Source organism: Palleronia marisminoris, from assembly GCF_900172315.1.
GTDB classification, from domain to species: domain Bacteria; phylum Pseudomonadota; class Alphaproteobacteria; order Rhodobacterales; family Rhodobacteraceae; genus Palleronia; species Palleronia marisminoris.
This window is the reverse complement of sequence record NZ_FWFV01000001.1, coordinates 668,423-752,518: the sequence shown is the minus strand read 5'-3', so window position 1 is coordinate 752,518 and position 84,096 is coordinate 668,423. Positions and strand designations below refer to the sequence as shown.

General features: G+C 66.1%; 73 protein-coding genes and 2 pseudogenes (1 of these 75 running past the window's edge). 33 read left to right on the top strand and 42 right to left on the bottom strand.

What is annotated here, in order from left to right:
- Positions 1-190 (top strand): annotated as a pseudogene (locus tag PAM7066_RS18485) (IS3 family transposase); the annotation flags it as partial.
- Positions 191-264: 74 nt separating this feature from the next.
- Positions 265-781 (top strand): annotated as a pseudogene (locus tag PAM7066_RS19255) (transposase family protein); the annotation flags it as partial.
- Positions 782-792: 11 nt separating this feature from the next.
- Here PAM7066_RS19255 and argE (PAM7066_RS03665) read toward each other — a convergent pair.
- From argE (PAM7066_RS03665) to PAM7066_RS03610, 12 genes are all read right to left on the bottom strand, one after another.
- Positions 793-1,908 carry an acetylornithine deacetylase gene (gene argE / locus PAM7066_RS03665; RefSeq protein WP_085852749.1) on the bottom strand — a complete coding sequence of 372 codons (1,116 nt, stop codon included), beginning with the start codon at positions 1,906-1,908 and terminating at the stop codon, positions 793-795.
- Between the two features lie 67 nt (positions 1,909-1,975).
- Positions 1,976-2,356 carry a GMC family oxidoreductase N-terminal domain-containing protein gene (locus tag PAM7066_RS19600; RefSeq protein ID WP_085852748.1) on the bottom strand — a complete coding sequence of 127 codons (381 nt, stop codon included), beginning with the start codon at positions 2,354-2,356 and terminating at the stop codon, positions 1,976-1,978.
- 51 nt (positions 2,357-2,407) lie between these two features.
- On the bottom strand, positions 2,408-3,427 hold the full coding sequence (locus PAM7066_RS03655; protein WP_085852747.1) for an extracellular solute-binding protein: 1,020 nt from the start codon (positions 3,425-3,427) through the stop codon (positions 2,408-2,410).
- Between the two features lie 39 nt (positions 3,428-3,466).
- Positions 3,467-4,273, bottom strand: a complete 807-nt coding sequence (locus PAM7066_RS03650; RefSeq protein ID WP_085852746.1) for an ABC transporter permease — start codon at positions 4,271-4,273, stop codon at positions 3,467-3,469.
- Positions 4,273-5,151 (bottom strand): ABC transporter permease, encoded by an 879-nt coding sequence (locus PAM7066_RS03645; protein WP_085852745.1) that lies wholly within the window; start codon positions 5,149-5,151, stop codon positions 4,273-4,275. Before PAM7066_RS03645 ends, PAM7066_RS03650 begins: the two co-directional genes overlap by 1 nt.
- Positions 5,148-6,227, bottom strand: a complete 1,080-nt coding sequence (locus PAM7066_RS03640) for an ABC transporter ATP-binding protein (protein WP_370738076.1) — start codon at positions 6,225-6,227, stop codon at positions 5,148-5,150. Before PAM7066_RS03640 ends, PAM7066_RS03645 begins: the two co-directional genes overlap by 4 nt.
- A 45-nt stretch (positions 6,228-6,272) precedes the next feature.
- A complete protein-coding gene (locus tag PAM7066_RS03635) occupies positions 6,273-8,342 on the bottom strand; it encodes an oxidoreductase (protein ID WP_085852744.1) in 2,070 nt (689 codons plus the stop codon).
- 161 nt (positions 8,343-8,503) lie between these two features.
- Positions 8,504-9,457 (bottom strand): LysR substrate-binding domain-containing protein, encoded by a 954-nt coding sequence (locus PAM7066_RS03630; RefSeq protein WP_085852743.1) that lies wholly within the window; start codon positions 9,455-9,457, stop codon positions 8,504-8,506.
- Positions 9,458-9,598: 141 nt separating this feature from the next.
- Complete coding sequence (locus PAM7066_RS03625; RefSeq protein ID WP_085852742.1) at positions 9,599-11,083, bottom strand: aldehyde dehydrogenase; 1,485 nt, start codon at positions 11,081-11,083, stop codon at positions 9,599-9,601.
- 3 nt (positions 11,084-11,086) lie between these two features.
- Positions 11,087-11,770: a DUF1028 domain-containing protein gene (locus PAM7066_RS03620; protein ID WP_085852741.1), complete on the bottom strand. Its 684-nt coding sequence runs from the start codon at positions 11,768-11,770 to the stop codon at positions 11,087-11,089.
- A gap of 4 nt (positions 11,771-11,774) precedes the next feature.
- On the bottom strand, positions 11,775-12,191 hold the full coding sequence (locus PAM7066_RS03615) for a RidA family protein (RefSeq protein ID WP_085852740.1): 417 nt from the start codon (positions 12,189-12,191) through the stop codon (positions 11,775-11,777).
- 12 nt (positions 12,192-12,203) lie between these two features.
- Complete coding sequence (locus PAM7066_RS03610) at positions 12,204-13,472, bottom strand: flavin-containing monooxygenase (protein ID WP_085852739.1); 1,269 nt, start codon at positions 13,470-13,472, stop codon at positions 12,204-12,206.
- A 542-nt stretch (positions 13,473-14,014) separates the two neighbouring features.
- Between PAM7066_RS03610 and PAM7066_RS03605 the strand changes: the two genes are divergently transcribed.
- From PAM7066_RS03605 to PAM7066_RS03590, 4 genes are all read left to right on the top strand, one after another.
- On the top strand, positions 14,015-14,419 hold the full coding sequence (locus tag PAM7066_RS03605) for a type 2 periplasmic-binding domain-containing protein (RefSeq protein WP_139214938.1): 405 nt from the start codon (positions 14,015-14,017) through the stop codon (positions 14,417-14,419).
- 189 nt (positions 14,420-14,608) lie between these two features.
- Positions 14,609-15,418, top strand: coding sequence for a DUF4394 domain-containing protein (locus tag PAM7066_RS03600; protein WP_085852737.1), 810 nt, complete (start codon positions 14,609-14,611; stop codon positions 15,416-15,418).
- Positions 15,419-15,573: 155 nt separating this feature from the next.
- Positions 15,574-16,095 carry a sigma-70 family RNA polymerase sigma factor gene (locus PAM7066_RS03595; RefSeq protein ID WP_085852736.1) on the top strand — a complete coding sequence of 174 codons (522 nt, stop codon included), beginning with the start codon at positions 15,574-15,576 and terminating at the stop codon, positions 16,093-16,095.
- The gene (locus PAM7066_RS03590) at positions 16,092-16,805 is read left to right on the top strand and encodes an anti-sigma factor (RefSeq protein WP_085852735.1); all 714 of its coding nucleotides are present in this window, start codon (positions 16,092-16,094) and stop codon (positions 16,803-16,805) included. The genes PAM7066_RS03595 and PAM7066_RS03590 overlap by 4 nt, the downstream gene beginning before the upstream one ends.
- Positions 16,806-17,699: 894 nt before the next feature.
- Here the strand turns inward: PAM7066_RS03590 and doeA are convergent.
- The 8 genes from doeA to PAM7066_RS03550 all read right to left on the bottom strand — a co-directional run bounded on the left by doeA (position 17,700) and on the right by PAM7066_RS03550 (position 25,094).
- Complete coding sequence (gene doeA / locus PAM7066_RS03585) at positions 17,700-18,887, bottom strand: ectoine hydrolase DoeA (RefSeq protein WP_085852734.1); 1,188 nt, start codon at positions 18,885-18,887, stop codon at positions 17,700-17,702.
- Between the two features lie 3 nt (positions 18,888-18,890).
- Positions 18,891-19,883, bottom strand: coding sequence for an ectoine utilization protein EutC (gene eutC, locus PAM7066_RS03580; RefSeq protein WP_085852733.1), 993 nt, complete (start codon positions 19,881-19,883; stop codon positions 18,891-18,893).
- A gap of 5 nt (positions 19,884-19,888) precedes the next feature.
- On the bottom strand, positions 19,889-20,881 hold the full coding sequence (gene eutB / locus PAM7066_RS03575) for a hydroxyectoine utilization dehydratase EutB (protein ID WP_085852732.1): 993 nt from the start codon (positions 20,879-20,881) through the stop codon (positions 19,889-19,891).
- Positions 20,878-21,654, bottom strand: a complete 777-nt coding sequence (locus PAM7066_RS03570) for an aspartate racemase/maleate isomerase family protein (RefSeq protein WP_085852731.1) — start codon at positions 21,652-21,654, stop codon at positions 20,878-20,880. The genes eutB and PAM7066_RS03570 overlap by 4 nt, the downstream gene beginning before the upstream one ends.
- Before the next feature lie 2 nt (positions 21,655-21,656).
- A complete protein-coding gene (locus tag PAM7066_RS03565) occupies positions 21,657-22,100 on the bottom strand; it encodes a universal stress protein (RefSeq protein WP_306456053.1) in 444 nt (147 codons plus the stop codon).
- Positions 22,097-23,383: a TRAP transporter large permease gene (locus PAM7066_RS03560; protein ID WP_085852729.1), complete on the bottom strand. Its 1,287-nt coding sequence runs from the start codon at positions 23,381-23,383 to the stop codon at positions 22,097-22,099. Before PAM7066_RS03560 ends, PAM7066_RS03565 begins: the two co-directional genes overlap by 4 nt.
- Positions 23,384-23,386: 3 nt before the next feature.
- A complete protein-coding gene (locus tag PAM7066_RS03555) occupies positions 23,387-23,947 on the bottom strand; it encodes a TRAP transporter small permease (protein ID WP_245749577.1) in 561 nt (186 codons plus the stop codon).
- A 127-nt stretch (positions 23,948-24,074) separates the two neighbouring features.
- A complete protein-coding gene (locus PAM7066_RS03550; protein WP_245749572.1) occupies positions 24,075-25,094 on the bottom strand; it encodes a TRAP transporter substrate-binding protein in 1,020 nt (339 codons plus the stop codon).
- Between the two features lie 343 nt (positions 25,095-25,437).
- On the opposite strand from PAM7066_RS03550, the gene PAM7066_RS03545 reads away from it, so the two are divergent.
- From PAM7066_RS03545 to PAM7066_RS03535, 3 genes are all read left to right on the top strand, one after another.
- Positions 25,438-25,932 (top strand): Lrp/AsnC family transcriptional regulator, encoded by a 495-nt coding sequence (locus tag PAM7066_RS03545; RefSeq protein WP_085852726.1) that lies wholly within the window; start codon positions 25,438-25,440, stop codon positions 25,930-25,932.
- Positions 25,933-26,039: 107 nt separating this feature from the next.
- Positions 26,040-27,524, top strand: a complete 1,485-nt coding sequence (locus PAM7066_RS03540) for an NAD-dependent succinate-semialdehyde dehydrogenase (protein ID WP_085852725.1) — start codon at positions 26,040-26,042, stop codon at positions 27,522-27,524.
- Between the two features lie 20 nt (positions 27,525-27,544).
- On the top strand, positions 27,545-28,918 hold the full coding sequence (locus tag PAM7066_RS03535) for an aspartate aminotransferase family protein (protein WP_085852798.1): 1,374 nt from the start codon (positions 27,545-27,547) through the stop codon (positions 28,916-28,918).
- Between the two features lie 86 nt (positions 28,919-29,004).
- On the opposite strand, the gene PAM7066_RS03530 is transcribed toward PAM7066_RS03535, so the two are convergent.
- The 4 genes from PAM7066_RS03530 to PAM7066_RS03515 all read right to left on the bottom strand — a co-directional run bounded on the left by PAM7066_RS03530 (position 29,005) and on the right by PAM7066_RS03515 (position 35,922).
- A complete protein-coding gene (locus tag PAM7066_RS03530) occupies positions 29,005-31,020 on the bottom strand; it encodes a CocE/NonD family hydrolase (RefSeq protein WP_085852724.1) in 2,016 nt (671 codons plus the stop codon).
- Positions 31,021-31,087: 67 nt separating this feature from the next.
- Complete coding sequence (locus tag PAM7066_RS03525; RefSeq protein WP_085852723.1) at positions 31,088-32,386, bottom strand: ATP-grasp domain-containing protein; 1,299 nt, start codon at positions 32,384-32,386, stop codon at positions 31,088-31,090.
- A 46-nt stretch (positions 32,387-32,432) separates the two neighbouring features.
- On the bottom strand, positions 32,433-35,075 hold the full coding sequence (gene cphA / locus PAM7066_RS03520; protein WP_085852722.1) for a cyanophycin synthetase: 2,643 nt from the start codon (positions 35,073-35,075) through the stop codon (positions 32,433-32,435).
- Positions 35,062-35,922: a cyanophycinase gene (locus PAM7066_RS03515; RefSeq protein ID WP_085852721.1), complete on the bottom strand. Its 861-nt coding sequence runs from the start codon at positions 35,920-35,922 to the stop codon at positions 35,062-35,064. Before PAM7066_RS03515 ends, cphA begins: the two co-directional genes overlap by 14 nt.
- A 135-nt stretch (positions 35,923-36,057) precedes the next feature.
- Between PAM7066_RS03515 and PAM7066_RS03510 the strand changes: the two genes are divergently transcribed.
- Together PAM7066_RS03510 and argE (PAM7066_RS03505) are read left to right on the top strand one after the other, a co-directional pair.
- Entirely contained in the window at positions 36,058-37,020 is a 963-nt protein-coding gene (locus PAM7066_RS03510; RefSeq protein WP_306456055.1) for an isoaspartyl peptidase/L-asparaginase family protein, read from the top strand.
- A 140-nt stretch (positions 37,021-37,160) separates the two neighbouring features.
- The gene (argE, locus tag PAM7066_RS03505; protein WP_085852720.1) at positions 37,161-38,312 is read left to right on the top strand and encodes an acetylornithine deacetylase; all 1,152 of its coding nucleotides are present in this window, start codon (positions 37,161-37,163) and stop codon (positions 38,310-38,312) included.
- A gap of 191 nt (positions 38,313-38,503) precedes the next feature.
- On the opposite strand, the gene PAM7066_RS18835 is transcribed toward argE (PAM7066_RS03505), so the two are convergent.
- On the bottom strand, positions 38,504-39,838 hold the full coding sequence (locus PAM7066_RS18835) for a DUF2254 domain-containing protein (RefSeq protein ID WP_175484553.1): 1,335 nt from the start codon (positions 39,836-39,838) through the stop codon (positions 38,504-38,506).
- Between the two features lie 415 nt (positions 39,839-40,253).
- Here PAM7066_RS18835 and PAM7066_RS18830 point away from each other — a divergent pair, with 415 nt between their 5' ends.
- Positions 40,254-41,105: an ATP-grasp domain-containing protein gene (locus PAM7066_RS18830; RefSeq protein WP_175484552.1), complete on the top strand. Its 852-nt coding sequence runs from the start codon at positions 40,254-40,256 to the stop codon at positions 41,103-41,105.
- Here the strand turns inward: PAM7066_RS18830 and PAM7066_RS03490 are convergent.
- From PAM7066_RS03490 to PAM7066_RS03470, 5 genes are read right to left on the bottom strand one after another with little or no spacing between them, the layout of a single operon-like run.
- On the bottom strand, positions 41,068-43,197 hold the full coding sequence (locus PAM7066_RS03490; protein WP_176237561.1) for a phosphotransferase family protein: 2,130 nt from the start codon (positions 43,195-43,197) through the stop codon (positions 41,068-41,070). The genes PAM7066_RS18830 and PAM7066_RS03490 overlap by 38 nt on opposite strands.
- A gap of 37 nt (positions 43,198-43,234) precedes the next feature.
- The gene (locus tag PAM7066_RS03485) at positions 43,235-45,064 is read right to left on the bottom strand and encodes an ABC transporter ATP-binding protein (RefSeq protein WP_085852716.1); all 1,830 of its coding nucleotides are present in this window, start codon (positions 45,062-45,064) and stop codon (positions 43,235-43,237) included.
- The gene (locus tag PAM7066_RS03480; protein ID WP_085852715.1) at positions 45,061-46,209 is read right to left on the bottom strand and encodes a glycosyltransferase family 4 protein; all 1,149 of its coding nucleotides are present in this window, start codon (positions 46,207-46,209) and stop codon (positions 45,061-45,063) included. The genes PAM7066_RS03485 and PAM7066_RS03480 overlap by 4 nt, the downstream gene beginning before the upstream one ends.
- Positions 46,209-47,438: a glycosyltransferase family 4 protein gene (locus tag PAM7066_RS03475; RefSeq protein ID WP_085852796.1), complete on the bottom strand. Its 1,230-nt coding sequence runs from the start codon at positions 47,436-47,438 to the stop codon at positions 46,209-46,211. The genes PAM7066_RS03480 and PAM7066_RS03475 overlap by 1 nt, the downstream gene beginning before the upstream one ends.
- 14 nt (positions 47,439-47,452) lie before the next feature.
- Positions 47,453-48,685: a glycosyltransferase family protein gene (locus PAM7066_RS03470; protein WP_085852714.1), complete on the bottom strand. Its 1,233-nt coding sequence runs from the start codon at positions 48,683-48,685 to the stop codon at positions 47,453-47,455.
- A 242-nt stretch (positions 48,686-48,927) separates the two neighbouring features.
- Here PAM7066_RS03470 and PAM7066_RS03465 point away from each other — a divergent pair, with 242 nt between their 5' ends.
- Together PAM7066_RS03465 and PAM7066_RS03460 are read left to right on the top strand one after the other, a co-directional pair.
- The gene (locus PAM7066_RS03465; protein ID WP_085852713.1) at positions 48,928-50,535 is read left to right on the top strand and encodes a sensor histidine kinase; all 1,608 of its coding nucleotides are present in this window, start codon (positions 48,928-48,930) and stop codon (positions 50,533-50,535) included.
- Positions 50,532-51,233, top strand: coding sequence for a response regulator transcription factor (locus PAM7066_RS03460; protein ID WP_085852712.1), 702 nt, complete (start codon positions 50,532-50,534; stop codon positions 51,231-51,233). Before PAM7066_RS03465 ends, PAM7066_RS03460 begins: the two co-directional genes overlap by 4 nt.
- Before the next feature lie 51 nt (positions 51,234-51,284).
- On the opposite strand, the gene PAM7066_RS03455 is transcribed toward PAM7066_RS03460, so the two are convergent.
- The 6 genes from PAM7066_RS03455 to PAM7066_RS03430 form a co-directional block, all read right to left on the bottom strand.
- A complete protein-coding gene (locus PAM7066_RS03455; RefSeq protein WP_085852711.1) occupies positions 51,285-52,403 on the bottom strand; it encodes a substrate-binding domain-containing protein in 1,119 nt (372 codons plus the stop codon).
- Between the two features lie 40 nt (positions 52,404-52,443).
- Positions 52,444-53,427 (bottom strand): ABC transporter permease, encoded by a 984-nt coding sequence (locus tag PAM7066_RS03450; protein WP_085852709.1) that lies wholly within the window; start codon positions 53,425-53,427, stop codon positions 52,444-52,446.
- Positions 53,424-54,416: an ABC transporter permease gene (locus PAM7066_RS03445; protein WP_085852708.1), complete on the bottom strand. Its 993-nt coding sequence runs from the start codon at positions 54,414-54,416 to the stop codon at positions 53,424-53,426. Before PAM7066_RS03445 ends, PAM7066_RS03450 begins: the two co-directional genes overlap by 4 nt.
- The gene (locus PAM7066_RS03440) at positions 54,413-55,924 is read right to left on the bottom strand and encodes a sugar ABC transporter ATP-binding protein (RefSeq protein WP_085852706.1); all 1,512 of its coding nucleotides are present in this window, start codon (positions 55,922-55,924) and stop codon (positions 54,413-54,415) included. The genes PAM7066_RS03445 and PAM7066_RS03440 overlap by 4 nt, the downstream gene beginning before the upstream one ends.
- Positions 55,921-56,769 carry a sugar phosphate isomerase/epimerase family protein gene (locus PAM7066_RS03435; RefSeq protein WP_085852705.1) on the bottom strand — a complete coding sequence of 283 codons (849 nt, stop codon included), beginning with the start codon at positions 56,767-56,769 and terminating at the stop codon, positions 55,921-55,923. The genes PAM7066_RS03440 and PAM7066_RS03435 overlap by 4 nt, the downstream gene beginning before the upstream one ends.
- 736 nt (positions 56,770-57,505) lie before the next feature.
- A complete protein-coding gene (locus tag PAM7066_RS03430; protein ID WP_085852704.1) occupies positions 57,506-58,678 on the bottom strand; it encodes an ROK family transcriptional regulator in 1,173 nt (390 codons plus the stop codon).
- Positions 58,679-58,859: 181 nt separating this feature from the next.
- On the opposite strand from PAM7066_RS03430, the gene PAM7066_RS03425 reads away from it, so the two are divergent.
- The 10 genes from PAM7066_RS03425 to PAM7066_RS03380 all read left to right on the top strand — a co-directional run bounded on the left by PAM7066_RS03425 (position 58,860) and on the right by PAM7066_RS03380 (position 69,835).
- Positions 58,860-59,876: a substrate-binding domain-containing protein gene (locus PAM7066_RS03425; RefSeq protein ID WP_085852703.1), complete on the top strand. Its 1,017-nt coding sequence runs from the start codon at positions 58,860-58,862 to the stop codon at positions 59,874-59,876.
- 80 nt (positions 59,877-59,956) lie between these two features.
- Positions 59,957-61,021 (top strand): ABC transporter permease, encoded by a 1,065-nt coding sequence (locus PAM7066_RS03420; protein WP_085852795.1) that lies wholly within the window; start codon positions 59,957-59,959, stop codon positions 61,019-61,021.
- Positions 61,018-61,794, top strand: coding sequence for an ATP-binding cassette domain-containing protein (locus PAM7066_RS03415; protein ID WP_090928642.1), 777 nt, complete (start codon positions 61,018-61,020; stop codon positions 61,792-61,794). The genes PAM7066_RS03420 and PAM7066_RS03415 overlap by 4 nt, the downstream gene beginning before the upstream one ends.
- A 37-nt stretch (positions 61,795-61,831) precedes the next feature.
- Positions 61,832-62,464, top strand: coding sequence for a nucleoside/nucleotide kinase family protein (locus PAM7066_RS03410; RefSeq protein WP_085852701.1), 633 nt, complete (start codon positions 61,832-61,834; stop codon positions 62,462-62,464).
- Between the two features lie 230 nt (positions 62,465-62,694).
- Positions 62,695-63,981: an O-acetylhomoserine aminocarboxypropyltransferase/cysteine synthase family protein gene (locus tag PAM7066_RS03405; RefSeq protein ID WP_085852700.1), complete on the top strand. Its 1,287-nt coding sequence runs from the start codon at positions 62,695-62,697 to the stop codon at positions 63,979-63,981.
- Positions 63,982-64,122: 141 nt separating this feature from the next.
- Positions 64,123-65,622, top strand: coding sequence for an arabinosylfuranosidase ArfA (gene arfA / locus PAM7066_RS03400; protein WP_085852699.1), 1,500 nt, complete (start codon positions 64,123-64,125; stop codon positions 65,620-65,622).
- A gap of 3 nt (positions 65,623-65,625) precedes the next feature.
- Positions 65,626-66,699: an ABC transporter ATP-binding protein gene (locus tag PAM7066_RS03395; RefSeq protein WP_085852697.1), complete on the top strand. Its 1,074-nt coding sequence runs from the start codon at positions 65,626-65,628 to the stop codon at positions 66,697-66,699.
- Between the two features lie 69 nt (positions 66,700-66,768).
- Positions 66,769-68,052 (top strand): extracellular solute-binding protein, encoded by a 1,284-nt coding sequence (locus tag PAM7066_RS03390; protein WP_085852696.1) that lies wholly within the window; start codon positions 66,769-66,771, stop codon positions 68,050-68,052.
- Positions 68,053-68,119: 67 nt separating this feature from the next.
- Positions 68,120-69,004: a carbohydrate ABC transporter permease gene (locus PAM7066_RS03385; RefSeq protein ID WP_085852695.1), complete on the top strand. Its 885-nt coding sequence runs from the start codon at positions 68,120-68,122 to the stop codon at positions 69,002-69,004.
- A complete protein-coding gene (locus tag PAM7066_RS03380; RefSeq protein ID WP_085852694.1) occupies positions 69,005-69,835 on the top strand; it encodes a carbohydrate ABC transporter permease in 831 nt (276 codons plus the stop codon).
- Here the strand turns inward: PAM7066_RS03380 and PAM7066_RS03375 are convergent.
- Positions 69,832-70,611, bottom strand: coding sequence for a FadR/GntR family transcriptional regulator (locus PAM7066_RS03375; RefSeq protein WP_175484549.1), 780 nt, complete (start codon positions 70,609-70,611; stop codon positions 69,832-69,834). The genes PAM7066_RS03380 and PAM7066_RS03375 overlap by 4 nt on opposite strands.
- A 182-nt stretch (positions 70,612-70,793) precedes the next feature.
- On the opposite strand from PAM7066_RS03375, the gene PAM7066_RS03370 reads away from it, so the two are divergent.
- The gene (locus tag PAM7066_RS03370) at positions 70,794-71,078 is read left to right on the top strand and encodes an SH3 domain-containing protein (protein ID WP_085852692.1); all 285 of its coding nucleotides are present in this window, start codon (positions 70,794-70,796) and stop codon (positions 71,076-71,078) included.
- Positions 71,079-71,092: 14 nt separating this feature from the next.
- Here PAM7066_RS03370 and PAM7066_RS03365 read toward each other — a convergent pair whose 3' ends face one another.
- On the bottom strand, positions 71,093-71,365 hold the full coding sequence (locus PAM7066_RS03365; protein WP_085852691.1) for a DUF6522 family protein: 273 nt from the start codon (positions 71,363-71,365) through the stop codon (positions 71,093-71,095).
- A 28-nt stretch (positions 71,366-71,393) separates the two neighbouring features.
- Positions 71,394-71,813, bottom strand: a complete 420-nt coding sequence (locus PAM7066_RS03360; RefSeq protein ID WP_085852690.1) for an Rrf2 family transcriptional regulator — start codon at positions 71,811-71,813, stop codon at positions 71,394-71,396.
- Between the two features lie 86 nt (positions 71,814-71,899).
- Between PAM7066_RS03360 and PAM7066_RS03355 the strand changes: the two genes are divergently transcribed.
- The 6 genes from PAM7066_RS03355 to PAM7066_RS03330 all read left to right on the top strand — a co-directional run bounded on the left by PAM7066_RS03355 (position 71,900) and on the right by PAM7066_RS03330 (position 78,539).
- Positions 71,900-72,358, top strand: coding sequence for a group III truncated hemoglobin (locus tag PAM7066_RS03355; RefSeq protein WP_085852689.1), 459 nt, complete (start codon positions 71,900-71,902; stop codon positions 72,356-72,358).
- Positions 72,359-72,445: 87 nt separating this feature from the next.
- Entirely contained in the window at positions 72,446-73,795 is a 1,350-nt protein-coding gene (gene gdhA, locus PAM7066_RS03350) for an NADP-specific glutamate dehydrogenase (RefSeq protein WP_085852688.1), read from the top strand.
- 16 nt (positions 73,796-73,811) lie between these two features.
- A complete protein-coding gene (locus PAM7066_RS03345; protein WP_085852687.1) occupies positions 73,812-74,189 on the top strand; it encodes a YbaN family protein in 378 nt (125 codons plus the stop codon).
- A gap of 264 nt (positions 74,190-74,453) precedes the next feature.
- The gene (gene hemN, locus PAM7066_RS03340) at positions 74,454-75,806 is read left to right on the top strand and encodes an oxygen-independent coproporphyrinogen III oxidase (protein WP_085852686.1); all 1,353 of its coding nucleotides are present in this window, start codon (positions 74,454-74,456) and stop codon (positions 75,804-75,806) included.
- 106 nt (positions 75,807-75,912) lie between these two features.
- Entirely contained in the window at positions 75,913-77,184 is a 1,272-nt protein-coding gene (locus PAM7066_RS03335; RefSeq protein ID WP_175484548.1) for a cation:proton antiporter domain-containing protein, read from the top strand.
- Between the two features lie 140 nt (positions 77,185-77,324).
- Positions 77,325-78,539: an MFS transporter gene (locus PAM7066_RS03330; RefSeq protein WP_245749571.1), complete on the top strand. Its 1,215-nt coding sequence runs from the start codon at positions 77,325-77,327 to the stop codon at positions 78,537-78,539.
- Positions 78,540-78,573: 34 nt separating this feature from the next.
- Here PAM7066_RS03330 and PAM7066_RS03325 read toward each other — a convergent pair whose 3' ends face one another.
- A complete protein-coding gene (locus tag PAM7066_RS03325; RefSeq protein WP_085852683.1) occupies positions 78,574-79,299 on the bottom strand; it encodes a tellurite resistance TerB family protein in 726 nt (241 codons plus the stop codon).
- A gap of 340 nt (positions 79,300-79,639) precedes the next feature.
- Between PAM7066_RS03325 and PAM7066_RS03320 the strand changes: the two genes are divergently transcribed.
- Together PAM7066_RS03320 and PAM7066_RS03315 are read left to right on the top strand one after the other, a co-directional pair.
- Positions 79,640-79,870, top strand: a complete 231-nt coding sequence (locus PAM7066_RS03320) for an HIRAN domain-containing protein (RefSeq protein WP_085852682.1) — start codon at positions 79,640-79,642, stop codon at positions 79,868-79,870.
- A 60-nt stretch (positions 79,871-79,930) separates the two neighbouring features.
- The gene (locus PAM7066_RS03315) at positions 79,931-80,305 is read left to right on the top strand and encodes an SPW repeat domain-containing protein (protein ID WP_085852681.1); all 375 of its coding nucleotides are present in this window, start codon (positions 79,931-79,933) and stop codon (positions 80,303-80,305) included.
- A 99-nt stretch (positions 80,306-80,404) separates the two neighbouring features.
- On the opposite strand, the gene PAM7066_RS03310 is transcribed toward PAM7066_RS03315, so the two are convergent.
- Positions 80,405-81,379: a DUF808 domain-containing protein gene (locus PAM7066_RS03310; protein WP_085852680.1), complete on the bottom strand. Its 975-nt coding sequence runs from the start codon at positions 81,377-81,379 to the stop codon at positions 80,405-80,407.
- Between the two features lie 82 nt (positions 81,380-81,461).
- Positions 81,462-84,096, bottom strand: the 3' portion of a protein-coding gene (locus PAM7066_RS03305; protein WP_085852679.1) for an efflux RND transporter permease subunit. 503 nt of this gene lie beyond the right edge of the window; only the last 2,635 of its 3,138 coding nucleotides appear in the window; the start codon falls outside the window, past its right edge; it ends in the stop codon at positions 81,462-81,464.

Genomic DNA, 84,096 nt, shown 5'->3' with positions numbered 1-84,096 from the left:
GCTCCTCGCCCACGGTATCATCTGCCCGATGAGCCGGGCCGGCAACGTCCGGGACAACTCGGCGATGGAAACGACCGCAGCCGCGATGCAGCCCCAGCCGATGTGTTCGACGACATCGAGCGCTTCTACAATCAGGGGGCGCCGCCACTCGAAGCCGGGCCACCTGAGCCCCGTGGCGTTCGAAGTCCGAGCTATGCAAACTCTGCCCGGTGTCCATCAACCGGGGCAAGTTCAAGAACGATTTTCTGTCCGTCGCGCTTGACTGGGCGGGTCTGTTGCCGAGCGCAAATAGATGATCGATTCCACCGCGATGCTGAGTTCAGCCGCCAAGCCATCGTTCTGAGGATTTGCCGGGGCAGCGTCTATTCCATCCCGCGCCCGCGCTTTAAAGCACATTCAGATTGACGCACCGCATGGACAAGCTGCGCATGGAGCTCCCCTTCGCCGGCAGCCGGACGTTGCAGGGTCAGCTGGCGCAGATCAGCTTCAAGATCTTGCGGCTGCACGTTGCCGCGCTCATGAAGCGCATGGGCATCGAGACTCCCCGACGAAAGCCGAATACTGGGAAACCGGCGCCGGGGCACAAGATCTATCGGTGTCTGCTGCGAAAACTCCCCATCACCCGGCTCAATCAGGTCCGGGCGATGTACATCACTTACATTCCGATGGCGCGGGCTTCATCTATCTCGCCGCTATGCTGGACTGGTTCACCCGCCGCGTCCTCGCGGCGCGCGTGTCGATCACGCTGGAGGCAGATTTCTGCATCGAAGCTGTCGAGGACAGAGGTTTCGCCTATAGCGCGAGTCTTTCAAGCAACCGATCCATCATTCGGTCACACCGCACGAGCTGGGCGCGCTCGATGAATTCGTCTGTCTTATGCCCCTGATCCATGTTTCCGGGGCCGCAGACGAGGGTCGGTATTCCGAGGCAGTGAAAATGCCCTGCCTCGGTTCCATATGCGACCTTGGTAAGGCGCGGCTCCGGCAGAAGGGTCAAAAGCTCATTGATCGCGGGGTCGTCTTGCGAGACTTCGAGACCGGGATAGGCAGTGATCTTTTCGACTTCGACGGACCCGATTTGCGCTGCCGCAGCGTGCAGCCGATCTTCGAGCGGACCCAGCGGATCGGCGGCGAGATGGCGGATCTCCAAATCCACGGTGCAGAGATCCGGCACGATGTTGAGCGCGGTTCCGCCCGAGATCATCCCGGAGTGGATGGTGGAATAGGAGACGGCGTAGGCTTCGTCCGTCGCACCCTCACCGGCCAGCTGGGCCTGGATGTCCCGCACGGCTGCGACGAACTCCGTGCCGAGGTGTATCGCGTTCCGGAAAAGGGGAGCCAGCGAGGAATGCCCGGCTTCGCCTCGACAGGTGGCGCGATAGGCCGCTTTTCCCTTGTGCCCGATCGCGATCTGCATCGATGTCGGCTCCCCGACGATGCAGAGTCGCGGCAGGCCCACGCTGGACTCGAGTCGAGAGATCATCTGGGCGATGCCCCTGCAACCAACCTCCTCGTCGTAGGATATCGCGAATTTCAGCGGCTCGGCCAAGGGGCGATCGGCCGAGAGGCGGGCCAGGCGAAGCATCGCGGCGAGAAAGCCCTTCATGTCCGTCGTGCCGCGCCCGTAGAGTCGCCCGCCGTCCACGGTCAGGCGGAACGGATCGCGCGTCCACGCCTGACCCGTCACCGGCACTACGTCCGTGTGGGCCGACAGCATGACCCCCCCGGGACCCGGGGGTCCGATCCGGGCGAAGAGACCCGCCTTGCGCCCGCTGGGGTCGGGAAGCCGATGCACCACGAATCCGCAGCCAAGCAGATAGTCTTCCACCCACTCGATGAGCGGCAGGTTGCTGTCGGCGCTGACCGTCGGGAAGGCGATCAGCCGGGAGAGGAGGTCGAGCGACGTCATGCTTCTTGCGTGATCGCGCCGTCGCAGATCGTCAAGACGGCGCGCGGCTTCAGGGCGCCTTCGTCCTTCAGGCTGTCGAGGCCCCGGCGATCAGCACGAGATCGGCGAGGAACCCGGGTGCGATGCGTCTAAGCCGATCCTCGTCGACGGCTGCCGTGCGGTCCAGCTCGATCAGCACGCTTGGCCTGTCGGCGCCGAACCTGTAGTTGGCGCCGAATCCGATCAGAAGATCGTTCTCGGGACGGACGGCTTGTCGACCAGGCTCTCCGGACGTCCCGTGATAGGCCAGGTCCTGGCCCAGACGGTTGCGTTCGAGATCCTTGAACGTCGGCAGCACGTCCGCGAAGGCCCAGCCCATGCAGCCAAGCTCTGCCCAGTCGTCGTGATCGCCGGCATGTCCGCGAATGTAGCTCATCGAGTTGATCGAGGAGGACCCGCCTAGCCCCATTGTGCTATCCTCTAGGCCAAGGGAGGGGACCGGTCACCCGGCCCCGACCCGTCACTGCAGCAGTTGGGTCCAGACGCGGGTCACCAGATCCTGCGCTGCGGGCGAGCAGGCCCGCGAGAATTCCACCGGCACGTCCGGAAAAAGCTCGGGAGCGTTTTCGGGGGTGTACTCGGCCTGCTCGAGGTCGAGTTCGACGGGGGACGAGTGGGCATAGTAGTTGTACTGGATCGTCGCATTCTCGGGCGTCGAGATGAAGTTCATGAACGCCTTGGCATTTTCGACATTGGATGCGCCCGCAGGCACGGCCATGGAGTCGATCCAGCCTACGAGCCCCTCTTTCGGCATCGCGTATTCGATCGGCGCGTCGTCGTTGTAGCGCGTGCGGAACGAGTTGCCGTCCCACCAGAAATGCGCGCCGACCTCGCCCGAGCCGATCCGGTTCTCGATATTGTCGGAAGCATAGACCGCAACATCAGGCTTCTGCGCGACGAGGAGGTCATAGACCTTCTTCATCTCGTCGGGGTCTTCGGTGCAGAACTCCACGCCCAGGTAGAGCTGGGCGGCGCCGATCACCTCGTCCGGGTAGTTGAGGCTCGCGATGTTGCCCTGAAGCTCTTTCGGTGGCTCGAAATACACGGCCCAGCTATCGACCGGTCCGTCATAGACGTCGCGGTTCACCGTGAAGCCTGCGGTGCCGTAGGCCAGCGGGATCGAGAAGTCGTTCTCGGGGTCCCACCACTGACCTTTCCACTCGTCCTGGACCTGCTGATAGGCGGCGAGGTCGTGGGCGTCGATATCCTCGAGCAGGCCCTCGTCCATCATGATCTTCAGGAAGTGCTGGGACGGCGTGATGAGGTCGTAGCCCGATGCGCCGGCCTGCAGGCGGGTCAGCAGATCCTCGTTCGAGTTGAAGCTGTCGACGGTGACATCGACATCGTTCTCCTGCTCGAACTTCTCGATCAGCCCGGGGGCGATGCTGTCGGACCAGGCGAAGATGTTCAGCGAACCTTCGGCCTGCGCGGCCCCTGCGAACGCCGTCGCGGCGGCGGTGGTGAGTAGCAGTCTTTTCATTTCACTCTCCTGTTGGGTTTTATTGGTTTCGTGTTGATTTCAGCCATCCGTCATCGATCCGCCGCGGCTCTGGATGAACAGGGCAAGTGCTGCGACGCCGAGCGAGACGAGGATGATGAGGGTCGAGATCGCGTTCAGCTCGGGCGTTGTGCCCTGCCGGATCAGCCCGAAGATATAGACGGGCAGGGTGGTCGCCCCGCCGGAATTGAGCATGTTCGACGTGATGAAGTCGTCCATCGAGATGACGAAGGCGAGCATGGCGCCCGCGAACACTCCCGGCGCGATCAGCGGCAGCGTCACCCTGCGGAAGGTCGTCCAGCTGCTGGCATAGAGATCGGCCGAGGCGTCCTCGAAATCCGTCTCCATCCCCTGCAATCGGGCGCGGATAGGAAGAAAGGCGAAGGGGGTGCAGAAGGTCGTGTGGGCAATCGCGAGCTTGAGGAACCCGTTCGCCAGCCCGATCTGCGAGAAGAGGATCAGCACAGCCACGGCCAGCACGATCTCGGGTAGAACGAGGGGCAGGTTCACGATCGTCTCGGAAATCCTGCGGAACCTCACGCCCTCGGCCCGGATCAGGACCAGTGCGGCCATCAGGGCGATGATGGTGGCGCAAGTCGTGGCGATGACGGCGACGATCAGCGACGTCCTGACCGCGTTCATCAGCGCGTCGTTGTTGAACGCGGCCGCGTACCATTTGAGCGAGAATCCCGACCAGACCGAGACGAGGCGGTTCTCGTTGAAGGAATAGAAGATCACGACGGCGATCGGCAGGTAGAGCCAGAGGAAGAAGAGGGCCGCGAAGGGGCCGAGGCCGCGGTAGCGGCGGACGTCGTGGCGGTGGGACATCAGGCCATCTCCCCGACTGCCTTGCGCATGGCGCGCAACCCGTTGAACAGCAGGAAGGCCATGACGACGCACATCAGCATGATCGCCACCGCCGCGCCAAAGGGCCAGTTTCGCGCGCCCCCGAACTGCATCTGGATCAGGTTGCCCATCATCATGATCTTGCCGCCCCCCAGGAGGATCGGTTCGAGCACGGCTCCGAGGCTGGGGACGAAGACCAGGATCGCGCCGGCTGCGAGGCCCGGCCAGCAGAGCGGCAGGATCACGCGTCGCAGCGTCACCGCCCGGCTGGCATGCAGGTCGTGGCTGGCCTCGATCAGGGCCGGGTCAAGCTTCTCGATCGAGGCGAAGACCGGCAGGATCATCAGCGGGATGTAGCTGTAGACCATCCCCACCAGCATCGCGCGGTTGTTGAACAGAAGGCTGCCGATATCGTCCGTGATGCCGGTCAGGCGCAGGGTCTTCTCGATCACACCGTCATTGCCGAGGATGATCAGCCATGCATAGACCCGCACGATCATCGACACCCAGAAGGGCAGCGTCACGGCGACGAGCAGGATCGTTCGCGCGGTCCGCTTTTGCAGCGTGATCCAGTACGCGACGGGAAAGGCCAGCACCATGCAGATCAGCGTGGTCAGCGTGGCCAGCAGGACCGTGCGCGCGATGATGATCAGATATTGCGGGTTGAATTCCACCTCGCCCGACCAGCCCTCGGTGAAGAGGATCTGGCGGTAGGCGGCGGTCGTGGGGACGAAGTCGAACCCGCCATAGGGGCCACGGGTCGCGAAGGACACGGCAACGATGATCAGGACCGGAACGATCAGCGTCGCGACCATCAGAATCTGGGCTGGCAGCAGGCCCCAGATGCGGAACTCCCTCATTGACCCAGCACCCGTGCGGCCTCGGGGTGAAAGCCCAGCTTGACGGTGGCGCCTTCCGCAAGCGTCTCGGCGTCGTTCCACGAGTTGCGGCGCGAGACGCGGATATCCATGTCGCCGACGCGGATGATGTATTGCGTGTGGCCGCCAAGGTAGTTCGTCGCGACGACCGTTCCGGTCATGATTTCGCCGCTGGCCTGATCGCCCAGACCTATTGTCTCGGGCCGGAGCGACAGCGTGACCTTCTGCTGGCTGGACCGAACATTTCGCTGCGGCACCGTCAGATCCAACCCCAAGGGCGTGCGCACCCGCGCCATGTTCCCGTCGATCGACAACAGGTCCACGTCGAAGAAGTTGGTCTCGCCGATGAAGTTGGCGACGAAGCGGTTGGTGGGGTTTTCGTAGATGTCGCGGGGGGTGCCCAGCTGCTGGATCCGGCCACCGCCCAGCACGCAGATCCGGTCCGACATGTCGAGCGCTTCTTCCTGGTCATGGGTGACGAAGACGAAGGTCAGCCCGGTCTGGCGCTGCAGCGCGCGCAGCTCTTCGCGCATCGCCTGGCGCAACTTCAGGTCGAGCGCCGAGAGCGGTTCGTCCAGAAGCAGGACCTCGGGTTCCGGGGCCAGGGCGCGCGCAAGTGCCACGCGCTGGCGCTGCCCGCCCGAAAGCTGCTGCGGCTTGCGTCGCGCGAATTTCGACATGTGGACGAGGTCCAGCATCTCGGCCACGCGGGCGCGCGTCTTCTCGCTTGGCCACCCCAGGTTCTCGAGGCCGTAGGCGATGTTCTGTTCCAGCGTCATGTGCGGAAACAGCGCGTAGTTCTGGAAAACCGTGTTCACCCGCCGCTTGTGGGGGGGCAGGCCCTGGATGTCCTTGCCGTGCAGCGCGATCCGCCCGGTGGTGGGCACCTCGAAGCCCGCGATCATCCTGAGCAGCGTGGTCTTTCCGCAGCCTGACGGACCGAGCAGCGTGAAGAACTCGTTGTCGTGGATGTCGAACGAGACCGTTTCGAGCGCCTGAAAGTCGCCGAACATCTTCGAGACCTGTCGCAGCTCTACCGCCTTCTTGCGCGTTTCCAAGTCAGTGCCTTCCCGTTGCGATCCGGGCCATGCCCGGCTCGGGTGTCAGTCCAGAGCCAGTTCGGTGATCTCGCGGCGGAAGGGCAGTGCGTCGCCGATATCCTCTCCGTCGAGCCCGCGTGCGTAGCGGTGGCCGGCATAGGTTGCCCAGGCAATGGGGCCGGGGGCATTGGCGTCGCCGAACAGCTTGATCGACTTGATGCCCGCATCCGCCCAGTCCGCCTGCCGCGCCTCGAGCGCGCGGTACAGCGCATCGTTCCCGCTGCGCGAGGCGACCATGACCACGCCGTCGCACGCCACGTCCCGGCAGATGTCGGTATAGACGCAGTTCGATACCACGTGCCCCGCCGCGATGCCGGTCACGCCGCGGTTCAGGACGATCTCGACACCCAGTGCCGCAAGACCGCGGTGGATTGCCGCCTGTTCGAGGGTGTTGTTCGTCCAGTCCGAGACGAAGGCCGAAGGCGTGATCAGCGTGACCTTGCACCCTTCCTGCGCCAGCAGATGCGCCAATGCGCCGCCCATGTAGTAGTGGTCGTCGTCGTAGATCACGACATGGCCCGAGGGGCGCCGACCCGCCATGATGTCGTCCGGCGTGAAGAGGGACATCGCGTCGTCGACGGGCATCGGGACGACATGCTGACGAGAGACGCCGTCGCGGCGCCACGTCGATCCGGTGGCGATGGCGACATTCTCGAACCCGAACTCGAGGATGTCCTCGGCAGTCAGCGGGCTGTCGAAATAGGTCTCGACATTGGTCTTCTGGCTCAACTGGTAAATCCGGTAATCCGCTACGCGACCCCAGGCCGAAAGGCCGGGCAGCTTGCTTTCCCGGATCACGCGCCCGCCAAGCTGGGTCCCCGCTTCGGCGAGGGCGACGTCATAGCCGCGCTCGGCCAGTGCGCGCGCGGCTTCCAGACCCGCGGGGCCGGCGCCAACCACCAGCACATTGGAGCTTGGCCCCTTGGCGTTCATCCGCTCGGGGTGCCAGCCCTTGCGCCACTCTTCCATGAAGGTCGGGTTCTGGGTGCAGCGGCTGATCGACATGGTCATGTCACCGGTGATGCACATGTTGCAGCCGATGCATTCGCGGATGTCCTCGACCCTGCCTTCCTCGATCTTCTTCGGCAGGAACGGATCCGCGATAGAGGGTCGCGCGCAGCCGATGAAATCGAGTGTGCCGGACCGGATCATCCGCGCCATCACGTCGGGCGAGGTGAAGCGGCCGACGCCCACGACGGGCTTGTCGCTGAGCTCCTTGATCCCGCGGACGAGCGTCTCTTGCGCACCCTCTTCCTTGAAGCGGGAAGGGCCCGAGCAATCCTCCCACGTGCCTTGGGCAAGATCCCAGAGGTCAGGCAGGTCGCGGTTCATCTCGATGAAGTCGCGCACCTCGGCGTTCGAGAAGCCAAGCTCGCCGATGGTCTCGTCGAGGCTGACGCGCAGGGTCAAGGCCATCGTCTCGCCCACCGCCTCGCGCATCTCTTCGATGACTTCGCGGGCAAAGCGCGAGCGATTCTCGAGGCTTCCGCCATACTCGTCCGAGCGCTGGTTCGTGGCACGCGACAGGAAGTGCTGGAAGATGCCGAAGCCATGCGCCCCGTAGAGGCAGATCAGGTCGAACCCGGCCAGGTTGGACCGCTTCGCGGCATTCACGAACCATCGGCGCAGATCCTTGATGTCCTGCTTGTCGAGGGCCCGCGCCTGGACCGGATCGTTCGTGAAGGTGCGGATCGGCAGGGCCGTCGGCGCGAGGGGCACCTCCTTGGTGTAGAGGTTCGGCCCGTTGATCCCGGAATAGGCCAGCTGGATGCCGGCGAGCGCGCCGTGCGTCTTCATCCGGTCGGCCATCTTGGCCAGCTGCGGGATATCCTTGTCCTCCCATAGGCGCAGCTCGATGAAGGGCGTGATTTCCGAGGTGTGGTGCATCTCGCACTGCTCTGTGAAGATCACCCCCCAGCCGCCTTCGGCCTTGATCCCGCGCATGGCCGCAGCGGCCGAAGGGTCGCGATAGCCGCCGCCGTTGCAGTGGGGCACCTGGTAGAACCGGTTCTTCGCCGTGAGCGGCCCGATCTTCATCGGCTCGAAGAGGATGTCGTAGCGTGGGTCAGGCAAGGGGCTGTCTTCCTTCGCTGGGACTCGGTCCGCACTGCAACTGGCGGCATGATGTTCCGCCAGAGTTTCCGAATGATGGGTTTGGGTAAATTAGGCTTTTGCGAAGCCCAAATTAGGCTGGGGCTAACTCGACAGGCGTTTCCACCCTGCCTCATCTTTGCTCAGTCATTCGCCTCGTAGCCCACCTTCTGAATTTTCAGGCCCGGCGTCAATTCGGGCGTAAGGTTCTCCTTGCAGTGATCTATCAACGCCCGAACCGCCAACGCGCTTTTCGCGCCGGACATCACCAACATGCCCATCCGCATCGGCCGCGCGTCGCCTTCCAGCGGGACGAATCGCAGGCGTTTGCCGTCCGCGGCGCGCTCGGAGGAATGCCGGATATTGGCGATGGAATACCCGAACCCGTTGGCGACCAGCGACTTCATCACCTCCATGTCGCGGGTCCGCTCGACGACGTTCGGCTCGATCCCGGCGGCGCCGAAGAAAGACAGGAAATAGCGTCCTGAATGGGGCAGGTCGAGCAGCACCATGGGATAGGGGGCAAGCTCGCGCACGCTGACGCTGTGGCGGTTGGCGAGGTCGTGCATGTCCGGCAAGATTGCGTAGGGCGGCAGGTTGAACAGCGGGACGAATTCCAGGTCCGGCGGGATCTCGAGGTCGTAGGTCAGTGCGATATCAAGCTCGGCATTGCGCAATCCGTCGATGATCGCCTGCTGATCGCGCTCGAACTGCCGGAACTGCACGTCGGGAAAACGCTCGGCGAAGCTGCGCCGCACATGGGGCAGGACGATCTGCGCGAAGGTGAGCAGGCATCCGACGTGGAGCGGACCGCGGACCTGCCCGGCAATCTCGTTCGCCAGGCCGTTCAGGCGCTCGGCCTCGCTCAGCACGGATTTCGCCTGCACGAGGAACTGCCGCCCGGCCTGCGTCAGGGCCAGCCCCTGCGCGTGCTTGCGCGCAAAGAGCTGCAGGCCGAACTCGGCCTCGAGCTGCGTGATCGCCGCGGAAATCGAGGGGGAAGAGACGTTCACCCGGCCGGCAGCCAGGGCGATCGAGCCAAGCTCGCCCACGGCCACGAAATAGGTCAACTGCCTGAGGGTGAAGCGTAAGGTCAAGGCAAAGCCTCCCAGGATACTGGTTCGGCTTTGGCTAAGTCTGGCGAGACGGCGCCGTCAAGGCTTGCGGGGGCGCTGGTATCCCGAAGGTGCGGCGCGAAGTTTAACTTCGCGCCGCACCTGCCCGGTTTCAGGGCGCTCTCAGTACTTGATCCAGGTGGTCTTCAGCGCCGAGTACTTGTCGAAGGAATGCAGCGACAGGTCGCGGCCGAAGCCCGACTGCTTCATCCCGCCGAACGGGGTCAGCGCCGACAGCGCGTCGACCGTGTTGACCGACACCGTTCCGGCGACCAGACGATCCGACACCGACAGCGCACGGCCGAGGTCGGTCGTCCAGACGGAAGCGGCCAGGCCGTAGACGGTGTCGTTGGCGATCCGGATGGCCTCGTCCTCGTCTTCGAAGGTCTGCACGGCGAGGACAGGGCCGAAGACCTCCTCCCGCGCGATCTCGTGCTCGGGGCGCACCTGGTCGAAGATGGTCGGCGCGACATAGGCGTCCGAGCCCATCACCGTCATCCGCTCGCCGCCACAGACGAGGCGGGCGTCGCGCTTGGCCCGGTCCACGAAGCCCATGACCCGGTCCGTATGCGTTCGATCGACAAGCGCGCCCATGGTCGAGGCCGGATCGAGCGGATCGCCGACCTTGATCGACATGGCCCGCTTGCGCATCCGGTCGATCATCTCGTCCTTGATCGACGCCTGCACCAGCAGCCGGGCGTTGGCCGAGCAGACCTCGCCCTGGTTGAAGAAGATGCCGAGGGCGGCCATGTCGGCGGCCGCGTCCAGATCGGCATCGGCGAAGATCAGGTTGGGGCTCTTGCCGCCCGTCTCCAGCCAGACCTGCTTCATGTTGCTCTCGCCGGCGTAGCGCTGGAACATCTTTCCGACCGCGGTGGAGCCGGTGAAGGCGAGGCAATCCACGTCCGGATGCCGGCCGAGCGCCTCGCCCGCATCCTCGCCGAACCCGGGAACGACGTTCAGCACGCCGTCCGGCAGACCGGCCGCCGAGGCGAGCTCGGCCAGCATCAGCGCGGAAAGCGGCGATTGTTCGGCGGGTTTCAGGACGACCGAGTTGCCCGCGGCAAGCGCGGGGGCCAGCTTCCACGTCGCCATGTCGAGCGGGAAGTTCCACGGCACCACCGCACCGATCACGCCAAGCGGCACGCGGCGGATGAGGGCCAAATCGCGGCCCCCGGTCGGAGCGACCTCGTCGTAGAGCTTGTCGATCGCCTCGGCGTGCCACTGGAAGAAATGCGCCGAACCGGGCGCATCGACCGTTGAGCTGTCAGTGATCGTCTTGCCCATGTCGAGCGTATCGAGCAGCGCAAGCTCGGGGATATTCTCGCGGATCAGGGCGGCGAGCTTCAGCAGCACCTCCTTGCGCTGGGCCGGCGTCTTGCGCGACCAGCGGCCATCCTCGAACGCGGCGCGGGCGGCTTTCACCGCGCGGTCGATATCCTCGGCGCCGCCACGGGCGACATCGGTCAGCACCTCGCCATTGCCGGGGTTCACCGTCTCAAACCGCTGGCCCGAGGCCGAGGGGACGAAGGCACCGCGGATATATAGCTCGTTGCGGAACCGCAGCGCGGCCGCGCGCGCCTTCCATTCGTCGTAGGTGAATTCCATGGTTTACCTTTCCGCGTCGTCGCCGGGCACGCCATACGAGGGCGCCTCGCGCGGGTCGAGCGCGCGTTGGATATACGCCGAGAGCTGCGGCTTGTAGACGTCCCAGGCGGTGGCGATGTTCTCGATCGGATCGTCCTCGGTCCAGTCGCAGCGCAGCTCGGCCACGGGCCACGAGACGTTGTCGACGATCAGCAATCCCGCCGAGTGAACCGGTCCGGCCTCGCCCCCCGCGTCCCGACCTGCGCGCATGGCCGCGATCAAGCGGTCGCCGATATGTCCCGCGGCGCCGAGGTAGCCGTCAACGATGGCTTGGGGCACACAGTCATTCGCCAGAAGGTTGCCGCCCGAGGCGACGTCCCTGGCCTGCGCTTCGGTCCAGATGCCCAGCGAATTCGGCCCGGAATGGATCGCGGTGCGCCCGTTAGTGTCGACCGCCAGAACCTGCCTGTAGTCCATGAAGCTGCCGCGCGCCTTCGCCTCGGCGACGGCTTCGGGCGCGCTCATCCCGCCTTCCATGAGGTCGAGGACAAGCGGCCCCAACGTCGGGTCGGTGACGTTCTGGCTCGCCACGGCACCGACGCCCGAGCGGGCATAGGAACAGCGCGCGGCGACGGCCGGGGACGAGGACGAGATGGCGAGCCCGAACATGCCGGTCTCGGCACAGCGGGCGACGAGGGAGAAGGTCATGGGGTCACTCCGGAATGACGGCGGTGCCGTCGATCTCGACCAGCCATTCGGGGCGGGCCAGGGCCTGGACGACCAGCCCGGTCGAGACGGGGTGAACGCCTTTGATATACTCGCCCATGGTGCGATAGACGGCCTCGCGGTAGCGGACGTCGGTGATGTAGACCACGACCTTCACGAGGTGCTCCATCGAGCCGCCGGCCTCTTCCAGAAGCTGCCGGATGTTCTGCATGACCTTGTGGGTCTGCTCGACGGGATCGTGGCTTTCGATGTTCTTTGCGCTGTCCAGATCCTGCGGGCACTGTCCGCGCAGCCAGACCGTCTTGCCGCCCTGGGTCACGACGGCCTGACACAGATCGTTGTCGAGGCTCTGCTCGGGATAGGTCTCGCGCGTGTTGAACTTGCGGATGCGGGTATGGGCCATGATGGTCTCCAGTCAGGCGTCGACGGTTTGGGGCGCTGAGGCGGTGTAGCCCATGTAGCCTCGCTGCTTGGCGATGTGGTCGGCCACGTAGCGCGCATCGTGCCAGACGCCCCAGATGAACGAGGATCCGCGGCGGGTCTGCCACGGCAGGCCCAGGAAGTAGATGCCGGGCTCGGCCGAGACGCCGCGCTGATGCTTCGGGCGCCCTTCGGCGTCGAGCGCGGTGGCGGGCAGCCACGAGTAGTCTGCCGAGAAGCCGGTGGCCCAGATGATCGTGCCGATGCCGGCCCGGGCAAGGTCGAGCTCTCGGAGCGGGTTGGTCATGCAGGCGGGATCAGGCAGGAAATCCCGAGCCTCGGGGTCTTCGGGAAGATCAAGGCCATTGCGCTCGACGAAGGCATCAGCCTCGTCGAGGAGCGTCATCAGATAAGCATCGCCGCCCTGAATATTTTCCGCGAGGTCGGGGGCGAAGTGCAGGCGACCATCCGCGAAACTTTCAGTCCGGCCGACCAGGGTCATGCCCCGATGGGCCAGATTGCGGAAGTCGATCGTCTCGCCCCCGTTGGCCCCGCTGACGGCGATCGTGGTGTGCTGGATGCCGGGGGTGGCTTCGGTGTCCCACTTGTTCAGGACGCCAAGCCACCAGACGAAATCGCGCCCGCGATAGCTACGCGGGGGGCGGTCGTGGGGGCCGACCGACAGATAGACCTCGCGGCCCGCGGACAGAAGTTCGCCCGCGATCTGCACCCCGGACGAGCCGGCACCGACCACCAGCACCGCGCCCTCGGGCAGGGCGGCAGGATTTCGATAGCCGACCGAGTGCATCTGCGTGACGCTTTCAGTCGGGGGCACGATCGACGGGGTCAGGGGTGTCTGAAACGGGCCGGTGGCTGCGACAACAGCGTCAGCCTCGACCACTCCCGCCGACGTCTCGACGCGAAAGCCGGGGCGGCCTTTCAGATGGCTTACCTGTTGAACCTCGACGCCGGTGCGGATCGGTGCCCCGATCTTTTCGGCGTAGGCCGCGAAATAGGCGGCGACGTCCTCTTTCCCGACGAAATCGTCGGGGCCTGCGCCGGAGAACTCCATCCCCGGGAAGCGGTCGTGCCAGGCGGGGCCGTTGGCGACCAGCGAGTCCCACCGCTCCGAGCGCCACCGCTCGGCGATCCGGTGGCGTTCCAGCACGAGATACGGCACCCCATTCGCGCCCAGATGCTCGCTCATGGCGACACCGGCTTGGCCGGCGCCGACGACGAGTGTCCCTGTCTTCTCAACCGTCATGTTCGAAGCGCAGCTCCTATGGAAAGGGCGCATGTTCTGCCCGTTTTCGACGGGAAATTTCGCTGCTTGATGCTCGGGGCGAAAGCACAGAATTCTTTACCCGTGATTAGGTCTTGCCTAAGCAGCCCGACAAGAAATGCGAAGCCGACCGATGACCTCGGGATCGATCCCGGGTCTTCTTCTTGTTGGGCCAGTGGATGTCGTCGCCGATCGACCTCAAGCATGTGATCGCCTCCAAAGAGCCGTGTGACCTGGCCGCTTCGGCCTCGCGGGCGGTTTGCCAAGGGCACCCCCGCGCATCCCCGGGTTCTTCGAGAACCTCCCTAGGCGGGTTGCCCGAGCGTGTGTGTAGCCCCGACCGCTTCCGAGATGACCTCGGCTGTGTCCAGGAACTCGAGCTTCCTTATCGCGGCCGACGCTGATCCTCCATGCAATGGCCGGTCTGACAACTGGATGCTTGGTGGCGTCGGAAAGATCCTGTTTGGAACGATTGGCCCATGGCATGACCTGTTCTCTGCACAGCCTGCGGTGGGCGAAAGCTAGTGCGACTTGGTAAAGCCCAGTCGAGCCGGTCAGAGCGCTTCATCAAGGGATTGGTCGTGTTGGGTTTTGTGGTTTCCAGTTCAAGCAGAACATTCGAGGAAAGGTCGGCAACGGCGGTTGCAAGGTTCCGCGACCAGAAGCTGCTCTCCAGCGCATATACCGGCTTTATCATGGCGGTCGCCCTACGTGGATCCCTTGTGTCGCCACCGCCTGGCTTCAGCATGGGCGACCAGTTCCTGGACGCGAAAGCTGCGCCGGACTTCTACTGCGACGAGCTGGCGAGAAAGTTGCTTGTGCAGCCCTTCCCGCTCGCACAGGAGGCAGGGCACTCCTACTGGCCGTGCTACGCCGAACGGCGCCGCAACATACTGAAGAACATGACTTATCGGGGCTGGCTGGCTTGATCCGGACTCGCGGCTTTGTGGCTCCGGCGCGGCCAGGTTGCCGGAAGCTCGCGGCACTGTGGGACGATCATTGCCCACTCGGGGTCAGAAAAAATCGGGCCATCCTGCATCCAAACGCGGTCGCCCCCGAGTCCTAGGGGTATGGAGGCTGCGGATTGGCCGTGGCCGCCCCATTGAGAGGACCGATTCATGTTCAACAAGATGACCGCTCTGACAATTGCGACCGTGATGACCTCTGCCGCCACCGGCGCGTTTGCCGAAGCGCATGGCGGGATGATGGCCATCGGCCTGTCCGGCGACAAGATGCTGCACAAGATCGACGCCACCTCCGCCACCGTCGAGGAATCGATGGAAGTGACCGGTGTGGACCGCCTGCTCGGCATCGACCTGCGCCCGTCCAACGGCCAGTTGATCGGCGTGACGGATGCGTTCGAGATCGTCGAGATCGATCCGATGACCGGCGAAGCCACCGTGATCTCGACCATGGACACCGAACTGCCGATCGAGGACGGCGCACCGGTCGTTGTCGACTTCAACCCGATGGCGGACAAGCTGCGCTTCATGTCCGGCACCACGAACCACCGCGTCGACATCGAAAGCGGCGCCGTCACCGTCGACGGCTCCCTCGCCTTCGAAGAGCAGGACATGCATGCGGGCGAGGCCCCGGCCATCGCCGCCGCGGCCTACATCAACTCCTACGGCATGCCCGAAGCCACCGCGATGTACGACATCGACAGCACGATCGTTGCGCTGATCCAGCAGACCTCGCCCAACGACGGCACGCTGGCGGCGGTTGGCAAGCTCGGGATCGACGGCTCGGACAGCTATGCGTTCGACATTGCCACCGGAGCGGACGGAATGAACACCGCGTGGCTGGCGGCTGGCGGCCAACTGCACACCGTTTCGCTGGAAGACGGCTCTATCCAGGAGAGCTGGGATATCCAGGGTGCGGGCGACGCGACGTTGCGCGACATCACCTTCATGACCGCCGCGATGTAATCCCGACGGCCGGCGCGCATCGCGTGCGCCGGCCACTTCGCCCGACGACACACACCCATCCCGCGACAGATGCAGTTTGACAGGCCTCTTCGCGGCACATAGCCGTTCAGCGACACGGGCCGACACGGACCCGCGCAGAGGAAGCGGACGATTTCGTGACGGACCATGCAGCCTTGATCAAGTCCTGCGCGGCTGGCGACAGGCCGGCCCTCCAGCAACTGATGTCCGCCGAGGGCGGGCGCATGCTTGGCGTGGCGCGGCGGATGCTGCGGCGCGTCGATCTGGCCGAGGATGCGGTGCAGGAAAGCCTTGTCCTGATCTGGCGCCGGGCGCATCAGTTCGACGAGAGTCGCGGCAGCGCGAAGGGCTGGATCTACACCATCCTCCGCAACCGCTGTCTGACCATGCTGCGCCGCGAGGATCGCGAAGTTCCCGATGCCATGGACGAAACGCCCGAGCAGGTCGTTCTGGATGGCGCCTATGACCGCCTCGGGGACACAACCGATCTTCGCCGCTGCCTCGAGGGGCTGGACCCCGAGACGCGCCGGGCGATCCTGTCGTCCTACGTCCTGGGTCACAGCCACGGCGAGATCGCCGGCCGAATGGCGGCGCCTCTGGGGTCGGTGAAGTCTCGCGTCCGGCGCGGGCTGCTGAAGCTGAGGGAGTGTCTGTCATGACGGACCGTTCTCTTGATCTTTTGATCGACGAAGTCGTCCTCGGTCTCGCCTCGGACGACGAGGTCGAGCGTGTCGAGCGGCTGGCCTCGGGCGATCCGGACATTGCCGCGCGCCTGGAACGCGCCCGGCAAAAGTTCGCGCCGCTGGACGACACTGCCGAAGTCTTGCCTGTGCCGGACGACCTTTGGGAACGGATCGAGCAGCGGCTGGGCGCGCCCGAGGACGCCCCCGTTGCGGCGCCGTCGAACGTCATCGACATGACCGCGATGCGCGGAGCAGTCGCCCGCTGGCGCGCTACCGCTCTGGGCGGGATCGCGGCGACCCTGGCATTGGCCGTGGTGCTGGGCTGGACGCTGATGTCCGCGCAACAGCCCGCCGTGGTCGCTGTCCTGCTGGACGACCAAGGCGAGGCCATCGCCCTCGTCGAGAGCCGCGCCGACAACACGACGCAGGTCACCCTGCTCGAAAGGCCCGACGTGCCATCGGACCAGGTGATGCAGGTCTGGACGAAGCCCGACGACGACGGCCTGCCGGTGTCGCTGGGGCTGCTTTCGGCCGGCGAGTCGCGCACCTTCACGATCGAAGGGCTGCCCGCCCCGAACCCGCAGCAGCTATACGAGATCACCTTCGAGCCGGCTGGCGGCTCGCCCACCAACCTTCCCACGGGCCCGATCCTCGGCAAGGGGCTGGCGAAGGAACCCGTGACCTGAGCAGGCCGTCATGGCGGTGCTGTCGCGGGGCAAGTCCCGGCCGTGGCGGGCCCTGAAGAGCCCGTCCGTTGTCGGCTCCGCCATCACGTCCTCCACCTGGCCGGCATAGGCAGCCCTCCGCCGTGATCCGAGCGCGCCGCCCTCGCGAGGTTCGCGCCCGTTGCGAAACCACGAGAGCCAAGGCTGGTCGAACCACGCCGCGCCGGTCAACCTCAGCGAGCGCTCCGCACGGCGCCATGGCGAGGTCGAGGAAAGCGCGCGCGGCGCCATCGGCCCGGCAACGACGAGCGGCAAACCTCCAGATCGGCAAGAAGAAGCGCGGCGCGGCCGTGATATTCGCTTGGCGAGATGGCGGGTTCGGCGAAGTCGGTGGTCATCCCCGCCGCGGTGATTGGCGGCCAGCCCGGCGTGACCGGGCATCCGCCCGCGCAGCATCACCTGCGCCCATCGCGCCGGAGCGGTTCGAACCGGGGATGCTGATGCTCGGTTGCGGGGGATACTCGAGGGAAGAGCTGCGGCGATCATCGCCGCAGGACGAGGTCTGGAAATCGAAGACACCGGCGATGGACGGGTGGCGACCACCGCCGGCAGGACGCCCCGAAGGCGCCCGAAGGACGGGCCGGCCCGGAGGCATTCCCGTCACAGAATCCGTCGCCTGTGCCGCTCGGTGTAAGGGGAAGCTCAGCCTTCAGGCATTCCGTGCAACAGAGCCATGATGATCTATCGAACCGTCACCCCAGGGCGCCGCACATCAGCTTCGAAGCCTCAATCCGCCCATGGCCGCAAGGCCGCTCTCACCGAGGGGCGCTGCCTCGGCACGACATAGAGAGTGGCCGTTGCCGGAAGTGCAAGGCCCGGTGCGAGTCCGTGTGACGGCACCCAAGGTCCTAAGGGTCAGTTTTTGACGAGCAGCTTTCGCGGGACGTCCGCGAAACATTCCGGGGCACCATCGGTGATCGCGATGCTTTCCGTGATCTCGAAGCCGAAATTCTCGAGCCAAAGCCCCGTCATGAAATGGAACGTCATGCCAGGTTGCAAGACGGTCTGGTCGCCGGGGCGGAGCGAACAGGTCCGCTCGCCCCAGTCGGGCGGATAGCTGAGGCCGATCGGGTAGCCGGTGCGATTGTTCTTGGTGATCCCCCATTTGCGCAGCACGTCGAAGAACGCGTTGGCGATGTCTTCGCAGGTGTTGCCCGCTCGCGCGGCCTCCAGCCCCATCTCCATTCCTTCGAGGACGGCCTTCTCAGCGTCGAGGAATTGCTGCGTCGGCTTGCCCAGGAAGATCGTGCGCGAGAGGGGGCAATGGTAGCGGCGGAAGCATCCGGCAATTTCGAAGAAGGTGCCCTCGCCGGTCTTCATCGGCTTGTCGTCCCAGGTCAGGTGGGGCGCCGCGGCATCGGTGCCCGATGGCAGCAGCGGCACGATGGCCGGATAGTCGCCGCCGAACCCCCATTCCTCGTCATAGCGCAGTGCAGCGTCATAGATGTCGGCCACGAGGTCGCATTTCCGCATCCCCGGCTCGACCTTCTCGGCGATGCGGGCGTGCATCCGCTCGACGATGCGGGCGGCCTTGCGCATGTGGTCGAGCTCGGCCGGGGACTTGATCCCGCGCTGCCAGTTCACGAGGCCGGTAATGTCCACCAGATCGTTCGCAAGGCCATCGGCAAGGGACCGGTAACCGCGCGCCGAGAACCAGTAATTGTCCATCTCGACGCCGATCCTGCCGGTATGCCAGGCGCGTTCGGTCAGCTTCGCGGCGAGGTAATCCATCGGGTGGCGCTCGCTCGATTGCACGAAGTAGTCCGGGTAGCAGATGATGTCGGCTTCGGCCATGTAGGTGGTCCGCAGCGCGCCCTGCGCGTCCTGCTCGCGCCCGAACCACACCGGCTCGCCCGTTGGCCCGATGATCACCGCCTGGTGGACGTAGAAGGACCAGCCGTCATAGCCGGTAAGCCAGGCCATGTTCGACGGGTCCGAGGTGATCAGAACGTCGATGCCAGCTTTTTCCATTGCCGCGCGCGTGCGGGCCAGGCGGTTCTCGTATTCGGCGTCGGTGAAGCGGAAGGTGTCGATGATGGCCATGATCTAACTTTCGAAGAGGGTGCCGGCCCTTGCCTCGCGGGCGCGGCGGACTGCATGGTTCGCGATCGCCGTGTCCTGGACGCCGGTGCCCGTCAGGTCCGCGATGGTGATCTCGTCGTCCGAGCGACGGCCGGGCGACGTGCCGGCAATGATGTCGCCAAGTTCGGGGAAGTGTCGGTCCGCTTCGATTACGCCGGCCGCAATGGCGGAGCGTAATTCACCAAGCGCACGGGTCTGGGACAGCCGGTCGGGTACGTAGAGATCGGCACGGGACAGGCAGGCGGGTTCGAGTTCCGACTTGCCGTTTTGGTCCGATCCCATGGCGGTCACGTGCTGTCCCGGGCCCAGCCAGTCGGCCAGAAGGATCGGTGTGGTGGCCGGCGTGGTGGTCACGATGACGTCCGCGGCCATGATTGCGGCCTCGGCATCGGTGGATGCGCTGACGTCGATCCCCAGGCTTTCCGAAAGCTCCCGCGCTGCCGTCTCGGCCTGCGGAAGGTCGCGCGCCCAGATCGTGGCGCGACGGATCGGTCGAACGAGGCAGAGGGCAGTCAGCTGCAGACGCGCCTGCATCCCGGCACCGAGGATGGCGGCGGTCTGCGCGTCCGCGCGTGCAAGGTGGCGCGCGGCGACGGCACCGGCCGCTGCGGTCCTGATGTCGGTGAGGTAGCCGTTGTCGAGCAGCAGCGCCTCGACCTGCCCGGTTTTCGCCGAAAGCAGCATCATCAGCCCCGAGGTGGAGGGCAGGCCGATCTTCGGATTGTCGAAGAACCCCGGCGAGACCTTGATGGCGAAGCCGGGCAGGCCGGGGACATACGCCGTCTTGACATCGACCTCGCCATTGGCGGGCTCGATTGCCATCGACAGGATCGGCGGCATCACGACCGCGCCGGTCGCGAGGGTTCTGAACGCCTCCTCGATCACGTCCACGGTTTCGATGTCGAGAGTCACGAGGCCCCGCAGGTCTGGCTCCGACAGCAGGGTGATCTTTGCCATCCCGGTTACCCCGCGTCTTGCATGAGATCGACGTGTTCGCCCGAGATCAGGCGGTAATGCAGGCCCATGTCGATACTGGCGCCTGTGAGGATCGTGGCGACAGGCCCGTCGGGGCGGACATGCCCGTGCAGCAGCGCCGACAGGCCCACGACGCCGCCACCCTCGACCACCTGCCGCTCGTGACGATATGCGTGGCGGACTCCGTCGGCGATCTCTTCTTCGCTCAGCAGCACGACCTCGTCGACGAGGGCGCGCACCATCTCGAACGTGTAGCGGTTGCCCAGCCCGATCCCGCCGCCAAGCGAGTCTGCCAGCGTCGGAAGTTCCTCGACCGAGACCGGCTTGCCGGCCCCGAGACTCGCGTGCATCGCCGCACCGCGGGACATCGTGATGCCGATGACCCGGATGTCGGGCCTGCGCGCCTTCAGCGCGGCAGCCACGCCGGAAATCAGCCCGCCACCCGAAAGCTGAACCAGCGCCACCTTCAGATCCGGCACGTCCTCGAGCAGTTCGAGCCCCAGCGTGCCTTGACCCGCGATCACCCTTGCGTCGTCGAAGGGTGGGACCATGACCATGCCTTCCTCGCGCACGAGGCGGTCGACCTCTTCCTGGGCATCGTCCTGGCTGCGGCCGACGATGCGGATCTCGGCGCCTTCGCTTGCGATGGCCTCCACCTTGTTCTTTGGCACCAGCGCCGACATGCAGATCACGCAACGCACGCCGGCGCGGCGCGCAGCGAAGGCGAGCGCCCGACCATGATTGCCCGTCGAAGCGCCGGTGACGCCGCGGGCACGCTCGCCTTCGGAAAGCTGCTCCACGGCGTTCGTGGCGCCTCGCATCTTGAAGCTGCCGGTGAATTGGTGGTGTTCGAACTTCAGGAAGACCGGCTGTCCCGTCGCCTTGGTCAGATAGGCCGAAGGTTCGACGGGTGTCCGCCGGATGAGGCCGCCGATCCGATCCCGCGCGGCCTCGATCTCGTCGATACCCACGTGGCTCATGCCGCACCCGCCATGGCGCGATGAACATCCGCAAGCCGCCCGTATCCCTCGGGCATCGGCCTCCCGGCGATTCCGAGCATCTGCCAAAGGCAGGCTTGGTTCGACGTCAAAAGCGGCTTTCCCAGCCGCCTTTCGATCTCGGCGATGAGGCCGAGTGTGGGCATGGACGTGCAGGAGATGAACATCGCCTCGGCCTCGGGCGTATCGGCGGCGAGCGCGGCGGAAATGATCGTATCGGCCGAAAGCCTGGCGATGTCGCGGTCGTCGGCCATGTCCAGGCAGCAGGCCCGGACCACCTCGAGCCCCGCGGCGCTGAAATACTCCGCCACCGGCCGCGTCGTTTCGCGCAGGTACGGTGCCAGCAGCACGATGCGCTGGATACCCAATGCGGCGAAGCCCTTCAGTGCGGCACGCGCGGGCGTGATCACCGGGACACCGGGGCGGGCGCGGGCTACGGCGTCGTCGATCGCCGCATCCCCCAACGTGATCGCGGCCGACGTGCATCCAAAGCAGATCGCGGCAAGGTCCACGCCCGGCACCAGGAGGGCTGCAGTCTCGCTCAGGTCGGGCAACATGGCGCGCAGGTTGGCCGGGGTCGTCGGATTCTGGAAGGCGATCCGGGCGACGTGCAGCGCAAGTCCGTCGTGCGGCAGCACCCGCGCCGCGTCCCGCTCGAACGTCAGGTCGGTCGACAGCGCGACCAAGCCCATCCGCGTGACGGAGCCGTCGGGGTCGAGGCGGACGCCGCCGAGGGTCTCGATCGGCGACGCCATCCTCAGACCACCAGCACGGGGCAGGTCGCCAGCCCCGAGACCTTGTGCGAGACGCTGCCAAGCAGGTAATTCTCGATCGAGCCAAGCCCGCGGCTGCCGATCACGATCAGGTCGACGTCATGCTTTGTGGCGAAATCGATCATCGTGCGGGCGGGATGGCCGGATCTGACGAAACCGCGCGCGCGCGTCGCACCGTGATCGCGGGCCATCGCTTTCCCGTACTCGGCGGTCTCTTTCGCATAGCTGCTCATCGCGTCGTCGATGGTGCCGGGATCCGAAGCCCTTACCATCGAGAACGACGCTTCGAGCATGCTGTAGTGACGATAGATCGTCAGCACGGTCAGTTCCGCGTCGCATAGCGCGGCGATCTCGGCCGCCTTCTCGACGGCGCGCGCGGCGTTCTTCGACCCATCGTAGCCGACGAGGATATTGGAGAACATGCTCATCTCGGAAAGGCCAGGTCACGCAGGAACAGCGCGATTTGCGGGAAGTAGATGAGTGCGACCGCGACCCCGAGCAGGATGATGATGAAGGGCGGCGTGCCGCGGATGACCTCGAGATAGGGGCGCTTGAACACCGCGATCGCCGTGAAGATGTCGCACCCGAACGGGGGCGTGGCCGAGCCGATGGCCACCTGCAGCGTGATGATCGTGCCGACCAGCACCGGATCGAGGCCGGTGCTTTGCACCACCGGCGCGAAGATCGGCACGAGGATCAGGATCACCACGATGGGGTCCACGAACATGCAGCCGATGAAGAACGCGATCGAGATCACGAAGAGCACCGCGATCGGCCCCATCTCGGAAATACCGATCCCGGAAAGGATCGCCTGCGGGATCTGCGCGAACGAGATCACCCAGGAGAACGCGGCGCCGGCCGCGACCAGGATGAACACCACCGCCGTGATCAGGCCGGTGGATTTGGCGGTCTCGTAGACGCCCTTGATGCTCAACGAGCGGAAGACGATGACCTCGAGGATCAGCGCATAGAGCACGCAGGCCGCCGCGGCTTCGGTGGGCGAGAAGATCCCGCCATAGATGCCGCCGATGATGATGGCCGGAAAGCCGAGCGGCCAGAGCGCCCCCTGAACCGCGCGGCCGCGCTCGGCCCAGCTTGACTTGGGCTCGGTCGGCACGTCGTGGCGCCGCGCGTAGATCATGCTGTAGATCGAGAAGAGCACCAGGATCAGCAGGCCCGGCCCGATGCCCGCGATGAACAGCTCGGCGATCGAGGTGCCCGAGACCACGCCGTAGATGATCATCCCGATCGACGGCGGGATCAGGAATGCGATATCGGCGGAGTTGATGATCAGCGCCAGCACGAAGCTGTCGTTGTAGCCGGCCTTGAGCATCCGCGGCCTCAGCGGCGAGCCGACCGCGACGACGGTCGCCTGGGTCGAGCCCGAGACCGCCCCGAACATCGTGCAGGCCGCGGCAGTGGACACCGCGAGACCGCCGCGGACGTGGCCGACAAAGGCCATGACCATGTCGATCAGGCGGCCGGCGGACTGGCCGCGGGTCATGATGTCCGCCGCGAAGATGAACATCGGCACCGCGATGAGCGAGGCGGGGCGGATCCCCGCGACCATCTGCTGGACCATGGTCTCCATCTGGCCGAGGCCACCGAAAAGGGTCACGAACCCGACGGAGGCACCGACGAGAAGCGGGATCATCATCGGAAAGCCCAGAAGAAGCAGCACGATCATGACCGAGAACAGGACGGTTGCCATGGCTCAGACCTCCCGTTCTTCGTCGGTGCCGTAGCCTTCGAGCACGTTCGTCGACAGGTAGATGTCGTCCTCGACGATGTTCTTGAAGGCGGTCAGCGCGTACTGGATGCCGGTCAGCGTGAACCCGAGCGGCACCCAGACGAGGGTCCACCAGACCGGGATCTGCAGGGATGGCAGCAGCCTGCCTTGCCCGGCGGAAGTCCGGATGAAGCCGAACGAATACCACGCCAGCCCGAACATGCAGATCGCCGTGACCCCCGCGATCAGGATCATCATCACCTTGCGCCCCTTGGGAGGCAGCGCGTCGTAGATCGCCGACATGCGGATATGGCGGCCGTGGCGCGCGGCGTAGCTGATGCCGGCGAACGTGATCAATATGATCAGGATCCGGTTGAGCTCTTCCGAGAAGAAGATGCTCGATCCGAAGACGTAGCGCCCGACCACGTTCGCGACCGTGTTGGCCGCCATGAGCAGGACACCCGCCGCCAGCAGGACCGCTTCGATCCGGGCGACGGCGAGGTCGATCGTCCCCAGCAGACCCGGCAGTGCCGACACATCGTCCAGAGTGTCCGACGCGTCGGTCGTGGTGGTCTGGGTCCCGTCATGTGCGGGATCGGGTGGGCTGGTCAAATCGCGCGCTCCTGAAGAGGATCGCCGGGCAGGGGGTCGCCTGCCCGGCGCCGTTACGACGTCAGCCCGAGGTCGCTTGACGCGCGTCCTCGAGATCCTGCTTCAACTGGTCGAGGATCTCCTGACCGCTTTCGCCCGCCATGCCGATGAACGCTTCCTCGACCTGAGTGGCCGTCTCCATGAAGGGCTGACGCTCTTCTTCGGACAGGATGTTGATCTCCATCTCGGGCTTGGCCTCGCGGATCTTGTCGAGGCTCTCTTCCTGCAGGCCCTGCTGGTACTCGAGGATGTATTCGAAAGCCGCGGCAGTGGCGTCCTGGATGAGCAGCTGGTCCGCTTCCTGCAGGCCGTCGTAGAAATCCTTGTTGGCCATCACGGCAGTGGTGAAGTTGTTGTGCCCGATGCATGTGATGACGTCGGTCACCTCGTACATCTTGGTCGACTCGAGGAAGAACCCTGGGTTCTCCTGGCCCTGGATGATGCCCGTCTGCAGTGCGCCGTAGACCTCGCCCCATGGCAGGGGCGTGGGCACGGCACCGAAGGCTTCGTAGCTTTCCACGAGAAGGGGGTTGGTCATCACCCGGAACTTGACCTCGTTGAGATCCTCCGGGCTGCGGACGGGTTCCTGCGTCGTCATGCAGACCTCGCCCTCGGGGAACATGGTCAGCAGTTCCAGCCCCTGTTCGGCATAGAGCTCGGGGAACATCTCGTTGATGGCGACCGAGTTGCGGAAGAACTCGAACAGCGTCTCCTGGTCCTGCGGCAGCAGGTACGGCACGAAGAAGACCTGCGCCTCGGGGATCAATGCGCCGGTGAAGCCGGGCGACTGGTCGACGAATTGCAGGATGCCGGCCTGCGCCTGTTCCATAGTGTCGGCGCTTTCGCCCAGGGTGCCGAACGGGAAGAGCTGAACCTCGTGGTCGGAGTTGGCCTCGATCTCTTCCTTGAACTTCTGCGCGTACTTGCCCTGGACCTCTTCCAGCGCCTCCTCGAACGCGTAGCGCCAGGTGTCGGCATTGACGGCCGGGGCCGCGAGGCAAAGCGCTACTGCCGTGCCGGCGAGAATATGGTGGGTTCGCATCATTGAACTTCCTTCCTGTTCTGGACTCGGACGCCCGGTCGGGCCGGATGGCCTGACTGCGCCGGTTTCGCCGGCGGACGACGCGGGGTCGCGGGTCCGGGCGGCTCTCGTAGAGCGTTGGAAAGCGCTTCAGCGTTATGAGGATCAGTGTGTTGCGCCTCACACAGTCCGTCAATTCTTTAATTTCCTGACGATCTTGAACGCAGGATGCTGAGGTTGACGCATCGTCAATGTCTGCATGATGTGCGTCCTGCCAGAAAAGTGACCGCACCCGGGTTGGCGGGAATGCCGCGTGGTACGGGCAAGATTGACAATTCCGGGCCCCCTCGTGACCGTGTCATCCATGCGCAGGTTCGCCCTCGACGATCGGGACGTCGCCATTCTTTCGGTCCTTTCCCGCGAAGGACGCATCTCCAAGGTCGCCTTGGCGGCCCGGGTGAACCTGTCGCCCACGCCATGCTGGGAACGTCTGCGAAAGCTGGAAAGCGCCGGCCTGATCCGTGGTTACCGGGCGGAGGTGTCGCTTGCGCATCTCGGCCCCCACGTTTCGGTCTTCGTGACGGTCGAGCTTGAAAGCCACCGGGCGGAAAGCTTCCAGGCATTCGAGCGCGCAGTCTCTGGCTATGACGAGGTCGTGGGCTGTTGGGCGATCGGCGGCGGCTACGACTACCTGATGCAGGTCGTCACCCGCGATGTGACCAGCTACCAGGCGTTGATCGACGCGATGCTGGCGGCCCGGATCGGCCTGAAGCGATATTTCACCTACATCGTGACCAAGGAGGTGAAGAGCGGCGCGCCGCCCTTCGATCTCATTCACGCCGCCCCTCCGAGAGATTGACGCCGGACGGCAGCAAGTTCGGAGGATTCCTCTGCTTTCGACCCGGCGACAGAGGAACTCTCTCTGCGGGTGGCGCTAGGATGCGGCCAGATGCAACGGAGGGTCCGATGATACAGGTCGCACAGCCACAGGTCAGAACCGACCTCGCTAGCTCGCTGGAGGACGCCACGCTGTTCGTCACGCGCGGCCGCATCGGCGGTGACTGGGTCCAAGGCGAGTCGAGCTTCGCCGTCACCGATCCGGCCACCGGAAGCGAGATCGCGCAAGTGGCGCAGATGTCGGCGGAACAGGCGACCCACGCGGTCGACGTCGCTCACGCCGCCTTCGACACCTGGTCCGTTTCGCTGCCGCAGGAACGTGCGCGGGTGCTGCATGCCTGGTATCGCGGCATGCTGGAACACCGCGAGGATCTGGCCCGGATCATGACCGCCGAGCAGGGCAAGCCGCTGTCGGAATCGCGCGGCGAGATCGACTATGCCGCCTCGTTCCTGGAGTTCTATGCCGAGGAAGCGCGCCGCCCGAACATCGAGGGCGTCACCTCGCACCTGAAGGACGCCGAGGTCGAACTGTGGCGCGAGCCGGTGGGCGTCGCCGCGCTGGTGACGCCGTGGAACTTCCCTTCGGCAATGATCACGCGCAAGGCCGCGGCGGCGATCGCGGCGGGCTGCACCACGGTCGTCCACCCCTCGGCCGAGACGCCGCTATCGGCGCTCGCGCTGGCCGAACTCGCGCGGCGTGCGGGACTGCCGGAAGGTGTCTTCAACGTCGTGACCGGCGCCGCGCCCGAGATCGTGGGCGCCTGGACCTCCGACGCGCGCGTCCGGGCGCTGTCGTTCACTGGCTCGACCGAGATCGGGCGGCTGCTCTATCGTCAATCCGCCGACACGGTGAAGCGCCTGGTGCTGGAGCTTGGCGGCCACGCGCCCTTCCTGGTTTTCGCCGATGCCGACATGGACCGCGCGGTGGACGAGGCCGTGAAGGCAAAGTTCGCGACCACGGGGCAGGATTGCCTTGGGGCCAACCGATTTCTCGTCGAACGCTCGGTCTACGACACCTTTTGCGAGCGTTTTGCAAAGGCCGCACGGGCGCTTACGCTTGGACCGGGCTGCGACGACCGCGACCTCGGGCCGCTGATGAACGAAAAGGCGGTGGCCAAGCAGGAAGAGCACGTCGCCGACGCGCTCGATCGCGGCGCGAAGCTTCTCTGCGGGGGCGAGCGGGACGGGCAGGGGCCGCTGTTCTACCCGCCGACGGTGTTGGTGGACGTGCCGGCGGAAGCGAAGGTCATGCACGAAGAAACCTTCGGGCCGGTCGCCGCCATCGCACCCTTCGATACGGAAGCCGAGGCGTTGAAGCGCGCCAACGCGACCGAGTACGGCCTGATCGCCTACCTGCATACCCAGGACCCGCGCCGCATCTATCGCGCCAGCCGAGCGCTGCAATTCGGCATGGTGGCGGTCAATCGTACCAAGGTCACCGGCGCCCCGATCCCCTTCGGCGGCATGAAGCAATCCGGCCTGTCCCGCGAGGGGGCCCGCCAGGGGCTCGAGGCCTTCACCGACATCAAATACGTCTGCCGCGACTGGGCATAGGAGACACCGACATGAACAAGATGCAGACGAACGACCAGCTCGCCAAGTGGGATCGCGAGAGCTTCTTCCACCCCTCGACCCACCTTGCGCAATTCGCGCGCGGCGAGGCACCGCAGCGGATCGTGACCGGAGGCAAGGGCGTCTTCATCGAGGACCGCGACGGCAACCGGCTGCTCGACGCCTTCGCGGGGCTCTATTGCGTCAATGTCGGCTACGGGCGGACCGAGATCGCCGACGCGATCGCGAAACAGGCGCATGAGTTGGCCTATTACCACGCCTATGTTGGCCACGGCACCGAGGCTGCGATCACGCTTGCGCACATGGTGCTGGAGCGCGCACCCGCGAACATGTCCAAAGTCTATTTCGGTCTGTCCGGATCGGACGCGAACGAGACGAACATCAAGCTTGTCTGGTACTACAACAACATCCTCGGTCGGCCCGAGAAGAAGAAGATCATCTCGCGCTGGCGCGGCTACCACGGCTCTGGCCTGATGACCGGATCGCTGACCGGACTGGGGCTGTTTCACAAGAAATTCGATCTTCCCCTCGCGCAGGTGATCCATACCGAAGCGCCGTATTACTTCCGTCGCCCCGATGCCGAGATGACCGAGGCGCAGTTCACAGCCCATTGCGTGTCCGAGCTTGAAGCCCTGATCGATCGCGAGGGCGCCGACACCATTGCCGCCTTCATCGGCGAGCCGGTCCTGGGCACCGGCGGCCTCGTGCCCCCGCCCGAAGGGTACTGGGCGGCGATCCAGGAGGTGCTTCGACGCCACGACATCCTGCTGATCGCGGACGAGGTCGTCACGGGCTTCGGCCGGCTCGGCTCGATGACCGGCTCGGCCCATTACGGCATCGAGCCCGACCTGATGACCATCGCCAAGGGGCTGACCTCTGCCTACGCGCCGCTATCGGGCTCGATCGTGGGCGAGCGGATGTGGAAGGTGCTCGAGCGCGGGACCGATGAAAACGGCGCGTTCGGCCACGGCTGGACCTATTCGGCGCATCCGATCGGTGCGGCGGCCGGCGTCGCCAACCTGCTGCTCGTCGACAGCCTCGGGCTGGTGAACAACGCGGGTGAGGTCGGCGCGTATCTCAACGCGCAGATGACCGACGCGCTGGGCGAGCACCCCCGCGTCGGCGACGTGCGCGGAGAGGGGATGATGTGCGCCGTCGAGCTGGTCGAGGACCGTCAGACGCGGCGACACTACGAGCAACCCGGCAAGACGGCCGGTGCGATCGTGGCGAAGATGGTCGAGAAGGGCGTGATTGCCCGCGCGATGCCGCAGGGCGACATCCTGGGGTTCGCGCCGCCTCTGTGCCTAAGCCATGAGGAAGCCGACCGTATCGTCGAGGTCACGGCCGCCTCGGTCCGCGAGGTGCTGGGCTACTGATCCAAACTCCGGGGCGTCCCAGCTTGGTGGGCGCCCTCCCCGAAGCTGAGAGGGGTTGCCTGAAGGGGTCGGTTTCCGGGCGAGGGTCAGGCGTGGTGTCGTGGAATGGACACGGACCACTCGAGTTCGCGTTCGAGCGTGTCGCCCTCCCACGCCCGCAGGGTCGCGGCGACATGGAAGGAGTCCGTGTCGCAGGTCAGGCGCGTGTGCGTTTCGGTGCGCACCGACCATCCGTCGCGGGACATCTCGTGGATCCACGTCGCCTCGCCCTCGGCCGATAGCGGATACGGTGGAAGCACCGAGTAACGCTCCGACCCCTCGGCCGAGTGGAAGAACTGCTGCGGCTCGATGGTCGATGCGCCCTCGTGGTCGCGGATTTCGAAGGTCATGCGGCCGGTGTCCATGTCTTCGGACACGCGCCACTCCGAACGCGGCGCGATGTGGACCATGAGGTCGAGGGGGACCCCCGCGCGGGGGGGTGGAAAGTCGGGCATCCGCGGGCCGGACACCGCGCGTAGCGGCAGGACCAGGTCGGACTTCTCCGTCAGGACCGTGAGAGTCACGGGCTCTGGGGTGGGCCAGGCGATCGGGAAATAGCTGGTGGACAGGGACAGCCGCAGGCGGTGACCGGCGGGCACGGTTTGCGCGACCGGCTTGAACGCCAGTTCGACGGCCATGTCCTCACCCGGGACCGTCGCCGAGGGCGCCTCGTGTCCGTCGCGGTGGCAGAGGTTCAGCAGGCCATAGGCGATGCGGGTCGCCGTGCCGTCGGGAGCGACATCGACGAGGCGCGCGATGACCTGCGCCACCGGCCGGTCGACCCGGCACGCCAGGTGCAAGCGGGCGTCCCCGACGAGGTAAAGTTCGCTTTTCAGCGGGGCAGTCTGAAACACGAGGCTGCCGGCATCGTCACGCCTCTGGTCGCTCGGCTGATCGCCGGGATGCGCATAGGAACACCATTTCCCGCCATGCGCGCCGACCCAGAGCGGCGAAGCGATGGAAAACACACTGCCTGCGCCTTCCCCGTCCCGGCGCAAGGTGCCATCCACGCCAAGGCCGAACCGCGTCGGAGTCACGTTCGGCGACGGCCAGGCAGGTTCGGCGATCCAGTGTCCCGCGCGTTCGGTGTAGTGGCTGCGCGGCTCGGTGTGGTCCTGCAGGAACAGACGCAGGGGCGGTTCGTCCATGATACCGGTGTCCTGGCCCTTCAGCCAGTGATCCCACCACCGCGTCTCTTCCGACAGCCAGTCGATCGCGGGACCGGGCGCGCCGAGATGCGGATAGCGATGGGCCCAGGGGCCGATGATCCCCTTGGCCGGCCCGCGCAGGTTCTCGAGCAACCGCAGGACCGAGCGGCAATAGCCATCCGCCCAGCCCGAGACGGCATAGACCGGGATCTCGATATCATCCCAGTTCTCGCAGACCGAGCCATGCTTCCAGAACGCGTCGCGCGTCTGGTGCTTCAGCCAGGTTTCCAGCCAGAGGCCGGACTCGTCGAGCCGCCGGTGCCACATCTCGCGCCACCGTTCGCCCACATGGGCGGGATCGGGCGGCAGCGTATTGATGCCGAACATCACAGACGCCCAGGACAGCTGCTCGACCAGCGGCACGCCGCCCATGTAGTGAATGTCGTCGGCATAGCGGTCGTCGGCCGAGCAGATCGTCACGACGGCTTTCAATGCGGGGGGACGCAGGGCCGCAAGTTGCAGGCCGTTGAACCCGCCCCACGAGATGCCGACGATGCCGACGCCGCCGTCGCACCAGGCCTGATCGGCGATCCAGGCGATGACGTCGCAGCCATCGGCCAGCTCGATCTCGGTATACTCGTCCTTCATCACGCCTTCGGACTCGCCCGTCCCGCGTAGATCGACCCGCACATAGGCGTAATCCCGCGAGGCCAGCCAGGGCGCGCGGGCGGCGTCGCGCTCCAGCGTCTTGTCGTTCTTGCGGTACGGGATGTATTCGAGGATCGCGGGGACCGGCGCACTATCGGCACCCTCGGGCATCCAGATCCGCGCGGCGAGGCGCGTTCCGTCCGGCATCGGGATCTCGATATGGTCCAGTTCCCGAACCGGACGCGGCAGGTCGGTATCGATCTTCATGGGCGTCTCTCTCGGGTTCGGAAACAGGCAGACCCTTGGCCGGCCGCGCGTGCAGTCACCCGCAACGTCAGTCCACGATGTCGGTGAATTCGTAGTTCAGGCGCTTCATCACCTGCTCGTAGTTCCACAGAAGCTTCGAGCTGGTGCTAGCCCCCATCCAGAGCGATGCCACTGCGAAGCTGTAGGCGTCCTGCTCGGGCAGTTCCGACAGCTGCATCCCCTTGTGGACGTTCGACACGATGCGGGTGCCGTCCACCTGTTCGGCCGCCACTTCGATCTCGGCACGCGAGGGCGCGCGGGCGACCGTCGCGTCGCGGAAGAAGACCCGGTAGAAGAACTCGGCCGCGACCTTCTGCGATCCCTCGCGATGGGGCATGTCGGGTTTGCGACCGAGGCCCAGATCGACCGTCACCTGCTGGTGACTGACGCCATCGACCATCTCGAACAGGTCGCAATGGGACTGGGCGATGCGGGTGTTGATCTCCAGCAGCCAGATCCTGTTTTCGACCTCGTCCCAGAAATACTCGATGTTGAAGCCGGCATTGTCGTAGCCGATATGGGTCATCACCTTGCGCGAGATGTCCCACATCTGTTCCTGCACGCGGTTGGGCAGGTTCGAGGGGTAGAGGTAGTAGAAGAAGCTGAGCACCTGCGGATAGCGGATGGAATCCACCGTCCCGTAAAGCGTGACCTCGCCATCGTGGACATAGCCCTCGACGGTGCACTGCCGGCCGCCGATCACCCGCTCGGCCATGCAGTAATGGCCTTCGACGCTTCGGATGTGCTCGGGCAGGTCGGCCTGCGAAAGGACGTGGTCGAAGGGCTCGCCGATGGACCGGATCTCGGCGCGCAGCTTTTCGGTCGCGTAGGCGAAGTCCTCGGGGCTGTCGATCCGGAAGCCCAGCCGTGAACCCGACGACTTGATCGGCTTGACGAAGAACGGAAAGCGCAGGCCCGCCTCGCCGATCTTAGACAGGGCGTCGTCGTCGAACGGGTCGAACGCGGTGAAGTTCGGCGTGTGGTCCGGGACGATCTCGGCCATCACGCTGCGCGACCAGTACTTGTGCTCGCACTTCAGCAGGCTTTCGAGAGAGGCGTTCCGCGTGCCGTATTTCGCACAAAGAAGGGGCAGCATGGTCGAGACCGGGAAGTCGATGTACCCGACGATTGCATCGATCGAGCCGTCGAAGGCGTCCAGCGTCGCTTCCGCCTCGGCCAGCATGGCGGGGATATCGAACTCCTGCGTCTCGTAGACTTGGGCGGGCGTCAGCAACGGATGGAAGGCGACATCCTCGACCCCCCGCAGGCGGGTGAGCCGTTCGGCGTTGTGGTCGTTCAGGCCGACCACGAAAACGTTTTTCGTCATGTCCGTTCCTCTGCTTCTGCGCCGCCGTCAGGTGCCCGGGCGGCGTTCAGGGCTGCGCGAGTTCGGCCTGCCGAGGAAAGCTGCGCCCCTTGAGCCGCTGCGTCGCGCCCTCGATGTCGTCGACGAGCAGGAGCAGGAAGTCGCCGGGTTGCGCCGCGTCGATGGCGCGATCGGTCGCCGCGTGTTCGTCGTGGATCGTCTCGACCTCGCAGGGCGTGTCCGCCTGGGCGGCGCCTTCGTGGATCAGCTTCGCCGTCTCTCCGGGTGCGCGGCCGCGGGCATCGGTTTCGTAGACGAACAGCAGATCGCACATCCCGGCCAGCTCGGCCCCCAAGGCGACGAGATCCTCGTCGCGCCGGTTTCCGGGTGCTGTCGCGACACCGATCCGGCGCTGCGTGGCCAGACCGTTGACCAAGGGCCGCAGCGCCTTGAGCGCGGGCACGTTGTGGCCGTAGTCGATCAGGCACTTCACGCCGTCGGCTTCGAAATAGTTGGTGCGTCCCGGCATCTGGGCGGGCGTCGGGTGGAAGGTTAGAAGCCCCGCGCGAATGTCGTCGATCTCGATCCCGTGGGCGGTGGCGGCGGCAGCGGCGGCCATCGCGTTCTGCACGTTGAACGGCGCGTGCCCTTCGAAGGCGATCGGCACGTCATTTACCGCGCAGATCTCCACCGTCACCCTGCCGCGCAGCATGACGATCTTGCCGTTTTTCACCGTGAAGACCATCCCGAGCTCGCTCAGATGCTTCGTCAGCGCGGGGTTCTCGGGGTCCATGGTGAAATAGATGATCTCGCCCCGGGCCCAATGCGTGCCTTGGTCCATCACCAACGGATCGTCGGCGTTCAGGACGCAATATCCGCCCTCGCTCTTGACGGCGTCGACGACAACCGTCTTGCAGCGCGCCAGTTCTTCAAGCGTGTGGATGTCGCGTTCGCCCAGGTGGTCCGACGCGATGTTGAGCAGCACGCCCACGTCGCATTCGTCGAAGCCGAGGCCGCGCCGCATGATCCCGCCGCGCGCGACCTCGAGCACCGCGTGCTCGACCGTAGGCTCGCGCAGGACTGCCTGCGCGGCGGCGGGGCCGGAATAGTCGCCACGCAGGATGACGTGGTTGTCGATCTCGACGGTGCCGGTGCAGCCCATCCCGACCGAGCGGCCAGCCTGCCGCAGGATGTGCGATGTCAGGCGCGTGGTGGTGGTCTTGCCGTTGGTGCCGGTGATCGCGGTGATCGGGATGCGTCCGTCATCCGTCGGGTCGGGAAACAGCATGTCGACGATGTGCTCGCCCACGGGGCGCGGCGTGCCGTGGGTGGGCGACATGTGCATCCGGAAGCCCGGGCCGGCATTGACCTCGACCACACCCGCGGACTGGTTTTCCAGCGGCTCGGACAGCGTTTCGGCCAGAAGGTCGATGCCGATCACGTCGAGCCCGACCAGGCGGCCGATGCGCTCCATGGCGAAGCGCACTTCGGGATGAACCTCGTCGGTCAGGTCGCTCGCCGTGCCGCCGGTCGAGATGTTCGCCGTGGACTTGAGGAACGCGAGCTCGCCCTCGGGAAGGACGGTGTCGAGCGTCAGCCCGGCCTGCTCCAGCATTCGGTGGGACTGTTCGTCCACGTGGATCTGGGTCAGCAGGTTCTCGTGGCCCACGCCGCGCCGGGGATCCTCGTTCTCGCGGTCGATCAGCTGCTGGATGGTGCTTTGTCCGTCGCCCGTCACATGCGCGGGCCGGCGGCGCGCGGCGGCGACCAGCTTGCCCCCGATCACCAGCATCCGGTGATCTTCACCCTTGATGTAGCTTTCGACGATCACGCCGTCGGCGCCTTCGCGCAGCCGGGCCACAGCGGCGTCGTAGCCGGACTGGAGATCCTCCATCGAGGTGATGTCGGTGGTCACGCCGCGCCCGTGATTGCCCGACAGCGGCTTGGTCACGACCGGCCAGCCGATCCATTCGGCAGCCTCGCGCGCCTCTTCGAACGAATAGCAGGTCTGGCCCCTTGGGACCGGCACGCCGGCGTCGCCCAGGATCTGCTTGGTCCAGTCCTTGTCGTCCGCGATCGAGTGGCCGATGATCCCCGAGGCGTCCGTGACGGTCGCCTGAAAGCGGCGCTGCTTGATGCCGTGGCCGAGCTGCGTGTAGCTCGTTCCTTCGGTCAGGTTGTAGGCGGGGATGCCGCGGTCCCGCGCCGCCCTGACGATGGACCCGGTCGACGGGCCGAGCGCATTGGCGTCGCGCACTTCCTTCAGGTTGTCGATATGCGGCTGAAGGTCGACGTCCTCGCCGTCGTAGATCTGCCGGGCGATCTCGACCGCCGAGGTGCCGGCGGCGATGCCCGTCGCTTCGTCGCGGTAGCGGTAGACGACGTTGTAGATGCCGGGGTCATAGCTGTCGACCGTCTTGCCATAACCGACCGAGAAGCCGACGAGGTTCTGCAGTTCGATCGCCAGATGTTCGACCAGGTGGCCGGCATAGGTGCCGTTTCTCACCCGTTGCAGGAACCCGCCCGCTTCCCCGACCGAGCAACGATGTTCGTATAGCGAGGGGATCAGCGATTCCAGGCGCTCGGCCATCCCCTCGACCTGATCGCTGGATCGCTGTTCCAGGTCCTCGATGTCGAGGCGCATGTAGATGGCCTGGTAGCGGCTGTAGTAGTTCGGACCGCGCAGGGCACGGTGTTCAAGTATGCGCATCGCTATGCTCCAGGCTCATTTTGCCGAGTTCGCCTGGCCCGAGGACGCGCCGCTCCCGGAGGTTGTATCCGTACCCGCTGATCAGGGCATGCATCGTGACGTTGTGGACAGCGACGGCTTCGCCATCTTCCAGATCGAAGACGTTCGACCCCGTGATCGTGGAACTGTCGACCAGGATCACGTGACCGGGGCCGATCGCGCGGAGCACGTCCCCCTCGAACAGCACCGCCGCGTCTTCGCCCAGGCCCACGCCCAGGTATTCGGGATTGGTCGCCCCCACTTCCATGAGCCGTGAAAAGCGGCCGCGTTGCAGGAAATGCGTGTCGATGATCACCCCGTTCACGAAGCCGAAGCCCGCGGTCATCTTCACGGCGCCCTTGCGCAGGCTGTCGTCGGGCGACCCGCCATATACCATGGTCTGCGACTGGCAGGCGGCTCCGGCACTGGTTCCGGCCACGACCGCGCCCTGCGCGTGCCGCGTGCGGATCTTGTTCAGCGCCGCCGAGCCGCCGAAGACGTTGGTCAGCCGCATCTGGTCGCCGCCCGAGATGAAGATCACGTCGGCGCGGCCGATCATGTCGACGAAGGTGGCATTGGCGGCATCGGCCCGGTCGCGCACGCGGATGTCCAGGACCTCGGAGGCGCCGAGGGCCGCGAAGGTCTCCCGGTAGCTTGCGAAAACTTCGTCGGGAATGGCGCTCGCCGTTGTGATGACACCCACAACCGGGGCGTTCAAGCCGGACCAGCGGAGGACGCGGCTGAGGATGTCCGCCTCTTCCGATTTGTCCTCTGCCCCGCCGATCGCGACGAGCGGCCCCCGAGCCGACACTTTCGCTGGCATGTTCATTCTTGGCCTCCAAGATTAAGGATAGCCTAGATTTTGCGGTTCATTTTGACAACGTTTGGTCAAGATTAATTGGGTTTGGGCGAAAATTCCCTGGCTGAAGTGCCTTTTCGGTTCGTTGCGCCTACAGTCCGGGCACTGGGCGTTCAGCGATCCGACAAGAAGCGAAGGAGGGCGATCATCGACTATTCCATAGCGATCCACGGCGGCGCCGGCGTTCTGCCCGCGCGCCTCATGACCCCGACCCGCGAGGCCGAGGTTCGCGCGGCGCTCGACCGGGCGCTGCGCGCCGGCGAGTCCATTCTCGCCGCGGACGGGTCGGCCCTGGATGCCGTCACCGAAGCGGTCAGCGCGCTCGAGGATGAGCCGCTGTTCAACGCCGGTCGTGGGGCGGTATTCACTCGCGACGGCCGCCACGAGATGGACGCCGCCGTGATGGACGGGCGCGACCGCCGCGCGGGTTGCGTCGCCGGCGTGATGGGGCCGCGCAATCCGGTCCGGCTGGCCCGTTGCATCATGGAGCGCACCGATCACGTGCTGATGGTGGGCGAGGGCGCGCTGCGTGTCGGCCGCGATGCCGGGATCGAAGAGGTGCCGCCCGAACACTTCTTCACGCAAGAGCGGTGGGACGCCCTTCAGGAAACGTTGCGCATGGAGGCCGCCGGCACGCTCGACGACGACCCGGCCCGCCGCCACGGCACCGTCGGCGCCGTCGCGCGCGACCGTTCCGGCGCGCTCGCCGCGGCGACCTCGACCGGCGGCATGACCGCGAAACGTCCCGGCCGCGTCGGCGACAGCCCCCTGATCGGGGCGGGCACGTTCGCCGACAATCGCACCTGCGCGATCTCGGCCACCGGCGACGGGGAGGCTTTCATCAGAATGTCGGTCGCTCATGAAATCGACGCGCGTATGCGACTTGCGGGGGAAACGCTGGCGCAGGCCGCCGACCATGTCGTCCATGTCGGGTTGCCGGACCTGAACGGGTCGGGCGGTCTTGTCTCCGTGGATTTCGAGGGGCGCATCGTCGCCCCGTTCAACTGCGAGGGCATGTATCGCGCCTGGAGCGGCGACTCGCTCGACCGCGAGATTGCGATCTATTGATGGGATGGGTTCCCCGACGTTAAGGTGCGAAGAGGGACCCGGCGAACGCCCCATGAGGAGTGTCAGATGACTGTTCTTTTCGAACCTCGGCATGTGACAGGGCAGGGCGGGGATATTCTTCGAGCACATTCGGTCGTGCGATGACCCGGCTCGAGACGACCGTGGCGATGCTGGACGAGATGATCGCCTTCCCGACCGTCTCCTCGGACAGCAATCGGGACCTGATCTCCTGGATGGCCGAAAGGGTCGAGAGCGCAGGAGCTCGGGTTCGCGTGATCGAAAGCGAGGACGGCACCAAGGCCAACCTCTTCGCAAGTTTCGGCCCGGAGGGCGATGGCGGCATCGTCCTGTCGGGGCATACCGACGTGGTCCCGGCCGAGGAAACCGGCTGGGCCACTGATCCTTTCACCCAGAAAGAGGCAGACGGGCTCCTTTACGGGCGTGGAACCTGCGACATGAAGGGGTTCCTCGCCTGCGTCATGGCGAGCCTGCCCGATCTCGCCGCATCCGATCGCCCGATCCATATCGCGGCTACCTACGACGAAGAGGTCGGCTGCATCGGCGGCCGTCAACTCGTCGAAGTCCTGCGCACCGAGGGGCTCCGTCCGCGATTGGCCCTGATCGGAGAGCCGACCTCGATGCGGGTGATCGAGGGGCACAAGGGCTGCTGCGAATATTCCACGAGTTTCCACGGGCTCGAAGGCCACGGCTCGCAGCCGGACCTCGGGGTTTCCGCCGTCGAATATGCCGCCCGGTTCATCAACCGTCTTCTCGAACTTCGTGGCGAGCTGCGCGACCGCGCGCCGGCGGGCAGCCCTTTCGACCCGCCATGGACCACGCTGCAGGTCGGCCGGATCGAGGGCGGCGTCGCGCACAACGTCATCGCCGGCCTCGCCCGCGTGGATTGGGAACTGCGGCCCGTCACCGACGACGATCACGTCTGCGCCGTCCGCGCGGCACGGGATTATTGCAACGACGTCCTCCTGCCCGCGATGCGCGCGGTCCATCCGGGTGCGGAGATCGTGACCGAAACGATCGGCGAGGTTCGCGGCCTGGAACTGGTCGACGACAACGAGGCTGCCGCGCTCATCGCCAGCCTGACAGGCGTCAACGAGGCCGATGTCGTCTCGTTCGGCACCGAGGCCGGACTGTTCCAGTCCCTGGGCTGCGACGCCGTCGTCTGCGGACCCGGAGACATCGCGCAAGCGCACAAGGCCAACGAGTATGTCGAGATTGCGCAGCTGGATGCCTGCCTGGACCTGCTGGCGGCAATCGCGCGGCATCCAGGCTGAGATGCGGAGACCGGATGGATCAGCGCAGGGACTGAACATCCGAGCAACCGCAGGGCGTGATCCAGCTGTGCAGCAGTGATCCGGGACGCTTCAATCCTGGATCGGGGGGTACGGCACATGCAGCCGGTCGCGGCGGCATCCGATCGAAGCGGACACGCCCGTGATCGGGAAAGCGCCACACATCGGACGGATCAGCTCTGCCGTAACGACGTTTCGCTCTCGCCGAGTGCCTCTGATGCCGCACGGACATGCTGCTCGACCCTCGCCAGATCCGCCGGTTCCTTGATCTCCCGGCGGGCCGTTTTCGCGATTGTTCGGAGTTCGTCGTTCAGTGCATCGCGCTGGCTTTCGGTGCGCACGTGCGGCGCTAGCCGCTGAATCGCGGCGAGGAGATGGAGGAGGACGAGGGGCTTGTCGCCGCCATTCTGACGTATCTGGCGGAACGCCGCGCCGATCAGACTGCCGTAGGTCGGCCGCTTCCAGATCACGCGGATTTCGCCCGTTTCGTCGGTCAGAACACCGCGTGGCAGCGCCCGGCTCATCAGACGGGCGAGCGAGGCCGAGAGCCGGTCGATGACCGCAACCGCCGTATAGGGATCGTTGATCCCCGGCGAGAGAGCCCGCACCGCGACCTCGACGAGGTGACGGATCGAGAATTCCAGGTCCTGCACAGGCGTCCGTTTGGGTCCGATCGTGAAGGCGCGGGCGATGGCGTCGCGCAACTCGGGACCGATCTGGTCTGCCGGATGGACGGCGATGTCCCGACCGCCTTCGACGACATAGTCACCGGCCCGGAAGCGGAGCGCGACGAGCACCCCTGCGGACCGGGCGGCGTCGATGAGCTCGTCGAATTCGATGGTCTGAACGTAGCCTCCCCGGCGCAACCCGCAGAAAGCCGCGTTCTCCTGGAAATCGGCGGGAAGGGCCGCTTCGGGATCCTTCCCCGCTCCGCCTTCGAGCGGCTCGAGATTGGTTATGCCGTCGTCCAACTCCTTCCCGACCAGCTCGATGACCGTCTCGGATACCAGGGATCGCGCCAGCCCGTGAACGTGAAGGATGAGCAACGCCACGCTGAGAAGCGTCAGGCCGATGGAGATCGAAACCGAAACGTAGGGATGGGGACCATCGCCCTGCCGCCACCCGATCGAGCCGTAGAGAAGCAGGCAGAAGGTGATCGTCATCACGTAGGTTCCGAAGACGAACTGGGTCCGACGGCTCGCCATGAAGTTGCGGGCGAGGCGCGGCCCGAACTGGCTTGCAGCGAGCGTCAGCACGACCATCGTGATCGAGAAGACAAGGCTCGTCATGGTGATCATCGACGCAAGCAGCGTCCCGACGATATCCCGGGCGTCGTTCGGGACACCGACATAGACAAGCCAATGCGCATCTTCGCCCACTGCCCCGTCGAGGGTGGGGATCAGGGCGGCCATCCATGTCGCTGCGAGCCCCATGAGCGCAGGCACGAACCAGAAGCTGGTGGTGACGGCGTCCCATTGTACCCGCAGGAAGTGTATGTGTCGTTTCATTCTGCACCGCGTCATTCGCCTCGGCCGAGCGTATCGTTCAGAGGGATGCGCGTCACGCCTCCGGGGTTCCGTGACCGCCTGAATTGGGGGACATGGGCCAGTCTCCGAAGCCGCGCTGCGCCCCCGTCGCATCGCCCGAAGCGACGGCTCGTGTCGCGCGCTGCTGCCCCTGTCACCGGCCTGCCCATCTTCCTGTGAAACGCGACGAAGAACTGCGGGCTCTTCGCTCTGCAGGCGCGCCGGTTTGGCCCTTTCCGCACCGCGAGAGCCGGGAAATCGGACAAGCGGATCCCGGCTACTGCTTTTTTCACGCGCCGAGGTCGACATCACGTATGCTCCTACGATCCCAAGTGGAGCAGTGACGCGGCCGCGCCGCCTCTCGAGGGACAGGATTGACAGGTCGAGATCTGACACGATGACGCACAAGCTCGATGGTGATTGCACCGGCGGCGGATGCCTGACGGCCAATGGCGCTGTCATGCTTCTGGCTGGGAAGCGGCCGCGACCAGGAACGATCATCGATGAACTGACCGCCCGGGTCACCGCAGCCGGAAGATCGGTGTATCTCGAGCTGCCGCACAGGGCACAGAACCTTGGCAAGGAGCGCTGGATCGAAGGAGCGGTGATCGTCCATCGCGGATTGTCGCGTGCGATCCTCGAACAACTGCGCGAGGAGGAAGCCAAGGGCTGGCGCATGTGCAACCGGGCGGCCGCGAGCCTGCTCGCACTGGACCGGCCGGAGCTGATGGCTCGTCTTCGGGCAGATGGGGTGCCGGTCCCCCACTCCCAGGTTCTCGCCGACTGGTCGAGCTGCCAAGCCGCGTCCGAGGGGCGCAATGTCGTCGTGAAGGCCGCCGATGGATCGGTCGGCCGCGGCGAGCGCATAGTCTTCGGAGGAGGTTCCGGACTACCAATCGACCAGCCTTTCGAGGGGCCCTACCTCGTCGAGGAGCGGGTGACCCATGACGGAATGGACCGGAAGCTATACGTCGCGGGCGATACCTGCTTCGGGCTTCTGAAACCGTGGCCGAGGACGCAAGAACCCGACGTCCGGTTCGACCCTCCGACCGATTTGCGGGAGATCGCGTTCGACGTCGGTCTCGCAACCGGACTCGAGATCTTCGGCGTCGACGTCGTGATGTCGCCCGGTGGACCTGTGGTGGTGGACGTCAACGTCTTCCCTGGATTTCGGGGCATCGAAGGGGCTGGCGAAGCGGTCGCACGTCATGTCATGCGGCTGGCTGGGCGTCCAGATCCGGGATGCTGAACGCCGGCTCGTCTGGCCCTCCGGCACAGATCGCGACCAGCCTGTCCGTTGTATGGGCGCGCCCGGCGATCCGTTGGCCGATGCCGATATGTCGGATCAGCGATGCCCAGTGGAGGGTCCGCAGGCGGTCGCGGTCGATAGGCCCGCGCCTCTCCTCGTATCCCGCGAGAAACGCCGCCATCTCGGCCGCGAAGCGGCGAGGGTCTGCATGGTCCCGCAGGCCGAGCTCGGTCAGATGCGCCTGGAAGTTGCCGACGTCGATCATCGGATCGCCCGTCGCATAGAGGTCGAGGTCCACGAGCCAGACGACCTCTCCGTCGATCAGCACCTGGTCGGGATAGAAATCTCGGTGGATCCCGGTGGTGTCCGCTGATTGAAGCGTGCCGACCAAGGCATGGGCTGATCGGCGGATACCCTCTATGCCGCGCCGGAGGTCCGGCCGCGTCGCGACGGCGTGGTCGAGTGCCCGGTCGATCACGTCGAGTTCGTGGTTCAACGCCCATTCGCGATCGGTCGGAATACGCGTTCGGTGCAGGGTCGCCAGGGCGTCGCCCGTCCTGCCACTCGCGTGCACGGAGCGGTGCGTCGTCAACAACTCGGTCAGGGGATGACCCGCCACCATCTGCTGCAACCAGATCGGCGGCGTCTCGATCTCGGCAACGAGATCAGGTACGCCAACACCCCGCGGCGTGCGACCATCGAGGCCGGCGGCACGCAGGCATTGGTGAAGCCGTGGAGTACGGCGGTCGGCGCCCTTGGCCCGGAGCTTGCAGATAACCGGTGGCGCACCGACCATGTCGTACCTGATCAGCGCGCGCCGCCCGGGCTTGTGGCGCAAAAGGCATGCCCGCAGGACAGAATCCTCGGGCACGTCGAGCACCGCCGCCAGCTTCGGGGCCATCTCCGCGGTATCCAAGGCGCTCGACAGGTCAAGCGTCATCGACGGTGGCTTGGATGCCTTGCGCGGCAGGAGCGACTCGACGAGCGACAGGACGGTTTCCGTCTCATGTGCCCAGTCCGGCCGGCGATCGCGGAACCCTTCCGTCGCCAGCGCAAGCAGTGCGGCGGCACGATGGGATGACAAGCCGTCGGGAACGCTCCCACGCAGTTCGGCATAGCCTTGCAGGAAGGCGACCGCTGCAATGCCGGCAGTCTCGGTGCCGACAGTGCCTCTGATCAGATCAAGATCGAGCCGCGCCTGGAACGTGCCGAGGTCGCGCGCCGGATCGCCGATGGCCATCCTGTCCCAGTCGATCACCGTCGCCTGTCCGTCTTGGATAACCACCTGATCGGCGCTGAAGTCGCCGTGTATGATACACGGCGTTGGGGCGAAACACCTCAGCTCCTCCGCGACAGCGGCCGCCAATGCCGACATCGCGCCCGAAACGTGTCGCAACAGATGGGCAGCGGCGGGCGGCCCGATTTTCGCCGCCGGCAGGACGGACCCAAGGCATGGCGCGGCCATGTGCAGGCGCGCCAGCTCTCGCCCCGCCGCACGGAACGCATCGGCTGGCGAACGCGCGGGATCCAGCGGTGTCCCCACGACCCAGCGAGAGGCGATCGCGTACCGGTCATCATCGACCGACAGCAGGCCCGCTCCGGCATACCGATCCGCATGACGCGCGCCTGCGAGGGCGGAAGCGAAGCCGCTCTTCTCGTATGCCTTCACGACCGCGGCCTGCCCCGAGGGCAGTTCCGCCCGCAGAACCAACCGTCTTCCCGGTTTGTACCGCAGCAGTTCCAAGGTGGCCCCATCGAGGCGCAGATCGCGAAGGTAATCCTGCCGCTGCTCGGCGCTGCCGAGCCTGCGTGCCGCAACCACCTTCCGGTCGTGGCGGAGCGGGACCAGCGCGGTACAGATGTCATCGAGGTAATGAACCGGCTCGGGGCCAAGCTGCCACTTCGCCCTCGCGCGAACCTCGGCATAGCGCACGGGTGGATAGGTCATCGCGGCCAGGGCACCGAGGGCGCCGTCCGGCGGGATGAGGCCAATCACGCAACTCGTTCCGGGCTTGTAGCGAATGTAGGTGGCGCGAAGGTCCCCCAGGCCCGCGCGGCCGATCAGATCGGCCGGATCGAGCAGGGTGGCCAAGCCCGGCAGGCCGGGGTCGCGGTGAATGAGGTCGATGTCAGCTTGCGAGAGCACGATCTGCCTCCCGCGAGGAACGCGCCCCGCCGCGGAGGCCCGCGAACTTCCCGCCGGATGACATGAGATCCGACGGGCTGCCGTCTTCGCCGATCTGTCCGTCATCGAGAACAAGAACACGGTCGGCACGGGCCGCGAGGTTCAGATCATGGGTCACGAGGATCGTCGTCCGCGCGCGCGCGAGGTGCCAGATCGCCTCGGCCACCACCTGCTCGCTTGCCCGATCGAGTCCGACCGTCGGCTCGTCGAGGATCAGGATCGGGCTGTCGCGCAACGCGGCCCGCGCGATGGCGATCCGCTGGCGCTGCCCGGTCGAAAGGGTTGCGCCGCACTCGGCGACCTCGGTCCGGTAGCCGTCGGGTTGCTCGAGGATGAACTCATGCGCATTGGCAAGTCGCGCGGCGTCCTCGATCTCCGCCGGCGTGACCTCGCGACCCGCGCCGAGCACGATGTTCTCGGCGATCGTTCCCCGGATGATCAGCGGCTCCTGCGGGACCAGGCAGATCTGCGCACGCAGCGAGGACAGCGTGATCGACCGAATGTCGACGTCGTCGATGAGAACCCGGCCCTCCGACGGGTCGTGAAGGCGAAGAACCAGGCTTGCGAGCGTCGACTTTCCGACACCCGAAGGCCCGGTGACGGCCACGGACCGGCCCGGTTCGAGGATCAGGTTCACGCCCGCCAATGTCGGAAGGCCCGCGTCGCCATAGCGGAAGGAGACGTCCTGAAAGGCGATCCGGCCGACGAAGGGCTCGGCGGTCCGCGCGTCGGGCGCGTCGGCGACAAGCGGAACCTCGTCGAGGATGGCCACGACGCGTTCGCCGGCCGCCGCGGCCTTGGCAAGACGGGCGGTGTACTTGGCGTAGTCCCGGATCGGCCGGAACGTGTGCTTGAGGTAAGAAACGAAAATCAGCAGGTCGCCCGGGGTGATGCGACCGCGCAGGACCTGCAGGGTGCCGAACCACAGCACGACGGCAAGCCCGACCCCGGCGAGCAGATCGACCGACCGCTCCAGCCCCGCCGACAGCCGTTTGCCTTCCACGCCTTCGCGCATGTCCTTCGCGTTGGCGCCCGCGAATCCGGCCGAGACCTGTTCCTCGAGGCCTAGGGCCTGGATGCTGCGGATGCCGGACATCGTTTCGGCGCTGGTCGCGGCAAGCTCGCCCTGGCGCTTGCGCTGCTTGCGGCTGACGGTGCGGATCTTTCTTGTCAGGCTCTGGGACAGCAACCACAGGAGCGGCAGCGGCGACAGCGCAAGGAGGGCCAGCCGCCAGTCGAGCCAGAGCATCACACCGATCATGCCGGAGAAGATCAGGACGTTCGCAAGAAGAGGCAGCGCCGCCGTAACGGCCGTTTCCTTCAACATGCCGACATCGCCGATCAGGCGCATCGTCAGGTCGCCCGCCCTGGCACGCGCATGGAAGCCCAGGGACAGGGATTGCAGATGGCGAAAGAGGTCGGCGCGAACGTCGGTCAGCACCTGATTTCCGACGAAGGCGAAGCCCAAGGTCGACAGGTACTGGAACAAGGCGCGGAGGCCGATGACGGCCAGGAGGCCGGCGACGCACAGAGCGAGCAGCGTCATCGGGGCGAGCGCGGCGGTGGCAGGGTCCTCCCCCGCGGCACTCGGCACCACCCGATCGATGATGAACTTGAGCGGCCAGGGTTCCAGCAGCTTCATCGCGGTCGCGGCCAGAAGGGCCAGCAGGGACCCGCCCAGAAGCTTCCGGTGGGGGCGCATGTAAGGATAAAGCCGCGACAGCACGTGGCGCAGGGTCGGCAGCGTCTCCGAAGGGCTTTCCTTGCGGCTCATGCGGCCACCCGGTCGCTCAGTCCGGCCAGGCGCAAGACATGCGCCGCGACCCCGTCCCATGTCCGATGTGCCATGACGTCGGCACGGGCAGCCGCGCCGAGCGCGATCCTGTCTTCGGGCGATGCCGCAAGATCGGCCAGCGCCGCCGCAAGGGCCGGCGCGTCGCCTGGCGGGACCAGCACTCCGGTGACGCCGTCCGATACGACGTCCGGCAGGTGGCCCACCCGGCTTGCCACGACAGCGATGCCGGCGGCCATGTATTCGTAGAGCTTCAGGGGAGAGAAGTAGAAGTTGGCGCTGGCGGCGTAGGGGGCGACGCCTACGTGCATCCGCTCCAGAAAGGCGGGTATGGCGGCATGCGGCACCGCTCCGACGAACTCGACTGCGCGGTCGACACCGAGCCGTTGCGCCTGGTTCGCAAGGCACGCCCGCTCCGGTCCGTCCCCGACGATCAGCATGCGCGCGTCGGGCACCGGCCCCTTGCGCAGGATCGCCAGCGCCTCGATCGCGGTGCCGACATCGTGCCATGGCTTCAGGCTGCCGACGAAGCCAAGCGTGAACGGCCCATCAGCCGATGGGCGAAGCGGAAACCGCGCGGGCGAAATGGCATTCGGGACGACTTCGACGCTCTGCGCCCCGAGAGTCCGGCAATGCTCCGCGACCGCCGGCGAAACGGCACAGATCGTGCGTGCCGCCGCCATCGACCGACGGGCAGACCGCTCGGCCGCGTCAGGCAGAACCAAGGTCCGGTGGCGGGCCTGCTCTTCGATAAGCGGAGCATTCACTTCGAGGATGCCCGGGACGCCAAGTGCGCGCGCGGCTTCCATCCCCGCATGTGCATAGAGCGCGTGGCGTTCGTAGACGAGATCCGCCGCCGACTTGCCCAGAAGGGCTTCGACCTCGGCATTCAAAGCCAGCGAAGCCCGCGCGCGCGTTTCGGGATCGCCCTTCGCGACAGGCGTCAGATGGCACTGCGCGATGCCGGCAAGGTCCTTCGGTGGCTCCCCCTCGATCCGGGGAGAGATCAGCGTGACGTCCGCCCCAAGGGCCAGGAACGCCCGCAGCATCTCCTGCACGTGGATCGATGCGCCCTTGGTGCCGAAGATCGGGATGCCGGGATCGGTGCAGACATAGGCGATCCGCATCAGGCGACCCCGCGCAGTTCGGCGGCCGGCGCGGACATCGCCCCGCCGAACACCTCGCGCAGGGCGGTCGCGTTGAGGGCGACGTCGAACTCCCGCTCGATCAGCGCCCGCCCGTCGCGGGACAGGCTGTGTCGCAGATCGGCATCGTCCAGGAGTTCGGCCATCGAAGCGGCCAGCGCCTCCGGATCGCCCTCGGCCGCGATCAGCCCGGTCTTGCGGTCCCGAACGAGCTCGGGAATGCCGGTCACATCGGTCGAGACACAGGGTAGGCCAAGCGCCATCGCCTCGAGCAGGACCGTCGGCAGCCCGTCGCGGTTGCCATCCGCACCGACGACGCAAGGACACGCCAGAAGGGCCGCGGATCGCATCTCGCGCATCACGTCGGCTTGCGAGAGGGGACCCACCAGGCGGACAGTATCGGAGAGTTCCGCTCCCTCGATCTGCAGCGCGAGGTTCTCGTGCTCTTCACCGTGGCCGACGATCCGGCAGGACACGTCGCGCCCTTCGGCACGCAACAGGCGGAGCGCTTCGATCAGGATGTGGAAGCCCTTCTTCTCGACCAGGCGACCCACGGCGAGAATGTCCCGCGCACCGGGTTGCGGCGGGGCGTAGCCGAAGCGGTCGAGGTCGAGGCCGTTGTAGATGCGCCGAACTTTGCCCGCCGGCGCGCCGAACCCGTCGCGGATATGGGCGACGTTGTAGTCCGACACGGTGACCACACAGGATGCGTCCCGGATCTTCAGATCCAGATGCTGCGGTTCCGCGTAGTCGTAGTAGATGTCCTTGGCGTGGGCGGTGAAGCTGTAGCTGATCCCCGCCAAGGCTGCGGCGAGGCGCGCGACCGAGGTGGATACCGTCCCAAAATGGGCGTGCAGGTGGCCGATGTCGCGCTCGGCACAGGCCAGGGCGATGCAGCACGCCTGCGCCACGTCTTGTCCCTCCATCCCGCGCATCTGCGCGATCGCGTGCCACCCGTTCGGAAGCCGCGCCCCCGCGGCCGAGATCAGTGACCAGAGGGCGTCGGGGCCGCCGAAGCGGTCCGGTACACGCGTGACCGGTGCCCGGACGCGGCCCAGGATATCCTGAAAATGCGTCTCCTGAACGTCGCGAAGGGCGAAGATCTCGATGGGCTGCCCCGCCGCTTCATGCGCGAGGATCTCGTTCACGATGAAGGTCTCGGAGAAACGTGGATAGCGCTTGAGAACGTAGCCGACTTTTGGATTGGTCATCATTTCGCCCATGATCATGACGCCCGCGCGGACGCGGCAGCCGGTTGCAGGATGTGCTCCGCCAGGCGCAGCACCCGGTCGAGGCCACCCATGTCGGGATGTTCACCAGAGGGCGGCGCCGTGGGGCTGGAAAGCCAGTGCCCGATGGCATCCGCGGTCAGATCGTCCGGATGAATCATCGAAATCAGCCCGCGCAAGGCCAGCCGTTCGGTCCGGATCAACTGCTCTGCCCGCGGATGTGCCCGCGGTACGATGAGTGCCGGACGCCCGAGCGCGAGGATTTCGCAGGTCGTGTTGTACCCGCCCATCGAGATAATGCGCTCGGCCCCGGCCATCAGCGCGATCGGTTCGCGGATGAAGGGGACAAGGGTGATGTCCTGGCGCCGCGTAACGAGGTCCTGGATGCGTACGCGCATCGGAACCGGCATCTGTGTCCCGGTGACCAGGATCCCGCGATGGCCCCTTGGCAGCGATGCCTGCGCGAACGCCTCGCACAACGCCGCTCCATCGCGACCGCCACCGACGGCGCAGAGCGCATAGGGCGCGCGATCATCGCCCAGGACCGCAGCCGCGTCCGCATCGGCAATCGGCGAGGCACGCCGCACCGTCGGATCGAGATACCCCACATGCTGCGCCCTTCCCGCAAGGGCGTGCGTCAGGCCGCAGTCGGCCGCGATGTCGTAGATCGAAGGGTCGCCATAGATCCAGACCGCGTCGTAGTGACGCCGCACGGTCTCGAAGTTGCGCTGTCGCAACCATTGCCGGCGCACGACTGCCGGCCGGTCGATCACGTCGCGCAGACCCAGGACCATGCGTGTCCGGCCCCGCGCCTTCAGCATTTCCAAGGTCGCGTCGAGCTCGAACAAGGCCCCGCGGGGGACGTTGTCGACGATCATGAGGTCGGGATCGAATGCCTTCACCGTCGCCTTGATCGTCTGGCTGCGAAGCGCCGTCAGCGGCGCGAGATCCTGGCCCAGGTCGCGCGGGCGATAAGCCCCGTCGATGCCCTTGGCGTAGGCGGGAAGCGTCACGCAGTCGACGCCGTCGGGCATCGCGAACGCGCCGGCCTCTCTCATGCCGCCGATCATCAGGATGTCGGGCGTCTGCCGGATGGTCCTGAGCGCGCCGGCCAGAAGCAGGTTGCGCCGCAGATGCCCGAAGCCGAGGGTATCGTGGGAATATAAAACGATGCGTGGAGCACGCTGTCGGAAGTCGCCAGCAGTTTCGAAATCGCGAGCGTGAAGCATTGCCGAACCTCCAGGATTGCCCGCGCGGGCGAGGCGTCACGCAACCGATTTCTGGCTGATTGATGCGCGCGGTGTCATTGAACTGTAACATTGGGGTTGGCTGCCAAAGCGCAAATTAGAAGTTCATTAGAGCCTCAAACCGGCAATTTCCCGAGCACGCCCTTCGTATATCCTGACCGGGGATCGTCTCGGCACGAGCTGGTCCGGAGGGCTTCGCCACGGAGGTTCAGGCGCTTCTAACCATGCAGATTCGAACGAAAATCCTGGCCAGCCACGCGACCATGGCAGTGGTCGTGACGGTCATAGCGATCGGGATCGTCGTGATCCTGCGAATCGGAGACGCGAACCAGCGCCAGCTTCGTTCGTCCTACGAGCAGATCCGCGCGATCAATCTCATCGCCGCCTGGGCCAACGACTACTCCGAGCAAGTCGCGGAGATCTTCATCCTTGGGACCGACGAAACCGAGATCGACGAAGCCCGAGAGGAACTTCTTGCTGCGCTGTCCACGAAAGCCCAGTTGGTCGCCGATGAGATCGCGTATCTTGCGGATGAAGTGGATGTCGCGGGCGAGCGAAACGAACTGCGTCGTATCGAAACCATGCGCCAGACGCTTGAAGAGCTCGATCTCGTCCGCAGACCCATCGGGCCGCTTCTGGCGGAAGGGCGCCGCACCGAAGCCGAAGCGATCTATCGGCGCGACATCGAGCACCGGCTCGATACCGTCCTGGGAGCCCTCATCGACACGGCAACTGGAATCGAGCGGCAGGAGGTCACGGACGCAATCGCGAACTCCACGGTGCTCTCGGAGAGGTTGCGCGCGCTTGCGCTCGTGCTCGTGGGGACGGCCGCACTCCTTCTGCTGGGCAACGCGTTGATGGTGCAACGAGCCATATCCCGGCCTGTCGCTGCCTTGGCCGACGCGGCCCATGCGGTCGGGCAGGGCGACCTGTCCCATGTTGTCCACCTCGAGAGCCGGGACGAGTTCGGCATGCTGGCGACCCGCTTCAATCTCATGACGACGCAGATTCGCGAGCAGCATGACCGTTTGCTTCGGGCGAAATCAGACCTGGAACAACAGGTTGCCGAACGCACGGGCGAGCTTGTGGCGCGCGGTGCCGAACTGGAGAATGCGGTCGCGCGCCTTCGGGAACTGGATGCCAGCCGCGCACAGTTCTTCGCCGACATCAGCCACGAGCTCAGAACTCCGCTGACCGTCCTGCGCGGCCATGCCGAGGTCACCCTCCGCGCCTCCGAAAGCACGCCCGAGAGGATGCGGCAGACGCTTGCGCAGGTTGTCCGCAAGGCCGACCAGATGGGGCGACTGGTCGAGGATCTGTTGTTCCTCTCCCGCTCGGAGGCCGGCACCATCGTCGTCGAGCGCAAGCCCGTCGATCTGCACGAGATCTTTGCCGAAGTGCTCATGGACAGCCAGAACCTGCCGCGCAAGGCGGGCATCACGATCTCGCCGCAGCAGACATCCGATCCGGCGATGGTCGAGGGCGACGCGGGACGGTTGCGGCAGGCACTTCTCATCCCGCTCGACAACGCGATCCGGCTGGCACCCGCGGGAACAACCGTGCGCGTCGAGCTTTCGGTGGTCGAAGGCCAGGCCCTGGTCACGGTCAGCGACGGGGGCCCGGGCTTCACGGCCGAAGAGGTGCAGCGCGCCTTCGTCCGCTTCTTCCGCGGCGGCGCGAGCCGGGGCCGCTCGGGCCGGGGCGCGGGGCTCGGCCTGTCGATCGCTCGATGGATCGTGGATCAGCATGCTGGCACGATCAGCATCAGCAGCACGCCCGGCCATGGTGCCACGGTCCAGATCGAATTGCCGCTGATGAGGGCACGAACATGAGCGCCATCCTGATCGTGGAGGACGACGTCGAGATCGCCGATTTCCTGTCCTTCGGCCTTTCGGCAGAGGGCTACTCGGTGCAGGTCGAACGCTACGGAGCGAGCCTGCTCGACCGCGTGCGCGGCGGCGCGTTCCGCCTCGTCATCCTCGACAGGATGCTTCCCGACGCCGAGGGCATCGATTTGTGCCGCCGACTTCGGGCGGCTGGCGACGGCACGCTTGTCCTGATGTTGACCGCACGCGACGCACTGGAGGAAAAGCTCGAAGGTCTCCGTGCCGGCGCCGACGACTACATGACGAAGCCATTCGCCTTCGAGGAACTCCTCGCTCGTATCGAGGTCCTTCTGCGCCGCGCGTCGCCGCCCGCAAAGGATCGCGTGATCCGCTACGCCGACCTGACGATCGATCTGGCACAGAAGGTTGCGCGCCGCGAAGGGCGCGAGCTGGGATTGACCGCGACCGAGTATGGCCTGTTGCTCTACCTGGTCGAGAATGCCGGCCGGGTGGTCAGCCGGCTGGAGATCCTGAACGCCGTGTGGGGCTACGATTTCGATCCGAACACGAACATCGTCGAAGTCTACATCGCCTACTTGCGCAAGAAGGTCGACCGCGACTTCGATGGACGGCTGATCCAGAACGTCCGCGGCTTCGGCTACCAGCTCTCGCACGAGACACCGCAGAAGGACCGAAGCGCGTAGTTCTGTCGGAAGGCAGTCGGGGGGCGACTTGCACCGCCCCCGTCCTTCGGATCAGTTGCCGCCCCAGGCGTCGGGGTAGTTTTCCATGCTCTCACAGCCGCACATCGCGTAGTGCAGCGGTGGCATCGCAGGGTTCACGTAGTCGGCCAGTTCGTCCTGCGTGATCGCCGGCTGCGGCAGTACCCATTCCGGGGCCGGCACCGGTTCGCCTTCGATCACCCGGGCCGCCGCGATAACGGCCGTGCGCCACTGGAACGTCGGATAGGTCGGCGCGATGGCCGTGAGGTCCTCGTCCTGCCACTTGCGCAGGAAGTCCTGCTGATCCTCGCCCACGAAGACCGGAATTTCGTAGCCGGAATCCTCGAACGCCTCGATCGCCGCGACGGCGGTGGCGCCCGCATCCATCCAGACGGCGTCGATGTCGCCGCGCATCAGGTAGTCCTCGACGATGGACTTGGTCTTGGCGTTGTCGCCGTCCGTGAATTCCGCGCCGACAATGTTCATGCCGGCCTCGTCCAGGATGCGGCGTCCGGCGGAATAGCGCGTCTCGAGCACGTCGACGCCCGGCAGGATGCGCAGCATCAGGACGTTCGAGCCTTCGTCGACATTCTCGACGATGAATTCGGCGCCCTGGATGCCGAAGCCATATCCGCCGATCGGGTGGACGAAGGTGACCGGGCAATCCGTGTTGACGCCCCGGTCGAAGACGATCACCGGCATATCTTCGCAGGCGCGTTCCACCGCGGGGGTCAGTGCCGCGGTGGTGTTGGGCGACACGATCATCACGTCGCAGTCACCGCCCGCCAGGAGGTCGTTGATGTCCGCGATCTGCTTGTCGTCGGAACCTTCGGCATCGACGTGGACGAAGTCGCCGATGGACTCGTGGTTCGCGACCTCTTGCATCATGTTGGTATAGCCCACCACGCGCCATGGGTTGTTCACCCCGGCGTTGGAGAAGCACACCGTGGCCGGTGCTTCGAGCCCGAGATCAGCCGTTTCCGTCATCTCGCCGCCGATATGTTGCAGCCAGGGCTGTCCCTCGGGGCCCATAGGCTCGGCCTGCAGCTGCTCCTGCTGCTTCGCGAATTCCTGCGGATCGTCGAAGTTCTGGGCGTGAAGCGGCACGACACTGACCGCGAATGCTCCCGTCGCCATGAGTATGCGTTTCATCTCTCTCTCCCTATCAGCCGGGGCCGCATCACGCGCGCCCTCAGGTTCCCGTCTGTTTCCTTCGGTGCATGGCAAGCGCGACGGCCGCGATCAGGATGAGGCCCTGCACTACCTGCCGGACGGGTTGCGGCAGGCCAAGAAAGTTCAACAGAGTGAAGATTGCCGTCAGCGCAAGCGCACCGCCGAAGGCCGCGAAGACGGAGCCGCGCCCCCCCAGCAGCTGCGCGCCGCCCAGCACGGCAGCGGTGATCGCCTGCAGCTCGTAACCCGATCCGACATCGGTCGAAACGCCGGCAAAGCCGCCCAGAAGGATGCCCGCGATGGCCGCGGAAAGGCCCGACAGCATGAACGCGGTAATCCGCACTCGGTTGACGGCGACGCCGGCCAGGCGCGCCGCGACCGGGTTGTCGCCGATCGCGTGGACCTGCCGGCCAAGATTGGTGCGGTGCATCAGCCAAGCCAGGATGCCGACGACGACGAACAGCACGATGACCGAAACCGGGATGAAGCCGACAAGCGGCACGTCGCGAACGAGCTCGCGACCGAAGAAGCGGTACGTGTCCGGCAGGTAGCCCCGCGGCGCGCCGCCGGACCACAGGAAGGCCAGCCCGTTGAGCGTGATCATCATGCCGAGCGTCGCGATGAGCGACGGCACCCGAAGGAAGCACACGACGAGCCCGTTGACCACGCCCACGCCAAGACCCATGCCCAGCATCAAGGGAATGACCCAGTAGGTCGCGGCGGGGTCGTTGTTTGTCAACATCGACGAGCCGACGACGACCAGCGTAATCAGCGATCCGACCGAAAGATCGAAGCCGCCGGACGTGATGACGTAAACCTGCCCGGCCGCGAGAATCGCAAGCGGTGCCGCGCGCTTGAGGAAGTTCATGTAGCCTGTCGGTTCCACGAAGCCGGGATTCATCAGGATGATCCCCGCCACCAGCGCGGCCAGCAGCAGCCACACGGGATTGATCTGGGGCAGGCGGCGTGTCCGGGCGTGGGTCGTCTCGGTCCTGTCGCTCATGCCACGATCCTCTTGGAGCGGGCGGCGTAGAAGGCCACGGCGGCCACGATGATGATGCCGCGCAACACCTGCTTGGCGAAGCTGTCGACGCCCGCGACGTTGAACACGGAATCGATGAGCGAGAAGATCAGCATGCCCGCCATCGTCCCCCAGATGCCGCCGCGCCCCCCGGCCAGCACCGTGCCGCCGATCACTACGACGGCGATGCTTTCGAGGTCGTAGACCCCGTCGGCCCCGATCCAGGGCGCGCCCGAGCGCAGGCGCGACGCAAGATAGAGCCCCGCGATGACGGCGCAGACCGAACAGATGACATGTGACAGGACGACGATGCGGCGCGTCTTGATACCCGCGAACCGCGCCGCTTCCTCGTTGCCGCCGACCGCGTATATGTCGGACCCGAACTTGGTGAAGCGCAGGAGGATCCAGGCAAGGCACGCAAGTGCCAGAAGGAACAGCAGCGCCAGCGGGAACGGCCCGAGCCGTCCGTAGGCGAATACCTGGAACTCCGCCGGCACCGAGCCCGCGAAATTCGAGACGAACGCCGACAGGCATCCCTGGATGATCAGGCTCATCCCCAAGGTCGCGATGAGGGGGTTCACGCCCAGCCCGGTGACGACCAACCCGTTGGTCAACCCGACGAGCCCGCCAAGTGCGACGGCGGCAAGGACTGCGGGCAGGATCATGGCGGGCGAGCCATCCATGATGACCGACGCGAGAACGGCCGTCGCCGAGATCAGGCTGGCGACACTGAGATCGATCGAGGCGACGAGGATCACGAACGTCTGACCGATCGCCGTGATGCCGAGCGCGATGGAGCGGCCGAGAATTGCGATCAGGTTGTCGAAGGTCAGGTACTGCGCCTGCCCGGTGGCGAGCACGACGCCGACATAGATCGCGAAGGCGCCACCCAGAAGGATCAGCGGAGCCCAGCGTTCCAGCCGGAAGCCCGACTTGGTCTTGTGTGGCGGAGCACCCTCGGAGCCGCTCATGCGGCGACCTCGGACTCGGCTGTTGCGGCGTGCATGACGTCCTGTTCGCTTGCCCCGTGGGGAAACTCGGCCACGATCCTGCCCGCCTGCATCACGAGCACGCGGTCGGCCGCACCGATCACTTCGGGCAGGTCGGAGGAAATCATCAGGATCCCGGCGCCCTCGCGCGCGAGGTCGCGCATCAGGTGATAGATCCCCGCCTTGGAATTCACGTCGATGCCGCGCGTCGGTTCGATGAATATCAAGAGCTTCGGGCGCATGGACAGCCAGCGAGCCACGATGGCCTTCTGCTGATTTCCGCCCGACAGCGCGCGGATGTCCTGGTCGTAGGACGCCGCCCGGATCTCCATGTGGTCGAGCAGGCCGTCCATGCGCACCGTGTCCGAGTGGGCGTTGCGCCGGTCGCTGGACCAGAGCGAGGCGAAGGCGCGCGAGGTCAGCATCCCGTTGTCGCGCACCGACTGCATGAGGACGAGGCCCTCGCTCTTGCGGTCGCCGGGAAGCAGCCCGATGCCGCCCAGGATGGCGGCGCGCGGCGTGCCGAAGGAAACCGCGTCACCGTCTAGCGTGACATCGCCGCGTTCGAACGGTGCGTCGCCGAACAGCGCCCTTGCCAGCGCCACGCGGCCCGCGCCCTGGATGCCCGCAAGGCCCACGATCTCGCCCCGGCGCACGTCCAGGTCGATGCCGTCAAGCACCGCGTTGCCTCCGCCGCGCACCGACAGGACCAGTCCGCCGACCTCGTCCGGGCTGGCCGGCGGCGCATAGAAATCCGCGATGTCGCGGCCGACCATCGCGCGAACGATCTCGTTCGGGGCAGGCACCTCGTCGAAACGTGCCGCGACCTCTCCGTCCTTCAGCACGGTGACACGGTCGGCCAACCGGGCGATCTCGCGCATCCGGTGGGTGATGTAGATGATCGCGACGCCGCGCTCGCGGAGCGTGTCGACGGTTGCGAACAGCTCTTCGCATTCCGCCTCGTTCAGCGCGGCGGTCGGCTCGTCCATCACCACGACCCGCGCCCCTGTCGACACCGCCTTGGCGATCTCGACGACCTGTTGGGTCGCCACGTCCAATTCCCCGACGATGCGATCCGGGTCGATCCGTCCGGCGGCCGCGAAAAGCGCCAGAACCTCTTTCGTCTCGTCGCGCATCTTCGCGGCGTCGATCAGCCCCAGCCGCGTCCGCGGTTCCCGCCCCAGAAAGAGGTTCTGCGCGACCGTCCGTTCGGGCAGCAGCGAGAATTCCTGGTAGATCGTGGAAATGCCCGCGCGAAGGGAGTCCACGGGATGTCGGAAATGCACTGCCTTGCCGTTCATGAGCACGGCACCCGAGTCGGCCTGGTAGACGCCCGACAGGATCTTGATCAGCGTGGACTTGCCCGCGCCGTTCTCGCCGACAAGTGCCTGCACCTCGCCGGTGCGCACGTCGAAGCTCACGTCGGACAGGGCACGCACGCCCGGAAAGGTTTTGGTGATGGCCTTCATCTCGATGACGGGGGTGGTCATGCGGCCTCCCACTCTCGGCGGATGAAGTCGTGCGACTCCGTGAACAACGTCTCGAAATCCGGGAAGAGCGGGCGCCAGACCCGTGTCGCGGCCGCCAGTTCCGGCACGCCGGCGCCGAAAGCCTCGACCACCACAGGTCCGTCGAAACCTGTTGCCTTCGCGGTGCGGAACACGGTGGCAAAGTCGATCTGGCCCCGGCCGACGACTCCGCGATCGTTCTCGGACACGTGCAGCACGTGCATCTTCCCGCCCAGATGGCGCATCGCCTCTGCCTGGTCCTGTTCCTCGATATTGGCGTGGAACGTGTCGTACATGATGCCGAAGGCAGGGTGATCGACTTTGTCCGCGTACGCTCGCGCCTGTGCCATCGTGTTCAGGAAATATGTCTCGAACCGGTTGAGATGCTCAAGCGCCAGCTTGTAACCGCCCCGAGCCGCACGCTCTGCCATGGCGCGATGCGCTTCGGCGCCGCGGTTGATCTCGGCCTCAGTGGGGCCCTGGCCGGTGAAATGGCCCATCGGCGCGTGGTAGGGGCCGCCAATCGTCTCGGATCCCAGCGCCTCGGCGCAATCCTGGATCCAGGACAGGTGATCGAGACCGCGCTGGCGGATGCTCGCGTCGTCCGACAACGGGTTCGCGTCCACGTCCGGCACGATCGAGGTCTGCGCGCGCCCCAAACCGAGGGCGGCCAGACGTTCTCCGAGCCATGCGTAGTGATCGGGCGTGCCGCGCATCACCGGCACCTCGACGTGGTCGTATCCGATCGCGGCGATCCGCTCGATCTGCGGCAGGTGGCTTTCGTCGATATGCCCGCCCAGGCAAAGCAGGTTGATCCCGAGCTTCATGGCCTCACCCCGGCGCTGTTACTGACCGATGATTTCACGCCGGGATCGATCAATCGCGTCCCGTCCTTGCCATTGTCGACGACGAGAACCAGAGGCCCGCCGGGTCCGGGTGCAGGACGACGAACTGTCTCTGAAGATGCGCGGCCGATCTCGGCCGTCCGCCCCCTGGTCGTATTCCGGTGATCACGCACGGCCCTCGCGGTCTCACTCTGGAAAAGCCGCTTGTTCCAAGTTGGAACCGGGACGCCCTCGTGAGCGCGATCGGCTGCCCGGGGGGCCATCGCACTCCACTGGGTGCACCGCACGTCGTCCGGCGCGGACTGCGCCAGAAAAAGGGCCGGACCCTTTGTCGTCTTCATGAAACCCCCCAGCGGCACCGTCCTCCCCAGCGCCATTGCAATCGATTTCAATCGATTCATCCGACGTTTGCAATAAAAATGTAATCGATTAACAATCGGCGATGTTCAGGAGACGACATCGCGGCAACTTGACCTGAGCCCGGACTCCCGTCCGAAAAGTCGGAGAGTCCGCGGATGGATTCCTGGGGGTGTATCAGGCGCGCATTTTTCAGCCTGCCGTGCAGACGACGCACAAGCTGCGCCTTCGGAAGCCCGACCTTTCGGCGCTCATCGCCCGTGTATGCGGCGGCGAAGTCAGCAATGCTTCCACGACGCCTGCCACCGAACTCATTCCGCTTTCGAAGCCGATGCATCGCCGTGGGAACGGAAACTCCAGCTCACTCCACCAGATAACGTGCGACGATCGGGCGGTAGCCGGCGCCGAGCGCGCAGGCGGTGATCCCGAGTGTTCCCGAAACGATCTGCGGGCGGCGGATCCCCCGCGTGTCGACTTGCGCGACCAGGGTTTCGACCCGCGCGATCAGCTTCTGGCGCACCTCTGCCGGAAAACTTCCGTCGATGACCACGCTGGGCAGGTCCAGCACGGCGACGAGGGTGACGGTGGCCGAGGCGAGCTGGCGCGCCGTCTCTTCGATCCAGGTCGCCTCCAGATCGTCGAAACCGGCCCATGCCGGTTGCTGCAACAGCCGCTGGCCGTTGCCGGGCATGCGCGCCTCCAGTCGCCGCTCGAGCTGGTGGATCGATGCGACCTCGAGCATCTGCGTCATGCGGCCGTCGGCGCCGGGCACGGGAAGCGAGGCGAGGGCGCCGGCATTCCCACCCGCGCCGAGATAGAGGCGCCCGTCGAGGACGATGCCGCCGCCGAGGAAGGCGCCGACGAAGATGTAGCCGAAATCCGGCAGGTGCCGCGCGCCTCCGAAAAGATGCTCGCCGTGGCAGGCCAGCGAGCCGTCGTTGCCGACGAAGGCGGGCAGGCCGGTCGCCTCGGCGAAGGCGTCTTGAGCAGGAAAGTCGTGCCACGCCTGCATCTCGGCCCGCGGCGCGCCCAGAAGGTCCAGCCAGTTCCACAGGTCGAACGGCATTCCGATCCCGATCCCGGCGATGCGCTCGTGCTGGTCGGCGGAAAGCATCTGCTTGAACTCGGCAAGCCCCGCCCTGGCAAGATCGAGACAGGAGGCCGGTGTCGGATAGGCATAGGTGGCGGTCTTTTGACCCAGAACCCGTCCCTCGAGATCGATGAGGATGAGGTCGGATCGCCTTCTGCCGATCCGCAACCCGATCGCGAACGCTCCGGCCGGGTCGAGCTGGATCGGCGTCGACGGCTTGCCGATCTTGCCCCGGACGGGCGACCCGCGCAGGACGAGGCCCTCGGCTTCCAGCTTGCGGGTGATGACCGATGCCGATTGCGCCGAAAGGCCCATGCGCCGGGCAATCTCGGCCGCGGGCGTCGGCCCGTCCTGGCGAAGCATGTTCAGGATCGCGCGCTCGTTCGCGCTGCGCTCCGGCGTGCTCGGCACAGCGATTGCAGCGCTTCGCCCTTCATCGTTCATCTCGTGTTCCTCCGCGCGCAGTGTCGCCAGCGGTGCTTTGTAAAGCAAGTTGAGAAAAGCGTTGACGGCTGCTTCTTTCGCGGTTCATGCTGACGTTGTCGGCTGGAGGAGTCGGCCGCTTTCGGCAGTTCGACCGGCCCTGCCGGCCGGCGCCGCATGCGAAAAATCGGGAGGATACACAATGAGATACGCGACGGCGATCTCGGCCTTGGCGCTTGCCGTGGCCGGAAACACGGCCATGGCCCAGGATCAGACCACGGCCTGCCTGATCACCAAGACGGACACAAACCCGTTCTTCGTGAAGATGCGCGAGGGAGCGCAGCAGAAGGCCGACGAACTGGGCATCGAGCTGATGAACTTCGCTGGCCAGTACGACGGCGACCACGAGACCCAGGCCCAGGCCATCGAGACCTGCATCGCGGCCGGCGCGGACGGCATCCTTCTGCTGGCCTCGGACACCTCGTCGATCGTGTCCTCGGTCGAGCAGGCGCAGGAAGCCGGCGCCATCGTGATCGCGCTCGACACGCCGCTCAGCCCCGCGGACGCCGCAGACGCCACTTTTGCCACCGACAACTTCCGTGCCGGCGAACTGATCGGTCAGTGGGCCGCGGCCAAGCTGGGCGACGAGGCCGAGAATGCGCGCATCGCGTTCCTCGACCTGAACGTCAGCCAGCCGACGGTGGGCGTGTTGCGCGACCAGGGCTTCATGCAGGGCTTCGGGATCGACATCAAGGATCCGGCCCGCTACGGCGACGAGGACGACCCCCGCATCGTCGGTCACGACGTGACCCAGGGCAACGAGGAAGGCGGACGCCGCGCGATGGAGAACCTGCTGGCGCAGGACCCGAACATCAACGTCGTCTACACCATCAACGAGCCCGCCGCCGCCGGTGCCTACGAGGCGCTGGACGCGCTCGGCCGCGCCGGGGACGTGATGATCGTGTCCGTCGATGGCGGCTGCCCCGGCGTGCAGAACATCCGCGACGGCGTCATCGGCGCCACCGCCCAGCAATACCCGCTGGACATGGCGTCGCTCGGGATCGAGGCGATCCACCAATACGCGCAGGACGGCACGCTGCCGCAGCCGACCGAGGGCAAGGACTTCTTCGATACCGGTGTCGAGCTGGTGACGAACGAGCCGGTCGAGGGCGTCGCGTCGATCACGGTCGATGAAGGCATGGAGCGGTGCTGGGGCTGACCCCGGCAACCGGATCCCAGGTCGATAGTGCCGGGGCGATCGCGCCCCGGCCGAACCGCCTGTCACTGGAGGGACGGCGCATGAGCCACGACGACGCTTACGAAGACATCGTCAAGACGCGGCGAGAGGAGAGCTTCGCCGCCTTCGACAGCCGTCGCAAAGGCCTGCTGCACAGGGTCCACGATGTGCTGCACGGAAACCCGGCGCTGGTGCCGCTGATCGTGCTTCTGGCCTCGATCGTCGTGTTCGGGCTGCTGCTTGGCTCGCGGTTCTTCTCGCCCTTCGCGCTGACGCTGATCCTGCAACAGGTGCAGATCGTCGGCATCGTCGCGGCGGCGCAATCGCTGATCATCCTGACCGCCGGCATCGACCTTTCGGTGGGCGCGATCACCGTCATCTCTTCGGTGGTCATGGGGCAGTTCGCCTTCCGCTATGGCATCCCGCCGTTCATCGCGGTGATCTGCGGGCTGGCCTTCGGCACGCTGTGCGGCGCACTGAACGGGCTTCTTGTCAGCAAGATGAAGCTGCCGCCCTTCATCGTCACGCTCGGCACGTGGCAGGTCATCCTGGCGAGCAACTACCTCTATTCCAGAAACGAGACGATCCGCTCGCAGGATATCGAGGCCAGCGCCCCGCTCCTGCAATTCATGGGCAGAAGGTTCGAGGTCGCCGGCGCGGTCTTCACCCTAGGCGTCGTCTTCATGATCCTGCTCATGCTCGTCCTTGCCTGGGCACTGAAGAACACCGCATGGGGCCGGCACGTCTATGCCGTGGGCGACGATGCCGAGGCCGCAGCGCTGTCGGGTGTCAACGTCCACCGCACGCTGATGTCGGTCTACATGCTGAGCGGGCTGATCTGCGGCTTCGCAGGCTGGGCGCTGATCGGACGGCTGGGCGCGGTCTCGCCGACCTCGGCCTACGAGGCGAATATCGAGTCCATCACCGCCGTGGTGATCGGCGGCATCTCCCTGTTCGGCGGGCGCGGATCGATCCTCGGGGCACTGTTCGGGGCGCTGATCGTGGGCGTGTTCTCGCTGGGGCTGCGGCTTCTGGGGGCGGACGCGCAATGGACCTACTTCTTCATCGGCGTGCTGATCATCGTCGCCGTCGCCGTGGACCAATGGATCAGAAAGGTGTCGGCATGACCCAGCCCGTTCTCTCCGCCAAGAACCTGACCAAGCGCTACGGCAAGGTGACCGCCCTCGACCAATGCGATTTCGAGCTCTACCCGGGCGAGATCCTCGCCGTCATCGGCGACAACGGTGCCGGCAAGTCCACGCTGATCAAGGCCCTGTCCGGCGCGGTTCCCCCTGACGAGGGTGAGGTCTTCGTCGAGGGAAAGCAGGTCAACTTCACCTCGCCCAATGACGGCCGGATGGCGGGGATCGAAACGGTCTACCAGACCCTCGCCATGTCGCCCGCCCTGTCGATCACCGACAACATGTTCATGGGCCGCGAAATCCGGAAAAAGGGTTTCATGGGCAAGTACCTGCGCCAGCTCGACCGCAAGGCGATGGAGGATTTCGCCCGGCAGAAGCTGTCGGACCTGGGGCTGATGACGATCCAGAACATCACGCAGCCGGTCGAGACGCTTTCGGGCGGCCAGCGGCAGGGCGTCGCGGTGGCACGCGCCGCCGCGTTCGGCTCGAAGGTCATCATCCTGGACGAGCCCACGGCGGCGCTTGGCGTCAAGGAAAGCCGGCGCGTGCTGGAGCTGATCCAGGACGTCAAGAAGCGCGGCATCCCGATCATCCTGATCAGCCACAACATGCCCCACGTTTTCGAACTGGCCGACAGGGTCCACATCCACAGGCTCGGCCGCCGGCTCTGCGTGATCGACCCGAAGAAATACAGCATGTCGGACGCGGTGGCCTTCATGACGGGCGCGAAGGAGCCGGACGAGGTCGAGGCGGCCTGACTGCCGCGACCACAAGCCGAATGATGAGGGCGACGACGTGAGCGAGACGATCCAGTTCGATGCCCTCGCTTTCCGGCTATCGGGTTTCGCCGCAGGCGACCGGCGGCGCTTCGTGGCGGTCGCCGGTGCGCCCGGATCGGGCAAGAGCACGCTGGCGGATCAGCTCCTCGAGCAGGTGGATGCTGAACAGCCCGGACGGGCTGCGATCCTGCCCATGGACGGCTTCCACTACGACAATATCTACCTTGAGCCGCGCGGCCTCCTGCCCCGGAAGGGCGCTCCGGAAACCTTCGATATCGGCGGCTTTCAGAGCGCTCTGTCGCGCCTCTCGGACGGCAGTGGAAGTCCCGTGGCGGTGCCCGTCTTCGATCGCACCCTCGAGATCGCGCGCGCCGGCGCGAGGGTGATCGGCCCCGAGACGCGCCTTGTCATCGTCGAGGGCAACTACCTGCTTCTCGACCGCCCGGGTTGGAGGGACCTGCGCCGCTATTTCGACATCAGCGTGTTTCTCGACGTGCCGCTGGAGGTCGTTCACCGGCGACTGCTGGGTCGCTGGGCCGCGCTTTCCCCGGAGGCGGCAGCTCTTCGGGTGGAAGAGAACGACCTTCCGAACGCCAGGCAGGTGATCGCGGGCAGCATGGCAGCCGACTTTCTCATGTCCGGCGACTGACAGGCTTCGGCGCGCGAAGGGCAGGGGCCGGCTCGTATTACGGCCGAAGGAAGGTCCTCGGCGATCAGCGTGTTCCCGCGGTTGGCCCGGCAACTGCCCGGTCGAGCGCCAGGTGCAGGGCGGTACGGTCCCGACCATCCGGCGCATGCGGCGTCCGAGAGGTGCCACGTCCACCTTCCCATGGCCGAACCAGTTTCGTAGGCTCGCCGCGAACGAGGAGGATATATTCGATGAGCGAGCAGACATACGGTTTCGACACCCTTGCCGTCCATGCCGGCGCCGAACCGGACCCGGCCACCGGCGCCCGACAGGTGCCGATCTACCAGACCACGGCCTACGTGTTCCGCGATGCCGACCACGCCGCCCGGCTCTTCAACCTGGAAGAACTGGGCTTCATCTACTCGCGCCTGACCAACCCGACCGTCGCGGCGCTCGCGAACCGCGTGGCGGCGCTGGAAGGGGCTGCGGGCGGCATCGCCTGCTCGTCGGGGCACGCGGCGCAGATCATGGCGCTGTTCCCGCTGATGGGGCCGGGCTGCAACATCGTGGCGTCCTCGCGGCTCTACGGCGGGACGATCACGCAGTTCAGCCATACCATCCGCCGCTTCGGCTGGTCGGCGACCTTCGTGGATACCGACGATCTCGACGCGGTCGAGGCCGCCATCGACGACAACACGCGCGCGATCTTCTGCGAAACCATCGCCAACCCGGGCGGCTACGTGAGCGACCTGGACGCGCTGGCCCGGATCGCCGAGCGGGCCGGCGTGCCGCTTATCGTGGACAATACCACGGCGACGCCCTGGCTCTGCCGGCCGATCGACCACGGCGCCACGCTGGTCGTGCATTCGGCCACCAAGTACCTGACCGGCAACGGCACGGTCACGGGGGGCATCGTCGTCGACTCGGGCAGGTTCGACTGGGCCGCCAGCGACAAGTTCCCCTCGCTCTCGCAGCCCGAGCCGGCCTATCACGGGCTGACCTTCGCCACGCTGGGCGAGATGGCCTTCACGTTCCATGCCACCGCCGTCGGCCTGCGCGACCTCGGCATGACGATGAACCCGCAGGGCGCGCACTACACCCTCATGGGGATCGAGACGCTGGGCCTGCGCATGGAACGGCACGTCGCCAATGCGCGCGCCGTTGCCGAATGGCTCGAGAAGGACCCGCGCGTGGAGCAGGTCACGTATGCGGGCCTGGACTCCTCGCCCTACTTCGAACGGTCCAAGGCGATCACGCCGAAAGGCGCCGGCGCGCTTTTCACGTTGGGGCTCAAGGGCGGCTACGATGCATGCGTGAAGCTGGTGGACAGCCTCAAGCTCTTCAGCCACGTCGCCAACCTCGGCGATACGCGGAGCCTCGTGATCCATCCTGCTTCGACGACGCACCGCCAGCTCGACGCCGAGCAGCAGGCCAAGGCCGGGGCGGCCCCGAACGTCGTTCGGCTTTCCATCGGCATCGAGAGCGTCGACGACATCATTGCCGACCTGGATCAGGGATTGGCTGCCGCAACGGCGTGACCCGCGAAGACGCGGGAGGCCGCAGGGGGCGGTCTGGTCGGATTGCGCATGCAGCTCCGAACCCGCGCCGGCGGGGAAAGTCCCCGTTGACAGTGCGTCTTGGTTCGGTAAGTTTTGTAGGACAAATGAGGAGGGGACTCGATGCGGGTGTCTGCCGCGATCCATCGCGCTTTCGAAATCAGCAAGATCGATGACAGGCTCTACGCCGCGTTCATCGAGCATATGGGCCGGGCGATCTATTCGGGCATCTACGAGCCCGGCCATCCGGAAGCGGACGGGCATGGGTTCCGGAAAGACGTGGCGCAGATGGTGCGGGACCTGAAGATCCCCGCGATCCGCTACCCGGGCGGGAACTTCGTGTCGGCCTACAACTGGGAAGACGGAATCGGCCCGAAAGAGGATCGCCCCGTGCGCCTCGACCTCGCCTGGCGCAGCAAGGAGAGCAACCAGGTCGGAATCAACGAGTTCGCCACCTGGGCCGGTGACGTGGGCATCGACATGATGCTGGCGGTCAACCTCGGGTCGCGTGGCATCTCGGATGCGCGCAACTTCGTGGAATACGTGAACCACCCCTCGGGCACCTACTGGTCCGACCTGCGCCGCAGCCACGGGGTCGAGAAGCCGTACAACGTCAAGATGTGGTGCCTCGGGAACGAGATGGACGGCCCGTGGCAGATCGGCCAGAAGGACGCCACCGAGTACGGCCAACTCGCCAACCAGACCGCGAAGGCGCTGCGCCAGCTCACGCCGGATGCCGAACTGATCGTCTGCGGGTCCTCGAACGACGAGATGCCGACCTATCCCGAATGGGAGCGCGGCGTCCTGGAAGAGTGCTACGAGAATGTCGACTACATCTCGCTGCACAAGTATTTCGGCAACTCCAGCCGCGATACGCTGAACTTCTTCGGCAAGGTCGAGGAAACCGGCCGTTACATCCAGTCGATCATCGGCGTGATCGACTTCATGAAGGCGAAGAAGCGCGCCAAGAACGACGTGTATATCTGTTTCGACGAGTGGAACGTCTGGTATCACAAGCGCGAGCAGGACTCGAAGAACTGGAAGAGCTGGGACTGGCCCGAGGCCCCCGAGCTTCTGGAAGAGGACTACAACTTCGAGGACGCGCTCTTCATCGCGTGCCTCCTGAACGAGTTCATCCGCCGGTCCGACCAGGTGAAGATCGCCTGCATCGCGCAGCTGGTGAACGTGATCGCCCCGATCCGCGCCGACAAGGGTGGCAAGGCCTGGCGGCAGTCGATCTACTGGCCCTACCAGCTGGCGTCGCTCTACGGGCGCGGCACGGCGCTGCGGGTGTCGGTGGACGGGCCGACCTACGATTGCAGCGTCGCCGACGACGTGCAGTATCTCGACGTCGCGGCGACCCACGATGGCGACATCGTCACGCTGTTCCTCGTGAACCGGCACCTGACCGAGGCCGCCGACCTGCGCCTGTCCCTGACCGGGTTCGAGAATGCCCGCGTCGTCGAACACCAGGTGATGGAAGGGCACGATCTACGCGCCACGAACGGCCCGGACAACGAGGCCATCGCGCCCCGCAAGGGCAGCGGATTGGCCATCGAGGATGTGACGCTTGGCGGCAGCCTCGCACCGTTGTCCTACCACGTCGTTCGGCTTAGCGTGTAAGCCATGTCGGGCGTCAAACTCACCAACGTGCAGAAATCCTTCGGGGCGGTCGACGTCATCAAGGGGGTGTCGCTCGAGGTTCCGAAGGGCGAGTTCGGCGTCTTCGTCGGCCCCTCGGGCTGCGGCAAGTCCACGCTGCTGCGCATGATCGCGGGGCTCGAGGATACCAGCGGCGGCAAGATCGAGATCGGCGGCCGTGATGTCACCAACGTCGAGCCTGCCAAGCGCGGCGTCGCGATGGTGTTCCAGTCCTACGCGCTCTACCCGCATCTGAGCGTGGCCGAGAACATGGGCTTCTCGCTCCGCCTTGCGCGCGCGCCGCGTGCCGAGCGTGAAGAGAAGGTGCGCGAGGCCGCGCGGATCCTGCAGTTGAGCGATCACCTGGACAAGAAGCCCTCGGCCCTGTCCGGCGGTCAGCGCCAACGGGTCGCCATCGGGCGGGCCATCGTGCGCGAACCCGACGTGTTCCTCTTCGACGAACCGCTGTCGAACCTCGATGCCGAACTGCGCGTGCAGATGCGGCTCGAGCTGACGCGCCTGCACCGGCAGATCGGCGCGACGATGATCTACGTCACCCACGACCAGATCGAGGCGATGACCCTCGCCGACGACATCTTCGTGCTGAAGGGGGGCCATGTCATGCAGTCGGGGCGGCCCCTGACGCTCTATGACGACCCGGACAACCGCTTCGTCGCGGGCTTCATCGGCTCGCCATCGATGAACTTCATCGAGGGCGTCGTCAGCCATCGCGACGAAACCGGCATCACCGTCCGCGGCGAAGAGGGAGAGCTTCGCGTCGCCCTTCAAGGGAACAAGCCGGGCGAGGGCACGAAAGTCATGCTGGGGGTGCGCCCGGAACACCTGGAGCCCGTTGAAACCGGGGGGCTTCCCGTGACGGTCGAGGTCGCCGAAGAGCTTGGCGGAAATTCCTACCTGCACACGCGCTCGGCCACCGGCGCCGACCTGGTTTTCGAGCGCCGCGGCAGTCGCGAAAGCCTCGAGGGTCAGACGCTGAACCTCGGCGCGCAACCGGAGAACGTCTTCGCCTTCACGCCAGACGGCATGAGGCTTCGTTAGGGTCTGCCCCACGGCAGGGCCAGGGAGGGGACGCGCCGAGGCGCGGCCCGGTTCAAGGAGGAGAACCGAATGAAACTGACGACATTTGCAAAAGCGACCGCTTTCATGGCGCTGGCAGGGACGGCGATGCCGGCCTACGCGCAGCAGACCGTGACGTGGTGGGATTTCTTCGCCGGCGGTGACGGTGTCCGCATGAAGGCGCTCATCGAGCAGTTCAACGAAGAGCATCCCGACATCCAGATCGAAGGCACGACGCTGGAATGGGGTGTTCCGTTCTACACCAAGATCCGCACCTCCGCCGCTGTCGGCGCCGGGCCGGACCTGATGACCTACCACCTGTCGCGCCTGCCCCTGGGGCTGAGCGAGGAGGTGCTGACGCCGATCACCGAAGCCGACCTCGAAGCTGCCGGGCTGAGCGAGGACGATTTCTTTGAAAGCTCGATCAATGCGGCGAAGGGGCCGGACGGGACGCTCTATGCGGTTCCCTTCGATATCCATTCGATCGTGCTCTACTACAACAAGTCCTACCTGGAGGGGACCCGCTTCCTCGACGACGAGGGCAACCTGACGGGCATCGAAAGCGTCGCCGATTTCGAAGAGGCGATGCAGGCCGCGGCCGATAACGGATCGCAAACGCCTGTGACATACGCGACGGGCGACGACGGCGGCACCTACCGCGTTTTCTACACGCTGCTCGCGCAGCAGGGTGGGACGCTGATCTCGGAGGACGGCGAAGTCCTGCCCGGTGACAGCACCGAGAAGGCGGTGAAAGCCCTCGAGATCATGACCAATTGGCACGAGCAGGGCTGGCAGCCCGAACAGGCGCTGTACGAAGCATCGGTCGCGCTGTTCACGTCCGGCCAGTCGGCCTTCCAGCTGAACGGTGTCTGGGAAGTGCCGACGATGGTGGACCTCGCGGAGAGCGGCTCGCTCGGGTTCGAATGGGGCGCGGTCGAGGTGCCCAAGCTGATGGACACCCAGACGACCTGGGCCGACAGCCACGCCTGGGCGATCCCGATCCAGGGTGAAGAAGAGATGGACCCCGCAAAGCGCGAGGCAGTGATGGAGGTCGTCGGCTGGATGGAGAAGAACGCCATCCAGTGGGCCGATGCAGGCCATATCCCCGCCTACAAGCCCGTCGCGGAAAGCGAAGAGTTCGCGGTGATGGAGCCAAACGCCACTTATGCTTCGCTGGCCGAGGATGCGACCTACGATCCGCGCAGCGACGTCGCAGGGGTCGCTTCGCCGGTCTACGACGCGGCGGTGAACATCCTCTCGCCGGCCATGCACGGGTACCTCTCGCCCGAGGATGCGATCGAACAGATGAAGGCCGAGATTCAGAACCGCATGTGATGACCAGCCCCCGCGCGCAACCTGCCGCGCGGGGGCACTTCTGAGCCTTGGGAGGAGTTTTGACGACATGGCCATGATCCGGAACAGGTCGCGGCACAGGCTCGTGGCGTTGTCGCTGATCCTGCCGTTCGTGGCGATCTTCGCGCTGGTATTCGCCTACCCGGTCGTCGAAGTCGTCCGCATGAGCTTCACCAACGCCCCGCTGATCGGCGGCGGAGAGTGGGTGGGCTTCGCGAATTTCGAAAGACTGTTCTCGGACAGGCTGTTCTACACGTCCCTGAAGAACAACGGGTATTTCGTCCTGTTGACGGTGGTGCCGACCACGGCGCTGGCGCTGGTCATCGCCCTGGCCATCAGCCGGCTTTCGGGGCGGATGCAGGCCCTGGCCATGGTGCTGTTCTTCACCCCCTACGTGCTGCCCGTATCCGTGGTCACGCAGATCTGGTCCTGGATGCTCGACTTCCAGTTCGGTGTCCTGCAACCCGCGATCGAGGCCGTCACCGGCAAGCGGGTGCCCGTCTTCAAGAACCCGTTCTGGGTCATGCCCTCCGTCGCGGTCGTGACGATCTGGTGGACCAACGGCTTCAACGTGCTGCTGTTCATCGCCGGGCTGCGCAACATCCCCGAAGAGCTCTACGAGGCCGCCAAGCTGGACGGCGCGACGCGCGGGCAGCTGTTCCTCAGGGTGACATGGCCGCTTCTGTGGCCGGTGACGGCGCTGGTTCTGACGCTGCAACTGATCCTGCAGCTCAAGATCTTCGACCAGATCTACCTGCTGTCCGAGGGCGGTCCCTTCAACTCCAGCTACGTGCTGCTGCTGATGGTCTATCGCGAAGCGTTCCAGCTGAACAACGGCGGATACGCGGCGGCGATCTCGCTGGTGCTGTTCCTGCTGATCGTCGTGATCTCGATCCTGCAGTTCCAGGTGCTCCGCATCGGAGGGAAGAAATAGATGACCCGCCAGACACGCTTCGAGAATGCCGCGCTGACCTGCATCACGGTGCTGGCGGGGCTGATCTGGATATTCCCGCTCTACTGGGCCTTCGTCACCTCGCTCCGAACCGAAAGCCGGGTCGTCTCGGACCAGGCGGGGCTGCTGCCCGACGAGGTCAACACCTCGTCCTACGTCGACGCGCTGTTCAACACGAGCCTCATGGACTGGTACATCAACTCGATCGGCACCTCTGTCATCATCACCGTGGTCGTCCTGCTGACCGGCATGATGTGCGCCTATGCGCTGAGCCAGATGGAGTTCCCCGGGCGCAAGGCGCTCTACCTCATCGTGCTGGCCAGCTTCATGGTGCCGGCGCAAGCGCTGGTGGTGCCGCAATTCGTGCTGATGAACGATCTGGGCCTGATCAACCGCTGGGGCGGGATCATCCTGCCGCAGCTTGTCGTGCCGGTGGTGATCATCGTCTACAAGCAGTTCTTCGACGCCGTCCCGAAGGAGATGAAGGAAGCCGTGGTCCTCGACGGCGGCGGAGACTACACGCTGCTCTTCAAGGTGTTCCTGCCGCTCAACTGGGGCATCACCACGGCGCTTGGCATCATCACCTTCATCATGTCGTGGAACGCGTTCCTGTGGCCCTTCCTGGTCGTCACGACCGAGGACATGATGACGATCCCGGTGGGCATCACGCAGGTGAACGACTCCTTTGGCGTAGCTTATGCGCGGATCATGTCCGTGGCACTTCTGGCCGCGGCGCCGGTGGTGATCGCCTACCTGATCTTCCAGAAGCGCGTGACCGAGGCGGTGATGATCTCGTCGGGGGTGAAGGGCTAGACCTTCAGCGTCGGCAGCCCCAAATCGAACACCGTCGTGCCCTTCGAATCCAGCAGGGCGGTGTCGACCAGTTCGGTCATCAGCCGCCTCGTGCCGTCCGGATCACGGGCCTCGATCCGCTCGAACACGGCGGCATGTTCCTCGACCGGGTTGCGTGTGTGCGGATGGGGCATGTCGCGGTAGCGGAAGGCGGTCGTATAGGCGACGGCCGCGGTGATGCCCGCCTCCAGCGACCGCAGCACGGGGTTGTGCGAGCTGATCAGGATCGCCCGGTGGAAGCTCGCATCGGCGGCGTGCCAGCTGTCCTCGGTCATGTCGCAGTAGCGCATGGCGTCCAGCGCGCTGCGAAAGAGTCCCAGGTCTTCCTCGGTCCGGCGCTCGGCGGCGAAGGCGGCGGCCGGGGGCTCGATCATCGCGCGCATCTCGTAGAGGGCGCGGATGTACCAGTCCGGCGGCGCGCCGGTCTCGAAACTCCAGCGGACGACATCGGGATCGAGAAGTGACCAGTCGTCGCGCGGGGTGACCCGCGTGCCGCTGCGCGTCCGGGTCACGAGCATGCCCTTGCCCACCAGCCGCCTCAGCGCCTCGCGATAGGCCCCGCGGGAGATTCCCGTCTCGGCCAGGAAATCCATCTCGGTGGGGATCGCCTGGCCGCTGGCAAAGGTGCCGGCGACGATCTTGCGTCCCAGCCAGTCGGCGATCGACTCGTTCTTCTTTCGTTCGGGCCACGCCGACTTGTCGAGGGCGACAGTTAGGCCGATAAACTTGTCTGACACGTCAAAGATCATATCGCATGGGGGCACCGTTTCAATCCTGAGGCCCGCTTGTCGAGGAGCCGCGTTCGTCTCGAGGCCCGTCGCCGCGTGACCGTCGGCCGAAACGCCGGACAAGTTCGCGCTTCACTCGCGTCGGCCGGGCTGGCAGAAGGACCCGACGAAGCAACAACCGAGGTCTGCTCATGCGCCGCCAAACCACTGCCGCGATCCTGACGCTGATGCTGGTCTCCGGCTGCGGCGGGCTTGGCAGCCGAACGGTGGTCGAAGGCGCTGGACCCGACGAGTTGCTGAAATTGCGCGCGGGGCCGGGACTGGGATACAACGTGATCCTCGGTCTACCCGACGGCACCCGGCTGATCCGGCGCGACTGTGTGACCGAAGTCGGCCAGCTGTGGTGCCGCGTCTCACTCGCCACGTCGCCCGGTATCACGGGCTATGTGTCGGAAGACTACCTCTCGGACCTCTGAACTGCAGCTCCGCCCTAGTTCGATGACGGCTGCGGCGGATGGGCGGCAAATCGCGAGCGGGACAGGACCGCGCCGCTTTCATCAACCGTCAGCCGAAGCGCGCGGCCGCCGTGGTAGAAGGTCAGGCGCCACCGCCCGGCATCTTCGTCCACGCCGGTCTCGCAGCGACTCGTGATCTCGGCCGAGCGCAGGCGTTCGGGGACCGTCGCGGCATCCAGCCCGAACGCGTCACCAAGAACCGTCGCGTCCACGACGAAGCCCTCGGACGTGATCGAAACCTCGGTCATGCGACCCTCCTGCGCTGTTCATCCCGCATCACGCGGCGCCGGTCGCTGGTGCCGGAAGCGCGACATCGGCCAATGTCGACCGGTCGAGATCGGCCAGGAACGCCGCCTCCGCCGCACGGAGCCGACCCTTCAGCCGGCAGCATCCGGCGATCGTGCAGTCGCCACCGGACGCGAAGCAATCGACGAGCACATGGCCCTGCTCGAGGACGCGCACCACTTCGCCCAGCCGGATCGCGTCGGGCGGACGGGCCAGCCTCGCGCCGCCGCCGCCACCCCGGCGCGTCTCGACGATCCCGCTCCGGGCGAGGCGTTGCATGATCTTGGCAAGATGATTGCGCGAGATGCCGAATTCGCTCGCCAGCTCGGCGGTGGAGAACGCGCGTTCGGGTGTGCCGGCCATCCGCATCAGCGCACGCAAGCCGAAATCCGTGAATGTCGTCAGGCGCATCGCGCTTTCCATCAGGAGCAATGGGTATTTACAGTACCTATTGCAGGGCCTACGCTTCGACGCAACTGCCATGTGTCGAGGTCCTCATGACCCAAGCTGCCCCACGGCTTCAGCCGGTCTCGGCCCGACCGGCCATCACGGCCGACCTCATGGAGCGGACCGGGCTCGACGAGCCTCTGCTGACCGAGCTGGTCCACCGGTTCTACGGCAAGGTTCGGGCCGATGCCGTTCTGGGTCCGATCTTCGCCGCGCGGATCGACGACTGGGAGCCGCATCTCGAACGGATGGTCGCGTTCTGGTCCTCGGTCGCCCTGATGACGGGGCGCTACCACGGCGCCCCGGTGCCGAAGCACGCCAACCTGCCGGTGGACTGGAGCCATTTCGAGCGCTGGCTGACCCTGTTCCGCGAAACCGCGCACGAGACATGCTCGCCCGAAGGCGCGGAGCACGTGATCGAGCGCGCAGAGCGTATCGCCCGGTCGCTGCACATCGCCGTGCAGGATGCGGGGCAGGGCGCTCCGGGGGCGATTCCGAACCTCAGCTAAACTCGACGACACCATTATTCCACACGGCTCGCGTGACCCGCTCGCGCGGCGCACTATTGATGTCCCTGAACTGCGGGAGCGAATATCATGACCAAGGTCGACGAGAAGCTGGAGCCCATCCTGAACGAGGTGCTGCGCCGCAATGCCGGCGAGACCGAGTTCCACCAGGCCGTGCGCGAGGTGATGGAAAGCCTCGGCCCCGTCGTGGCCAAGCATCCCGGCTATGCCGATGACGCACTGATCGAACGGCTCTGCGAGCCCGAGCGCCAGATCATCTTCCGAGTGCCCTGGACCGACGATCGGAACCAGGTCCATATCAATCGCGGCTTCCGGGTGCAGTTCAATTCGGCGCTCGGGCCCTACAAGGGCGGCATCCGGTTTCATCCATCCGTCAACCTCGGGATCGTCAAGTTCCTCGGGTTCGAGCAGATCTTCAAGAACGCGCTGACCGGGCTGCCCATCGGCGGCGGCAAGGGCGGGTCCGACTTCGACCCGCGGGGCCGCTCGGATCGCGAGATCATGCGCTTCTGCCAGTCCTTCATGACCGAGCTGCACAGGCATATAGGCCACGACACCGACGTGCCGGCGGGGGATATCGGGGTCGGCGGGCGCGAGATCGGCTACATGTTCGGCCAGTACAAGCGCCTGACCAATCGGTACGTGGCGGGCGTCCTGACCGGAAAGGGGCTGGCCTATGGCGGGTCCTGCGCGCGGACCGAGGCGACGGGCTACGGCGCCACGTATTTCATCCAGCGCATGCTCGAGACGCGCGGCTCGGGGTTCGACGGCAAGCGGGTGGTGATCTCGGGCTCGGGCAACGTCGCCATCCATGCGATGGAGAAGGTGATCTCGTTCGGCGGCACCGTCGTCGCCTGCTCGGACTCGGGCGGTTACGTGGTCGACGAGGGCGGCATCGACCTCGAACTCGTGAAGGAGATCAAGGAGGGAAGGCGCGGACGGATCTCGGAATACGCCGATGCGAAGGGCAGCGACGTGCACTATTACGACGGCGGCTCGATCTGGGAGGTGCCGTGCGACGTCGCGATTCCCGCGGCCACGCAGAACGAGCTGTCACGCAAGGACGCCCGCGCGCTGGTCAAGAACGGCGTCACCGCGATTGGCGAAGGCGCGAACATGCCCTGCACACCCGAGGCGGTCGAACTGTTCCAGGAGGCGGACGTCCTCTTCGCGCCGGGCAAGGCCGTGAACGCGGGTGGCGTCGCGACCTCGGCGCTCGAGATGCAGCAGAACGCCTCGCGCGACAGCTGGACGTTCGAGCGCACCGAAGCGCGGTTGGCCGAGATCATGTGCAACATCCACGACCTCTGCGCCGAAACCGCCGAGGAATACGGTGCCCGGGACGACTACGTGCTTGGTGCCAACATCGCCGGCTTCATCCGGGTCGCCGAGGCGATGCGGCTTCTCGGCGTCGTGTGAAAGGGCCGGGTGCGCGATGAAGTCGGGGGAAGAGCGCGCCTTCGCCCGGTTGTTGTGGAACGCGGCCGGTTTTGCGGCGCTTGCCGTTGCCGGGATCGGGGTGGTTCTGCCGGTCCTGCCGACGACGCCGCTGGTGCTTCTGGCGGCTTTCGCCTTCGGTAAGGGCTCGTCCCGGTTCCGCGACAGGATCGAGGCGCACCACGTGTTCGGCCCCGCCCTCCGCGATTGGGAAGTGCGCGGCGCGATCTCGAGGCGAGCGAAGGTGGCGGCGTGCAGCGTCATGGCGGTCACCTTTCTCGCGAGCGCCATCCTGGGGGTGAAGCCGGTGATCCTGGTGGTGCAGGCGGTCTGCCTCGGCGGCGCGGCGGCGTTCATCCTTTCTCGGCCGGGCTGAAACGCGAACCGCCCGCCCGAGGGCGGCCGGCCATTTCCCTGTCCTCAGGTGACAGTGGTTTGTCCCTCCTTTGTCGGCCGGGGTCTGCCGGTCCTGACCCCGTTCCGGTCGCTCATGGGAGGATGCGTCCCCGCCAGCTCGACCTTTGCCTGCCACTTACGCGGCCCTGATGGAGAGCGTCGAGGTCGCGCATGTGATCCGCTTCACAGCGACGTTTTTGCGCTGGCTCAAAGTGCGGTGCAGCCGGGCGCGCTACGAGGGGGCATGGAAAACCTCGATCAGCTAAGGGCCCTCGGCCTCTTCGACTCGCGCGTCCCGCGCTACACCAGCTATCCGACCGCCCCGGTCTTCTCCCCGGCGGTCGGTGCCGAGTTCCAGGCAGAATGCCTCGAGGGGCTCGACCCGGCCAAGCCGGTCTCGGTCTATGTCCACATCCCCTTCTGCGAGCGGCTCTGCTGGTTCTGCGCCTGCCGCACGCAGGGCACCAGGACGCTGAGCCCCGTCGAAAGGTACCTCGACACGATCGAGGCCGAGCTTGCGCAGGTCGCGGCCCACCTGCCGCGCGGCGTGCGGATGGGTCGGCTGCACTGGGGTGGCGGCACGCCCACCATCCTGCCGCCCGAGCTGATCCATCGCCTGTCGCAGAGCCTCAAGGCGGCGATCCGGCCCGCCGAGGACTTCGAGTTCTCGGTCGAGATCGACCCCACCATGGTCGATGACGCGAAGATCGCCGCGCTCGGCGCCGAAGGGATGACGCGCGCCAGCATCGGCATCCAGGACTTCCGGGATAAGGTTCAGAAGGCCATCGGTCGCGAGCAGTCCTTCGAGGCGACCGACCGCTGCGTCCGCGCCCTGCGCGCGGCGGGCATCGCGTCGCTGAACACCGATCTTGTTTACGGCCTGCCGCACCAGACGGTCGAGACGGTGCGCGCCTCGGTGGACAAGGTGCTGTCGCTGTCGCCCGACCGGGTGGCCCTGTTCGGCTATGCGCACGTGCCGCACATGTCCAAGCGGCAGACCCTGATCGACGAGGCGGCCCTGCCTGGCGACCTCGAGCGTCACCAACTCTTCCGCGCGGCGTCCGGGATGTTCCGGGCGGCCGGGCTGGACCCGGTCGGCATCGACCATTTCGCGCGGCCCGACGACGGCCTCGCCACCGCGATGCGGGCGGGTCGGCTGCGGCGCAATTTCCAGGGCTATACCGAGGATACCTGCGGCACGTTGATTGGTATCGGCGCCTCGTCGATCTCGCGGTTCGCGGGCGGCTATGTCCAGAACGCCGCCGCGACCGGAGCCTACACCCAGCGGATCGGGGCGGGCACGCTCGCCGGCTATCGCGGCCATTCCCTGACCGAGACGGACAAGCTCCACGCCCGCGCGATCGAGATGCTGATGTGCGATTTCAGGATCGACATGGCGGCGCTGAGGGCCGAATTCGCGGACAGCGACGCGCTGGAGCCGATCCACGCCACCGTCGCCGGGAAGTTCCCCGGCATGGTCGCGCGCGAGGGCCGCGACCTGCGGATCCGCGACGAGGGACGCCCCCTGACCCGGATCATCGCCGCCGAGTACGACGAATTCCGCAGCATCGGCGCGACCTATTCGAGGGCCTCGTGACGGCCCGCGCGGGCTTTGCATAGGCTCCGAAGACAGCGCCGGGCCAAGGGCGGCAACAGGCTCGATGAACTGGACCTTCACGGCATCCAGACCACCTTCCAGAGCCTTGACCGCGTTGAGCCAGACCTCGCGCGACCCGCGCCCGGAGACCGACTTGCATCAGGTGAACACCGCCATCGCCCTTGCCGGCTTCGTGGTCGTCATTGCCGGACTGATCTCGGATCGGCTCGGGTCGTTGCCGATGGCGAAGCCCATCATCGCGATGACAATGGGGATCGTCGCGGGGCCGGAGGTTCTGCGCTGGCTGCAGCCGCAGGATTGGCCCCACTCTCGCCTGATCCTGAAGGAGGCGGCGCGATTCACCCTCGCCATCTCGGTCTTCGGCATCGCGCTGCGCACGCCGAAGGAAAGCTACAGACATCTGCTGCGCCCCCTCGGCCTGCTTCTGACGGTCGGGATGCTGGTCATGTGGCTGGTCTCTGCCGGGCTAGCCTGGCTCTTCCTCGGGATTTCGCCGCTCATGGCATTGTTGCTGGGGGCCATCGTCACCCCGACCGATCCGGTCGTCGCCTCGTCCATCGTGACCGGCAGCGCGGCCGAACGAAGCCTGCCGGACCGGCTGCGCTCGACCCTGTCGCTCGAGTCGGGGGCGAATGACGGGCTCGCCTACCTGATCGTCCTGCTGCCGATCCTGCTGATCTCGCATGGCACATCGTCGGGCGCCTTCGACCGCTGGCTGGTCGATGTCCTGCTGGTGGGCGTGGTGCTGGCCGTCGTCGTCGGCCTGGTGATCGGCTATGTCGCGGCGGTGGCCTTGCACCACGCGGACGAGTTGGGCTGGGTGGGAAAGACCTCGCTGATCAGCCTCTCGGTCGCGCTGTCGCTGGTCGTGGTGTCGACGGCGAAGCTCGTGGGGTCGGACGGGATCCTCGCGGCCTTCGCGGCGGGAGCTGCCTTCAACTTCGGCGTGGATCGCGGAGAGGAGTTCGAGGAGCAGCAAGTTCAGGAGGGGATCAGCAAGCTCTTCAACCTGCCGGTCTTCACCATCTTCGGCGCGATGCTGCCGTGGCGCGAGTGGTTCGGCCTCGGCTGGCAGGTTCCGGCCTTTGCCGTCGCGATCGTCCTGCTGCGCCGTCCGATCGCCCTTCTGGTGACGGGTCGCTGGCTCGGGGCGGGGCTGGTCGGGCGGGACGCCGCGTTCCTCGGCTGGTTCGGGCCGGTGGGTGTCGCGGCGATCTACTATGCGCTCCACGCCGAAGAGCGTCTGCGCGATCCCGCGACATGGCACGTCGCGAGCCTCGTGATCGTCGTGTCGATCCTGGTGCACGGGGTCACCTCGGGGCCGGGCCTCGCCGCCTATCGGCGTGCTTCTGCCTGATCGCGGGCCCGCCCGTGGCAAACCGGCCCCACCGCGCCTACTTCGAACGCTTCGGGACGATTGCCCCCTCAAACTTGCGGACCGACCCCATAGGGGGTGCATGGGCTTCGGGCCTGTTCCGCAGACATGGAAAGAATGACGTGGTCGATATCGAATTTGACGGCAGGGACGCCGCCGCGCCTGCCGTCCGGGCAAGTTCACCAAGGGCCGTTCTGCTCGCGCTGGCGCTCGGCGCGTTTGCGATCGGCACGACCGAGTTCGCCTCGATGGCGCTGCTGCCCAACTTCGCCGCCGACTACGCGGTGACCGAGGCGCGCGCCGCGGATGCGATCAGCGCCTATGCGCTCGGCGTCACGATCGGTGCTCCGCTTCTCGCGGTGGCGGGGGCGAAGCTGCGCAAGCGGATCATGCTGGTCGGCTTGATGATCGCCTTTGCGCTGTTCAACTTCGTGTCGGCCTTCGCGCCCAGCTTCGGCACCTTCGTGGCCGCGCGCTTCTTCGCGGGCCTCCCGCACGGAGCGTATTTCGGCGTGGCCGCCCTTGTCGCCGCCTCGGTCGTGCCCCGCAACAAGCGGGCCTCTGCCGTGGCGCGCGTCTTCCTGGGCCTGACCACGGCCACCATGATCGGCGTGCCGGCGGCAAGCTGGCTCAGCCAGTTCATCGGATGGCGCGCCGGCTTCGTCATCGTCGCGATCACGGCGCTGCTGACGGCGCTGGCGGTCCTCGTCAAGGCGCCGCGGACGCCGGCCGATCCCGGCGCCGCACCGCTGCGCGAGCTCGGGGCGCTGAAGAACAGGCAGGTCCTGCTGACGCTTCTGACCGGGGCGGTCGGGTTCGGCGGGTTCTTCGCCGTCTATACCTACATCGCGTCGATGGTTCAGACGACGCTGGGCGCGTCCGAGACCGCCGTGGCGATGATGCTGCTGGTGGCGGGGGTCGGGATGACCGCGTTCAACCTGATCATGGCCGAGCTGACCGACCGGAACCTGAACCTGGCGGCCTATACCGCGTTCGGAGGCGGCGCCGTGGTGCTCGCGCTTTTGCCGATGGCCGTCGAAGGGGGGCTGTGGCCCATGGCGGTGGCCATCCTTCTGATGAGCGTGCTCGGAGGGGTCTCGACCACCCTGCAGACCCGGCTGATGAACGTCGCCGGGGACGCGCAGCAGATGGCTGCGTCGCTGCATCATGCGGCGTTCAACATGGCGAACGCGCTCGGGCCGTTCCTGGCCGCGCGGGCGATTGCGGCGGGCCACGACTTCCCGGTCGCGGGATATGTGGGCGCGGCGCTGAGCCTCGTGGGCCTCGTCCTCTACGCGATTACCCATTGGGACGCGCGGCGGTCGGGGATTGAGTAGGTCGCCGGCGGCGGTGTTCGCCGCCGGCCCTTGATCAGCGCGCCATCTCTTCGACTTCGGCGACCTGCGCATCGGACAGGTTCAGCCTGCGCTGCAGGTCTGCGAGGTAGGTGCGGTCGGCCTCGGAGTCGCCGTCCACGGCCGCGCGGGAGGCCATGTAGAACTCTTCGGCCGTCTCTTCGTCGTTGACCTGCGTGAGCAGCTCGTCGAGCGGCTTGGGGTTGGCGATCTCGCGCTCCATCACGGCGCGGTCCTCGGCGTCGCCCGCCTGGTCGATCTCGCCCATGATCCGCTGCCGCTCGTCCATCGACAGCGAGCCGTCGGAATAGGCGGCGGTGATCATCGCCCGGATGAGCAGAAGGGCGGTGTCGTTGCTGAGGTTCTCGGCCGCCTGCGCCTCTTCGCGCATGTCCTCCTCTTCGGGGGCCGGGGTTGCGCCCGCCGACGCGCCGCCGCTGGATTGAGACCCGCCGGTGACGGTGTTCATCACGTCCTGCACCATCCCCGACAGGCCGCCGCCGCCCTTGGCGCCAGAGCTGGTCCCGCCAGTCGAGGTGCCGGCCTTCGACTGCTGGTCCTGGTAGGCCTTGTAGGCCATGTAGCCGAGCGCGGCCATGCCGAGCTTGCCACCCATCATGCCGGTGCGCCGGCGTCGGCCAAGACCGCCCAGCATCGCCGCGGTGCCAAGCCCGCCACGCCGCCGGCCGCGACCGGCCATCCGCGTCGCGAGCATCGTGCCCAGTATTCTCTTGAGGCTCATGTTCGTCATCCTCGTTGTGCTTCAGGCGTGAAACAACCGATGGGCGGGCGATGTTCCTTGCGCTTCGCCCAGCGGCGATCCGAAGCCGCCGGCGAGATCTGCCGATCGCTGCTCGTCGGCCCATTCCGACGGGAAGCATCGAGAACATCATCAACCTTGGGCGTTCCGCCGACATTCAGAGTGGACAGTGTCAGTGTTCTACACTGACAATAAGTTACGATTCCCTGTGCGCGTCCAGGCGCCCGATCCCACCTTCGCGCGCCGCGAGGTGCCGCTCTTGCAGACCTACGTGGCGGGCAGCGACAGGACTGTCCTGCGCTAGGCGGCGCGCGGTCTTCCGATCGGCACGCCGCTGCGTCTCGTGCGAGAGCACCAGAATGACGACGACGCCCGCGCCGTGGCCGTGTGGACGCAGGACGGAACCAAGCTGGGCTACGTGCCGCGCATCGACAATCAGCCCCTGACCAAGGTCATGGATGCAGGACTAGCCCTGCGCGCGGTCGTCGGGAGTGACGGGCCCGATCGCCCGCGCCCGGACATACGCGTCGAGGTCACCCTCCCGCTTGCCTGAGGCACGGAACGGGCTGGTGGGTGATGACTTTCCCAACAGGAACCATGGTGGAGCAACCTAATGATCGACACGCGAACTCACGGTATCATCGACTACGTCACCGGCGTTCTTCTGTTCGTCGCACCATATCTGTTCGGTTTCGCGACCGGCGGCGTCGAGCAGTGGCTGCCGCAGCTTCTGGGCGCCATGACAATCGTCATGAGCCTGATTACCCGGTACGAGCTGAGCGTCGCGAAGGTGATCCCGCTGAAGGTGCACCTCGGCGTCGACATCGCCAGCGGCATCCTGCTTGCGGCGTCGCCGTGGCTCTTCGGCTTTGCGGACCTGATCTGGTGGCCGCACCTCCTCGTCGGCCTGATGGAGATCGCGATCCCGCTTCTGACCGATCGCGACACGCATGTCGGCGATACGCACCGTCGCGCCGGCCGGCGCTGACGTGGCCATCTCCTGTTCCTTTTCAAGCCGAGAGTTGCTCGCGATCGGATAACGAGATCGACCCTGAAAAGGTTGCGCCAGGGCAGGCGGGGCGAAGGCCTAGGCGGCGTCGGACGTGGCGGGCCGGACGGCGGCAATGATCGGGCCGATCACGCGGGTGGCGATCGGGATCATTGCGAAGCCCAGGATCAGGCCGATGACGCCGTCGAGGAACGCGGTCACGATCCACTCGATGGTTCCGGTATAGGCGGGAACGGGATGACCAGCCGACACAGCGATGCCGTGGATGACTTCGTAGGGGGCGTGCCAGCCCATTTCGTGCAGGCCGTGCACGATGATCGATCCACCGACCCAGACCATCGCGGCGGTTCCGATGACGACGAGCGCCTGCATGACGTACGGCATTCCCTTCACGATGCCTCGGCCAAGCCTCGGGACAAAGCCGCTTTCACCTCGTGCCGCCATGTGAAGGCCGACATCGTCCGCCTTCACGATCACGGCCACAGCGCCGTAGACGGCGATGGTGATGATGACCGCGGCAACCGCGAGGCTGAGGGCGGTGAGGACGAACGGACGATCTGCGGGCATCGCGTTCAGGACGATGGTCATGATCTCGGCCGAGAGGATGAAGTCGGTCTTGACCGCGCCCTTCACCTTCTTCTCTTCCAGCTTGGCCGCAGACATCTTCTCCTTGACCAGATCCTCGTCGTGATGATCGGACGGATTGATCTTGTGCCAGATCTTCTCGGCACCCTCGAAGCACAGGTACAGCCCGCCCACCATCAGCAGCGGCGGGATTGCCCACGGCGCGAAGGCCGCAAGCAGCAACGCGATGGGCAGCAGGATGACCAGCTTGTTGAAGAGCGAGCCGCGCGCGATCTTCCAGACGATCGGCAATTCCCGGGCGGCAGAGAAGCCCGAGACGTATTTCGGCGTCACCGCCGCGTCGTCGATCACGGCGCCGGCGGCCTTGGACGAAGCCTTGACCGCTTGCCCCATCACATCGTCCACCGAGGCCGAGGCGACCTTGGCGATGGCCGCCACGTCGTCGAGAAGGGCTACCAGTCCGCTCATCCGTTGCGTCTCCGTGTTGGCTGCAGCTTGCGAAGGGTAGGTCTCGGGGCGCGGGAGGACAGGGCGCGAGGCGCCCCGTCCCTCATTCCGCCGCGACGGCGGTGATGTGGGGCTCTTTCGTCTCTCTGCCCTTGCGGGTGAAGAGCCGCATGACCACGACGAAGAACAGCGGCACGAAAAGCACGCCCAGCACAGTGGCCGAGAGCGTCCCGCCGAGCACGCCCGACCCGATCGCGTTCCGACCCCCTGCGCCAGCACCCGAGCTCAGCACAAGCGGCAGGACCCCCAGCGAGAACGCCATCGAGGTCATGATGATCGGCCGGAACCGCTGCCGTGCCGCATCGACCGTGGCCTTCAGCAGGGTTTCGCCCGCATCCAGCCGTTCCCGGGCGAACTCCACGATCAGGATCGCGTTCTTGCCCGTCAGGCCGATGACCGTCAGCAGCCCCACCTGGAAGAACACCCCGTTCTCGAACCCGCCCAGCGTCGCGCCGATCAGGGCGCCGAGGACCCCGATGGGCATGGCCAGCATCACCGCGAAGGGGATCGTCCAGCTTTCGTAGAGCGCGGCGAGCGACAGGAACACCGCCGCCAGCGAAAGCGCATAGAGCAGCGGCGCCTGGTTGCCCGACTGGCGTTCCTCGAGCGAGAGGCCGGTCCAGGCAAGCTCGAACCCCGGCGGAAGTTGGGCCGCGAGCCGCTCCATCTCGGCCATGGCCTCGCCGGTCGTGACGCCGGGCGCGGGCGAGCCCTGAAGCTGCATCGACGGCACGCCGTTGTAACGGTAGACGCCCTGCGCGCCCTGGCTCCAGTCGCCGTCCGCGAAGTTCGAGAACGGCACCAGCCCGCCGGTGTCGTTGCGCACGCGCCATTTCTCGATGTCGGACGGGGTGGACCGCGCCTCGGCCTCGCCCTGCACGTAGACGCGCTTGATCTGGCCGCGGTCGATGAAGTCGTTGACGTAGCGACCCGCCCAGGCCGTCGACAGCAGGCTGCTGACATCCGTGGCAGACACCCCCATCGCGCCGGCCTTGCGCCAGTCGATGTCGATGTTGAACTGCGCCGCGTCCTCCAGCCCGTTGGGACGGGCCGACGCGATCAGCTCGCTTTGCGCAGCCATGCCCAGAAGCTGGTTGCGGGCTTGCAGAAGCTCGTCATGGGTCTGGCCCTGCCGCGCCTGCAGGTAGACGTCGAAGCCCGAGACGTTGCCAAGTTCGATCACCGAAGGCGGCACGATCGGGAACACCATCGCGTCCTGGATCTGCGAGAACGCCCCGAAGGCCCGCCCCGCGACGGCCTGCGCGCTGAGCGACGGGTCGGTCCGTTCCTCCCAGTCCTTCAGCCGCACGAAGGCGAGGCCCATGTTCTGGCCCGCACCGCCGAAGCCGAAGCCCGCCACGCCGAACACCGATTCCACGGCCGCGCTTTCGTTCTGCAGATAGTGGTTCTCGACCTGCTCGATCACGTCGAGGGTACGGTCAAGCGTGGCGCCGGTGGGGGCCTGGATCATCGTGAACAGGATGCCCTGATCTTCTTCCGGCAGGAACCCGGTGGGCGTGCGCACGAAGAGCATCGCCATCGCCACGGCCAGCGCGACGTAGATCAGCCCCATGCGGAACGGGCGGCGCACGATCCAGCCGACGAGGCCGGCATAGCCGCCCAGCGTCTTGTCGAAGCCGAAGTTGAACCACTTGAACGGGCCGCGCTTCTTGGTCTGATGCTTGGCCTTCAGCAACGTCGCGCAGAGGGCCGGCGTCAGCGTCAGCGCCACCACCACCGACAGCGCCATGGCCGATACGATGGTGATCGCGAATTGCTGGTAGATCACCCCGGTCGAGCCGCCGAAGAACGCCATCGGCACGAACACGGCCGACAGAACCATGGCGATCCCGATCAGCGCGCCGGTGATCTGGCCCATGGACTTGTAGGTCGCGTCGCGCGGCGACAGGCCCTCTTCCTCCATCACGCGCTCGACGTTCTCGACCACCACGATGGCGTCGTCGACCAACAATCCGATCGCCAGCACCATCGCGAGCATGGTCAGCGTGTTGATGGTGAAGCCCGCGACGGCCAGCACGCCGAAGGTACCCAGAAGCACGACCGGGACGGCCAGCGTCGGGATCAGCGTCGCCCGGAAGTTCTGCAGGAACAGGTACATCACGAGGAAGACGAGGATGATCGCCTCGACGAGCGTGTGGATCACCTCCTCGATCGAGATCTCGACGAAAGGCGTCGTGTCGTAGGGGATGACGTATTCGATGCCCTCGGGGAAGTTCTGCGAGAACTCGTGCATCCGTTCCTCGACGGCCGTGGCGGTTTCGAGCGCGTTGGCACCGGGCGCGAGGCTGATCGCCATGCCGGCCGACGGGTCGCCGTTGAAGCGCGACTCGAAGGCGTAGCTTTCGGCGCCGATCTCGACCCGGGCGACGTCGTCGAGCAGCACGAGGCCGCCGCCGGTCTCGGCGCGCAGGACGATCTGGCGGAAATCCTCGGGCGTTTGCAGAAGCGACTGGGCGGTGATCGTGGCGTTCAGCTGCTGCTCGCCCGCGGTGGGGCGGGTGCCGAAGGCGCCTGCCGAGATCTGCGCGTTCTCTTCCGACACCGCCGCGACCACGTCCGATGCGGTCAGTCCGTAGGCCGACAGTTTCGACGGGTCGAGCCAGATGCGCATGGCATAGGGCGAGCCGAAGACCTGCACGTTGCCGACACCGTCGATC

Coding starts and splice junctions, on each gene's coding strand:
- argE (WP_085852749.1), bottom strand. CDS start 1,908: ATGACGTCGCTCGACCTCCTCTCCCGGCTGATCGCCTTCCCGACGGTC.
- PAM7066_RS19600 (WP_085852748.1), bottom strand. CDS start 2,356: ATGGGGCTAGGCGGGTCCTCCTCGATCAACTCGATGAGCTACATTCGC.
- PAM7066_RS03655 (WP_085852747.1), bottom strand. CDS start 3,427: ATGAAAAGACTGCTACTCACCACCGCCGCCGCGACGGCGTTCGCAGGG.
- PAM7066_RS03650 (WP_085852746.1), bottom strand. CDS start 4,273: ATGTCCCACCGCCACGACGTCCGCCGCTACCGCGGCCTCGGCCCCTTC.
- PAM7066_RS03645 (WP_085852745.1), bottom strand. CDS start 5,151: ATGAGGGAGTTCCGCATCTGGGGCCTGCTGCCAGCCCAGATTCTGATG.
- PAM7066_RS03625 (WP_085852742.1), bottom strand. CDS start 11,083: ATGGAATTCACCTACGACGAATGGAAGGCGCGCGCGGCCGCGCTGCGG.
- PAM7066_RS03620 (WP_085852741.1), bottom strand. CDS start 11,770: ATGACCTTCTCCCTCGTCGCCCGCTGTGCCGAGACCGGCATGTTCGGG.
- PAM7066_RS03615 (WP_085852740.1), bottom strand. CDS start 12,191: ATGGCCCATACCCGCATCCGCAAGTTCAACACGCGCGAGACCTATCCC.
- PAM7066_RS03610 (WP_085852739.1), bottom strand. CDS start 13,472: ATGACGGTTGAGAAGACAGGGACACTCGTCGTCGGCGCCGGCCAAGCC.
- PAM7066_RS03600 (WP_085852737.1), top strand. CDS start 14,609: ATGTTCAACAAGATGACCGCTCTGACAATTGCGACCGTGATGACCTCT.
- PAM7066_RS03590 (WP_085852735.1), top strand. CDS start 16,092: ATGACGGACCGTTCTCTTGATCTTTTGATCGACGAAGTCGTCCTCGGT.
- doeA (WP_085852734.1), bottom strand. CDS start 18,887: ATGGCCATCATCGACACCTTCCGCTTCACCGACGCCGAATACGAGAAC.
- eutC (WP_085852733.1), bottom strand. CDS start 19,883: ATGGCAAAGATCACCCTGCTGTCGGAGCCAGACCTGCGGGGCCTCGTG.
- eutB (WP_085852732.1), bottom strand. CDS start 20,881: ATGAGCCACGTGGGTATCGACGAGATCGAGGCCGCGCGGGATCGGATC.
- PAM7066_RS03570 (WP_085852731.1), bottom strand. CDS start 21,654: ATGGCGTCGCCGATCGAGACCCTCGGCGGCGTCCGCCTCGACCCCGAC.
- PAM7066_RS03565 (WP_306456053.1), bottom strand. CDS start 22,100: ATGAGCATGTTCTCCAATATCCTCGTCGGCTACGATGGGTCGAAGAAC.
- PAM7066_RS03560 (WP_085852729.1), bottom strand. CDS start 23,383: ATGGCAACCGTCCTGTTCTCGGTCATGATCGTGCTGCTTCTTCTGGGC.
- PAM7066_RS03550 (WP_245749572.1), bottom strand. CDS start 25,094: ATGCGAACCCACCATATTCTCGCCGGCACGGCAGTAGCGCTTTGCCTC.
- PAM7066_RS03545 (WP_085852726.1), top strand. CDS start 25,438: ATGCGCAGGTTCGCCCTCGACGATCGGGACGTCGCCATTCTTTCGGTC.
- PAM7066_RS03540 (WP_085852725.1), top strand. CDS start 26,040: ATGATACAGGTCGCACAGCCACAGGTCAGAACCGACCTCGCTAGCTCG.
- PAM7066_RS03535 (WP_085852798.1), top strand. CDS start 27,545: ATGCAGACGAACGACCAGCTCGCCAAGTGGGATCGCGAGAGCTTCTTC.
- PAM7066_RS03530 (WP_085852724.1), bottom strand. CDS start 31,020: ATGAAGATCGATACCGACCTGCCGCGTCCGGTTCGGGAACTGGACCAT.
- PAM7066_RS03525 (WP_085852723.1), bottom strand. CDS start 32,386: ATGACGAAAAACGTTTTCGTGGTCGGCCTGAACGACCACAACGCCGAA.
- cphA (WP_085852722.1), bottom strand. CDS start 35,075: ATGCGCATACTTGAACACCGTGCCCTGCGCGGTCCGAACTACTACAGC.
- PAM7066_RS03515 (WP_085852721.1), bottom strand. CDS start 35,922: ATGAACATGCCAGCGAAAGTGTCGGCTCGGGGGCCGCTCGTCGCGATC.
- argE (WP_085852720.1), top strand. CDS start 37,161: ATGACCCGGCTCGAGACGACCGTGGCGATGCTGGACGAGATGATCGCC.
- PAM7066_RS18835 (WP_175484553.1), bottom strand. CDS start 39,838: ATGAAACGACACATACACTTCCTGCGGGTACAATGGGACGCCGTCACC.
- PAM7066_RS18830 (WP_175484552.1), top strand. CDS start 40,254: ATGACGCACAAGCTCGATGGTGATTGCACCGGCGGCGGATGCCTGACG.
- PAM7066_RS03485 (WP_085852716.1), bottom strand. CDS start 45,064: ATGAGCCGCAAGGAAAGCCCTTCGGAGACGCTGCCGACCCTGCGCCAC.
- PAM7066_RS03480 (WP_085852715.1), bottom strand. CDS start 46,209: ATGCGGATCGCCTATGTCTGCACCGATCCCGGCATCCCGATCTTCGGC.
- PAM7066_RS03475 (WP_085852796.1), bottom strand. CDS start 47,438: ATGACCAATCCAAAAGTCGGCTACGTTCTCAAGCGCTATCCACGTTTC.
- PAM7066_RS03470 (WP_085852714.1), bottom strand. CDS start 48,685: ATGCTTCACGCTCGCGATTTCGAAACTGCTGGCGACTTCCGACAGCGT.
- PAM7066_RS03465 (WP_085852713.1), top strand. CDS start 48,928: ATGCAGATTCGAACGAAAATCCTGGCCAGCCACGCGACCATGGCAGTG.
- PAM7066_RS03460 (WP_085852712.1), top strand. CDS start 50,532: ATGAGCGCCATCCTGATCGTGGAGGACGACGTCGAGATCGCCGATTTC.
- PAM7066_RS03455 (WP_085852711.1), bottom strand. CDS start 52,403: ATGAAACGCATACTCATGGCGACGGGAGCATTCGCGGTCAGTGTCGTG.
- PAM7066_RS03450 (WP_085852709.1), bottom strand. CDS start 53,427: ATGAGCGACAGGACCGAGACGACCCACGCCCGGACACGCCGCCTGCCC.
- PAM7066_RS03445 (WP_085852708.1), bottom strand. CDS start 54,416: ATGAGCGGCTCCGAGGGTGCTCCGCCACACAAGACCAAGTCGGGCTTC.
- PAM7066_RS03440 (WP_085852706.1), bottom strand. CDS start 55,924: ATGACCACCCCCGTCATCGAGATGAAGGCCATCACCAAAACCTTTCCG.
- PAM7066_RS03435 (WP_085852705.1), bottom strand. CDS start 56,769: ATGAAGCTCGGGATCAACCTGCTTTGCCTGGGCGGGCATATCGACGAA.
- PAM7066_RS03430 (WP_085852704.1), bottom strand. CDS start 58,678: ATGAACGATGAAGGGCGAAGCGCTGCAATCGCTGTGCCGAGCACGCCG.
- PAM7066_RS03425 (WP_085852703.1), top strand. CDS start 58,860: ATGAGATACGCGACGGCGATCTCGGCCTTGGCGCTTGCCGTGGCCGGA.
- PAM7066_RS03420 (WP_085852795.1), top strand. CDS start 59,957: ATGAGCCACGACGACGCTTACGAAGACATCGTCAAGACGCGGCGAGAG.
- PAM7066_RS03415 (WP_090928642.1), top strand. CDS start 61,018: ATGACCCAGCCCGTTCTCTCCGCCAAGAACCTGACCAAGCGCTACGGC.
- PAM7066_RS03405 (WP_085852700.1), top strand. CDS start 62,695: ATGAGCGAGCAGACATACGGTTTCGACACCCTTGCCGTCCATGCCGGC.
- arfA (WP_085852699.1), top strand. CDS start 64,123: ATGCGGGTGTCTGCCGCGATCCATCGCGCTTTCGAAATCAGCAAGATC.
- PAM7066_RS03395 (WP_085852697.1), top strand. CDS start 65,626: ATGTCGGGCGTCAAACTCACCAACGTGCAGAAATCCTTCGGGGCGGTC.
- PAM7066_RS03390 (WP_085852696.1), top strand. CDS start 66,769: ATGAAACTGACGACATTTGCAAAAGCGACCGCTTTCATGGCGCTGGCA.
- PAM7066_RS03385 (WP_085852695.1), top strand. CDS start 68,120: ATGGCCATGATCCGGAACAGGTCGCGGCACAGGCTCGTGGCGTTGTCG.
- PAM7066_RS03380 (WP_085852694.1), top strand. CDS start 69,005: ATGACCCGCCAGACACGCTTCGAGAATGCCGCGCTGACCTGCATCACG.
- PAM7066_RS03370 (WP_085852692.1), top strand. CDS start 70,794: ATGCGCCGCCAAACCACTGCCGCGATCCTGACGCTGATGCTGGTCTCC.
- PAM7066_RS03365 (WP_085852691.1), bottom strand. CDS start 71,365: ATGACCGAGGTTTCGATCACGTCCGAGGGCTTCGTCGTGGACGCGACG.
- PAM7066_RS03360 (WP_085852690.1), bottom strand. CDS start 71,813: ATGCGCCTGACGACATTCACGGATTTCGGCTTGCGTGCGCTGATGCGG.
- PAM7066_RS03355 (WP_085852689.1), top strand. CDS start 71,900: ATGACCCAAGCTGCCCCACGGCTTCAGCCGGTCTCGGCCCGACCGGCC.
- gdhA (WP_085852688.1), top strand. CDS start 72,446: ATGACCAAGGTCGACGAGAAGCTGGAGCCCATCCTGAACGAGGTGCTG.
- PAM7066_RS03345 (WP_085852687.1), top strand. CDS start 73,812: ATGAAGTCGGGGGAAGAGCGCGCCTTCGCCCGGTTGTTGTGGAACGCG.
- hemN (WP_085852686.1), top strand. CDS start 74,454: ATGGAAAACCTCGATCAGCTAAGGGCCCTCGGCCTCTTCGACTCGCGC.
- PAM7066_RS03325 (WP_085852683.1), bottom strand. CDS start 79,299: ATGAGCCTCAAGAGAATACTGGGCACGATGCTCGCGACGCGGATGGCC.
- PAM7066_RS03315 (WP_085852681.1), top strand. CDS start 79,931: ATGATCGACACGCGAACTCACGGTATCATCGACTACGTCACCGGCGTT.
- PAM7066_RS03310 (WP_085852680.1), bottom strand. CDS start 81,379: ATGAGCGGACTGGTAGCCCTTCTCGACGACGTGGCGGCCATCGCCAAG.